This is a genomic window from Mesobacillus sp., assembly GCF_057785455.1.
The window spans coordinates 1-115,343 of record NZ_JBYNSB010000035.1; the positions used below are offsets into that span (position 1 = coordinate 1).

Below are 115,343 nucleotides of genomic sequence, written 5' to 3' on the forward strand. Positions count from 1 at the left end.
TGGCTCAGTTAAAGCTGAATGTTGATTTTTAAACGCTGTTGATTGTAATGGAAGGCGCGTAGACTCCTTCGGGATTTAGAGGGCAGGTGAGACCTAGGTAGAAATGGCCTGAGAAGAAGGGCCATTTTACCCCGCAGAAGCGAAGCGACGAGGAGGCTCACCGCACGCCACGAGGAAAGCGAAGTGCCTGGAACGAAAATCAACAGCCTTGTTTAACAAAGCCAATGGTTTATAAATGCCCTACAAAACAAAAAGACCAAATTGCCGGTATAGCAATTTGGTCCACAAAACCAATAACATTTTTATATACCACAGACATTACTTTTTACAATCAAAATTAACAGTTTGTGATAGATATCCGAACCCGTTACTTTTTTGCCCGGTTTTCTGTTGTTAAGCTTCCATTTTAAATTTAATTTTCCGCACATGCTATCCTAGCGGGTAAGCTTTGCGCTCGCCTTTTGCGAAGGTCATGATTTCTTTATAGCCGACTTCCCTAGCAAGCTGGAGTGCCTGGTCATAATCCGCGCCTACATGCTCAGGAACGTGAGCATCGGATGACAGAACGATTGGAATCTGCTTAGCAAAACACATTTTCAGTAGCCTCGGATCTGGGTATAATGTCTGGGTAGGCTTCCTAAGGCCGGCGGTGCTGATTTCAACGCAAGTTTTTGATTTGGCCAGGGCAGTTGTGGCTCTGTCATATTGTTCGAGCAAAAAGCTTTCATCGTCAGGGACATACTTAAAAATCTTCACTAAATCAATATGACCGATAATATCAAACAAATTCGATTCCGCAAGGGTTACAACCTGGTCAAAATAGCTTTCATATACTTCAAACAGATCTCTTTTATCCCACTCTTCCCTGTATTCCGCAAGGTCGATGCCAAAGTCGCCAATCCAGTGGATCGAGCCAATCACATAGTCGAAATCATAGCTTTTGATGAAGCTTTCCATTTCCTTATGCTTGCCTGGGGTATAATCCATTTCAATCGACATTTTCACGTCGATATTATTTTTCCATGCTTCTTCAAAAAGCCTTACATAATCCCCCATATCATAATAACGGCGTTCATCTACCCAGCTGTTTCTTAAGATGTCAGCTGTTTGATAAAAGTGATATGCATGCTCAGAAATTCCGAAATGGCCGATTCCCCGTTTTTCAGCCGCTTCAGTAAACTCCTTTAAGTAATCCAGTGTCAAGGTTCCTCTTTCAAGATGGTTATGGTAATCCGTCAGCATGTCTCCATCCCCCTATTGAATCGTTTTCCCTATTATACTTTTAGAGGGATGGAGGGACAAGGAATTAATTACCGGATTCTCAAGATTTGCCGCGGTTTTATAATATCTGTGTTTAAATCGTTCAACCTCTTTATATCCTGTACAGATGTATTTGTCTTTTTAGCAATGGTGATGAGAGAGTCTCCAGCGGAAACTACGTAACGATTTTGTTCCTCAGCATCAATTACAAGAACCTGACCCACCTTTATCTGATTACCCTGGATCACGTTACGTTGAGAGATTGCTTCAACTGTCGTCTTGTACTTTATTGCCAGTGACCATAATGTTTCACCGCCCTGGACTGTATGAATGATCTCTTCCTCTTGTGTTGGCTCCACCCCAATAGGATTCTTTGAGTGATCCTGATCAATTAGGAGATCATCTGACATTCGAAGTTTTGCGATTGTTTCCATTGCATAGACATTTCTTTTCTCCGATACCGCGACAGACTGTCCAATCTCTGCATTTCCAAGCGCAAGCAATGGATTTACAGCATTCTTCTTTTCGTATGTCCATTTTTCTTTATGGATTTCGAAGTGGAGATGCACTCCTGATGAGTCACCGGTACTTCCCATTTCCCCGATGATCTCTCCCTGTTTAACAACTTGTCCTTCTTTTACGTTCCGTTTATTCAAATGAGCGTATACTGTCTCCAAATTATTCTCGTGCTTTATAAACACTACATGTCCATACGATCCTGAATAATAAGATTTTGTGACTACTCCATCATCAACTGTATGTATCGGTGCCCTAAGGTCAGCAGCAATGTCAATCCCTTTATGGTGGCCATGACGGGTTCCATATAAGTCAGATACCAATCCATCGGCTGGCCAGATCCAATCCGAGGTCAGTTCGGGTATATCGAGCATCTCTGCTTCAGAGTGCTTTCCGCCAAGAAATAGCAAGCTGATACAAAGTGCCATTAACCCGGCTATAAGCAAACGCTTTATGTAATCCTGCATTTTCTTCCTCCTTAACATTTGTACTCCCTTTCCATCACTATGACAGGCTGTACTGAAATAGAACCTGTTTTAACAGAAAGGCAGCAGTTAAAAAGCACATTCGTTATATTGAGAGATAACTTGCTTTTTTATGCAAAAGAAGGAAAATTAGCTTCGAAATCATGAATTTTATTTGTCTATAATTATCAACCACACTCGACATTGGTAAGTTTGATCCATAAAAAAAAGAAAGGCGCATAGCCTTTCTTAATCAATGGCAATGTTAAACTAGGCTGTTGATTTTCGTTCCAGGCGCTTCGCTCCTGCGGGGTCTCACCTGTCCCGCTTCATCCCGAAGGAGTCTTCGCGCCTTCCACTACAATCAACAGGGTTGAAAATCAACCTTCACCTTTAACACAGCTTAATCAATTGATTTCTTATTTGGAGCTACTGGCACGGGTATTGGCTCATTCATATTGAATGGGCCGAGCTGGTCCGTGCCGGCATTTTCAATCTTTACCTTTTGATATCCAAAGTCCTTTGCGGTCAACAGGATCGCTTCCAGGTTTGGAAGGAACTCTTCATTCATGTTTGCGTTGTTCATGACAATCGTGATTTCAGAATTATCTTCTGCAAATAAGATCTGTGCTGGTTTGAATTCCTGCGGCAATGAGGCGGTCAATCCAAGTTGATCGTTGTTTTCGCGCATGATGCCAAAAGCATTCATAATGTCTTCGAATTGTTCTTTTGTCGGAACAAGGAAGGGTTTTTCAGAGCCATCGGATGTGTAGAACATATAAGCGCGTTTGTTATTATCCGGGGAAGAAATCTCTCCTTCCGTCAGAACTCCATAGTTTCCGAGGTCAATCCCAGGCTTTTGCTCGGTTGAGAAAGTCAGTAAATCTATACCCTTGCCCGCGAGATTTTGTGACATTGCCTCAAGCAGCATAGTGTTCGAAACACTGCCATACTTGAAAGGATGATCTTCTTTAACATCCATATTCAACGTTTTAGTTCCTTCATCAAACTCCCATGTGGCATCAATCGGATAGAATTCGCTCAAGCCCCATTCTTCTTCCTTTAGCTTTCCCATCGTCTCAGTAAAGGCAGCAATCCATTGCTTTCCCTCATCTTTTGGGATTGTGGTGCTTACTGGTACAAGCACCTGCCCGTTTTGGTCGGGAATAGCGTAGGTAAGGACTTCGGTATCCTGTCCTGCAATTTCTTCTTGATACAATGCAGTCAAATCCGTATATGGATTCTCAGCCATTTTTCTTGCTGGATCCTGTTTGTCATCTGCTTTTGTATCTGCGATCATTGTATTATTTTCAGGTTTTGAATTCGGTTTATCGACTGTGTTTTCAGCTTTGTCCCGGCTGGCAGTATCCATATCAGCTGCCAGTTTGGATTCCTGCGCTGTGCTGCTGTCAATCGCTTTATCTGCCGATTGGTCCGTTTTCATCAAGCCGGGTGAAAGGACGAAGGCAAGGAAAAGGACAGCCGCCAGCGCAGCACCTGGAATAACCCATGATGGCATTCTTCGTTTTTCCACACGATGGGCAATGTTTTGGTAGATGTCACGAGGGTCGCGATTGTCTCTTATCTTAGGCATCTGGCCGAGGATTTCTTCTAGCTGCTTATCGCTTAACTGTGACTTTTTCACTAGTCATCCCTTCCTTTTCAATCATTTCTTCCATTAGCTTCTTAAGCATCTTTAACGCCCGATGCTGTGTCGTTTTGACCTTACTTTCAGTCCACCCCAGCGCTTCTGCCGTTTCAGTTATGGTCAGGTCATGAATATATCTCATGATGATGACCATTCTCTGGTCAACGGTGCATTGATCCAGGCATTTATACATCAGCTGTATTTCTTCACTCTGAAGCGCCAATTCCTCAGGCAATGGCTGTTCGTCCTTTACCTGGCGCGCAGACATATCAAAGGATTCCAATAGCCTCTGTTTCCAGCCCTTTTGCTTCCGGAAGTGGTCAATTGCCACATTCTTTGCAATTGAAAAAAGCCAAGTTTTCTCACTGCTTTTTCCTTCGAACCGATGGTATGCTTTCAGGACGCGGATATAAACTTCCTGAACCAGGTCCTCAGCTTGTTCCTTGCTTTTTACCATATAGAATAAAAATTGAAAAACGTCATGATGATATTTTTGATACAATTCATCAAAAACGGAGTTCATTGGTCGCCTCGCCTCCGTATTCATTAGATTAGTCGTTGATTATGTAAATAAAGTTTCATATTAACTATATTATTTTTATGCTGGGAATGAAAGGTTTTTTCGGCCTAAAAATTGGAGGATCACTATAGGTTTCTTTTTTGTTTTTAAAGTCTGAACAAGAATCAGGCCCCTTCTTGATGAAGGGGCCTGATTCATTATAAATGTTCCTCGTGAATCAAGAATAGTCGGCAAGTATTCCTAATTTACTCGATATTTCGAGGGATTAAAAAGGAAAATGTCGTACCTTGTCCGAGTTTGCTCTTTACTGCGATGCTGCCTCGATGGGCATCGATAATATTCTTGGCAATCGCCAGGCCTAATCCGGTACCTGAAACACCACGCGTTCTTGATTTGTCTGCCTTATAAAATCTTTCGAACAGGAAAGGCAAATCCTCTTCAGGTATGCCTGGCCCCTGATCACTGACTTCAAAGTAGAGGCCGCGTTCATCTGACCTGCAGACAATCTGGATCGTGGCAGAATCAGGAACATGCCTGATAGCATTGTCGATTAAGTTAGTCAGAACCTGCTCAATTCGATCAGGATCGAAGCGGAATACCGGCTCATTGGTATCAAGCTTCACCGACAATTCAATCCCTTTTTCCTTGGCGAGTCCGTAAAATTTACGAATCACACGGTTCAGGTATGGCTCGATCTCGATAGGCTCAACCGTGAGCAAAATATGGCCAGCCTCCATGCGGGCCAAATCCAGTAGCTCGTTAACGAGCCTTCCCATTCTTAACGATTCATCGTAGATGACCTTCGCCATTTCCTTCTTCTCTTCGTCCGTTTGGGCAATATCATCGACAATTGCTTCACTGTAGCCCTGTAGCATCGAGATAGGTGTCCTGAGCTCATGTGAAACATTGGCAATGAAATCCTCGCGGAGTTTGTCCAGCTTCCGCTCCTCCGTCATATCCCTTACAACTGCCACAGCTCCGCGAATAAAGCGCTTGTTGTATAATGGGCTGACGATGATGACCCAGGTCCGTCCCTGTGCGGAAATTTCCCCAACCTGCTCTTTTTCTGTATTCACGGCAAGCTGGAAGAGCTCCATGACCTCCGAAGGCACAGCGTCGTTGTTCTCGGAGCTAAGGCCCTGCTCATAATACCAGTACCGAAGGAACATCTCAGCAGGAGGATTGGTAATCAGGATGGTGCCGTCACGATTGAACGTGATGACACCATCTGCCATGCTGCTTAAGATACTGGTGAGCTGCTCTTTCTCCTGGCTCAGGGCATTCATGTTGAACTTAAGCTGTCTGCCCATTTGGTTGAAAGCTGTTGCCAGCTCGCCAATTTCATCATGTGTGAGGATAGGAACCTTCGTATCAAATTTCCCCCTGGCAACCTCAAATGCTGCTTCACGCATTTTTCGCAGCGGTGCTGTAATTCTGGTAGAAAGAAAAAAGGCAAAAATGGTTGTAAGCACGATCGCAACACCAGCGGCCAGTAGAATGAATTTCGTGGTCAGCCTTGTCGTTTCTTCCATGACATCCAACGATTGATAGATGAATACAGCTCCATTCTGAGTTTCATACTGATGGAGCGGAACACCGATCATCAAATATTGTGTATCATCGGACTCGCTTGAGACTTCAGGCAGGGATGTTATGATATCAACCTTTTTACCTTCTTTAAATACCTCTGCCAATGCTTGGTCTTCCTTCAAGAAAGAAATCGGTACATGGGCATTTCCTTCACCATCGGGAGAATAGTAATATGTGTCTTCATCTCTTATGACCGTTACACGGGAATCGTCATCAACCATTTCCCATGCAATCTCGAGACCCAACTCTTCCTCCTGTCCGGGATGTTCCTCCAGGACTTTGGCTATTTTTTCAGCAGTTTCGGTCAGTCCTTTGCGAGTTTCATTGATGTGATAGTTTTCAAAAAACTCGACCAGCATAACCGTCAGTATGAATAATACAAAGCAAACCAGCAGAAGGATGGTAATCCAAAGCTTACCTACTACACTGCGCCAAAACATCATTCATTGACTACCTCGAACTTGTAGCCAACCCCCCAGACTGTTACAATCATTTTTGCAGCCTGCTCAGATACTTTGTTCAGTTTCTCACGAAGTCTTTTCACATGTGTGTCGACCGTTCTTAGGTCTCCGAAAAATTCGTAGTGCCAGACTTCCTTTAATAATTGTTCTCTATCAAAAACCTTATCCGGAGCTTTTGCCAGGAAATAAAGCAGTTCATACTCTTTTGGTGTCAAGCTGACTTCCTTGCCATCTGCAGAAACCCTATGGGCATCATTATCAATAGTTAAATGAGGGAAAACAATCACGTCTTTTGCAGTCGTTTCCGTCTGAAGATAGCTAGTGCTGGATGAACGGCGAAGCATGGCTTTTACACGAAGCACAACTTCGCGCGGGCTGAATGGCTTAACGATATAATCGTCTGTTCCAACTTCGAACCCCTGGACCCTGTTCACTTCTTCACCTTTCGCTGTCAGCATGATGACAGGTGTGGATTTCTTCTCACGCAAATCACGGCATACTTCCAATCCGTCCTTGCCAGGCATCATTAAATCTAAAAGGATTACGTCATAGTCATTGGCAAGAGACTTTGCCAACGCTTCATTTCCGTCTTCCGCTTCATCGATAATATAGTTTTCTCTTTCAAGATACATTTTCAGCAATCGTCTGATTCTTTCTTCATCATCCACTACTAAAATCTTAACGTCCTTTTCCATAAGGTATATCCCCCCTGCGAATATTTTACATAAACATACGGCTGCTTACCATGATTTTTTAAAAAATGCCTTCACTTATCCCAGTGAAGGCATTCAAAAATTGGACACATTTTAAGATCCTGCATAAGAATGCAAGCCGGCAATAACAAGGTTCACGGCAACAAGGTTGAACATAATGATGATGAACCCGATAACTGCAAGCCATGCAGATTTTTCACCATGCCATCCCTTAGACAGCCGCAGGTGCAGGAATGCAGCATAGAATAACCAGGTGATCAAAGCCCAAACCTCTTTAGGATCCCAACCCCAGAATCGTGTCCAGGCAATTTGAGCCCAGATCATCGCGAAAATAAGTCCACCCAGAGTAAAGACAGGGAAACCGATCAGCACAGAGCGATAGCCGATTTCATCAACAAGGTCCAGATTGATATTTTTTGTCCAAGGCTGCAGGGCTGCTGCCACTCTCTTTCTTAAAATACCTCTTAACACGAGATATAATACTATACCCGCTGCAATAGACCAAATAACCGTATTTAGTTTTTTCGCACTGATGATTGCCGGTGTTTCAAACAAAGGCTCCATCTTGTCCTGGTCCTTTAGCTCATATTGATGAGGGCCGACAAGCGCTGGAACTGTGTATTTTTCAGTTGCAGGCTGCCCTTCTTTGTTCACATAATCAAAATTAGCTTCATAATCAGTAGCCGCGAAGTAACTAGATACAAACACGAACCCAAGAGTGCTGATCAGACCAAATAATACAATTTCCAGCCAAAGGGTGCTCTTGCTTTTCTTGGACTGGTCAACACTTTTAACGAGATAGATCAGCCCAGCTGCAAAGCTGACAGCAAGGATGGCTTGTCCGATTGCCGTTGTAGTTACATGGATGTGCAGCCAGTAGCTCTGCAATGCTGGAATCAATGGCGTAACATCCCTCGGGAACATGCTTCCGTATGCAATGATCAAAGCTGCCACCGGCAAAGTGAACAAGCCTAACAGCGGGGTCTTATACATGAAATACAGAATGATGAATGCCCCTACTAAAGACATCCCAAAGAATGTCGTGAATTCAAACAGGTTGCTGACCGGAGCGTGTCCGGATGCAATCCATCTTAAGATAAAAAATGTTAATTGTGAAAGGAAACCCGCAATCGTGATCAGGATTCCGATTGTCGCCCATCTATTCGGGGCATTTTTCTTGTCAGCATGCCTTTTATCCTTAATGGCACCACCGAAAAATAAAATGCCGACTAAATATAGGATGAACGCTGTAAACAGGAAGTTTGAACTTAGCTCAACCATTTGTTACCCTCCTCATTCCTTCTTCTCTCCTGCTAACTGATCATCTGGCACCTGGAGTCCTGATCCTTCAAAGACGGTCTCGAGTTCTCTTTTTAGACCATGCCAGTTTTTATTTGTATGAGCAGCTGTCCAAATCTGCCCGTTTACCCTTCGAATCCATAAACGGCGATGATTCCAGTATGCACCCTGGACAACGCCAATCATGAAAATAAGCCCTCCAAGTGCTAAAACCCAAAGAGTATTATCTTTTCTTACTGTCAATGCAGTTACGTTTTTCGTATCCATTCCGCTGAAGGTCATCTTGTAATCATTATCGCCCATAGGCTCAATATTTTGTCTGATGGCTACAAAGCTGACTTCTCCTTTTGGTGTATCCGGAGTGAACATCTTAAAGATAAACGCTGGATTATTAGGAATCCGCGATTTAGTTGCAGGCTCCCCATCTTCGTTGAATTCAAAATCAGGGAAGTAGCTCATTACCTCTACCCGATAGCCGTTGCCCAGGTCATATTCTTTTTCAGGGCCATATAAATCAACTTGGAGTTCTCCAAACTGTTTGCCAGTTTCTTTATTTTCGAGTTTGAAAGCCATCATGCTTAATTCATCCAGTTTATAATCTACCTGGTACAGGGCATAGCCGTCAATTTTCAGTGGCTTGTTGACCTGGATGGCCTGGTCGCGGACTTTCTCAAGCTCGGGTGTTTCACCAGGAACTGTATCTCCCTGTTTTTGATATAGGGTCGCGTTAGTCTGATAGTTTTTTACTACGGTCCCTACTTTGTCGATGGCGTTTTTGAAAACTTCATCATCTTTTTCCTTATCATAAACTTGGAAAATAAATTGATTGTTTTTCAGGTAATATTGTCCCTCCGTACCTGGGATTGCTTTAGTCTCGCCCTCCCTGAGCCAAAGGATTTCATCCACATACATTCCAGGAACAAGCCTCAGCATGCCTCCAATCAGGAAGATGATCAGACCAACGTGGTTGACATATGGTCCCCAGCGGGAAAAACGGTTCTTTTCCGCCAGGATGTCTCCATTTTCCTCACGGATTTTATAACCCTTCTTTTGCAGCCGTTCTCTGATTGTGCTCACTGCATCATCTGTCAGCCCTTGTTCAGATACACTGAACATCCGCTGACGCTTCAGATAGCTTTCATGCCTTGAAACTCTCTGTTTTTTTAAAGCGCGATACAGCGGAATAACTCTGTCAAGGCTGCAGATAACAAGTGACACGCCAATTGAGGCTATTAAAAGCAAATACCACCATGAGCTATACAGATTATGGAATCCTAGTTCATAATAAACTTTACCAAGCCATCCATATTGATCTTCATAATATTCAGCTGCTGGCATTAAAGGCGGTATGTACATTTCCTGCGGAAAAATCGTTCCCAAAGATGAAGCGATCAGGGTAATGACTATCAGCCATACGCCCACCTTAACCGACGAAAAGAAATTCCATACCTTATCAATGATTGTTTTGTTATAAGTTTGTGAACGTCTAGCACTTCCTTCATAGCGCATATCAAGGAGCTGCTTTTCTTTCTCTTTCTCCTCAAGCACTCTCCCGCAGGATTCACAAAGGATGGTTCCATGCGGATTTACATGGCCGCATTCGCATTTTACATCGTTCATTTCAAAAACTCCCTGTTTTTCCCCTTACGTTTAAGGTTTGATTTGTTCCATGAAATCGCGTACAGTGTCTTCAGTCAATTCCCCAGTATGACTTCTCACCACATTGCCGTCCTTATCAATCAGGAACGTGATCGGCAGAGGATTGATTCCATAAGCCGCCTGAACTTGTCCATCCTTATCAATCATGACAGGGAAATTGAGGCCTTTACGTTCAATGAACTTATTGACCACTAAATCCGTTTCGCTTGAGTCGATTGCAAGAACTTGCACGCCTTGATCCTTGAACTGCTGGTACTGATTTTCGATGTAAGGCATTTCTCTCTCACATGGCTTACACCATGTGGCCCAAAAATTCAGGAACACACCCTGCCCTTTGTAATCAGACAGCCTATGTTTGTTGCCTTCCATATCCACCAGTGCAAAATCAGGAGCAGGCTTCCCGATTTCGATTTTCTGGTTCTTGTCCTTATTCATATTGGCATATAAGGTATAGCCAACTGCCGCAGCCAAAATGGCAAGTATGATAGTCCGGGTAATCAGACGTTTCTTCTTCATCAATAAACCTCCTACCGTATTTCTCCCATTATATCATTAAGACTATCTATATGGTGATAACTCTATGACTTTTTCATGGCAAGTACACGGAGCTGCTTCACTTCATGATGGGTGAGCTCCCTGATTTCTCCTGTTCTTAATCCATTGAGCGTAAGGAAACCGTACTTTTCCCGTTTAAGCTTTAATACAGGGTGGCCGATCGCCTCGAACATTCTCCTTACCTGCCTGTTCCGTCCCTCATGAATTGTAATCTCGACGATTGCCGTATCTTTCTTTTTATCCACACTTAATAGCTTCGTTTTTGCAGGTGCTGTCTTTCCATCTTCGAGCATGATTCCGCGTGAAAGGCTTGTAAGTTTCTCGCGGGATGGAATCCCTTTCACTTTGGCGACATACACCTTGTCGATTTCATTGCTTGGATGCATCAGCAAATTGGCGAATTCGCCATCGTTCGTAAGCAGCAGCAAGCCCGAGGTATCATAATCCAGTCTTCCTACAGGATAAATTCTCTCTTTAATTGTCTCAAAAAAGTCAGTTACCACTTTCCTGCCCTTTTCATCCTGGACGCTCGAAATGACTCCTCGAGGCTTATAGAATAAGAAGTAAACCGGCTCTTCCCCTTCTATCTGTATCCCGTCAACCTCTATGCGGTCGGATGAAGTCACCTTTTTCCCAAGCTCCTTGACCACACTGCCATTGACCTTGACTCTGCCCTGAAGAATCAGTTCCTCCGCTTTCCTTCTCGATGCAATTCCGGCGTGCGCTATAACTTTTTGCAGTCTTTCCATGAAGGTCACTCCTATAATATCAATTCACGATTGTTGATTTTACTATCTATTCCATCCTTATGAATTATGACATAACTCTCGCTGTTTTCAAAGTAAGCAATTCCTAAAAAATTATATATAGTGCTTTTATTGTTATATTGCAAAAATACCGATAAGTCGGCCTAGCGTTTTTTGACTTTTCGCTACCTGAGAAAGATAGCTCTTTTTAGCCGGCTGCTCTTTAACAAAAGGCTCTGGTAAACGAGGCTGTTGATTTTCGTTCCAGGCGCTTCGCTTTCCTCTGAAAAATTATGAAAAAGCCCAACTGCCGGCTTTTTCAAGAACGAATTCTTCTTGGGGCGTGCGGTGAGCCTCCTCGTCGCTTTGCTCCTGCGGGGTAAAATGGCCCCTTCTTTTCGGGCCATTTCTACCTAGGTCTCACCTACCCGCTTCTTCCCGAAGGAGTCTTCGCGCCTTCCACTACAATCAACAGGGTTAAAAATCAATATTCAGCTTTAACACAGCCTAACAAAAAGCAATAAAAAAGGACGCCTCTTTTTACAGGCATCCTTACGAAAACATTATTGTGACTACAATGATAGCTGTGGCGATAGCGACGGCATCTGCCAGCAGCCCTACTTTTAGTGCATCTCCCATTTTCTTGATTCCTACAGCGCCGAAATAAACAGTCAGAACATAAAAGGTTGTATCTGTACTTCCCTGAAGGGTAGCTGCAAGTCTTCCGATGAATGAATCAGGTCCGTATACCCCTATTAAGTCACTGGTTATTCCAAGGGCAGCAGTTCCTGAAATGGGCCTGATGATTGCAAGCGGAACGATTTCTGCCGGAACCCCTATCTTTTCTAGAGCCGGCCTCATAAAATCTACCATCAGGTCAAGGGCCCCAGAGGCTCTGAATACCGAAATGGCAACCATCATTCCGACCAAAAATGGAATGATAGAAACAGCCATCTTAATGCCTTCTTTGCCTCCCTCTACGAAGCTCTCATAAGTTGGAACCTTTTTGAAAGTCCCATATACTAATATGAAGCCAATCAGCACCGGGATAAACCATAAAGATATTGCTGAGACGATTTCCATCTTCCATTACCCCTTTTTGCTTCTTCTATAGTAAAAATAACGGTCTATAAAAATCGCAGCAACAGCCGAAACCGCCGTAGCCAGAAGGGTCGGCCCTACAATATCAGTCGGATTAGCTGAATTATAGTTCATCCTGATTGCAATAACCGTAGTAGGAATCAGCGTGATGCTTGCTGTATTGATGGCAAGAAAAGTGATCATTGAACGGCTTGCCTCTTTTTTCCCGCCATTAAGCTCCTTCAATTCTTCCATTGCTTTTATCCCGAGCGGTGTCGCGGCATTCCCCAGACCAAACATATTGGCTATCATATTGGAAAGAATATACCCCATAGCAGGGTGGTTAGAGGGAACCTCAGGGAATAACTTGGATACGAGTGGCTTAAATAGGCTCGAAAGCTTGGTAAGCAGGCCTGAATCCTCTGCGATCCTCATCATTCCAAGCCAGAATACCAGGATGCTTATCAATCCGATACAGAGAGTGACAGCTTCCTTTGCTCCATTGAATACTGCCTCATTCACTTCGGACATCGTCCCGTTTACCATTGCAAATACAAGCCCAACTAACGTCATGAATACCCAGATATAATTAGCCATGATATTCAATTCCTACTATTGAAGTAAATATATTTTTAAAAAAGTCAAATAGGGATTTATTTTCTCTCACTTCTGCTTTGTAGTATACAGGAAGGCTCCCAATTATATTTCCGTCCAGGTACACGATAGCCCTTCCGGCGATATTCGGTACACTTCCAACTTGGGGATCCTTTGGTGCCTTTTGGAGTTTATATTCTACCTTGACCAGGTTTTCTTCATCGCTTGTCAGCGGATAATCAAATGACCGTTCTAGGTAGAGAGTGTTTTTGTAATAAGTATCTTTCACTCCCTTGACCTTGCCTTTCGGTAAAACTTCGGCAATATCATATTCATCGAATGCACTTTCAAACATCTGGATGTGATCATTCCAGTCATCAGGCGCATTCAGGGTAACAGCAATCAGTTCAAAATCATCTTTTTCCGCAGTTGAAACCAGTGTCCTTTTTGCGCGTTTGGTATATCCAGTCTTCCCTCCAGTGCTGTGATCATATAGTTCAGTAAGAAGCCTGTTTTTATTTTTCCAGACACGGTCCCAGGTTTCCGTAGGGTTCGGTGCTCGATGGACCTTCGTTCCTGCTATCTTTCTATACGTATCGTTTGCCATGGCATACCGAGTCAGGATTGCCATGTCATAGGCAGTTGATACGTGATTCTCATGGTCATCAAGTCCATGTGGATTGGCAAAATGGGTATCCTCCATGCCAATTTCTCTTGCTTTTTCATTCATCAAATACGCAAACCCTTCAACACTCCCGCCTACATGTTCAGCAATGGCGACGGCAGCGTCATTTCCCGACCTCAGCATCAGACCATACACCAGGTCTTCAAGTTTGATTTTTTCACCAGGCTTCAAATATACAGAAGATCCTTCTGCGTGGACTGCTTTATCGCTAACCTTTACCATGTCATTCATTTTTCCTGATTCTATTGCCAGAACCGCTGTCATGATTTTGGTAATACTGGCAATCCTGCTCACTTTGTGTGCATCTTTCTCATATAAAATCCTGCCTGATTCCTGTTCTATCAAGATAGCACTGCGGGCACTGACAGAAATTGATGCCTGGGCGGTACTTGGAAGGCTATAAAGCATCAAGGCAGCGATTATGATAATTTTTATCCAATTCCTTTTCATTGATAGACCCTCGTCTCCTTTGGCAGTTTGTACAAGTTTATGCAGGACAAGTCTTTATATGACATAAAGGTTAAAGGGGGCCAATGATAATTTCAGGCAAAAAAAAGAAACGGCTGTTATGCCGCTTCTTTAAATTCCTATCTGGACTGGAGCATCTTTGTCCGATAGTCTGTTTCATAGTATTCGAGTTCTTCCCTGATTCTTTGAAAACTGCTCTCCAGCCCAAGCAGAAGGCCGCTTAGCTCTGGGGCAACAGGCTGCCTGAACTTGATCGCATTTTTTCCGGTATATGCTGATCTGCTGTCCTCATACCACGCATCGCTTTTTGGAGAAAAGAATTCTTCGATGCACTGATAATAAATACGGTACAAAGTTTTTTCAGCAGCCGGCTTTGAGAACGTTTCAGCCTGAAGGATGATCTTACATGCATCCAGACCTTCGTCACAATAGACCGTCAGCTTCCTGAGACTAGAAAGGATCGATATATAATAGTCTTCTTCTGCTTGCTGTTCCTGCTGAAGCTTAGAAAGAGTTGTATTATTCAGGAATGCCTCCAGCTTCTTCACACTCTCTCCCAGAAACTCGCGGACTTCCTCAATTTGTGTTCTTACAATTGTATTTCCCATTAATAACACCCCCGACGTATTTTCATCCTGCTCTATCGAACTGGCTGTACAATATAATCTAAAGGAGAGCGTACCTCAAAAGCTCCTTTTTGTTCGAGGCCTTCAATAATTCCAGGAAGCTTGTTAAAGTCAAGACCCTTGAAAATATCCTCAAATTCTTTTTGTACATTGATATATACCCTTTTGCGGTGGCGATATCCGGGATTTTTCAATAAGGCAGCAATAGCTACAAGATCTCTGAGATTGACTTCCCTGGAACCAGCCTTGAACACAGGATCCGACTCGTACGGAGTCATGCTGCCAATCAGTTCATCAAAATACCTTACATACAGCACATGCAGTGTTTTCTCTTTTCCATCTTCAACAAACGTAACTTCGCTTCGGTTGAAAAAGTCTTCTGACGTATTTGATTTTTCCTTTTCTAGTTCATAACCAACACATTGCTTTATAAGCATGTTATTCCTCCTGTTGGACATTCATTCTAAAAATCATGGCAGGACCACTATTGCCCGCTGATTTCAGCCTCCACCCGAATTTTTCATCAAAACGAGTAAGCCAAAATTATATGTACAAAGAAAAGCCCTGGCAAATAACCAAAAGCTTTTCCAAATAATTATTTAAATTTTATCATAAATTCAAAACTTTGTGCACAAAAGCTACAGATCCATATCCATCGTTTCCTGAAATTTCTCAAAGAAAAGATCTGCATCTTCCTGGATTTCGGAGTCATGCACGTTCTCTGGGAGCGGCGGAAGCTCTTTAATATTCTTCAGGCCAAAGTAGTCGAGGAATTCTTTTGTAGTTCCATATAAAATGGCCCGTCCCGTCCCTTCCGCTCTGCCTACCTCTTTGATCAGCGCTCTTGAGGTGAGCGTATGTAAAGGTCTTTCTGTTTTCACACCGCGAATTTCTTCTATTTCTGCCCTTGTAATCGGCTGCTTGTAGGCCACGATGGCAAGTGTCTCAAGAGCTGCTTGAGTAAGGTGGCCTGCCCCCGGAGCCTCCACGAGCTTTTTCAGATAAACGGCATGCTCTTTTTTCGTTGCCAGCTGATACACCCCGGCGGCCTGAATAATAGTGATGCCCCGATGATCATCATTTTCATAATCGGATTGCAATTCAGAAAGGATTTCTTCCGCCTTCGCTGCTTCCACTTCAAGCACATTCGCTATCTGCTTAAGGCTTAATCCCTCATCCCCTGCTGCAAACAGAAGACTTTCCGCAATCCCTTTCCACTTAACGATTCCCAAGCTTGTCTACTCCTTTCTTGCTGTCATGAATATTTCTGCAAAATTGTCTTCTTGCTGTACGTCTATTTCTTTTCTTTTTATCAGCTCAAGGATCGCTAGGAATGTAACGACAATATGCTCCCGGTCCGGCTCAGGGAAAAGGTCATTGAAGCTCTGTCTCGTACCTTTCGCTTTCAGGAAATCAATAATTTCGTCCATCCTTTTCTCAATTGATATTTCCTGCCTTGTAATTTTCGTTGACATCGGCCTTTGCAGTTTTTTTCTTCTTAACAGTTTTTGGAATGCTCCGAGCATATCGTACAAAGAGATATCCAAATCCATATTATCATTTCGGATTTCCTTGGCATACTCCGTCAAATCGCTCGGCGGCTTAGTATACATCAGTCCGCGTTCCTGTTCCATAGACTTCAGGTCACCTGCAGCCTCTTTGAATTTCTTGTATTCAATCAGACGCTCAACAAGTTCATTCCGCGGATCATCATCTTGCTCTATTTCAAAATCCTCTACCATTTCTTCTTCATGTTTAGGAAGCAGCATTTTGCTTTTGATCGCTAACAATGTCGCTGCCATTACCAGATATTCACTGGCCACATCCAGCTGCAGCTCTTTCATGGCATGGATATAGATAAGATATTGTTCAGTGATCTTCGCGACTGGTATATCGTAAATATCAATCTCAAGTCGATTGATCAAGTGCAGAAGTAAATCCAACGGACCTTCAAAGGCCTCGATTTTAACGTTATATTGCATCATATTGCATCATTTCCCACCAAAACTCCTATATTGAACTGCATCATTATATAAGTATAGTGGATTAGCAGGTTGTTATCCAATACTTATTTAAGAAGATAATTTTAAATTCGCTTTAAAATAAGGACGTTCGCCCAAACGCTTTGGCCATTCCAAACATATGCTGAAAATGTAAAGTAGGCTATTTTACTATCAGGAGGTCATGAACATGTCAGATAAAAAAGGTCATGGAGGCCACGGTCACGGAGCTGGATTCGCTCTAATCGTTGTGTTATTCATATTGTTAATCATCGTTGGTGCAGCCTGGCTGTAAGAAATATAGCCAGCCAGCTGAATACAATATTAAAATGATGCGCCCGGCGTAGCCGGGCATTTTCTTATTCCCTTATGGAAATCATTAGATTTATCACAGCTTTCATTTGCCTTTATCCGGTATATTGTTTTTTTTCCGGAATTCCTTCAGGTTCTGATGTTACGAATATAAGGATTATGCTAAAGTAGTGGTATTAATAAGGGGGATTGTTCATGTCAAAATATCCAAAAGCCTATATACAATACCTCGCCCATTTCCATGGGGATAGAGATTACTTTGAATGCCATGAAATCCTGGAGGAATACTGGAAAGCAACCGATCCGGGCAATAAAGACTCCATCTGGGTCGCATTCATCCTTCTCGCGGTCTCCAATTATCATTACCGAAGGAAAAACTTTGCGGGAGCCAGAAGAACGCTTGTAAAAGCAGAAAATATTTTTAAAAAAGATCCGCATAGCTGTCAGCGTTTAGGAATTGATCACGATGCACTTTTCGAGTTATTAAGAAAACGGGAGATGAACCTCAATAATGGCAGCCCCTATTCCAGCTTTAATTTGCCGATAATGGATACGGCCTTGCTGAAGCTATGCGGCAATGAATGCAAGGAGAATGGATTCCAATGGGGTTCCCGAAGTAACCTGACCGACGCTGATTTGATCAACCGCCACTCATCCAGGGATCGCTCAGAGGTCATTAGCGAACGGAAATTAGCTCTTGATGAAAAAAATAGAAACAGAAAGAAATAAGGCAGTGAATATTAACATTCACTGCCTTCAGTAGTTCCATCCTGTATGCATTTTTCAAAGAACGCCGCTGTCTCTTCGTTCGCAGTTGCCTGCCAATCTGGAAACATCTCCTGTAAGGCGTTAACCATCCTTTTACCAATTCCCTGATGCCGATGAGAAGGATTTACGGATATATGCTGAATTTTCATGACTTTCTGTTCGGTAAAATCCACACCAAGAAGTCCGATGATATCTTCATCTTCCTTCCATAAAAACAGCTGCCAGGACTCGTCTGTTTCATAATTCTTCATAGTTTGCTGAAGCTTTTTCAAATCTTTCTCATTAGGCATGAAAGATAAGAGTCCCATCGCGATTTTTTCAAATGCCTTTTTATATCGAATTAACATATAGATCCCTCATTAATGGTTTGACAATAGAAATGGAAGATACCTACTCCATTTTTTCCATTTCCTGTCTAAATTAAACCTCACGCTTCTTTGCAGCAAGATAGCTTTAATAAGTTAAGGTAAATATCCTTTTAATATTATATGAAGTCCGGCTAAACAGGTTCATCTGAAAGCCGCAATTGATAATATCATACATAATCAGGTGCGATTCTTCAATTAATTTCATTACTGCACCAGCTGAGACGACCCAATTATCTGCCCGGAACGATAAAAAACCAGTAGTAAGCACCCCATGCAATGGCCATTATCAGCAGCAGCAGAAACAACATCCAGTTATTTTTTTTCATGCCGGCAACCCTCCCAATCTGTAATTCTACAATAATGCCGGCAATAAGCCAACTTTATTAAAATCCCAGTTTGGGCCAGATAAAGAAAACTCGCCGATTGGCGAGTCCTTTATCCAGTTGGGAAGTACTTATTTTAAAAAGCTGAATACATTCCATAGCTAAAGAAAGCTGAAGCAAGCAGCTAATTTTTTATTTTCTCTTTCAGCGGGAGGTCCAGCTTTACCATATCTTCAAACGTCTCCCTGCGGACAACGAGGGTGTCCTTAGTATCTTCGATAAAAACGACAGCAGGCCTTGGCAGGCGATTGTAATTGTTTGCCATTGAATAGCCGTATGCGCCTGTGCAGAATACAGCCAATAAATCCTGGTTCCCTGCTTTTGGCAGTGGTAAATCCCAAATAAGCATATCACCGGATTCACAGCACTTACCTGCAATGGAGACGGTCTCTTCCGGTTTGTCCAGCACCCTGTTCGCAAGGACGGCTTCGTATTTCGCCTGGTAGAGTGCTGGGCGGATATTATCGCTCATCCCGCCATCGACTGCAACATATTGGCGTACATTCGGTACGTCCTTACGAGAGCCGATGCTATATAGAGTCGTGCCCGCGTCTCCAACGAGTGACCGACCTGGCTCAATCCAGATCTCTGGCATTGCCATTGAATAGTGCGCAACCTGCCTTTTTACCTCACTGATGATTTCCTCAACATATTGTGCTGCAGGAATCGGGTCGTCTTCACTTGTATAACGGATTCCAAATCCGCCGCCTAAATTAAGAACTTTCGACTCAAAATTGTAATCCTCTTTCCATTTTGCGAGCTTCTCAAATATTTTCTGGGCAGCAAGGAGGAATCCGGTCGTTTCGAATATTTGCGAACCAATATGGCAGTGAAGCCCGAGCAAATCGATATTTTTATCCTTCATAGCTAATTGCAGTGCTTGTTCTGCCTGTCCATTTTGCAAGTCGAATCCAAACTTGGAATCTTCCTGTCCAGTTAAAATATAGTCATGTGTGTGGGCTTCAATTCCCGGAGTGACACGCAGCAGAATTTTAATGCCTCGCTTTTTGCTTTCGCATACTTCCTTGAGCAAGTCCAATTCATAAAAATTATCAACCACGATACAGCCGATATTATGGTCAAGAGCCATCTCTAATTCTTGCCGGCTCTTATTGTTGCCATGGAAGTGAATCTTTTCTGCCGGGAAACCGCCAGCAACTGCCGTGTATAGTTCACCACCAGAAACGACATCAAGTGATAGATTTTCTTCCTCGGCCAGCTGTACCATTGCAATGGTCGAAAACGCTTTGCTTGCATATGCTACTTGAGCAGTGATTCCTGCTTTTTCGAATGTTTTCTTAAAACTTCTGGCTCTTTCCCTTATCAGAGCCACATCATAGATATACAGCGGGGTCCCATATTTCTCTGCCAATTGGACTGTATCAACACCGCCAATTTCTAAGTGTCCAAGACGATTAACTTTTGCCGTACCTTGAAATTCCATGCTGTCCCCTCATCCCTTGCCGATATAATTACTTACTCTGTTTCCGAGAATTCAGAAGAGAAGCTTTTTCTAATTGTTCTGTCATTTCCCTTTTCAGTCTTACTAAGATTACAGCTCTGCACAAATTGACTTATTCAATAGTATGACTGGCAAAAATCTCGGAATTCAGTATTTTATAAAAGCTAAATGATAAATAGACAGTCCGCTTAGTGAACTGTCTATTTATTTTTTCGCTTTAAGACTTTAGTAAATTAAAATCACTTTACCATATTCTATATCAACACGCAAATGGAAGTTTATCACGATTTTGAAGGCTGTTTGTACCTGTTCCTTGCATGGACAATACTTGGCCTGATTTTGGATCCCGGCACCGCCCGCCTGATAAGAATTTGCATGAAAGCGATCGGATGGAAAGGAATAAACGGCCATAAATAAGGAGTATTCAATGATTTGATATTGGCGAGCAGCAAAAGCCAGAGAGTCGTTCCGACCACAAATCCTGGAATATGAAAGATTGCAGTCACGATCAGCAGAAAGACCCTTCCCATTTTATTAGCAATGCTAAGCTCATAACTTGGTGTCGCATATGTCCCAATTGCGGCAACAGCTACATAAAGGATGACTTCAGGGACAAACATGCCTACATCGATGGCAATCTGGCCAATCAGCACGGCTGCGATCAAACCCATCGCTGTTGATAACGGAGTGGGGGTGTGGATTGCAGCCATTCTTAAGAATTCAATACCACCGTCTGCAAGCATGATCTGCAGGAATATCGGGATATTGGATTTATCATTAGGTCCGATGAAAGAGATTTTTTCCGGAAGCAGATCCGGATTTTGTACAAATAAGTACCATAATGGCAATAAAAGCAATGAAGCAAGAACACCGAGGAAGCGAATCCATCTGACCATTGTCCCGACTCCCGGTGACTGCCGATATTCTTCGGCATGCTGCAGATGGTGGAAGTACGTAGTTGGCGTTATGATAACACTTGGTGAAGTATCAACATAGATCAGCACATGCCCTTCCAGCAAGTGAGTAGCAGCTACATCCGCACGTTCCGTATATCTGACGAGAGGATAGGGATTGTAGCCTTGTTTGACCAGAAACTCCTCGATCGTCTTGTCTGCCATCGTTATTCCATCAATTTTTATCGTATTAAGTTCCCTTTTTATAACTTCAATTAAGTCCGGGTTTGCGATATCCTCAATATAACCAAGGGCTACGTCTGTCTTTGAACGTTCTCCGACCTTCATCATTTCAAAGCGCAGACTTTCGTCCCTTATCCTTCTTCTTGTCAGGGCTGTATTGACAATAATGTTCTCAACAAAGCCATCCCTTGAACCCCTGACGACCTTTTCTGTATCCGGCTCTTGAGGCTGTCTGCCAGGGTAGCTCCTCACATCCACTATGAATGCGGTGCACTCACCCTCAACCAGAATGGCGATCAATCCAGAAAGGACCTGATCGACCATTTCATCCATGGTTTTAACTGTTTCAACAGACTGATGGGTGATCCTGTTCTCCACGATCATTTCCAGATGAGTGGAAAGTTTTTCATGGTCATTGATACCTACTATTTCTTCCATGATCTCTATGATAAATTGGGTATCACACAGACCGTTCACATAATAGAAGTGAACCTCTTTCTTTAAGACTTTCAGCTTCCTGACGCCAAGGTCAAAGCTGGTTCCAAGCCCCACTCTATCCTTCATATATTTTTCTGCTTCCTGCAGTGACGCAGGAATTGGCAGCATGTTCTTATTTTTCGGCATAGAATCCGCTCCTTTCAAGGATGATTTCCACAGCTTTTTTCGTAATAGGAGCTCCGCGGTCATAATGGTCACGGCGAGCCATCTTTCCAATATCACCGATTCCGATGATCAGCGGGACGTCAAGCTTGTCCAGACAATAGACCGTATCTCCGTTAATTCTCCCAAGCTCTAATTCAGGAAGCCCATGTTTATCAACCCCATAAGGTGTCAGCTCTCCTTCTCTGTCGATACAAAAATCGACGCGGCTCCATTCTGCCATATGGGTCTTGGATGCAACAGCAATAACGCCCAGCACGTTGATATCTTCATGATTCGCAACATATTTCAATGCCTGCTCTCCTGACCCTTCCCCAAGGTAGCCGCTGTCATCAAACATGACAAGGACGGGATCATTGGCAGCTTTTTTGATCAGTTTCACCAGGTTGGCTCCCGAGAGGACGGAAGGATTTCCATGCGAAAGAGAAATGCAGCGTCCCCCGACCTCTTTTGCGACGCGCTCCACCGCGCGCCTGGCATAATCGTCACCATCTGTAATCAAGATTACATTCCGTTTCTCGGCCATAGGGAGCCGTCCTTTCTTCCATGCGATTTATCGATCCACAAAATATATCCAGTGAAAAAGCGAACCAAATACTTTGCCAAGCACGATTGCCATTAATAAGGTTTCAAGTTTATCGTCCACACGGACTCTTTTGGCCAAAATGGGCAATACGTTCAGCACCTCTGTTAATGCTGCTGCCAGCATCCCGACGAATACCCCTCCTGCCAGCCCAAGCGGGATAGTCACAAATGGGGAAAAACTCAAGATCGGGTCCCTCAGGCTTCCTGCAGTCCCAAGCAGGGCACCTAAAACGACCGACCATTCATACCATGATATCAACTGCATTGTTTTCGTGAGCTGGGTTAGCCTCGGTATCACGCCCAGCACCGTTAGAAAAGCAACAAAACCTGAACCTACAGCGAGCCCGCTTGCCAGTCCTGCCAGCATGATGAAAAGAATTTTAATGGTCATCCAGATGTCTTACATTTTCCTTATTTTCATGAAGGATTACGTATTGATCTAAAGATTGCTGGTAGTTAAACATTTCAACCTCGAGCGGGCTAGGCTCTTCATTAATCCTCTTTTTAAATACATGGTTAAAAAACAAAATCATTCCGAGGCCAATGCCTATCGAATATGGAATTTGGAACAAAAGCGGCTTTTCTTCCACCTTTCCCGTCATGATCGTGTAGAGCCGCTCTTGAACACTTTGCATGCTCACATCTTCATGGAAATTCATAATGGTAAGGGCAGCCCCGAAAAACAACAGGAACCAGACAAGTACGAAGTAAGGAATCGACATACCTTTTTTCCGGTAGATGACTTCTATGATTGTCTGTGGCGGCCCTAATGCTTGAACTTCATATTCAGGAAAGATTCCCGTAATGAATTTGATGACCTTCATGACATCGATGATGTGAATATGGTCCTTTGGGTCAACTTTCAGGATCTGCAAAGAATTTAGCTGCTCATAAATTTCTTCGCCTGCGATAATTTGGGCAATATCCTTTAATTTGAGTGATTCTTCAGGCTTGACTTGAACTCGATTCCGCATGCGAATATAAATCGTTTTTTCCATCAGATTCACTTCCAACACATTGTTTTCCTTGTATATTTAGTATGTATAGCTGCGGTCTTTTCATGAAGTCCAATAATTGGTTAACAAACAGGATGGAATTTTCGCTATTCTCTTTCTTTAATTCCTTTCCCTTTGCTTCGATAGCGGTGCAAAACCTGAATCTTCGAGCTTAAGAATAAGTAAAAAGCCGTATGGATCATAGATCCATACGGCCTTTCATCTGCTGCAGTATTTTCTTTTCAAGTCTCGATACCTGTACCTGGGAAATGCCAAGCCGCACCGCTACTTCGGATTGTGTTTGATCTTTATAATACCTCAGATAGACAATGAGCTTTTCTCGTTCATCCAGTTCATTGATTGCTTCCTTTAAGGCGATCTTGTCAAACCATCTTCCTTCCTCGCCATTGTCGATCTGGTCAAGCAAGGTAATCGGATCCCCGTCATTCTCATAAACCGTTTCATGGATGGAGGCTGGCGTACGGCTGGCCTCCTGTGCCATGATTACTTCTTCAGGAGATATCTCAAGGAATTCTGCGACCTCATTCACTGTTGGAACCCGTCCAAAGTTCTTTGACAGCTCATCCTTCGCCTTCCTGATTTTATTTCCCATCTCCTTCAGTGACCTGCTAACCTTTACTGTCCCATCATCCCTGATAAAACGCTGGATTTCACCAATGATCATCGGGACGGCATAGGTTGAGAATTTCACATCATATGAGAGGTCAAATTTATCAACTGATTTCAAAAGGCCAATGCTGCCAATTTGGAAAAGGTCGTCTGGTTCGTAACCTCTGTTGAGGAATCGCTGGACAACAGACCATACAAGCCGCATATTTTTCTGGACAATCAAATCCCTAGCGGCCTGATCTCCTTGCTGGCTTCTCAAAATCAGTTCTTTGACTTCATGGTCCTTAAGGTACGTTTGGCTATTATCTTTTTTTACCTCCACATCCATAGGCAGAACTCCCTTAATTGCACAGCGCTTTGCTCTTTGACAGGTGCTTTTTCAAACGAATCTCTGTCCCAAAGCCGGGCTCTGATCTCACTTGTACTTCATCCATGAAATTTTCCATAATGGTAAAGCCCATACCTGATCTTTCCAGTTCAGGCTTGGACGTATATAGAGGCTGCATAGCCTCATCGATATCATTGATGCCGATTCCTTCATCTTTGATGCTCATCTCGACCGTTCCATCCTGAAGCAGGACAGAAATATACACAAGTCCATTGGCGTCGTTTTCGTAGCCATGGATAATTGCATTTGTAACAGCTTCAGATACAACAGTCTTGATTTCCGTCAATTCATCCAGTGTTGGGTCAAGTTGTGCAATGAAGGCTGCTACAGTTACCCTTGCAAAGGATTCATTCTGGCTTAGCGCGCTAAATTGAAGATTCATCTCATTCTTCATGAATCAAGCTACCCCCAATCTCTCAAGTGCATATTCTTCTGTCGGTTCAAGACGGATAATCTTGAATAGACCCGACATATCAAATAACCGTTTGATTGGCGGTGAAATGGCACATACCACCATTTCTCCATGAAGCTGTTTAATTTGTTTATATCTCCCTAAAATCACACCAAGACCAGAACTATCCATGAAGGACAAATGCTCAAGGTTCAAGACAATGTGGCGGACATTTTCATTCTCAAGGGCTTTTGTTGCCTGCTCGCGAAGCTGGTCTGCTGTATGGTGGTCCAATTCACCGCCAATTCGAATGCATAGGACATCGTGCTTCACTTCCATATCAATGTTAAGACTCACTATCCAAAGCCTCCTTATCTGGTATAGTGAGTCAAATTCTCCATTTCCAGAGGCAATTCCTTCTTAAGAACAAAACTAGTGCCATTTCGATAAAAGTAGATGGAATGGCAGAACATTCGACAATAATATCTTTTATGTGCAGAAGTGCCTGTATTGGCAACAAATTGCACCTGCCGTCATGAACCTGAATCAAGCTGCTGCATCTTCATCTTATGATGTTGAGACCGAAAAATTGGATTATGTTCCAACAAGCAAATATATAAATTAACAAGTCTGCCCGAATAAAGATTTAGATCGTTTGCTTGGAATTTTCTTTATTTCTGGCTCCCGGCGCGAGTGAACATGCCGAAGGAGCGTTTGTATAATGTCCACCAGCTGGCCTTCTCTACTTTTTGGTCTGCAACCAGCTGCGTTTCAGCCAGAACCTTGCCATTTTTGACTAATTTGAGTGTTCCAACCTTGTCACCCTTCTCTACCGGGGCTTTCAAAGTTTTATTAAGTGTGATTTTTTGCTTTACATCCTTGATGTCTTCACCTTTTTTCGTTAACAGGGAAACACTCTCAGAGGTGACTGCGTTGACCATTTGCTTAGAGCCCTTGCTGATGGCTGCTTTCCCCAATGGATGTCCCTTTTTGAACATCGGATGTGTCTGATACTGGCTGAAGGCGTAATCCAGCATCTTTGTTACTTGGGCATTCCTTGCTTTTGAAGTTGGCGCACCGAATACTACAGCAATTGCTCTCATGCCGTCCTTTTGGGCTGTTGCAGTAAGACAATACTTTGCTTCATTTGTAAAACCTGTTTTCAGTCCATCTACACCAGGATAAAAACGGACAAGTTTATTTGTGTTCACAAGCCAGAATTTCTTCTCAGAGTCTTCTCGAAGGTAGTCTTCGTAAGTTCCAGTGAACTTCGTGATTTTTTCATACTTCAGTAACTCTTTTGCCATCATTGCCATATCATAGGCCGAACTGTAATGGCCCGCTACAGGAAGTCCTGTCGTGTTTTTGAATACAGTATTTTTGAGCCCTAATTCTTTCACTTTAGCGTTCATCATTTTCACGAAAGCCTCTTCTGATCCACCGATTCTTTCAGCCATCGCCACAGAGGCATCATTACCGGAACCAATCGCGATTCCCTTTAGCATTTGCTCTACAGTCATCTCTTCTCCTGGTTCAAGGAAAATTTGGGAACCTCCCATAGAAGCTGCATACTCACTAGCACGGACCTTTTCATCCATTTTCAACCTGCCCTCATCAAGTGACTCCATGATTAGAAGCATTGTCATAATTTTAGTCATGCTCGCAGGCGGCAGCTTTTCATGGCTGTTCTTTTCAAAAAGGACTTCACCTGTATCCCGTTCGATCAAAATTGCCGAGCTAGCTTCGTTAGCTAAACCGGTATCCCCTTCATTGGCATATCCTGTTGGTACTATAAAAGCAGTGCTCAAAATACTTACAAGCAGTAAACTGGCTAACTTTTTCAGATTCATGGACATAACCCTCCTATCTTTATAAGGTCTATTTTTTCCAATGAATCCATTTTTATACAAATGATATTCATAAAAAAAAGTGAAGGGTTTCCCCTTCACTTCTAAATATTGATTAACATTACTCGGTGATTTCCTCGTGAACCAAGATTGGTGCATCTACATGTTCGCTTGAAATCTTAATATTGGCATAAAGCATCTCTTTTACTTCAGCTACATCTTCAAAGTTGCTGTATATCGTCAATAGAGAGTCGCCTTTTTCAACTTTGTCGCCGATTTTCTTTTTGAGCACTAAACCAACAGCGAGGTCAATTTCGGACTCTTTTGTTGCCCTTCCTGCACCAAGAAGCATTGCTGCTGTACCAACTTCATCTGCTACGATTTCGGCTACATAACCAGCTTCTTTTGCTTCAAGCTCAAAAGTATATTTTGCTTGCGGAAGCTTGCCTGGATCATCCACGACAGAAGCATCTCCACCCTGTGAGCTTAAGAATACTTTAAATGCTTCAAGAGCGGCTCCGTTCTTGATGACTTCCTCAAGCATTGTCCGTGCTTCCGGAAGCGAGCTGGCTTTACCTGCAAGGAATACCATGTGGCTTCCAAGCGTGAGGCATAGCTCTGTTAAATCCTCCGGTCCTTCGCCCCTTAAAGTATCAATGGCTTCCTTAACTTCAAGGGCATTGCCAATAGCATAACCTAGAGGCTGGCTCATATCGGAAATGACCGCCATAGTTCTGCGGCCAACATTGTTTCCGATGCGCACCATTGCTTTTGCAAGCTCGCGTGAATCATCAAGTGTCTTCATGAATGCACCGGCGCCAGTTTTAACATCCAGCACGATGGCATCTGCACCGGCAGCGATTTTCTTGCTCATGATTGAGCTCGCGATCAATGGAATGCTGTCAACTGTAGCTGTTACATCACGCAATGAATAAAGCTTTTTATCAGCAGGAGTCAGGTTGCCGCTCTGGCCAATGACGGCAATTTTATTTTTATTGACAAGGTTTATGAATTCTTCATTATCAATTTCGACATGGAAACCTTCGACTGCTTCAAGCTTATCAATTGTTCCGCCCGTATGACCAAGCCCGCGGCCTGACATTTTAGCAACTGGAACGCCTAAAGCTGCTACAAGCGGTCCCAGAACTAAAGTTGTCGTATCGCCTACGCCGCCTGTTGAGTGTTTGTCGACTTTTACACCTTCGATTTGTGAAAGGTCAATCTGGTCGCCTGAAGCAACCATTGCCATCGTCAAGTCCGCACGTTCTTTTTCCGTCATGCCCTGGAAGAAAATCGCCATAGTCAAGGCACTAACCTGATAGTCAGGAATCGATCCTTCGGTATATCCGTCAATAAAGAACTGGATTTCTTCAGTGGACAGCTCGAGTCCGTCACGTTTTTTTTCTATAATGTCAACCATTCTCATCATTATCACCACTTAGTAAAATTTAGCATGCCAGCTATTTCTTTTCACCAATTGCCTTAACAATTTCATTCACTAATGTAAGGAAGCTTGCTTTTACCTTTTCAGTTGTTTCAATTACTTCATCATGGCTCAATGGCTGATCAAGGATTCCTGCTGCCATGTTCGATATGCACGAAATACCCAATACTTCCAATCCAGCATGTTTCGCAACAATTACTTCCGGTACTGTCGACATGCCTACTGCGTCTCCGCCCAAAGTACGTGCCAGCCTGACTTCAGCAGGAGTTTCATAGACAGGTCCAGGATTTCCGACATAAACGCCTTCTTTGATGGCAATATTGGACTTCTGCGCAACGTCCTTAGCAAGAGCTCTAAGATTCTTTGAGTATGCTTCACTCATGTCTGGGAAGCGAACGCCAAAGCGTGAGTCATTCGGCCCGATCAGCGGGTTTGTGCCCATATTGTTGATATGGTCGGTAATGATCATTAAATCTCCAGGAGTAAAACTTTCATTCACACCGCCAGCTGCGTTTGTCACGATCAGCTCCTCAATTCCGAGTTCCTTCATGACACGTACTGGAAATGTGACTTTATCCATGCTGTAGCCTTCGTAAAAATGGAAACGCCCCTGCATCGCGATAACTTCCACACCGCTTAACTGTCCGCATACCAGCTGGCCAGCATGGCCTTCAACGGTGGAAACCGGGAAGCCTGGTATTTCGTTGTATGGTATCTTGACTGGATTAACGATATCATCTGCCAGGACGCCGAGACCGGATCCAAGGATCAAGCCAATTTTTGGCTGCTGCTGCAGTTTTTCTTTAATAAAAGCAGTTGCTGTTTGAATTTGATTGTAGTCCATGTATTCCACTCCTTATTTCAATTCCTTCAGGAAGCTAGTGCCGTGGTCTGGCATTTTCACATCAAAGTTCTCCGCTATCGTTGCTCCGATATCTGCAAAGGTATTGCGGACTGGCAGCTCTTTACCTTCATCCATGCTCTTTGAGTAAGCAAGGAGCGGTACATACTCACGTGTATGGTCGGTGCCGTGATGGACAGGATCGTTTCCGTGGTCTGCAGTAATGATCAAGAGATCATCATCTTTAAGTTTTGAAAAGACCTCAGGCAGGCGGGCATCATACTCTTCAAGCGCCTTGCCATAGCCTTCCGGATCGCGGCGGTGTCCAAACAATGCATCAAAGTCAACAAGGTTCAAGAAGCTCAAGCCTGTAAAGTCTTGATCCAGGGTCTGCATCAGCTTATCCATGCCGTCCATATTGGAAATAGTGCGGAGTGACTCTGTCACACCTTCCCCGTCATAAATATCAGAGATTTTGCCAATCGCCAGTACATCAAGTCCGGCATCTTTCATTTCATTCATCACAGTTCTGCCGAATGGCTTCAGTGCGTAGTCATGTCTGTTTGAAGTACGCTTGAAATCACCTGGTTCACCGAGGAATGGGCGGGCGATAACTCTTCCTACCATATATTTCTCGTCAAGTGTTAACTCCCTCGCGATTTTACAGATATCATAAAGCTCTTCAATTGGCACGATTTCCTCGTGAGCTGCAATTTGCAAGACAGAATCAGCAGACGTATAAACGATCAGAGCACCTGTTTTCATATGCTCTTCACCAAGTTCCACAAGAATCTCTGTGCCGCTCGCCGGTTTGTTCCCAATGACTTTCCTTCCAGTCCGTGCTTCTAGTTCAGAAATCAATTCATCCGGGAAACCTTCCGGGAAGACCTGGAAAGGCGTCTGGATATTCAGGCCCATGATTTCCCAGTGGCCAGTCATCGTGTCCTTACCATTGGAAGCCTCCTGCATCTTTGTATAAAATGCCAATGGCTTCTGTTCAGGCTGGATTCCTTTAATTTCTTCAATATTGCTGAGCCCAAGCTTGCCCATATTAGGCATCTTAAGACCATTCATCCTTTCAGCAATATGTCCCAATGTATGAGAACCCTTATCGCCGAATTTTTCAGCATCTGGAGCCTCACCAATTCCTACAGAGTCCATAACAATCAAAAATACACGTTTATATGTATGCGACATTCTTTATCCTCCTTAAAAGATGAATGCGTTTCCAACTTTTTTACAAGTTTATGTTACCCTTTTTGTTTTAGGATAATCTTAACGTTTTTTATTTGTCAGAAGTCTGACATCTTCATTGTACTAAATTAAATAAAAAAAACAAGAAAAAAAGCTGACATAACAGCCAGCTTTTTTGACAATTCTATGAACCTATCAAGCTCGAGGATGAAATTTAGTGTAGACATCCTTCAATCTTGTTTTTGTAACATGTGTATAAATTTGTGTAGTTGAAATATCCGCATGGCCAAGCATTTCCTGGACGGCGCGGAGGTCTGCCCCATTTTCAAGCAGATGGGTGGCAAAGGAATGGCGCAGGGTATGCGGCGTTAGCTCTTTCTGGATTCCTGCTTCTAAAGCAAGCCTTTTTAATATCTTCCAAAAGCCCTGCCTTGTCAAGCCTTTGCCATGATGATTAAGGAATAGAGATTCATCGCGCTGCTTTTTCGATATAAGCTTCGGCCTTCCCTTTTCAAGGTATTGTTCAATCGCATCAGAAGCAGTTTTCCCGATTGGGATGATCCGTTCCTTGCTCCCTTTTCCCATACAGCGAACAAAACCCATGGTTAAATGGACATCTGACATTTTTAAGCCAATCAATTCACTGACACGGATGCCGGTCGCATACAGCATTTCAAGCATAGCCTTGTCCCGGTAGCCAAAGTGATCCGTCAGCTTCGGACTTTCAAGCAGTGTTTCTACCTCTTCCATACTCAGGACCTTTGGCAGAGAACGCTCATGCTGCGGACTTTCAATATGGACAGTCGGGTCGTGGCCAACAGCTTTCTCCCGGAGCAGGAAATGGTGAAAAGCCCTGATTGAGGCTATGTGCCTGGCAATCGTTTTCGAGGACTTTCCAGTGTCCTTCAAATGGCTGAGGAAATGGACAATTTGCGGTCTTTGGACCGAATTGAAATCGGTTAATTGCTCAATATTTCTCAAATAAGAAATATAGCTGTTCAAGTCTCGTCTATATGACACAATCGTATTATTAGATAGCCCTTTCTCAACGACCAAAAAGTGGATAAAGTCTTCGAGCCTGTCTTCCATTATTATTACTCTCCATTCAGATAAAACAGTAGCAGCCTTTCAAGCATGCCTGACTCCTTTTGGGCGGCTGCTCCCGAAACTTTGATGGCTGCTCCCTCAGGTGCATCATATCGGTGATAACTTTCATATTCTTCGTTAATCCACATGATACCATAATAGAATAAAATTGTGCATCCAGTGAATAATAGAAAAACCTTCAATGCGTGAAAGATCAGTCCCAACCACGATTTCATATTCCTTGCCCCCGTCGTTATATCAATTACTAAACTGTATGCCATTTTGGACAAGAATTATACCTTGTACTTTTATTTTCACTGCCTGTTTTGCTATATAGAGACCTGCTGTCTCCTATGTTTTCGTAATTACAATATTGAGGAAAACAAAAAAACCTCCCTTCAGACAGTAGGCTGCGTATATTTGCGCAGCCATTCCTGCTGATGGAGAAGCTTTATAGAGTGACTATTTAATTACTATTTTGTTTCAGCTGGTTCAACTGATTCCTTTTCCTGACAACGGTAGCAGATACCATGGAAGGTCAGGCGGTGGTCTTTAATTTTAAAGTTCCAGTCTCTTTCAACGATTTCTTCCACATCTTCAAGGAGGTCATCCTGTATTTCATCAACTGCCCCACATTCAATGCAAACGAGATGGTGATGAAAATGGGCGGCACCTTCCTGGCGGAGATCGTAACGGGACACGCCGTCCCCAAAGTTGATTTTATCGACAATTTTCAATTCGGTCAGCAGTTCAAGTGTGCGGTATACGGTAGCCAATCCTATTTCAGGAGACTTTTCTTTCACAAGCAAATATACATCTTCCGCACTTAAATGGTCTTCCTCGTGTTCAAGCAATACCCGTACGGTTGCCTCACGCTGAGGCGTTAATTTATAGCTGGACGAATGCAGCTGTTTCTTAATTCTATCGATTCTAGTTTCCATTTTGAACTCTCACTCCCCCGCCGCTGTCCTTTTATTATATCAGATGGGTATTGAGATTCAAAATAAAATTATTACAAATAAGAAATCAGAAATATTATCAACTAAAAATGATTCTAATTAACCGAATTGATAACTGCCTTCAGCAATGCCGGTGATAAGTAAGCCTCAATGGCTGCAGCAGCGGCAAGGAAGACAATGGCTGCAACAAAAGAGAAAATATAGCGGAAAAACTGCGGCAGGATCGGCTGGCTGATTTTTTTCATGAACTGGTTACGGATCATTTTTAAAGAAAAGGTGACGGCCATAGCAGCAGTAATGATGAAAACAGGTATAATGATAAAATTCTGCGGCAGGATTGACACAAACGAAAGCATAAATCCATCCCAGCCCATCTGGTTGACAAGGAAGCCGACTGTGAATCCAACAACCATGCCTTTCATGAACAATAGAATCAAAATGACCGGCAGCCCAATGATGGAAACTCCCAAGATCCAAATCAAACCAATGAACTTCCCATTATGAAGAAAGCTCTGCAAAAAAAGATCCTGTCCATCTGCAACCTTCCCTGATGCCGCCTGGCCGAAGAATTGCGATAAATAGTAGAACAAATCCTCTTTTTGAGTGAAGCTCAGGCTGTTGACAATTACCGCACCAAAAATGACTCCCATCAAAAACAGGACAATTACAAAAAGATAGATTGAGGAATATTCCCGAAAATGGTTTGCTGCGACGTCCTGGTACTTTCTCTTCTTCATCACTCTTCCCCCTGCATATTGGTTACTAACATCATATGCAGGGACTGGCTGTCTATGACTCAGGAATCGAACTTTTTGCTAGAGTAATAATAGTAGTTTTATCTTTCTATATACCGCTTCTATCAAATTGAAGGAAATCGATGGTGATATTGAGTGATTTCGTAAGTATAGGGGAAGTCTCGGTTAAATAGCGGAGTGTTAAAGCGTGATTGGTGACCTATAGGGGCCGATTTCAGCTTGCTCTAGTGGCCGAAGTAAACTTTATCTGGTTATTTTAGAAGCCGTTTAGATGACCTCCTAAAGATGAATTGAGCTTCTTCCGGTAATCAACAAGAATAGCCCGTTGCGGGTCGGGAACTAATTTCGCTAGTGCTCTTCATGTTCCCAAGTATTCAAACTAGTCGAGACAGTGGAGCAAAAAAGTCCGGACTTTCCATCCGGACATTACTGTTCAGCTATTTTTCCGTACTTGCCCCCGCCTCCCGCAAGAAACGAAAGCTCACCTTTCCTTGCCTGATCGATCGTTCTGGCAACTCGCTCCGGAATGATTTCTTTCAGGGACTCGAATGGAACTCTATGGAGTATGTCCATTTCTGTGCCAAAGTGGTCAAGCAGCTTTTCCAGCATTTTCGGCCCAAGGCCCGGGATGAATTCAAGCGGGACTTGATGAATATAAGGCGGCCTGTTAACTGTAGAAGCGGATTCAGACTTTAGTTCCTCTATCCTGTCTGCGACACCCTTCACCTTTTTCAAGGATCCGCAATGGCTGCACGGCCTGTCAGCTGCTTCGCTATGCGTGAAGCATTCTGCGCATACTGTCCGGTGGTATTTCCCGAGCTGCGGGTCGAGCCCGTAATTTGCCTTAATCCTTCTGCCATCCTCTTGTTTTAATGCACATTCCAGCTCCCGGAATGACGGCTGATCCATTTTGATTTTTTGATACTCCCGAGCAATCTTTGCCAGTGAATGAGCATCTGAATTCGTCACAAATGCATACCTGTGGAGCTCTGAAAGCTGGTCGGCCATATCGGTATCAGAGCTTAGTCCGAGCTCAATCCCATCTATCAAATCGGGGTCAAACACCTCAGTAAGAGACTGATCTACACCTTTGCCGTAAAGGCTTTTGAACGGTGTGAATACATGTGCCGGGATGAATAGCCCGCCAAGCAGCTTGACTTTTTCTTGTAATTCCCTTCCGGTTACATACACTCTTTGTGAACTGAGATGGATATTTTTCAAGTGTTCTGACAGCCAGCCAGAAAACTCCCTCATTGTCTGCAGATAGGGGAAGAAGCATAATACGTGAAGCGGTCCCCTGGTGTATTCATCGTTAATTTCAATCTCCGATCCCGGAATTATGCTCATGCCGCCATATACCAGCCCTCCGTCCGGATGCTCCTGTAATTCCCCGGCTCGAAGAAGCTCTTCCATTTCTCCAAGCACTTCAGGGGAATGGCTGTCAATGATTCCAATCATGTTCAGGCCTTTTTCATCCCTTGCATGCTTGATGATGTTAGAAAAGGTAAGGGACTTGGCACCTGTAATCTTTACTGCCCTGCCCGATTTCGTCCGTCCGATATGAATATGAAGATCGACAAAGTAGTCATGCATTTATCTATTCAATGCCTCCTGCAGCTGCAAATACTGGACTGCATACACAGTCTTCGCATCATGGATTTTTTGCTCCGCCACTAATTGAATAGCTTCTTCCAAAGTGACCTCCATTACATTAACAAATTCATCCTCATCTGCAGAAGCCGGGTTTTCCTTTTTCGTCAATCCAGTTGCTTTATAGACATGGATCAGTTCATCCGCAAAGCCAGGGGATGTATAAAATGAAATAAGCCATTCCATATTGGCGCACTCATACCCTGTTTCCTCCTCCAGTTCACGGGCAGCACAAATCTCTGGCTTCTCGCCGCTTTCAAGCTTGCCGGCAGGAATTTCCACGATGGTCTTTTCCAGCGCCTTGCGATATTGCTCTACCATTACAATCTTATTTTCCTTAGTCACAGGAATTACAGCTACAGCACCCGGGTGCTTTACAATTTCCCTTTTTGAAACATTTCCATTAGGAAGCTGTACCTCATCTACCTGCAGGCTGATCACCTTGCCAGAAAAAATCTGTTCCGTCTTCAATGTTTTCTCTTCAAGCGGTCTCAATATGCCTCACTCCTGTTCTAATCCGATATCAAATGCTCATACATTTTACCATACTTGATTGAAAGGAGCAGACTGATGAAGATTTATGTCCATGATCGCGGCATTGTTCTCACAGGAAAAGCTTGGGAAATCAAGCGAAAGCTAAAGGAATACAGCCAGCAGCACAAGCTTGTGAAAGACTGGATCACAACGGTTCACAAAGCCGATAACAGTTCCATTAGTTGAACCATCTCCCTTTCTTTCGCTAAAATAGAATCAGCCTGAAGGAACGGAGTGATTGTTTATGAAAAAGCGTCAACTAGGTTCATCCAATCTGTTTGTCAGCGAAATCGGCCTTGGCTGCATGTCGCTAGGAACAGACCAGCGAAAAGCTGAAGAGGTTATCAACGCTGCTCTTGAAGAAGGGATAAACTATTTTGATACCGCCGACTTGTACGATTTTGGCGACAATGAAAAAATCGTAGGACAAGCTCTTAAAAATGTACGTGATGAGGTAGTCATTGCAACGAAAGCTGGGAATCGCTGGAATGACAATAAAGACAGCTGGTCATGGGATCCTTCCAAGGAATATATAAAGGAAGCAGTCAAACAAAGCTTAAAAAGGCTGAATACCGATTATATCGACCTGTATCAGCTGCATGGCGGAACTATCGAGGACAACATCGGACAAACGATTGAAGCTTTCGAGGAGCTGAAAGCAGAGGGATTTATCAGATATTACGGAATTTCTTCCATAAGACCGAATGTGATCCGGGAATATGCAGATAAGTCCAATATTGTTTCTGTGATGATGCAATACAGCATGCTGGATCGCCGCCCTGAGGAGGAAGCTTTGCCGCTGCTTCAGGAAAATGGCATAAGCGTGGTTACAAGGGGTACCGTTGCTAAAGGGCTGCTAAGTGACCTTCTGCTTGAAAAAGCTTCTCCGTCAATTAAGAAGAATGGCTATTTGGATTACAGCTACGAGGAGCTGGAAAAGGTGCTGCCTGACTTAAAGGAAAAACTTGGTTCCTCTAGGCCAATGGCCGAAGCTGCCATTCAATATAATCTTTCCCAATCAGCTGTTGCTTCTGTAGTTGCCGGGGCAAGCTCACCTGAGCAGGTAAGGGAAAATGCAAAAGCTTCAAACAGCCTGGCACTGACCGAAGAAGAAATAAAACTCATCAGATCAATAACCAAAGCTAATAAATATGACCAGCATAGATAAAACAAAAAGGAACACATGGCGTGTTACACTCATAAGCGCCATGTGTTCCTTTCTTTTTCCAATCACACTCAAGAAAGCATTAACAGAATTGTATACCCTGCCAATCCAGCCGCAAAAGCCCAGAAATTGCTTTCTCTTTCCTCCGGCAATTCTTCCTTCATCACATTCAGGATGACCCCGCCGGCAAGTAACGCAAATAACACTGCTATAAAACTTTCGTTAACCTCAACAAATACACCAAGGACCCAGCCAGCTATAATCGCTATCGTTAAAAGCCATCTTCCAATATGGTCGTAATCTTCCCTGTGGGCTTCTCTTAACGCATGGTCACTGGTAATAAAGTGGACAGCCAATGCGATGAAATAGAAAACCACTCCTGAAATGGTCTCTTGCTCTCCGTGCAGCAGCAGATAACCGATCAGAGTGTTATAGAGGAAATAAGATGCAATATGGATCCAAAATACACCCTTCGATGCTCGGTTGATGTTGTTCTGCTCCTGTTGCTTTCTTTTCGAAATTTTAACCATCCGTTCAAGGCCGTAAAAAATGGACAATCCCATCATCGCGACAATGTATGTATGGTTTTCGAAAAAATTCAGGGCACCCCCTTGAATGGTTTCATCAAGAACTTCATTATGCTTGTTCAATTCAGGGAGCAAATGAATGAAAACATATGCAACTGAAATACCTCCAGCCCCAGACAGCAGCTTGCTTCTCGGCACACGATCCAAAAAGGGCAAGGCCCGCGAAAATAAATGTATAGCAACGAATCCTAGTGCAAGCAATAATGTTAAAAATATCAATACTATGTTTGCTCCTTTGCTTTTTTAACCCTTTGCCCTTTGGGCGGCAGAGCAAAACATATTATTTCATTCCTAAGTCCCACTGCAGTGCTTTTTGCTCTAACTCCTTTACCAGAGGCGCCTTTTCTGTGATATAGGATTCTATATCATATTCATATTTTCCAGCTGCTTTTTCCTTTACCTCTGCATACCTTTTAGCTTCATCCGGATGAGCGCGGAGATAATCACGAAAAACTAGATGCCTGTGCAGTTCAGGGCTGCCTTTTTCATACGAATGTAGATGCACCTTTCGGATGCCGTTTTCACTCTTTTGAAAATAGCGTCTGCGCGGGATCCCATTTTCCCCCTTAGCCTCGTACCCTGCAGCAACGATTGCCGGGGTAACTTTTTCAATTTCCTCGAGGCTGGCAGCTGCAAGCATAATATCAATGATTGGCTTAGCGCTGAGGCCCGGGACCGAAGTGCTGCCGATATGATAAATTTCCGTCTCTGCCGGGCTGAAGATCTCTTCCAGCATCTTCTTTTCATTATTGAATAGCTCTGCCCATTCTTTACGGTAAGGTACAACTTCCACCCGTCTGCGTGTCATTTAAACTTCTTCCAATCCATTTCGCTTTCAGACAGCAGCTCTTCAAAAGATTTGTTTTTCTCCCTTAAACGCTGCTCTTCCTTTTTGCGCTGCAATTCAGCCAGTTTTTTCTGCTCTTCTTCTTCCTTTAATTGCTGTTTCTGTGCTTTCAGTTTTTCCATGACATCCTGATTAAGCAGGTCACCAAGCGTGGCTGGTTTATCCTCTTTTCTCACTGTTTGCTGACGGTTTTGTTTCTTTTTCATTGTACTTCCCCCATCAATCCTATTATTAAAATTCCTCATAAAATTAATCTTCTTTTTACGTGGGAGCATTTTCCTGAAAAATCTTTCTCTGTTGATCCCCATTTGATTTGACTTGTTCGGTCACCTGTAACAGCTAACTCCTGCTGAAATGTTTTTTACTATTAACAGGACCCTTAACAGAATCTTTTTTCAAAGATTATATCACCGAATCGGCACAAGTTAAATATAACGGCACCGGCAAAGCACGATAAAAATAAGGAACGCCCTGCAAAAGGCGTTCCCCTGTTTTCAATCAATATGAATCTAAAATAACAGAATCATCTACCTGCAATTCAGGCTCTGTTGCTTTTATGACATCCTCTACCGTATAACCTGAGGCAACTTCAACCAATTTAAGCCCCAATGGGGTAACATCGATTACCGCCATATCGGTAATGATTCTGTTCACCACACCCTTTCCGGTGAGCGGAAGGGTGCAGGTCTTGAGGATTTTAGGGTCTCCGCTCTTATTCGTATGCTCCATGATGACGATGATCTTGCGGGCCCCATGGACGAGGTCCATCGCTCCGCCCATGCCTTTAATCATCTTGCCAGGAATCATCCAGTTTGCCAGATCGCCAGTTTCAGAAACTTCCATGCCGCCAAGAATGGCAATATTGATATGGCCTCCGCGAATCATTGCGAATGACTCTGCTGAATCAAAGTACGCTGCACCGGGAATGGCAGTAACTGTTTCCTTCCCGGCATTGATTAAATCTGGATCAACCCCATTTTCTTCCGGATAAGGCCCTATCCCCAGCAAACCATTTTCTGACTGCAGGACAACCTGCTTGTCTTCTGAGATGAAGTTTGCCACTAGTGTCGGCATGCCAATCCCCAGGTTTACATAAAACCCGTTCTCAATTTCTTTCTCCGCGCGGCGCGCAATTTTTTCACGGACATTTCCTTTGTTTGTTATCATATGCCTTCTCCTTTCAGTTCAAATCCAAGTTATGCTTTCACTGTCAGCCTTTCAATCCGCTTCTCCTGGTTCCCCTCAATCAGTGTCTGGACATAAATGCTTGGAGTATGGATGCTGTTTGGATCTAACTCTCCAATCTCATACATGTTTTCTACCTCGGCAATAGTGACCTTGCCAGCTGCAGCGATCATTGGATTAAAGTTCCGTGCTGTTTTATGATAGACGAGGTTACCCATTTTATCGCCCTTCCATGCACGGACAATGCTGAAATCCGCAATCAAGGCTTCCTCGAGAAGATATTCTTTTCCATTGAACATGCGTGTTTCTTTTCCTTCAGCGATTGGCGTACCCACGCCAGCCGGTGTATAGAATGCCGGGATTCCTGCGCCGCCTGCCCTGATTTTTTCAGCAAGCGTCCCTTGAGGAATCAGCTCCACCTCGATTTCCCCTGACAATACTTGTCTTTCAAACTCTTTGTTCTCTCCAACATAGGAGCCTACCATCTTTTTAATCTGCTTGTTTTTCAGCAGCAAACCAAGACCCCAATCATCAACGCCACAGTTATTAGAAATCACTGTCAGGTCCTTCACCCCTTTTTCCACCAGGGCAAGAATCGCGTTTTCCGGAATACCGCATAGTCCAAACCCGCCAACCATCAAGGTTGCGCCATCATGGATATCCGCTACAGCTTCCTGAAAGGATGTACAAATTCTTTTCATTCGTTGCTCCTCCTTTGAATACAGCCAGTCAACTGGTTTTGAGTCAGCTCGCAAACTGTTGTACTGGATTTTTTTATTGTTGTCACTGTTAAATCAGACTGTTGATTTTCGTTCCAGGCGCTTCGCTTTCCTCTGAAAAATTACAATCAACAGGATTTAAAATCAACGCCTAATTGTTAATAGATTAGTAACACATAAGTACTTACGCCATCTCTACTACAGTAGCTACGCCCTGTCCACCGCCAATGCAAAGAGTAGCAAGGCCAGTTTTCGCATTCCTTCGCTTCATTTCATGAATCAGCGTAACGAGAATCCTTGCACCGCTTGCTCCAATCGGATGTCCAAGCGCGATTGCGCCACCGTTGACGTTCAAGATGTCCTTGTTAAAATTAAGCTCGCGGTCAACAGCCAATGATTGTGCTGCGAATGCTTCATTCGCTTCAATCAGTTCCATCTGCTCCAATGCCATGCCCGCTTTATCCAATGCTTTCTTGACAGCAGTAACCGGGCCGATTCCCATTATGCTCGGATCTACTCCCGCACTTGCATTTGCCTTGATGACCACCAGCGGTTTAAGGCCCAATGCATCTGCCTTCTCCCTGCTCATGACGACAAGTGCTGCTGCTCCGTCATTTATTCCTGAAGCATTGCCTGCCGTTACACTGCCATCCTTTTTAAAAGCGGGACGCAGCCCGCCAAGCTTTTCGGCAGTTGTTCCCTTTTTAGGATATTCATCTGTATCAAATACAATCGGATCCCCTTTTCGCTGAGGGATGTGGATCGGTACAATCTCATCCTTGAATTTGCCCTCTTCAATTGCCTTAGCGGCCTTTTCCTGGCTGGCAGCCGCAAATTCATCCTGCTCTGCCCGGCCGATTTCATATTTTGAACATAGGTTTTCAGCAGTCACGCCCATATGGTAATCATTGAATGCACACCACAGGCCGTCCGAAATCATGCTGTCGACGAGTTTCTGGTCACCCATTTTAAAACCGTCCCGGGCATTTTTCAGAAGATATGGTGCCTGGCTCATATTTTCCATGCCCCCCGCAACAACGATCTCCGCATCCCCGGCGATTATCGCCTGGGCTGCCAGATGAACTGCCTTCAAACCAGAACCGCACACTTTATTTATCGTCAATGAGGAAGCGCTTTCAGGAAGGCCCGCTTTAATTGCCGCCTGTCTAGCCGGGTTCTGGCCAAGACCTGCCTGCAGGACATTCCCCATGATTACCTCATCAACCTGATCCGGCAGGACGCCTGCCTGTTTAAGCGCATCTTTGATGACGGCTGCGCCTAGCTCCGGTGCCGAAATGTTTTTTAAACTGCCATTAAAACTTCCGATCGCGGTCCTTACCGCCGATACGATCACTGCTTCGGTTTTACCCAAACTGCTCACCCTTTCTCTCGTTTCACAGGTATTAACTTCTATTGATTTGCTGAAATCCCTTTTATTTTATCAAAATTTTTGTTATTCTTGCATTTTTAAAAATTTTCTATTTAAAATGTAATTAACTAAAGAGGAGGGGGTCGCCAAATGCTAAAGCTTCCAGAGAAGGTCGAGATTATCGAAGTCGGTCCAAGGGATGGGCTGCAAAATGAAAAAAGCTTCGTACCGACCGAAGTGAAAAAAGAATTTATCCATGCCCTAAAGAATGCCGGACTTAAGGAAATGGAGCTAACATCGTTCGTATCTCCAAAATGGGTACCGCAAATGGGCGATGCTGCCGAAATTGTCGCCGGCTGTCTTGACGGCTCCGCCAGAAATATTGTCCTTGCGCCAAACAAGCGGGGCATTGAGCGTGTTTATATGACTGACTGCAAGGCTGTCGCTGTCTTTGTAGGTGTCAGCAACACCTTCAATCAGAAGAATATCAATAAAACAACAGACGAAAGCATGGCAGAGGTATTGCCTCTTATCGCAGAGCTAAAATCAAAGGACTACTTTGTGCGCGCCTGCATCTCAACTGCTTTTTATTGTCCATATGAAGGAAAAATAGAGGAAAACGCTGCTGTAGATTTATGCGGACAGTTTGTACAGGCTGGTGCTGATGAATTGAGCGTCGCTGATACAATTGGGATGGCCGCCCCAAACGAATCATATTCCTTATTTTCGAAGCTCAAGGCTGCCTACCCTGATGTCTTGATGACCGCCCACTTCCATGACACAAGAAAGCTCGCCCTAGCCAATATTTTCGCTGCACTTCAGGCTGGTGTGACCCGGTTTGATACGTCCGCAGGAGGATTGGGCGGCTGCCCGTTTGCACCCGGTGCTGCCGGAAATGCGGCCACTGAAGATGTCGTGTACATGCTTCACCGCATGGGTATTGATACTGGTGTAGACCTGGATAAACTGCTGCACTCGATTGAAATCATCAGGCCTCATATTTCCAGGCCAATTGAAAGCACCTATTATCGCATGAATTCTGTCAGTGTTTAAGTTGATGAATAACCTCCCTTCCTTCGAACCATCTTAAAGATGAAGCTACTTAGAAGAAGGGAGATTCACTCATGAGCCAAAAACGTGACAAAGGCTACAGCCAGCAAGGAAAGCCAAATGCCGACACCGTCAAGCAGCAAATCGCTGCAGAGGATCTGGAAAAAGCAATCCATCCAACTAAAGGCCAGAACTCACAGCAGTAGGAAAAGGATTAAATGTTCCATTGAATAGTCCTGGTCAAGACCGCGATATTGCGGTCTTTTTTTAATCAATGGGCTGCAATCCATAGTTTTTTAACTTAGTCCGAAAAAGCTTTAGTGTTTGTATCCATGCTGATAATGGTAAAATAAAGAAAAAAGGCATTCGGAGGGTTGAGTGTGAGGAAGGCATTCCGTGTATTATTTTCATTTTTGCTCGTACTAGCCTCTCTGGGGGTATTTATTTCGAATAAACTGATGTTCCTGAAAAAGAAGGATGATGAAGAAATATTCAACCGGGAAAAAGAAGCCGGCCATCTGCGCCCCGATGAATATGATGCTTTGCCGAAAAGAGAAGTGGTCATTACCTCTTCATTCGGCTATACCCTCAAGGCTGTACTTGTGGAGCCACATGACACAAACCGGTACATCATCATCGCTCACGGGGTGACCCAGAGCAAAACCAATTCAGTCAAATACATGAACCTTTTCCTCGAGCGCGGATTCAATGCGGTCATTTACGACCATCGGCGCCACGGGGAATCGGGCGGCAAGACGACAAGCTATGGCCATTATGAAAAATTCGACCTTAAATCTGTCGTAGACTGGATTAAAGAAGAAAAGGGACCAGAATTAATCGTTGGCATACACGGAGAGTCCATGGGTGCGGCAACCCTCCTCCTTTATGCTGGCATACTTGAAGATGGTGCCGATTTTTATATTGCGGACTGCCCGTTTTCTGATTTTAGCAAGCAGCTTGCTTACCGGATTACCGCAGAGGTCAAACTGCTGCCGCCACGTCTTCTGGTGCCCATTGCCGGTCTATTCGTCCGAATCCGCGACAAATATTCCTTGAGTGAGGTTTCACCAATCTCTGTCATTGAAAATATCAAGAAACCGATCCTTTTCATTCATAGCCGCAAGGACGATTTCATCCTTCCCTACATGACAGAGGAATTGTTCAAGCAAAAAAAAGGCCCGAAAAAGCTGTACATGGCTGAAAACGGCCTGCATGCCCAATCTTACAGCCAAAACCGCACCGAATACGAAAAGGTGCTTGACGAATTCCTTGAGGAATATGGCTTTATCGGTAAGGATGGGAGCTTAGCGAACTAATTCCTTGATTATTAGGGCTTTCTGTTTCTGCCGTTAACGAATAAAATAGGTTGGCCTCCATAGAGGGGCCAACCTTTTTACTGTTTTTCCCCCTGGCGGTCCATCTCTTTTCCATCCGCCCCAAGCGCTCTTACCTCTTTATAGTCGCCGATTGCGTAAAAAAAGCGTTCATTCCCTTTTTGGATAATGTCAACCTTCTTAAACTTTCCGTCAGTCCCGGCGGCTTCAACTGTTTGAATATCCGGATTGACGAGTTTGCCGAATATAACGGGAATTCTGTTTTCCAATTCACCGTCTTCTTTATAGATGTGAAAGACGTCTGCATATAAAATCATGAAATCATTTTTATAATAAGTCCAGTGGTTATGCCCTGCGTTTTTCCAGCCATCTTTTTCACTGCCTTCAATATAGGCAACTGCTAGTGCATCAAATTTGTCTGCTCCATCCTTTTGTTCTGTCGTGTAAAAGATGAGCACTCCATCCTTAGTCTTTTCTTTGTGGATGACTTGTTTGATGTTGAAAGGAACATCATTCTGGATGGCTTCTCCCGAAGTCTTATACGTGCACGCAGACAGCAGAAACACACAGATGGCCATTATGGCTTCACGCCTTAATTTCCCCATATTTCTCCCCCTATCTATTGCACCAGATGATTTATGTATTATATCGGCCTCTTTCTTATTTAACCCCTTTTTCAAAATATTGTAAAATGATTACCCTTTAATGATGCTTTCGGTTTTGTCAAAAAAGCTCATTCTTGGGTTCAAATATTCATTTGGGCTCTTTAACTGGTAACAGCCTGACGTTTTGCTGTAGTCAATCGTCATTTCCTCTGCAAAAAAGACCTCTTTTGATCTTTCAATATACATTTTGAGCCCATTTGTGCTGATTTCCATTTCAGTATCATCCAGCCCGCTTTCAAGCCAGAGGGCGGCTACTCCGTTCACTGCACAGCCGCAGCCGTCAATATCATATTTCAGCTTTATATACCCTTGTTTCCCTGAAATTTTTTCTTCAAGCTTGCCGGCTGCTGCTTCTGTAATTGTGATCTTCATACTGCCTGCACTCCTTCCCAATTTTTTTTATTTTACCATATCTTTTTACAGCTTTCGTTTTTGAGCCCTTACCTTCTCCTGACAAAATAGTCTTGCAATTTTCCTGTTTAACTTTTAGTATCAAAGATAATTGTGACAATTTTGTGAAGGAGTGTTTTTATGTCAAAAGTACAAATCAAGGTGAATGATAACGGCTCATTACGAATTACTGGGGATGTAGAATTATTGGATGGTGCAGGAAACAAGTATGAAACAAAACCGGCTTTTTCGCTCTGCCGCTGCGGCATGAGCAAAAACATGCCTTTCTGCGATGCATCCCACAAAGGGAAATTTGAATCGGCCGTACGTGCTCCACAGCCTGAGGAAACAGAATAAGATGATCAAAAGAGCAATGGGTGCCCATTGCTCTTTTTTGTGCATTGGTCACCATTCATCCGCGTGGCGGACATCGGCAATGGCTGAAAGCTGGATTCGGTGGATTTCCTCGAACTTATCTACAATATGGAGCTTCTGTCCAAGCTCATTCCAATAATGGATTTTCCCGACCACCAGTTCATATTTCTGCTGGCGATAATAAGTGATGGCCACTGGACGGTTATATTCCATCGCTTCAAGAATGGTGTCGTTCAGCTGCTCCAGCTGCTGTTCATCCAGCTGTTTTTCTTTTTCGTATTCATCCTCCCTGGCCCAGTCCCGCAATAGCTTTACATGTTCAGGAAGCATCATAGAAGTCCATTTAATTCTTCCGCGGTCACGAATCATGCGATCCCTTCCTCCTTTTCCGCCAAATCATCAGCCTTTATGTCCGCCGACCAGTGCGGCACGGTGCCTTGCTGTGCCTGCTGCTGTATAAGAAACGGCCCTGAGCAGCGATGCTGAGCCATAGCGGCTGCGGATCCGGTCCATGACATAGCCAAGCTCCTTCTTCTTCCATCCGTTCTTCTCAAACAAGCTCAGCTGGAATTCACTGTCCACAACAAGGTTTCCGAGCGCAATCGAAATGCTGCGGACCGTTTTTCCGGTATAGTTTTCAGCAAATAGCTCCAGGCAGACACGGTACAGATCCATGGTGACATTTGTAGGCTCCTCGACTGTCCTTGACCGGTGGAAGCCGCCGCCGAATTCATCCTGGCTGTAGCCAAGCCCAAAGCTGATTGTCCGGCCTGCTCTTCCGTGGCTCCTTGCCCGGCGTGCCACTTCCTCGCACATTTCCAGGATGACATGCTTGATTTCCTCTTTTTCTTTATAATCCCGGAGCAAAATCTGGCTCTTGCCAAAGCTCACCTGGCCTTCCATGATCGGGGCACCAATATCGGAAAAATCAACTCCCCATGCATGCCAGTAAAGCTGATTTCCCATGATGCCGAATTTTTTCTCCAATATTTCGAGATCATAGCGGGCAAGCTGTCCGACTGTAAAAATCCCCATGCTGTTCAGCGTTTTTTCCACACGCCGGCCAATTCCCCACATTTCCCTGAGCGGCGAAAGATTCCAGAGCTTTGTTTGGACATCTTCATACGTCCACTCCGCAATCCCTTTCTTTTTCGCCTCAAGGTCAAGGCATAATTTTGACATCAGCATATTCGGGCCAATACCGATCGCGCTGGGGAGCTGGAATTCCCGCTCGATATCATCTTTGATTTTTTTTGCGATTGAGGCCGCATCGCCCCATAGCTTTGAAGCTCCGTCTACTTTTATGAAGCTTTCATCGACACTGTAGGTATGGATCGCTTCCTTAGGGACATAGCGATTGAATACACGGGAGATTTCAGTGGAGATTCGCAGGTACGTTGACATTTGGGGATCAACGACAATGATTCTCGGATCCTTCGGAATTTCAAACATCCTCGATCCGGTTTTAATGCCAAATTCCTTCTTCAGGCGAGGTGAGGCTGCAAGGACAACACTTCCCGGACGGTCAAGATTACCGACGACGGCCAGGTAACAGTCTAGAGGATCCAGGCCAAGCATCACTGCTGAGCAGCTGGCATAGAAGCTTTTCATATCAACACAAAGAATTTTGCTTTGGGGCATTTCGCTGTAATCAATCATTTTCTGTGCCTCTCCTTTCTGTGTGATTTTTTTGTGCTTCCCATTCACAGGAACATCTGTTCCGTTTCATTATACCCATAATATTAAGCGAATATGCGTTCGGTTTCAATGGGAATTTTCCGGCGGAATGACTTAATTAAGGTGTATTTGGTGGGTCATGCCAGCACTGGACATTTTTACAGAAGGCTGTATTCACCCCGAAGTTGAGAGTATAATCAGGATTAGAGGTGCTTTGTATGGACAGAAAACTCATCCGAAAAATGGTCCAGAAATGCTTCGTGCAGTATCGGCATGATGATTCATTGCCGTTCAGCGAACTGGAATTTGAAGAAATATATGAGAAGATTGTAGAGCTGAAAAGCGGGGACCCTGAAGCCGATTTGCATGACATAATCAATGACACGGTTTACGAATTTTTGGCTACATAGAAAAGCGCAAGCGCCTTCTGAACGGAACGGCGACTAACTGCGCCACATCCTGTGGCAACGTCGCCGTCAGCACATCCTGTGCAAGTCCGACAAGCGCTGGCCGACTAAGACCGCCACGTCCTGTGGCAACGTCGGCACTAGAACATCGTGTCCGTCGGAGGGCCTGACAGTGAAGTCGCTCTTTGACTTCATTGGCAGGACCGAAGCGTCTCGAGGAGTTAGGAGCCGCAGCTAGACAAGCGACTCGAGCTGCTCAAAGCTAACGCTTCTCGCAAGATACTCAAGGAAGCTTTCTCTGGGATGAAAACTGGCTAGGCGCTGGAGCTAGACAGTTCTCAAAGCGAGATATATTTCTGATGCTATAAAAAGGCTGCCCTATGCAGAGGACAGCCTTTTGGCTATTTCAGCCTGATATTCGCTTCGCCTTTGATACGAGCCGGATAATCCCTGATTTCAAGAGAAATAGGGCCTGGTGCAGCGCCTTCATTGAAGTAAGGAATCATGATTTCACTTATTCCTTCAGAATCATTCCATAACGAAGCTACGCTGCCATCTCCAATTTCTTTTCCATTCTTGTCAACCGCCCGGTCAAAAGCAGATATGTTCTGTATAGTAGGATCTTTTTGGAAAGTAAATTTCAAGTAATCATCTTCCCTGCTCACTTTCTGCAGCCGCCCATCCTTTGGAGCCTGGAGAATTTCCATTTTCTCTGGATCGACAATTACTTCAAGCTGATCTTTATCAAGCGCACGGATGGAGCTGAACCTCAAATAAAGCTTTTCCGGTTTTTTAAAGAAATTGCTTTGGAGATATAATTCCTGTTTATGGTCACTGATATGGCTTGCACTGATTCCATTAGCAACGCCAGCCCATTCCTCGCCGCTTTCATCCACCAGCCGCAGGTCTTCAATCGCGAATATTTGCTTAGTATTTCCCTCATCGAAATGAACAGTCACTCCTATCCTTGTTGGATAGATGGATACCTTTTCAATGATTGCCTTTTGGCCTTCAAAGCTCACTGTTTTATTCACATCGATTATTTCTTTTTTATCCTTGAAGGATTCCTTATCAATCGAGAATGGAAGAACCCAGGTATCGCTCAGTTTAGTACGCGGCTCTCCATTTTCAGTTCTTCCTTCTGCAAGATGAAAACTCAGTTTCATATTTTCAGGAACGGCCTTTCCATAGAAATAATAGGTCATTTCCTGAACAGCCTTCCCTTCTTTTTGCAAATCAATGGGACTGGCAGAGAAGGATGAGCTTAGTTCAAGTTCCCTCCCATGTTCATCGGTCAGTTCAAAATGGTCAACGGATATGTCCTTATGGCTGCCCGAAGACTCCATGGTATAAAACAGCACCATCATCTCTTCATCAACAATAGCGGAATCCAGCGTAATTTTTAATCCGTCATGCTCATCGGATACATTGATTTTTTGGGCAAAATCATTTTCAATTGCGGCCTGCAAACCTTTATCAAACCTGACGAGCTCTACAATTTTCTCCATGCCTGGAATTGAAGTGATGTAAGAGGCGAAGGTCTCCGAAGTCCTGAGCATGGCTGTAAAAGCAAAAATCAGGATGGCGGCAGACGCCAGAGCCCTCATGAACAGCAGATTTTTCTTCTTCTTTCTTTTTCCTTTGGCTATACCTGAAGATATCGCCTGGTCCAGCTGGATTTCAGGGATATCAATAGTTTCAAGTGCAGCCTGTGCCCTCGTCAATTTCTCTTCTTCAGCATTAAGCATAGCCCAACTCCCCCTTCTCTCCCAGCTGAACGCGGAGCTCCTTCAGCCCTTTGTTGAGCCACGTCTTCACAGTGCCTTCCGGGCATTCAAGAATATCGGCAATTTCCTTTATTTTAAAATCATGCACGTACTTTAATTCAATAACCTGCCTTGTTTTCGGTTCAAGCTTGCCAATGACTTCCTCGACCTCCAGCCAGCAGGATTGATGCTCCGCCCCCATCAGCCTGATCAGATCATCGCTGACGAAAACCCTTCTCCGCTTCTTTAATTCATCATTACAGTAATTTAACAGGATCCTTGTCAGCCAGGTAGTAAAGAATTGCGGTTCCTTCACTTTCCTGATTGATCGGTAAGCACGGTACGTAACCTCCTGCAATGCTTCAACCGCATCTTCGCTATTTCGCAAGTAACTCAGGGCAATCCGGTAAAGGCGGATTTTATGAAGCTGCATCAGCTCGTAAAAGGCTGCCTCATCGCCCTTTTTTGCCCTGAGGACCAATTCTTCAAGCTCCAAAGGTGTCTCCTCCTAACTTTTATCTACACATTAGACATCGAAGCGGGGAAAAAGTTTTATTTTTTTAAAAATAATTCATCCAGGATTAAAACTTGCTTGCTCCTGAAATCAAACCCTTGTCCCTCGCTCAAATCAAGCGATTGTTCCAAAAATAAAAACCGCCCAGGACTAAGCGGTTTTACATCGTTGCTACTTCTTATTAAAGGCTTTTCTGCCAATGCGTTCAAAGGCTCTCGGGAACAGGGCAAATAAAACACTGCCGGCATTCATCCAGCGAGGAAGGTTGATTTCCCTTGTCCTTGTCATCAATCTGCCGACAACCTGCCGGGCAACATAGTCGGGCTGGAGCATATAACGTTCAACGTTCTTCACATATGTACCCTGCTTATCAGCGATATTGAAGAAGTTTGTGGCAATCGGCCCCGGATTGACCGAGGTCACATAAATATTTTCATCAGCGACCTCCATCCGCAGACTGTTCGTATAGCCGAGGACAGCATGCTTGGTTGCTGAGTAAACGCTGGATTTTGGTGTGGCAATTTTGCCAGCCTGCGACGCGATATTGATGATATGCCCGCTCCTGTGCTGCTTCATCCCTGGCAGGACCATGGCTGTGCATGCCATCAGGCCAACGACATTCACGTCGAACATCGATTTGATATCATCGACTTTCACCTCATGTGCATAGTCGAAAATTCCAAAACCCGCATTATTTATTAAAATATCCACATGTCCGATTTCGTTCAGTATCTTTGTGAAAACATCCTGGATTGCCTCCGTGTCCGATACATCCAATTGATTTACAAAAACTTTTACGGAATGTCTGGATTCAAGCTCCTGTTTTAAAAGCTCCAATTTCTCGATTCCCCGGGCCAGAAGGACAAGATTCGCGCCGCGCTCCGCACAGAGCCGTGCAATTTCCGCTCCAATACCTCCTGAAGCACCGGTAATGATAATATTTTTTCCTGTTAACGATGGCACTGCCATTCACCTCATTTTGCTGTGTAAAAGAAGGATGCACCTTCTTCCCTAATAGATACAGCCCCCAGGGATTCCAAGTAATCCAGCTGCCCGGCCGTTTCAGATATTGTCAGGTTCAATTCGCGTTCATAGATGGTTGGGAACAGCTGTGTACAAATTTCAAAAACAGTCAGTTCTTTGCCCTCAATCATTTTCCTCACCTGCATCGCTCGGTCATGCTGGCGGTCAAGCCTTTTCTTAACAAGACGATCAAATCTTGTTATCTCCGTTCCATGACCAGTGTATACGAGTCCTATCGATAAGTCCTCCAGCTTTTTTAGCGAAGCATTGTACTGGACGAGCGGCTTTGGGCGCTCGTATGTGCCTGGAAGCGGCGGCTCAAGCAATGGATTAGGGGAAATTCCGGCAAGAATTGTATCCCCTGCAATCATGACGCCATCCTGTTCGCGCAATAGTACGATATGGCTTTGGGCATGGCCAGGCGTTTCAATTACCCTCCATTCTGGAAGGGCTGGTGGATGGTCATTCTCCATCAGCGGCCCTGACAACGACCGGCTGCATGAAAACAACAGGGTATGCTTCATCACCTTAAGAGAACGAGAGAAATAGTGTTCGGGAATCCCAAATTGCACGAAAAGCTTTGTGTAAAAATCTGCGTGTTCCCTCTCAAATTCCTTTGTCCTATTAATCCACCTTTCGTTCAGCGGATGGCCGTAAACCTCCAGCTCCGAAGGCAAATAGTCGAGCAAACCAACATGATCCGGGTGATCATGCGTCAGGATGACCTGCTCAATGTCCTCTGGTGTAAGATCAAGCTCTGATAGCTGGGATTTAAAAACTTCCCATGCTTCCAATGTCTTTGTACCAGCATCCACAAGCGTAAGCCGGTCTCCTTGTATCAAATAAGCATTGACATCACCAACAGGGAATGGAGTCGGCAATGTCAGCTTGGCAATTCCATCTTTCCATTCCGGCATTTATTTCACCTCAAAAATTATATTTATATAAGGTATTACACCTAATTATTTTCCAGTTCATATGTAAATCTGCGAATCTGGCTTTGGGAGCATTTTTTCAATATAAAAATAAGTTTACCTTTAAAGCAGGCAAATGTCATTATTTTCATTTACCGTTTTCAGAAAAAAACAAAAACTTATAAATTGCCTATTGACACAGAGGCTGTCTATCTTGCATAATCACTATTAAAATTCAAATCACAGCAGAAAGCACTTGAGCAAGACGAGTAGACAGGAATGGCGCAAGAGAGTGGAGTCCACCGGCTGTAAGGCTCCACCGCCCTCTTCATGTTGAACCCTACCTTGCAAGCTGCCAGGCAAACCTGGACGCATACCAGCGTTAACGGATTATGAGCTGCACTTTTTTGGCCTGGCTGAAAAAGTGAATGAAGGTGGTACCACGGAAGCATGGCCTTTCGTCCTTTTTAAGGATGAAAGGCCTTTTTATTTTTTAAATCATGGAGGCGATCTTAATGAAGAAGCTTGTTTTTGTTGGAGCAGGATCAATGGCAGAAGCGATGATTTCCGGAATAGGGGCAAGCGGGCTTCTTCCGGGAGAGCAGATGTGGATTACGAACAAACAGGATACTGACAGACTTAAGCTGCTGGAGCAGCGTTATAAGGTACGTACAACATATGATTATGAAGAATTATTTTACGGTGCTGAAACTGTCATTTTAGCGATGAAGCCGAAGGATGCTGCAGCTGCCCTGGAGGAAATAAAACCCTTCCTAAAAGATGGAATGTTAGTCATTTCTGTCCTCGCAGGGATTTCCATCGAGGCGATCGAAGCGGCAGCAGGAAAGTCGTTAGCGGTAGCACGGGTAATGCCAAACACCTCTGCGGCTATCGGCAAATCCGCGACAGGACTTGCATTCAATGATATGGTTACTGAAGCCCAAAGGAAAATTGTGAAAGACTTGCTTAATACTATTGGCCTTACAGCGATTGTGGAAGAATCCCAGCTTGATGCTGTGACAGGTCTATCCGGGAGCGGCCCTGCCTACATTTATTATCTTGTTGAAGCAATGGAGCAGAGTGCAGCGGAAATCGGGCTGGAAAAACAAACAGCGAAAAAGCTGATTATCCAGACACTTCTTGGAGCTGCCGAGATGTTGTCCATAACGGATAAGGAGCCAGCACAGCTCAGATTCGAAGTAACCAGTCCGGGGGGAACGACCGAAGCCGGAATAAATATACTGGACCAGCAAGGGGTGCAGTCAGCCGTGATTACATGCATCAAGGAAGCGACAGCACAATCCCAAAAACTTGGGCAGATGCTGCACAGCGAGCTTGCTGCCAAGCACTCCTAGAATTGCAATCTGTCCCTGCTATTCTCTACAATAGAGAAAAACACCAGGGATGGATGCTGCATGTTACTCATTTTACTTTCTATCACTCTGATCATTTGGGCCGCCGCAACAATTGATGCCGCAATTGGATTCAGGAAGCTCGACACGCTGGAGAAAGCACAGAGTTTGGATAATGGACCGTCATTAAGCGTTATCGTTGCCGCCCGGAATGAAGAAGAACATCTAGGCACCAGCCTGCTAACCCAGCTTTCACAAAACTATGAAAATGTCGAATGGATTTTGGTTAATGATCGCTCTGTGGATGCTACCGGAAAAATAATGGATGATTTAAAATCGAGGGATTCGAGAATCAAGGTCGTCCACATTGATTCTTTGCCAAAAGGATGGCTAGGCAAAAATTATGCCTTGTATGAAGGGTATATGCATTCATCCGGAGAATTGATCCTGTTTACAGATGCGGATGTACTATATCAGCCAGGTGCTTTTTCAAAAGCGATTGGTTACTTTCAAGCACACTCCCTTGATCATATGACTGCTGCTCCTAATCTCAGTGCGAAACCATTTTGGCTGAAAGCATTCGTCGCATTTTTCCTATTTGGATTTTCCTATTATAAGAGACCATGGCTTGCCAACAATCCAAGGTCAAAAACAGGAATCGGCATTGGTGCCTTCAATCTGGTCAAAAGGGCTGCCTATGAAAAGATTGGAGGCCACGCCTCCATCAGAATGCGTCCGGATGACGATCTGCAGCTGGGAATGAGGATAAAAGCTGCAAAGCTGCAGCAAAAAATGGTCACAGCCCTGGAGTTAATTGAGGTTGAATGGTACCCAAGTCTAAAGGAGGCACTTGCCGGTCTGGAAAAGAATACATTCGCTGGACTGCATTACCGGATCAGCATGGTGCTGTTTTCCGTGTTCGGCGTGTTTGTTTCCCAGGTGGTTCCATTCTTTACGATATTTTCAAGCGATCGAAATTTGATGTTCCTCAGTGCAGCAAATCTAATTCTTTTGGCTTTTCTATATACAATGGTGACAAAGAAAATGACTCGTTTCTCTCCATTGCTTTTCTTTGCACTTCCCTTCACTGCACTGCTTTTTATTTTTTCGATCATCCGGGCAAGCTATTTAACCTTCAGGCGTGGCGGCATCATCTGGCGCGGCACTAAATATTCACTGAGTGAGCTGAGAAAAAACGACAGAGAATGAGTACATTTTTTCCCTTCCATCCTTTGCGCTGTTATACTGAAGATATATTTTGGTATGCGAAATAAAGGAGGCTTTTGAATGGAAACAAAATTATTCTCACCTTATGACTTAAAGGGCCTTACCCTTAAAAACAGAATTGTGATGGCACCGATGTGCATGTACTCATGTGAACAGGAGGATGGAATCGTAACAGATTGGCACATCTCCCATTACGTTAGCAGAGCAGTTGGCCAAGTCGGATTGATCATCCTGGAAGCAACTGCCGTAACCCCTCAGGGCCGGATTTCCCCTCAGGATCTGGGCATTTGGAGCGACGAGCATATCCCGGGGCTCTCACGGCTGACTGATCAGATTAAGCAAAATGGGGCGGCAGCAGGTATCCAGCTTGCGCATGCAGGCAGGAAAGCCCAGCTGCGAGAGGAAATCATTGCTCCTTCTGCGCTTGCATTTGATGAAAAATACAAAGAGCCAAAGGCGATGACTGTCGAAGATATACGCGAAACAATAGAGTCCTTCAGGCTTGCTGCTGACAGGGCAAACCGTGCCGGTTTCGATGTAATTGAAATCCATGCCGCACATGGTTATTTAATCAATCAATTCCTATCACCGTTAACAAATAAACGCGAAGACGAATATGGCGGCAGTCCAGAAAAACGCTTCCGCTTCCTGCGTGAAGTAACTGAAGCCATTAAGACCGTATGGGATAAACCGTTGTTAGTAAGGGTCTCAGCGAATGATTACAATGAAAATGGGCTGACTCCGGACGATTATGTAACGATTGGAGCCTGGCTTAAGGATCTGGGTATTGACTTGATCGATGTAAGTTCCGGTGCAGTCGTGCCAGCCCGGATCAAAGCTTATCCTGGATATCAAGTTACATACGCAGAAAAAATCAAGCATGGTGCCGGAATAGCTACCGGTGCAGTCGGCCTGATCACGACAGGAATCCAGGCGGAAGAGATCCTCCAGAATGATCGCGCGGATTTAATCTTCATTGCCCGTGAATTGCTGCGTGACCCATATTGGCCGCGAACCGCTGCGAAAGAACTGGGCACTAGCATTGAACCGCCAAAGCAATACAGCCGCGGCTGGTTATTTTAAACTCAAAAAGGAAACAGGCAGCAATGCCCCTATTTCAAGATTTCAGTTTCATGCTAAAAAAACAAACAGCCCAGCCATTTTTGATTCAGCGGCCGGGCTGTTTTTTTATTTTACTTTTTTAGAAGAATCCTTCGGTACATGCTGCCGAACAGCATTCCTTCATCCGATATCAAATCCAACACTGACTTTTGGGGCTGATAAATAGTTTCAAAGGAAACCCCTATGTCCGTTCCAAGCAATTTTATAACTTGCCTGGCCAGCTTTTTTGGAATGGATAATCCCTTACCCGGCTCCGCAAATTTATCAAAAACCAGGAGAGTGCCATTTTTGCGGCAGACTCTTGCCATTTCCGCAAATGCTCTCCCGGCGTCAGGTACGACTGATAGAATTAAGCTTCCAACTACATAATCAAAGCTTTCGGAAGGAAACTGCAGCTCCTGCGCGTCCATTCTCATAAACTCAATTGCCGAACCATTGAATTTCTGCCTCGCTTTATTCAGCATATCCTCAGAAAAATCGATTGCTGTCACGTTCAGCTTTTCATATGGAAGCCTTTCTATGTCAGCACCTGTGCCCGCACCAACAAACAGAATCCTGTCACCTGGCTGGAATGGCACATCAGTAAAGAGCCTTTCCCTCGCCCGCAAGAATGGGCCTGCATTAAAAAAACGGTCATATAGTGGTGCCCAGACTTTATAAATGATTGCATTCCATGAATTATTCATCCCTATTCCCCCAGCTATTCGTATTCACTAACAATGCTGAAGATCATAGATGCCTATTTGTCTTTTACATTAAGCAGCCTAAGGCCATTCAATGTTACGAGCAAGGTTGCTCCCATATCCGCAAAGATCGCAATCCATAGTGTAAGCCACCCGGGAATGACAAGGAGCAGCGCGAGCAATTTAACTCCTATTGCAAAAGCGATGTTCTGCTTAATGATATTCAAGGTCTTGCGGCTTAGTTTGATCGTGAATGGCAGCTTCTTCAAATCATCTGCCATCAGTGCTATATCGGCAGTCTCCAGGGCTGTATCCGTCCCTGCTCCTCCCATTGCGACACCCACGGTAGCGGCTGCGAGGGCAGGAGCATCATTGATGCCATCTCCAATCATTGCCACTTTGCCATGTTTGCTTTGCAGATCCTTGATCAATTCAAGCTTATCATCTGGCATGAGATTTGCTTCAATATCAGATACCCCTGCCTGGCTGCCAATTGTTTTTGCAGTCCCCTCGTTATCCCCTGTCAGCATGATTGTTTTCTCAATGCCGAGATCATGCAGTCTTGCAACAACTTCCCTGCTGGATTCTCTTACTTCATCTGCTACAGCTATTAAGGCAATGATCTCCGTGGCAGTTCCAGCTGCGATGACAGTCTTGCCCTGATTCTGCAGGCGTGTGATATCTGCCATTGTTTCAGGGTGGATCCCGCCTATCAGCATTGAATCAAGATATTTAGGGCTGCCTATGAAATAGGCCGCTCCGTCAACTGTCCCTTTGACTCCTTTTCCGGTTACAGAAGAAAAGTCTTCTATAGCAATCTCTTCTATCGAAATTCGCTCACTTTCCGCTTTACGAACTATAGAAGCTGCAAGGGGGTGCTGCGACTTGTTCTCCAGTGCTGCTAAGACTGCCAGAATCTTATTGGGGTCCTGTGGAGTTAGTACCTTAAAATCTGTTACTGCCGGAACACCTTTAGTCAATGTTCCGGTTTTATCAAAGGCGATCGCCTTCAGCATCCCCATCTCCTCAAGATAGACCCCGCCTTTAACGAGGACTCCGTTCCTGGCGGCATTCCCGATAGCGGTGACAATGGAGACCGGGGTCGAAATGACGAGAGCACACGGACAGCCAACAACTAGCACGGCAAGGCCCTGATAAATCCAATCACTCCAGTCAGCTCCCAATAAGAGCGGCGGGACAATTGCCACAAGGAATGCGACAAGGATGATCAGTGGCGTATAGTATTTTGCAAAACGATCGACAAACGCCTGTGACGGAGCTTTTTCTGCCTGTGCTTCTTCGACGAGATGGATGATTTTCGCGATTGTAGTATCTTCGGCCAGCTTGGTGATCTTAACTTCGATCAGCCCTTCACCGTTCAATGTTCCGGCAAAAACCTCGTCGCCAGCCTTTTTCTCTGCCGGCACAGATTCGCCGGTAATAGGTGCCTGGTTTACAGCCGAGTATCCGGAGAGTACTTCCCCATCCATCGCGATTTTCTCGCCAGGTTTGACAATCATAATGTCGCCGATAATTAGCTCATTTACATCTGCAAGGAACTCTTTGCCGTTGCGGCGGACTAGCGCTTCCTTAGGAGCTATGTCCATCAATGATCGAATCGAAGCTCTCGCTTTATCCATGGAATATCGTTCCAGCACTTCACTGATGGCAAACAGGATGACGACGACTGCACCTTCGCTCCATTCCCCGATGATCGCCGCTCCAATGATGGCAACAGTCATTAAAGCCCTCATATCAAAATCCAGCTTCAGCAGGTTCTTAATGCCGCTTTTAAAAAGTGAAAAGCCGCCGATTAAAATAGCTCCCAAGAATCCCAGTACAGCAGGAACACTTTCTTCCCCATAAATAAATTGGAAAAAGTAAGCCGAGATGATCAGCAGCAGACTGGCCAAAACAGTAAGGTTCTCCTGCAAAAACGGCTTTTTCTTTTCCAGCAGGATCCCTGCCTGATCTGGATAGAGTCGGAGATTTTCAAATGCGCCTGCTTTTTCCAGCTCTGCAATGGTGGTATTGCCATATACAGTCAGCTTTGACGCCCCAAAATTTACTTTTGCATCAAAAACACCATCCAGGTGTTTTACGTTCTGTTCGAACTTTCCGGCACAGCTTGCTCAGGTGAAGCCCTGTACACGGAAAACATGTTTTTCTCCCATTTGCGCTGCTTCAGCCATTTTCCTCCATCTCCTTCTGATGTTCAAATGCTAAATGAATCAGTCCCTTTACATGATCATCGCTCAGTGAATAAAAGACTAGCTTTCCTTCTTTGCGGTATTTTGCGAGTCCAAGATTTTTTAATAGGCGTAAATGATGAGATGCTGTAGCAGTTGATGCATTCACAATCGCTGCTGCATCACAGACACATAGCTCCTTTTCCTTATAAAGGGCATAGGCGATCTTGATTCGGGTTTCATCTGACAATGCCTTGAAAATCCTTGCTGCCTCAAAGGTATTCTGTGCTTTTAACTCTGCTGTCACACGCTCGACCTTTTCATCATGTACACAATTTACCTGACATACATCCTGATCCTTCACCTGGCTCCACCTCATACATTCAAAAGTTCATTTGAATATATCTTATTCAAATATATGTTTGATTGTCAATGTAAAGACAATAAGATCTCAATATAAAAAACCAGGATTTCTCCTGGCTTAAATTTACCTAATGCTAGATCCTGTCGTCCCAAATTCTTTTTAGAATTGTTTCTTCATCAGAAACAACCACCTCGAAAACATCGGGATTCGTCATTTCCATCAGGCAATCATATCCAAAGCTTTCATTGAAATACCTCATGAGCAGAGTCGTCATGTTTCCGTGGCTGACAAGTAAAATATGATCTTCCTTTGAGCTTAAAACATCCTCAAGCATGGTTTTTGCCCGGAGCATACCTGCTGACTGTGGTTCACCGCCCTCAAAAACAAGATCGAAATCATCGAAGCTTTGCTTCAGCTTATCCCTCCAGTCTTCGAAGTCGACTGTGCTTAGTATCCTTTCACCTAGCCTGCTATCCTCGACGATTTTCAAGTTCTTTGTTTCAGAAAGCGGCCGGATGGTATCGATTGCCCTTTTAAATGGGCTTGAATAGATGATGTCAACTTCCTTATGCTTGAAAAAATCGACCAGGGCAAGAGACTGTTTACGGCCCTGTTCCGTTAACGGAGCTTCTACCGGCTGGCCGTGCGCACTTGCATGCCTGACAAGATAAACTGTTTTCATTGCACACCCTCCTCTGTTTCAATCATTTTTATAAGGTATAACAATTTCCATGAAGTCTTCTGAAATGACCGTGTTCGGAAAAACCTTCTGTGCTTCAGCCTCAAGCTGCTTCCAATCATTACGGTCATACCGCGAGCTGATGTGTGTAAGACACAGCTTGTGGACTCCAGCCTTTAATGCAGTATCCGCTGCCTGCAGGGTCGTAGCATGAAAGTATTCATGGGCAAGTGCTTCTTCATCTTCAGAGAACGTGGCCTCATGAACAAGCAAGTCCGCATCCTTTGCTAGCTGCATAGCATTGGTACAGGCTCTTGTATCGCCTAAAATTGTGACAATACGGCCCTTTTGGGGAGGACCGACAAATTCGTGAGGATCAATCACCCTCCCATCCTCAAGGGTGACCTCCTCACCGTTTTTGATTTTCCTATAATCTGGTCCAGGCTTAACACCGGCATCAGCAAGCTTGTCTGCCAGGAGTGTACCTGGGCGATCCTTTTCAACAACTCTATACCCATATGACGGAATACCATGCTCAAGGAGCTTTGCATCTACTGCAAATTGGCCGTCCTCAAAAATGACTCCTTCTTCAATCTCAATTATTTCAATGGGATACTTTAAATATGACTTGCTTATTTTCAAGGAGACTTCAATGTATTCTTTTATCCCTGCTGGACCATATACCGTTACCTGGGATTCTCCGCCCTGAAATGAGCGGCTGGACAGCAAGCCCGGGAGTCCGTAAATATGATCGCCATGCAGATGGGTGATGAAGATTTTTTCAATCCTTCTCGGTTTGATGCTCGTATGTAAAATTTGGTGCTGCGTTGCCTCTCCGCAGTCAAACAGCCAGACAGTTCCGCGCTCTTCAAGAAGTTTTAATGCAATTGACGTGACATTCCGCAGCTTGGCAGGAACCCCCGCACCTGTGCCTAAAAAAAATAAATCCATTTTCAAAACACCCTTTCAGGAAAAAGCCTGCAATTATACAGGCTGCAGTTACTTTATTCTTTTCAATATATCACAAGAATAAGGATTTGTTTAAATTGCCAGGAGAAAGGAATCAGCGGATTTCACACTATGGGCATAGTTCAGTTCAGTAAGAAGAAAACTATTAGCAGTTCAAACAGTTGCTAATTATCGAGTAAACCGATAAACTTTTGTATTTGTAAAGTGTTTTTAAACATATGAATTAAATTTACATAAAGAGAGGTCCTATATTGTGGCACAAACCGAAAAACCAACCGCTTTGATCATGATTTTCGGGGCAACGGGAGATTTGGCAAACCGTAAACTCTTCCCTTCGCTCTTTAATCTTTTTGAAAAAGGCAAACTGGACAAGTTCGCGGTCATCGGAGTTGCAAGACGTGAATTGGCAAATGAGGAATTCCAGAAGAATGTAAGAGAATCAGTTTTGGAAAATCGCGAATCAGCGGACAATATCGATGAATTCGTTTCAAAGTTCTATTATCATTCCCATGATGTGACAGATTCAAGCTCTTACGCTTCATTAAGAAAGCTTGCCGAAGAAATGGACAGCCATTACGGACTTAACGGCAACAGGATTTTCTACCTTGCGATGGCTCCTGAATTCTTTGGGACAATTGCGGAGCATTTAAAAAAGGACAAGCTTACCGATGTGTCTGGCTTCAAGCGTCTGGTGATCGAAAAGCCATTCGGCCATGACCTCGATTCTGCAAAAGTACTAAATAAGCAGATTCGTACGGCATTTTCAGAAAATGAAATCTACCGTATTGACCACTATCTTGGAAAAGAAATGGTTCAGAATATCGAAGTGATCCGTTTCGCCAATGCGATGTTTGAACCGCTCTGGAACAACCGCTACATCTCAAATATCCAGGTAACTTCAAGTGAGACGCTTGGCGTGGAAGAGCGCGGACGTTACTATGAAAAAAGCGGTGCCTTGCGCGATATGGTGCAAAACCATATGCTTCAGATGGTTTCATTGCTTGCGATGGAGCCGCCAATTAAATTGACAACAGACGAAATCCGTTCTGAAAAGGTGCGGGTATTCCGTGCCCTGCGGCCAATTAAAGGTGAAGAGGTTAACAAATATTTTGTCCGCGGCCAGTACGATAAAGGTGAAATGAATGAGAAAGAGGTTCCTGGATACCGTCAAGAAGATATGGTCGATCCTGAATCCAACACAGAAACATTCGTGGCCGGCAAACTGATGATTGATAACTTCCGCTGGGCAGGGGTGCCATTTTACATCCGTACCGGCAAGAGAATGAAAGCTAAATCCACAAAGATTGTCATCCAGTTCAAGGACATCCCGATGGATCTGTACTACCAGCCAGAAAAAACGGTTAATCCTAACCTGCTGGTCATCCACATCCAGCCTGAAGAAGGCATCACCCTCCACCTGAATGCGAAAAAATCAGGCCAGGGCAATGATGCCACTCCAGTAAAGCTGAATTACGCCAATAAAGGCATTGATGGAATCAACACACCAGAAGCTTATGAGAAACTTCTGTACGATTCCCTTCGCGGCGATGCAACTAACTTTACACACTGGGATGAGGTTGCCCTGTCCTGGAGCTTTGTCGACAATATTTCAGCTGTATGGGAAAACACGAAAGAGGAAAGCTTCCCTAACTATGCCTCAGGTACAATGGGGCCAGATGCAGCGGACAAACTTCTGGAAGACGACGGCTTCTTCTGGTGGCCTGTAACCGAAATTGATGTTGAAAAGTGTTAAATCATGTATTTGCTAAAGAACAAAAAGCGCAAGCGCCTCGTTCAGCCCCGAAAAGCACTGGAGGGCATGACAGTGAAGTCGTTCTTTGACTTCATTGGCAGGACCGAAGTGTCTCGAGGGGCTAGGCGCTGAAGCTGGTTATTCACAAAAAAATCATTTTATAATTTCCTATAAAATAAAAAAACTCCCGCCGGCGTGTGCTGACGGGAGTTTTTTGTCATCCGCCAAAAAACAAATCCAGAATGTTTGATGCCGCAGAGGCTTCTTTGTTGTAAAACTCAGAGTATCCGCATTTCTTGCAATAGACAACAACAAATTGATTGTTCTGGATATCAAACATCTTCGAAAGACCAGTACCAGTCATAGCTACTTCCTTTTTTCCCGCGTCCATACTCCCACACTTAATACAGCCATTATTGCTCACAATTCCCATCTCCCTTAATAAGGTTCTCTCCTTTTTACTTTACGAATAAGGAAGAATTTGGTTTCATTTTTGTTATCATTAAGTTTTACTAGGATTAAGATATGCCATTTTTTTGACCACAACTTTTGCATGGTGCTATGGGACATTCACAAGATGAAAGCCGAGGCGAATGCCCTTTATCAGGGTTCTATAGGGCTTTCATGCAGAAAAAGCCGAGGCGAATGTCCTTTATCCGGGTTCTATAGGACATTCAGTAGAGAAAAGCCGAGGCGAATGACCTTTACCATGGATCTATAGGACATACAGAAGATACAATCCAAGACGAATGTCCTTTTACTGGCCTAAAACATTTGGCAAAGTATTTACTCACCCATGATTTAACATTGAATACCGTTATATTCCAGCTTCTGCCGGAAAACGTGGCCGGGGGGACCCAAGCAATTGAACTTCAGTGGGGTATCTTCACCGCAATGCTGGCGGGTTATAAGCTCTTGCAATGATCCGGGATGTGACCCAACGAGTCTCCCTTTAAAAAGAAACGCTGTCCCATATAATATCTTTTGGGACAGCGACGCTTTTATATTTTTATTCCATCCATTCAGTATGGAAGACCCCTTCTTTGTCGATGCGCTGATACGTATGGGCTCCAAAATAATCACGCTGTGCCTGGATCAGGTTTGCAGGCAGGGTTTCAGTTCTGTAGCTGTCAAAATAGGACAGAGCAGCTGAGAAGCATGGAACCGGAATTCCATTGAGCACGGCAGCTGATATGATTTCTCTTAGCGATTGCTGGTAGCTTTCCGCGATTTCTTTGAAATATGGATCGAGAAGAAGGTTTTTCAATTCTGGTTCACGATCATAGGCTTCTTTTATTTTCTGCAGGAATTGGGCTCTGATGATGCAGCCTCCGCGGAAAATCATAGCGATATCGCCATATTTAAGGCCCCAATTGTATTCCTCAGATGCTGCCCTCATCTGGGCAAAGCCTTGAGCATAGGAGCAGATTTTGCTTAGGTATAATGCTTTGCGGATTGACTCGATAAAAGCTTCTCGATCACCCTCAAATTGCTTTGCTGCCGGACCGGTAAGAACCTTGCTCGCTTCGGTACGTTCCTGTTTCATTGCCGAGATGAAGCGGGCAAATACTGATTCCGTAATGATTGGCAGCGGCACACCGAGGTCCAGGGCACTCTGGCTTGTCCACTTCCCTGTTCCTTTCTGTCCTGCAGTATCAAGAATGACGTCCACTAGAGGTTTCCCTGTTTCTTGATCTTTTTTCGTAAAAATATCCGCAGTAATTTCAATCAGATAGCTGTCGAGCTCACCCTCGTTCCAATCGGCAAACACCTTGTGCAGCTCTTCAGCATTCAGCCCAAGAATGTGCTTGAGCATAAAATAGGATTCAGAAATCAGCTGCATATCACCATACTCGATGCCGTTATGCACCATTTTTACATAATGTCCTGCCCCGTCCGGTCCAATATACGTTGTGCAGGCTTCATCGCCAACTTTCGCAGCGATATCTTTGAATATCGGCGCGACTAAGTCGTATGCTTCTTTCTGGCCTCCAGGCATGATGGATGGTCCATGAAGCGCGCCTTCTTCACCGCCTGAAACACCTGTACCAATGAAGTGGAAGCCAAGCTCGCTTAATTCCTTATTGCGTCGCTGGGTATCGGCAAAATATGTATTCCCTCCATCAATAATTATGTCTCCCTTTTCAAGATGGGGCTTTAATTGCTCAATCGTCGCATCGGTCGCAGCTCCAGCCTTGACCATTAACAATATTTTACGCGGTGTTTCTAACGACTGGACAAACTCCTCGATTGTATAAGTGCCAAAGATGTTCTTCCCTGTTGTTTCAGCAAGCATTTCATCGGTTTTTTCCCTTGAACGATTAAATACGGAAACGGTATAGCCTCGGCTTTCGATATTCATCGCGAGATTCTTACCCATTACCGCCAGGCCAATTACTCCGATTTGCTGTTTTGCCATATTATCAGCTTCCCTTCTGCCTATAGTCGATGGTTCTTATCGATCTTTTACAATTGGAAGTGCGGTGAAAATAATCTTGTCTGGTCCCTTATATATTTTGACTAAAGCTATCCTTTATAAACACAAATCTATTGATCTTTTTCTTCATTATCCTTCTTCCTTTGCTCTTGTAAAAAATCTTTATTGAAACTGGTATCTGTTCCTTTCGTTTCCCTTTGCTGCTTATTCAATTGGGAACCGGCTAGGTCGATTATACTTTTTCCGTATTTCTCTCTAAGAAGGCTCATTGTATTTAGCAGCGGTTCTTTTTTCGCTTCCTGTTCATATGAAAAGAGATCAAGCTGTTTAACGGCTTTGTCCGCCTCAAGAAGGTCTGTCCCCGTTATTCCCAAAAGCCGCACAGGGTCACCATTCCAATGCTTCAGGAACAGTGTTTTTGCTGCAGCTGCAATTTCTTCTTTCATGGAAACAGGGTTTTGAAGCTTATGGCTCCTCGTGATTGTCTTTCTGTCCTTAAATCGAATCGTGATGCTGATATTTGTCGCTACCGCCTCCTTCCGTTTCATCCTTGCCGCTACCTGCTCGGAAAGTCTATCCATAACCTTCATCAGCTCATGCTGGTTGGAGATATCTCTTGGCAATGTTGTTGAATTTCCAATGCTCTTAAAATCATATACGGAATCCGGATCTACGGCCCGGTTATCCTGGCCATTCGCGCGATCCTTAAGCCTCAGTCCATTGATTCCCAGCAGGCCTTTAAGCTGGATTTCATTTGCCTGTGCCAGACCGCCAATGGTTTGAATTCCAATACTTTTTAGTTTGTCCGCTGTCTTGCTTCCTACTCCATGCATTTCTCCAACCTCAAGCGGCCAGAGTACCCGAGGGATATCACGCTTTCTTAAAACTGTTATCCCCAAAGGCTTTTTCATATCAGAGGCCGTTTTGGCAAGGAATTTATTAGGAGCTATCCCAATACTGCAAGGCAAATCAAGCTGCTCGAGAATCCTTTTTTGGATGCTCTCGGCAATTTGCAGCGGTGTCCCAAGATCTGGACAGTCAGTGATATCCATATACCCTTCATCGATCGAAACGGGTTCTACCAGCTCAGTATACTGGCGCAATAAATCGAACATCGCACTGGAAGCTGCCCGGTATCTTTCAAAGTTGGGTTTCCTTATGATTAAATCCGGACAAAGTTTTTTAGCTTCCCATAATGGCATAGTGGTCCTGACACCGAATTTTCTGGCTTCGTAGCTGCAGGTGACGATAATCCCTCTGCGCTCCTCGGGGTTTCCAGCTATTGCGAGAGGCTTCCCCTTTAATTCCGGGTCATACGCCATTTCAACCGAGGCATAGAAGCTATTCATATCAACATGTAAAATAACTCTGCCTTTTTTCGGATACATTTCTTTCATGACATCCACTTCCCAAATATACGTTCCCTTTATTTTAACAAAAAAACCGTTTAAAACACAGATTGGCAGCTAGATAAAAAAACTGTGAACTTTTTGTGATGAAAAAAACGATGATATTAAAAAAACCTTAAGAGGAGCCGATATAAAAGGTACAAAAAATATATTTTGCATTGTTAGTTTCTTGCTGATAACAGGCATCTCTGCAGGGTTTCTCATTTGCTTAATTGTGCAATCGTTAGCACAGTTAAGAATGAAAAAGTGAATCCTGTGAACAGCAATACGAGCCAAAATTTATTTTTATTCATGAATTGATCATACGGAGGAATTTCTATGCAGCATTGGTCCATTGGCAAGAAATATGGAAGCGTTTTTATCATTATCATGGCAATTTTCCTTGGCAGCTTCATTTATTTATCAACTGTACTTAATAACCTTGCAGGAGCAATTGACCAGGCCGAGAAAAAAAGTGATTACGCCATCATGATCAGCGATATGGGTTCGACCTTTCGCCAAAAGTACATCATCATCACTGATTACATAACCGAGCCAAAACCCCAGCTTCTTGAATCGTATAAGAATGAAACAGCCAAATTCAATGACGCTGCCGACAAGCTTAAATCAAACGTGAAAACAGAAGAAGAAACGACACTATATAATGCAATCATCAATACTGATAAACATATGGACAAGGTATGGGAAGAGGAAATCTTAAAAACCGTCGCGGACTTCAAAGCGAATGGCGAGCAGGTGGACATTTTCACACAAATAAGCCTTGCTAACAAGGCGGAAACGATTCGCGACATGAATATCGAGAAATTAAATTCATTCAGGATGCTGATCCTTGATGACAGGGCAAGAATCATGAAGGAGACACACTCATCGATTGCTTCAATGCTCCAGAATACATTAATCCTTATTATCATTGCATTCATCATTTCAGCAATAGCGATGTATTTCGTCTCACGCGGAATTAGCAGAAGCCTGAAAAATGTTGTTGGATACTGCAAGAAGCTGGCTGCAGGCGAGCTGAATGTCAAGCCACTTGAAGCAAAAAGCAAGGATGAGGTTGGACAGATTATAGTTGCTATGAACCAGTTATCCGGGAACCTTAAGGCATCCATTTCGAGCATCCTCGAGTCTTCGGACCAGGTAAATGAAATGTCCAGGAATTTGAGGCTGAATGCAGAAGCAACTACTGAGGCAAATAATGAAATCACTGCATCGATTATGCAGGTAGCATCAGCTTCTGATGAACAGGTGAAAATATCAGAGCGCACAAATGAGGCTGTTGAAAACGTTACTTCACAATTGGCCGAAGTGACAGGCTCACTTAAAGAAACAATTTATACTACCACTATATCAAAAGAAAAAATTGAGCAAGGTAAAAATTATGCATTCAGCGTCACCGAGCAAATGGATAAGATTAATGAAAAGGTTAATGAATTATCTCATGTCATCCATTCTCTTAAGAATAACTCACAGGAAATCCATCGAATCATTGAGATTATCACTGACATCTCAAACCAGACAAACCTGTTGGCACTTAATGCTGCTATTGAGGCGGCGAGAGCTGGAGAGCACGGCAAAGGATTTGGTGTAGTCGCACAGGAGGTCCGAAAGCTCGCTGAACAATCAGCAGGAGCTGCAGAAAGCATCCGCAATATACTTGAACAGACAGGCAAGGAAACGAACCAGGCAGTCAGCGTTATGGATGAAAGCCAGGAAACTGTTTTAAAGGGAAATGAACTTGTTGGAAAAGTAGCGAGCACCTTTACAGAAATAGCAGAGTCGATTGAAGAAGTAAGCATGAAAGGGAATCATGTAAACGATGCTGTTTTCCATGCAAATGAAAAAATGGAATTCATGGCCCACTCCGCAAATGAAGTCATTATCGCGTCATCCCGGTCAGCACAGTTCCTTGAGCAGGTCGCTGCTACTACAGAAGAGCAGAATGCAACGATGCAGGAGCTCCTTGAATCATCTGGTAAATTATCAAAAATGGCTGAAGACCTCAGAAAGTCCTTTTCAAGCTTCAAGCTATGATAGCAATAGAAACAGGCTGGCCCAAACGCGGGCCAGCCCTGTTTTATTTATATACTTGTTGAGTGCTTTTGCTGTATCATATATTCTTTGATTTCCTTGATTCCATCCAGTGATTGAATCAAAATCTCAGGGTCTATCAGCAGGATCATACGCTTATCAAAATTAGCAACACCGGTGATAAACTTTGTCTTCTGATAAGCAATCAGCCCAGGCTGCTTTAAATTCTCTTCGGGGATTTCAAGGATTTCCCGTGCATCCTTCACTAATACCCCCATAGAAAGCTCAGCTGTCTGAAGAACGATCAGCCTTGTTTTCTCATCTCCATGGATATCTCTTCCATAGAGCACCTTTTCCAAGTCAATTACAGGAATCAGGTCACCTCTTACCTTTGTGATTCCTGTGACATAGTCAGGCATATGCGGTATTGCCGTCATGCCATCAAGCTTTTCAATGGAAATGACATATAGAATCGGAAATGCATATTCCTCATTACCAGCCTGGAAGACTACTGTTTTATTACTGTCGCCCATGGAGTTCCCACCTTTTGCAAGTTGTCTGTCTATTTCTATATCAACAATATACCACTTTATGAATGTGAGAGTAAGTAGAATTTGGTAAATGGCTGTTAAGAAAAGCGGATACGGCGATTAATGAAAACAATCTATTCCATTATTGAAAGGACAGAAACGAGCAGCCTGCTGGCCAGAAACCTTAAAAACTTCAGATTCCGATGTTAAAAACAATATTCCGGAACAGCTAAAAAAGGGCTTCCGCACGGGAAGCCCTTCTAAATCTTATATTATTGTGCAGCTACTTCTTCAATCAAAGCAATGACCATTTCTGCAAGCTTTTCAAGCTCTTCGATTGGCATTCTTTCATTAGTAGTATGGATTTCTTCGTATCCAACTGCCAGGTTCACAGTAGGCACGCCAAAACCTGCGATCACATTAGCATCACTGCCGCCGCCGCTGTGGAGCAGATCGCTGCTTCTGCCGATTTTCGCTGCTGCTTTTCTGGCAAGTTCCACTACCAGGTCGCCTTCGCCAAACTTAAAGCCTGGGTACATCACTTGAACATCCACTTCGGCACGGCCGCCCATTTCCTGTGCGGCAGATTCGAATGCCTCTTTCATTTTGCTGACCTGGGCTTCCATCTTCTCAGGAATCAGTGAACGTGCTTCGGCAAGGATTTCCACGCGGTCGCAAACGATATTTGTCTGTGTACCACCCTGGAAACGGCCGATGTTAGCTGTTGTCTCCTCATCGATACGGCCAAGCGGCATTCTGGCTACTGCTTTTGCAGCAATCGTAATTGCGGAAACACCCTTTTCCGGAGCTACACCAGCATGTGCTGTCTTACCATGAATGACAGCAGCAACCTTCGCTTGTGTTGGTGCTGCGACTATGATGTTTCCGACCTTGCCGTCACTGTCAAGAGCATAGCCGTATTTCGCTTTTACCAAGGAAGGATCAAGAGCTTTCGCGCCAACGAGGCCGGATTCCTCTCCAACTGTGATGATGAATTGAATTGTTCCATGCGGAATGGATTGCTCTTTTAATACCCTGATTGTTTCAAGCATAACGGCAAGACCTGTTTTGTCATCAGCTCCCAGGATTGTCGTTCCATCGGTTACTACATAGCCGTCTTTAATAGATGGCTTAACACCTTTCGCTGGAATTACAGTATCCATATGGGAAGTAAAATAGATTGTATCGACGCCTTCCTTAGTGCCATTCAAAGTACAAATAAGGTTCCCTGCACCATGACCAGTCTGGGCTGTCGTGTCATCCTCAATGACTTCAAGGCCCAGATCAGTGAATTTTTGCTTTAGGACGCGGGCGATTTCAGTTTCATATTTTGTTTCAGAATCGATTTGGACAAGCTCCAAAAACTCATTCAATAAACGTTCGTTATTAATCATCCTAGTCGACCTCCAATTATGTATATACCATTTGAGTATACCGTTAAATGAATACCAACAGCAAATACAAAATATTAGAGCGGGATATTGCCATGCTTTTTGCCAGGTCTGTCTTCTTTCTTGTTGCGCAGCATTTCCAGTGCCTGGATAAGCTTAATCCTTGTGTCACGCGGATCGATGACATCATCGACCATTCCCTGGCTGGCAGCTACGTACGGGTTTGCGAATTTTTCACGATACTCATCGATTTTCTGCTGCCTTGTCAATTCAGGATTCTCACTGTTTTGGATTTCCTTGGCAAAAATGATATTAGCTGCACCCTGTGGACCCATGACTGCAATTTCGGCATTCGGCCATGCAAAAACAAGATCTGCTCCGATTGACTTGCTGTTCAGGGCAACATAGGCACCCCCATATGCTTTACGCAGGATTACTGTAAGCTTTGGTACTGTAGCTTCGGAATAGGCATACAGGATTTTCGCTCCATGGCGGATGATGCCTCCATGCTCCTGTTTAATGCCCGGGAAGAAACCGGTAACGTCTTCGAATGTGATAAGCGGAATATTGAAAGAATCACAGAATCTGATGAACCTGGATGCCTTATCGGAGGAATCGATATCCAGCCCCCCTGCCATTACCTTAGGCTGGTTGCAGACGAGTCCGACTACCTCACCCTTGATTCGGGCAAGACCAATGACAATATTCTTCGCAAAATCCTTCTGTATTTCGAGGAATGACTCTGTGTCAACGACCTGCTCAATTACCTTCCGGACATCGTAGGGTCTTACAGCGTCAAAAGGAATTACATCTGTCAGATCTGGACGATAATCATCCTTCTTATCCGCCTCAAGGCGGGGCGGCTTTTCTTCATAGCTTTGCGGAAGGTAGCTTAATAGCAGCCTCACCTGCTGAAGTGTTTCCTCCTCTGACTGGCCATGGAAATGAGCATTCCCGCTGATTGTATTGTGGACAATCGCACCGCCAAGGTCCTCTGCGGAAATTTTTTCACCTGTAACTGTTTCAATTACTTTCGGGCCCGTAATGAACATCTGGCTCGTTTTTTCAACCATGAACACAAAGTCAGTGATGGCTGGAGAGTAGACGGCTCCGCCGGCACAAGGTCCCATGATGACGGAAATTTGCGGGATTACACCTGAATATATGGAGTTCCGGTAGAAAATGTGGCCATAGCCATCGAGGGAGACGACACCCTCCTGGATTCTGGCGCCACCTGAATCATTCAGCCCGACAAATGGCGCACCATTCTTAGCTGCCAGATCCATGACATTCGCAATCTTTTTCGCATGCATTTCGCCAAGAGCGCCGCCAAAAACGGTGAAATCCTGGGAAAATAAATAAATCGGCCTTCCATTCACCTTGCCGTAACCAGTTACTACACCATCACCGGGTCCCTTCTGATTTTCCAGTCCGAAATCAGTACTGCGGTGCTGGATGAAGGGATTTAATTCTACAAATGTCCCTGGATCCACAAGAAGTTCGATGCGTTCCCGGGCAGTCAGCTTGCCTTTTTCATGCTGCTTTTCGATTCTCTCATCTCCGCCGCCCAGCTCGATTTCCCTGCGGCGATCATATAGCTCATTGATTTTTTCATAAATATCAGGCATTTTACTTAGCCTCCCCATCTTTTTCACATAGCTCGTATAAAATGCTGCCAGTGGATTTTGGATGCATGAATGCAACAAGTGCACCACCAGCTCCCTTTTTTGGTTTGTCCTGAATCATTCGAATTCCATTTTCCTTCATTTCATTGATGCGCTCCTGTATAGAGTCCACACCTAAAGCCACATGGTGTATTCCTTCCCCGCGCTTTTCAATGAATTTTGCAATGGCACTCTCTTCTGAAATCGGTTCCAAAAGTTCCAGCTTTGTTTCCCCGGCCTTCAGAAAAGCTACTTTTACTTTCTCGCTGTCTACTTCCTCTATCCCAAGCAATGGCAGCTTCAGCACATCTGTATAAAAGGGGAGGGCCTGCTCTAGAGACTTGACAGCAATGCCGATATGGTCGACCTTTTTGATCATGTGATATCCCTCCAATTACTATTCGAATATATTTAATCATTTTACTATTCGATAAAAATGTCACAAATCCTTCTTATTTAATAACTGTTTTAGGGTTGATTCCTTGATTAATGACTGACATAATATTATGGTCTGTGAATCAGCAGCTATCTTAACCCTATCATAAAAATGACAATTAGGATTAATGATATGAATCGTGTAAAAGGGTTGTTGTTTTTCAATAGAGGCTGTAAAATAAGAGAGTAACACTGCATATGCAGCGTAAGGGGGATATTTAATGAGGAAGCGTAATACAAGGAAAATTGTTGTTTATATCATGCTTTTCACTATGCTTGCTTCTACCCTTCTCATGGGTCTGTCAACTTTCCTATAAATTCATCTTATTAAATATAAAAGGACTGTCACAAAGACAAAGGCAGCGAGATTCCTCTCGCTGCCTTTGTCTTTTGAAGAGTGCTTTTAGCCATCCAGGATTCCATGGATGAAGATGTCCGGTTACATTTTTCATGTGGTGCTTATGAAGCCGGAATAAGCAGAGAGATTCCGCCTAGCATTTATAAAAAGGCACAAGAGGGTGTAATAAGCGGAGATATTCCGGTTAACGCCGCTAAATGTGCCTATAATGAAAAATTTTTCTCATTTGAGCGGAAAAGCTTCTCTTATTTTGCTTGAAATATCGATTTTTTCAAAATCCAGATTTTAAGATAAGAGAAAAAAATTTATCACCAGTAAAATCAGATTTATTACTGGTAAGAACCATTTTATCTCCAGTAACTACTCTTTTATCACCAGTAAGTGAGATTATATCTACATTCAACAATTACTACACCCAGGCTCAAAAACTCCAAAGCCTAATAGCTAAAAATAAAGGCTACAGGCAAACTTAAAACAGATTGTCTGCAAACCAAAAGGACTGCCAAATAGACAGTCCTTTTCACTGTGCTATTGCCCCTTGCTCTTTGGCCAGCTCCTCGAAGGTTTTTGAAGATGTTGTAATAAGGATTTTGGTGCCTAAGGGAATATACTCATACAAGGATTCCACGGCTTCATTCTGCAGCCTCACACAGCCCTGGGAGATTTTTTTGCCTACACTTGCCGGGTCATTTGTTCCATGAATGCCATATGTCCTGCCATCTGTATTCTCGGCATCAAAACCGATCCATCTGCTGCCTAGCGGATTATTTGGATCACCGCCTGGAATGTTTTTTTTGCGATAATAAGGATTTGGTGCTTTTACAGTGACTGTGAACAGGCCTTCCGGAGTTAAGTCCTCCGTTTTTCCTGTAGCCGCGCTGACGACTGTCTGAACCCTATTCTCATTGATGAGAGCAATCTCATTCGAATGTTTATTCACAATGACAAAGGGGTCTCCCGGCAGCGGATTAGCTCCAAGCGGCCAAATCGGCGAAAAAATGGCTGCAGCGAGCAGCAGTGAAATAAACCCTGGCATCTTCTATCCCTCCAATGTTTATTTTTGTCTAGCTTGCCCCTGCTCCTGCCTTTTCATCCCTTTTTCCATTTGTATATAAACCCTTGAAGGATCTTTTCAGCAGAAGAAATTGTTCCATTTCATTGACAAAATGAAGCAGAGCTGCACGGGCTTCGAATTCCTCTCTTGTTTTTGGAAGCTCCATGTTCTCGAATTCCGACTTCATTCTCATTAATTTCTCAAGATAAAATAAAACTGTATTCCCGGGATGGATCCCCTTAGATAATGCCTCAACAAATTCCGCAACCATCGTTCCCTGCTCTACCTGCCGCGGAATGGAGGTGATGGACGGGAGAACCCTCTCAATAATCTCAAATTGCTTTTCCCTGATTTTAAAATATTGATAATATAAATTCTCATCTCTTAAGATATTGTTCTCAACATCCTGTATAGCGAGGGCTTTCGCTTTTTCAATCAGTCTCCCGGTTTCGGTCAGCTCACGTCCGTCCCAGCTGAAATCATTGGTCTTTAAATATTTGGCGATCTCACTGAAGATTTTTTTGAAATGGGCTTCAATCTCACGCTGGTATTCTTCCAGTTTATAGTCGACGCTTGGCATATATAAATTCATGATCAAGGCGACTCCGATTCCGATCGTAATAATTCCGAGCTCATTAAGGAGCAGATCAGCCGTAACCTTACCAGCCGAATAAATATGCATGATGATGACACTGCTCGAAACCACACCTTCCTTTGCTCCTGCCATGACGACCGTAGGAATGAAAAAGAGGAGCAGCAGGCCGATGACGATTGGGTGGTACATAATACCTTCAAAAAATATTGACGAAAAGACCATCGCGATCAGACAAGCGAGAAATCGGTGCCATGAAGCTTGAAGCGACCTTTTCTTCGTGACCTGAATACAAAGAATCGTCAATATTCCAGCAGACACAAAGTTTCCAAAGCCCAGGTACTGGGCAATCAGGATAGATAAAGCAGTACCCAGTGCAGTTTTTATGGTCCTGTAACCAATTCTGAATTTCATTAACATAACCCCTATCAAACGCGATTGCCGTCTGGCCAGCTGTCGACTTACATTATACGTTAGCCTTGCCGAAAAATATAAAGATGACCATATCACTTTGATATGGTCATCAAATAGTTTATCAGAAAGGCAATCCATTACAAAAGGATACTCCTTTATCAGAGCATTTTTTCGAGAAACTCTTTTGCTCTGACACTCTTAGGGCTGCTGAAAAACTCAGCTGGCGGCGCATCCTCTACTAGTACTCCTCCGTCAAGGAAAAGCACCCTGTCGGCAACCTCGCGGGCAAATCCCATTTCATGCGTTACAATCGCCATTGTCATCCCGGTATGCGCCAGAGATTTCATAACCTCCAGTACCTCTTTGACCATTTCAGGATCAAGTGCGGAAGTTGGCTCATCAAATAGCATCACCTCAGGATTCATCGCCAATGCGCGTGCAATCGCAACACGCTGCTTTTGTCCGCCTGACAGCCTGTTTGGATACTCATTAGCCTTCTCAGAAAGGCCTACTTTTTCCAAAAGGGCATAACCATGCTTTTCCGCTTCCTCTTTTGCCATTCCTTTAACCTTGATCGGAGCATAGGTGACATTCTGGAGAACTGTCATATGCGGGAACAAATGAAAATGCTGGAATACCATACCTACATTCTCACGGACCTTTTTGATGTTCGTCTTTTTATCCGTGATATCCTCTTTTCCGATGAGGATTTGGCCGCTGGTTGGCTGTTCAAGCAAATTCATACAGCGCAGGAAAGTGGATTTCCCGGAGCCTGATGGACCAATGATCGCAACAACCTCGCCGTTTTCAATCGTGGTAGAAATGCCTTTAAGGACGTCCAGCTTTCCAAAAGATTTATGAAGACCGTTAATTTTAATCACTTTGTCTCATTCTCCTTTCAACTGCCTTGCCGATGAATGTCAAGGAGATGACCATCAAATAATAGATTAGGCCTGCAATGATCAGCGGCTCGAAAAATCTGTACTGCTCGCCGCCGACGATATATGATCTGCGCATAATATCGTCAACTGCGATGACCGTTACAATTGCAGATTCCTTTGTAAGTGTGATGAATTCATTCATTAGTGCTGGCAGGATATTTTTCATCGCCTGAGGCAGGATGATATCCCACATCATTCTTTTGCTTGGAACACCTAGTGCCATGGCTGCTTCCTTTTGTCCCTTATCAACCGCTAAAATTCCCGCACGGATAATCTCGGAGATATAAGCCCCTGAATTCAAGGAAAAAGAGACCACTGCAGCGGTATAAGCGGCAATTTCGAAACCGATAATCTGCGGTGCACCGTAATAAATGATCATTAGCTGCAGAATCAGCGGTGTTCCCCGGAAAATTGAAGTATAGATATCAGCAAACCAGTTTAATGCCTTTGAAGAACTAATCTTGAATATAGCAAGGATGATACCAAACGCAAAGCCCAGAAGCCCTGCAACTAATACAATTTTAAGTGTAACGCCGATCCCCTTCAGAATGTACGGCAATGAAGGGACAATGGCGGTAAAATCCAGATTCATAGTATTAACAGCCCTCTCTGTCTATTTCAATGAAGGAGAAAGGCGCCCAGATGACTGATGCATTCTGAACGCCTGTTATCCATTATTACTTTTCTCCGCCAAACCATTTAATAACGAGCTTTTCAACTTCGCCATTTTCCATTTTTTCTTTTAATACTTTATTGAACTTCTCAGTCAGTTCGCTGTCCTTAGGGAAGGCGATGGCTGAGCCGGCATCTGCTTCATTTTCCTCTTCAAGAGTGAAACCAGACAGGTCCTTGTCATTCTTGAAGTAGCCTTCTGCTACTGTATCCTCAATAATAGCGGCATCAATGCGGCCAGCCTTGATTTCCTGGATCAGTTCAGGAATTCTTGTACGCTTTTCCACTTTGATCTTTACTGTTTCGCCAATTTCCTCAGCCTTTCCTTCCTGGATGGAAGCAAGCTGTACGCCTACCGTCTTTCCTTCAAGGTCTTCAACTGATTTGATATTGCTGTCCTTTGCTGAAACTATCATATGTTTTGCAGTATAGTAAACGTCAGAGAAATCAACGCTCTTTTTACGTTCTTCTGTTGGGGTCATACCAGCCATGACGAAATCCACACGATCAGCCTGGATTGCGCCAATAAGTCCGTTAAAATCCATATCCTTAATTTCGACTTCATAGCCAAGTTCGCCAGCGATCAGGTTGGCAAGGTCGACATCAAAGCCAATGATTTCATCACTTTTTGCTGTCTCAACATATTCGAATGGAGGGTAGTCAGCAGATGTACCCATTGTTAAAACTTTCTTTTCTTCCCCGTTGCTGCCGTTACTTTCTTTTTTGTCGGAAGCTGTACCGCAAGCAGTCAATACTCCCATCATTAAAATTGAAAACATAAAAATAGATAATGTCTTTTTCACTTGCTTTCCCCCTATAACTTTTAGAAAATTTATTATTTTTAAAATTCATAAATATATTATTATCTGAAACCTTGTAAATTATCAAGCAGGAACTAAAGATAATAAATATTCAACACAATGAATTTTAACACATATTAATATTTATGCAATAATATTTTTAAATATAATTTTTAAAAAAAGAATCCCTATTAATCAGGGATTCTTTTTTGAAAATTATACTTCTTCACAATATTCTTCAAATGCGTTCTGGAGCTTATTGACGACTGCCATTGGATCATGGCCCTCGATTTCATGGCGTTCGATCATTTTGCAAAGCTTGCCGTCCTTCAGAAGCGCAAAGGATGGAGATGAAGGCGGATAACCAGTGAAATAGCTTCTGGCCTTCTCTGTTGCTTCTTTATCCTGTCCAGCGAAGACAGTGACAAGTTGATCAGGACGCTTATCGTAGTGAAGCGAGTGAGCTGCTGCTGGGCGTGCGATTCCACCTGCGCAACCACAAACGGAGTTTACCATCACAAGTGTAGTACCCTCTTTGGTCAAGGCCTGTTCTACCTCTTCGGGAGTTTTTAATTCTGTATATCCAGAAGCTACAATTTCCTGGCGCGCCTGGCGAACCACATCATTCATAAAAAAGTTAAAATCCATGCTCATTAACTTGTTCTCTCCTCTCAGTTTGAGATTTACTGATTCCTGTATACATGATAACAATTAATAAAAATTTTTCAAAGTATGTTTAACTATTTGAAGATGCGGGAAAGGTAAGAGTACAGCTAGATCCATACCCCTAAACTCCCTAGATGAAGGACAACGGCATATTTACCGTTGTCCGCTTTTTTGTCTACAAGCAACAGGGCAAAAAAACTGTAGCTATAAGAAGAGCTGCCCGGAAAAGTCGGGCAGCTTATTTTTTTGCATCGTAAAAGGCCTCAAACAATTCTTCCACCGCACTGGCAACTGGCCGGCTACCTGAGATAACTTCGTTTTCCACCTTAGGAAGAAGCATTCTTATGGTTGGATGCTGAAAAAAGTTCATCTGCAGCTGGTCGATGATCATGTCATTCAGCCATTGTTTTGTCTGATTGCGCCTTCTGTCAAAGAAAACAGCACTTTCTTTTGTCTGGCGCTGGAAATTATTGATCGTCTCCCATATGTCTTCAATACCTTCACTATGCAAAGCTGAGCTGGTCATCGCAGCTGTGCTCCACCCTTTGGTCGCAGGCTGAAGGAAGTGAAGGATCCGTCTATATTCTTCCTTCGTTTTAAGTGCGGGTTGCTGGTTGCTGCCATCAGCTTTGTTAACGATGACGGCATCAGCAAGCTCCATGATTCCTTTTTTCATCCCTTGCAGTTCATCACCTGCACCTGTAAGGACAAGGAGCATGAAAAAATCGACCATATCCCTGACAATGACTTCACTTTGGCCAACGCCCACCGTTTCCACCAGAATGACATCAAAACCTGCTGCTTCGCAAACAAGCATTGTCTCACGAGTTTTCCGGTGTACGCCACCAAGTTTGCCGCCTGATGGTGAAGGACGGATGAACGCTCTTGGGTTCCTCGAAAGGTTTTCCATCCGGGTTTTATCCCCAAGGATGCTGCCGCCGGTCAGACTTGAGGTCGGATCCACAGCCAGCACCGCCACTTTATGTCCAAGATTGCATAAGAATGTCCCAAAGCTTTCGATGAAAGTACTTTTGCCGGCCCCGGGAACACCGGTAATCCCTATCCTTATTGATGATCCTGTATGAGGGAGCAGCTTTTGCAGCAAGGTCTGCGCAGCTTGGAAATCATGCCCTGCATTGCTTTCAATTAACGTAATTCCTTTGGCCAGCGCTGTCCTGCTGCCCATCATGATTTCTTCCGCCAGATGCTTTGGATCAATCTGACGGGAATTTTTTCTTTTGACAAATCTTCCAGGCTTATTAGTCTGTACAGATTCAGCTTGAGCAGTTCGTTCTATACCTGGTTTTACAACGCTGGAAAATGATTCAGGCTTATCAGCATCAAACCATTCCGGCTTTTTTTCATCTGCCATTAATTTGACACTTCCTCATAGCCAAGACGATCATAAATTGCCCTCACTACCTTTTGGGCTGCGACAGGTATGACTGTTCCTGGACCAAAAATAGCGCTGGCACCATTTGCATATAAGAATTCATAGTCCTGCGCAGGAATGACTCCGCCTACAATGACAACAATATCTTCACGGCCAAGCTTCCTCAACTCATCGACAAGCTGTGGGAGCAGGGTTTTATGTCCTGCCGCCAGTGAGCTGATCCCTATCGCATGTACATCATTTTCAACAGCCTGAATCGCTGTTTCCTCAGGAGTCTGGAACAATGGCCCGATGTCAACATCAAAACCAAGGTCAGCGAAGGCAGTGGCAATGACTTTTGCACCCCGATCATGTCCATCCTGTCCCATTTTGGCTATCATGATCCGAGGCCTGCGTCCCTCATTCTCAAGGAATTCCTCAGTCATTTTCTGCACGTCGGCAATTTCCTCTTCATTTGAAAAAGCCGAGCTATATACACCGCTTATGGATCTGATGGTTGCTTTGTGGCGGCCTGCAGCTTTTTCAACTGCATCTGAGATTTCACCAAGAGTTGCCCTTACCCGGGCTGCTTTTACAGCAAGCTCCAGGAGATTTCCGCTTCCCGTTTCAGCTGCCCGTGCAAGTTCACTTAGTGCTTCCTCCACTTTTTCTGTGTCACGGTTTGCTTTTAGCTCCTGAAGCCTTTCAATTTGTTTTGCTCTTACCGCAGTGTTGTCGATATCAAGGATATCAAGTGGATCCTCTTTGTCGAGCTTGTATTTATTCACTCCGATAATCGTTTCTTTTCCAGAATCGATCTGTGCCTGCCGTCTTGCAGCCGCTTCTTCAATCCGCATTTTTGGAAGTCCAGTTTCGATAGCTTTTGCCATTCCTCCAAGGCCTTCGATCTCTTCTATATGCTTCCATGCCCTTTCAATCAGCGAGTTTGTAAGACTCTCCACATAGTAACTGCCTGCCCAAGGGTCAATCACCTTTGTGATGCCGGTTTCTTCCTGCAGATACAATTGGGTGTTGCGGGCAATCCTTGCCGAAAAATCAGTTGGCAATGCGATGGCTTCATCCAGGGCATTCGTATGGAGTGACTGTGTATGGCCCATTGCTGCTGCATGTGCCTCGATTAAAGTACGGATGACATTGTTGAAAGGATCTTGTTCGGTCAGGCTCCACCCGGATGTTTGTGAATGGGTCCTTAACGCCATCGATTTCTCATTTTCAGGATTGAAGGTTTTCATCATTTTTGCCCAGATAAACCGGGCTGCCCTCATTTTGGCCACTTCCATGAAATAGTTCATGCCAATGGCCCAGAAAAAGCTTAGCCTTGGAGCGAATGCGTCTATGTCAATCCCAGCCTTAAGTCCGGTCCTGACATATTCCAGTCCATCAGCGAGCGTATATGCAAGCTCAATATCCGCCGGCGCTCCTGCCTCTTGCATATGATAGCCTGATATGCTGATGGAATTGAACTTTGGCATATATTTCGATGTGTATTCAAAAATATCGGCAATGATCTTCATCGACATTTCAGGAGGGTAAATATAAGTGTTTCTCACCATATACTCTTTCAGGATATCGTTCTGGATCGTTCCGGATAGCTGATCCTGTGTAACACCCTGTTCTTCTGCCGTGACGATATAAAATGCCATAATCGGCAGCACCGCTCCATTCATTGTCATGGATACTGACATTTGATCAAGCGGAATCCCATCAAACAGGATTTTCATATCCAGGATTGAGTCGATTGCAACACCAGCTTTTCCGACGTCTCCAACGACACGCGGATGGTCGGAATCGTAGCCGCGGTGAGTCGCGAGATCGAAGGCCACTGATAATCCCTTTTGGCCCATCGCCAAATTTCGTCTGTAAAATGCATTGCTTTCTTCTGCAGTTGAAAAGCCCGCATACTGGCGGACAGTCCAAGGCCTGTTCACATACATTGCCGGATAAGGTCCTCTAGTGAAAGGGGGCAGCCCAGGCTTTCCATCCAAATGTTCTGCAGATGCAAGATCGGCTTTTGTATAAAGCGGCTTTATCTTGATCTGCTCGTTGGTTTCAAATAAAAGGTCTTCTATTGACGAGCTGATTTCCCTCTCGATATCAGCTTTTTCCTGCTGAGGTCCTTCAAACAGGCGAACTTTCGTAAAATCAGGCTTTTGCATCTGATTTCACCTCCATTTCATCCAGCAGCCCTGTCAAAAGCTGATAGACATTAGATCGAATATGAATAAAATCTTCTATACCTGCAGTTTTCCATTCTTCCTTCTCGCCATCAGGCAATCCTGCCAAATAAAGCACTGCTTCTTGGTGCTGTTTCTTAATTCGCTGTACAAATTCTGGACCGTAGGCATTATAATCTGTACCATCACCGCAAATCACAAACTGATTTGCTTTCTGTGAATTGATAAACTCAAGCGCAGCCTCTAAATCATTAACTTCATTGCTTCTGACTGAATGGATTCCGCCTGCGGAAAGGAGCCCTGCGATAAAGTCCGCTCTTGCCTTATGCTTCTTAAGTTCTCCAAGGCAAATCAGCCCTATTGATGGCTCTGATGCGCTGCCCTTTGCAAGCTTTGCTGATTGGAATCTTAATTTTTCATAAGGTTCTGCAAGCCTGCCAGGTCTTAAAGGAGGGAAGCTGTTTAAAGGATTCCTTTCTTCAATGAATGATGATGCCGGTTCGCTGGCTGAAAGTATGCTTTTCAGCTCAATAAGGCTCTTATCTAAATAAGCAAAACCTGCTTGACCCGTTTCCGGTTCGCTGTAATGCTCTGTTAGATTTGCATAAACATTCGTACCAATCAAGCTGGTTTTTCGGTTAAAGAGATCCTGTTCCCTTCGCTCCGAAGTTCTGGCTATTTCCTCCTGCAGCCATCCGGACCTAATTGTTTCATAGACACCGCCCCTGCTGTCAATTTCAAGGAATAGCTCCCAGGCCTTCTCGGCGAGTTGGTTTGTTAGTGACTCTATATACCATGAACCTCCCGCCGGGTCTGCTGTCTTTTCCAAATGGGCTTCAGACTTCAGTATGAGTTGTGTGTTTCTGGCAATCCTTTCTGAAAAAACATCTCCATTACCCAATGCGATATCAAAGCCATCCGAATGAAGATACTGCACCCCGCCAAGTACGGCCGCAAAGGCTTCGTTACCGGAACGAAGCATATTTACATACGGATCAAAAATAGTCTTAGTATATTTTGAGGTTTCTGCTGACTGCAGCATTTTACGATCCTCAACCTCGGCACCATAGGCTTCCAAAATCTTATTCCATAATAAACGGGCTGCTCGCAGCTTCCCGATTTCCATAAAGAAATTAGCGCCAACCGAAAAATGGAATATCATTTTTGACAGCGCTTTCTTCAGGTTCCATCCACTTTCCAACAATGACTGGACATAATAGACACCAGTTGCCATGGAGATTGCCAATTCCTGTACAGCATTGGCACCGGCATTTTGATAAGGAGCAGCATTGATCAGCACTGTTTTCAGCTCTGGGAGTTCTTCCGCCACTTCCTTAAGCATTCCTGACCATTCCTCAAAAAAGATGTTCTCTTCCTTTGGAAGGCCGCCTGCAAGACTGGCATCAGCAATTGGATCAGCAGCCACGAAGCCCTGCACGCCATCATTCGTTCCCGGTGTCTGTTTAGCCAGCGTCAAAGCAGCAAGCATTGGAGCCTGAAGGCTGCCTGCATTTATAGCGAATGGATAATTGCCTTTATAACCTGAAAGGAACGAAATCAGTTTCTCATTTTCAGCAAACAAGCATGGCTTAACATCAAAAGCAATTGCTGTCTGGCCTTTTTCGAGAGCAGAATCCAGTTTATCCTGAAGCTGTTCAAGAGTTTCAAAAGATAATTTATTTGCAATATGCCAGGGGTTCGACTGATATCCAAATAAATTAATCCCTCTTCTGAAATCCTCAAATCCTGGATAACTGCTCACAGGCTCTCCCGCTAGATCTTCTTGCGTATAAAGCGGTTTGAGGGTGATATTTTCATATGTACTTGTATAAAGAGATTGTATTGGTTTCCCCTTTAGTGATGCTGATGCTTTTTTCTGCCAATCTTCCAATGAAGCCTGTGTAAATTCGATTGCCTTCATATTTTCAATCGCCATAATTTACTGTCCATTTGATTAGACAGCCTTCCCCCCTTTATAAATAAAATTTAATAAAATTTCAATTTTCATTCTCTTCTTTATTTTAGTATAAGGAAGGTTTTCTAGCAATGAAGTGCTTTTTGTTAGGCTGCTTTCTATAACTTTGTTGCTATTGAATATATATTGTAATAAGTCTCCCTTTTTTTAAAAGGGAACCATAAATTGCTTTAAATAGAGTTTTGTAATAAAAGACTGTTGATTTTCGTTCCAGGCGCTTCGCTTTCCTCGGGGCGTGCGGTGAGCCTCCTCGTCGCTTCGCTCCTGCGGGGAAAAATGGTCCCTTCTTTTCGGACCATTTCTTACGGGGTCTCACCTGCCCGCTTTATCCCGAAGGAGTCTGCGCGCCTTCCACTACAATCAACAGGATCATGATTCAATATTTGTAAAAAGCAACGATCTCTGCTAAAACATCCTTTTGTTAAAACTCCTGTTTTTTTAAAATCATTTCAATATTTGTTGTCACCATTTTTAAATGGGTGCAATGTGACGAGAATAGAAATCACTAACCATTTCCTTTGGTATTTCATTGATTGAAAGGATCTTCAAGTTGACTTCCTCCATGATATCTATCAGTAAAAAGCCGCTCCCAATTGGCAGCGGCTTTTTGTAAGGTGGAAGCCTGAATTCAGGCATCCTTATATAGGTTTTAATATATAGAAGTATTTTCTTTAGATGTGTTTTCGAGGATTTCTTTCACCCTCTTCAGGAATCGGCCGCAAACAAGGCCATCAAGCACTCGATGGTCAAGAGACAGACATAAGTTCACCATATCTCTTACTGCAATCATTCCGTTGTTCATCACAACTGGGCGCTTCACGATGGATTCTACCTGCAGGATTGCTGCCTGCGGGTAATTGATGATGCCCATAGACTGGACAGAACCGAATGAACCAGTGTTATTTACAGTGAAGGTTCCGCCCTGCATATCCTCTGAACGCAGCTTCCCTGCACGGACCTTTTGTGCCATTTCGGTGATTTCACGGGCAATACCTTTGATTGTTTTTTCGTCTGAGTTTTTGATGACAGGTACAAATAATGCATCATCTGTCGCTACAGCAATCGAGATATTAATATCTTTCTTCTGGATGATTTTATCGCCAGCCCACATAGAATTGATTTGCGGGTATTCTTTAAGCGCCTGGGATACTGCTTTAACAAAGAAGGCGAAGAAGGTTAAGTTAAAGCCTTCTTTCTTCTTGAAATCATCCTTGATATTATTTCGGTATTCTACAAGGTTTGTAACATCCACTTCAACCATAGTCCAGGCATGCGGTGCTTCATGCTTGCTGCGGAGCATGTTCGCTGCAATTGCTTTGCGGACGCCTGTGACAGGAATTTCGATGTCGCCAGCTGTAACCGGGACAGCTGGTGCAGGTGTGCTTGGAGCCGCTGCCGGCTGTGTCTGTTGAACAGTCTGTGCAGCTGCTGGTACAGCCTGTGCCGATGAAGAAGTTTCCTTAGGTGCTTCCTGCTGGGCTGCAGGATTTGCTTTTGGAATGTTGCCAGACTCAATGATTTTCAGAAGGTCTTTGCGCGTGATCCTGCCGCCTGCTCCGCTGCCCTGTACCAAACTTAGGTCAATATCATTCTCCTGGGCAAGCTTCAATACTGCAGGCGAATATCTTCCTTTGCTTCCTTCATTCAAAGCTGAACCCTGGTTAACAGCATTCGGAGCAGCATTTGCTTCTGCCGGCTGACTGGCTGACGCAGCTGGTACTTCACTTCCGCCTTCTATCTCGATCGTGCAAATTATTTCCCCAACCGCTAAAGTATCTCCCTCATTCGCAATTAGTTCCTTGATTGTTCCCGCAAAGGAAGATGGGACCTCAGCGTTAACTTTGTCCGTCATGACTTCTGCAAGCGGATCATATTTGTTCACTTTATCCCCAACGGATACAAGCCATTTACTAATGGTGCCTTCCGTAACACTCTCACCTAATTGAGGCATTTTGATTTGTTCGATTGCCAAAGGTTGACCCTCCTTCTCCGATTTAAGTTAAACAATAATATAAAATCTTATTAGAATTCGGCTAATTCCCTCATAGCCTTTTCAACCTTATCAGGGTTGATCATAAAATACTTTTCCATTGTAGGCGCATACGGCATAGCTGGAACATCCGGCCCAGCCAATCTCTTGATAGGAGCATCCAGCTCAAACAAGCAGTGCTCAGCAATGATTGCAGCAACTTCGCTCATGATGCTTCCTTCTTTGTTATCTTCCGTAACAAGAAGGACTTTGCCTGTTTTTGAGGCAGCTTCAATGATTGCTTCTTTATCCAAAGGATAAACTGTACGCAAGTCAAGGATATGCGCAGAGATTCCATCCTTCGCTAACCTTTCAGCAGCCTGCAGCGCGAAATGTACTGCCAGGCCATAAGTGATGACTGTAATATCTTCGCCTTCACGCTTAACATCCGCTTTGCCAATCGGAAGCACATAGTCATCCGCAGGCACTTCACCTTTTATCAGGCGATAAGCACGCTTATGCTCAAAGAATAAAACTGGGTCTTCATCCCTGATTGCAGCCTTCAGCAATCCTTTTACATCGTAAGGAGTAGAAGGCATGACAATTTTCAAACCAGGCTGGTTCGCAAACACTGCTTCAACTGACTGGGAGTGGTACAGGGCACCATGGACTCCACCGCCGTATGGTGCACGAATGACCATTGGACAGCTCCAGTCATTATTTGAACGATAACGGATCCTTGCTGCTTCTGAAATGATCTGATTAACAGCTGGCATGATGAAATCAGCGAACTGCATTTCTGCAATTGGACGCATTCCATACATCGCCGCTCCAATGCCAACGCCGGCAATTGCCGATTCAGCAAGCGGGGCATCGATGACGCGATCTTCTCCGAACTGTTCGTAAAGGCCTTGAGTCGCTTTGAAAACTCCGCCTTTTTTCCCCACATCTTCTCCGAGGACAAAAACTCTCGGATCTCTTTCCATCTCTTCTTTAATCGCTAAAGTTACCGCATCTATATAAGAAATAACCGCCATTTTTGCTCCCCCTTACTCTTCCGCGTACACGTATTTTAAGGCATGTTCAGGCTCTGCATACGGTGCGTTCTCAGCATAGTCTGTTGCTTCGTTAACTAATTTCATGATTCTGTCATTGATTTCTTTCTCGCTGTCATCATTCAGGATTCCATTCTCTTTCAAATAAGCACCAAATGTGATGATTGGGTCATTTGTCTTTGCCTTCGCGACTTCGTCTGGGGCACGATAGCTTCTGTCATCATCATCTGATGAGTGTGGTGTCAGGCGGTAGGACACCGCTTCAACCAAAGTCGGGCCCTCCCCGCTGCGACCGCGGTCTGCTGCTTCTTTTACTGCCTTATAGACTTCGAGCGGGTCATTTCCATCTACCGTTACACCAGGCATTCCATAGCCGATCGCACGGTCAGAAACCTTCTCGGCTGCTACCTGCTTTTCGTAAGGGACGGAAATCGCGTATTTATTATTTTCTACCATGAATATAACTGGAAGCTTATGTACTCCCGCAAAGTTGGCGCCTTCATGGAAATCACCCTGGTTCGAGGATCCTTCTCCAAAAGTTACAAAGGTAACAAGATCTTTCTTCTCCATTTTCCCTGCAAGTGCAATGCCGACAGCATGTGGCACTTGAGTTGTAACCGGAGAAGAACCTGTAACGATGCGGTTTTTCTTCTGGCCGAAGTGACCTGGCATCTGCCGTCCGCCGGAGTTAGGGTCTTCTGCCTTCGCGAATCCCGATAGCATCAAATCCCTGGCTGTCATGCCAAAGGTTAAAACGACGCCCATATCTCTGTAATAAGGAAGGACATAATCCTTTTCTCGGTCAAGCGCAAAAGCAGCTCCTACCTGTGCTGCTTCCTGCCCCTGGCAGGAAATTACGAAAGGAATTTTACCTGCGCGGTTCAGCAGCCACATACGCTCATCAAGGCGTCGGGCCAAAAGCATAGTTTCATACATTTCCAAAACTTTTTCATCACTTAAGCCAAGTGAAGCGTGACGATTTTCTGCCATGTTTATACCTCCCAATTACGGTTTAATACTCTCTAAAAGAGTTTAAAAGATTACTTTAGGAATGGATTGCTTTTCCGTCCACTGCTAATGCAGCTTCACCGATTGCTTCTGAAAGTGTTGGGTGGGGGTGGATCGTATGGGCCACTTCCCATGGTGTTGCATCTAGGACCTTTGCAAGGCCGGCTTCAGAAATCATATCAGTTACGTGAGGACCGATCATATGGACGCCAAGGATATCATCCGTGTTTTTGTCCGCTACTATTTTCACGAAACCATCAGATTCTCCGTATACCAAAGCTTTGCCGATTGCCTTGAAGGAGAACTTGCCGGTTTTAACCTCAAAGCCCTTTTCTTTTGCTTCATCCTCAGTCAGTCCTACGCTCGCAGCTTCAGGTGAACTGTAGATACACTTAGAAACCAAAGTATAATCAATCGGATGCGGATTTTCTCCTGCAATATGCTCAACAGCCACGATGCCTTCATGTGACGCTACATGGGCAAGCTGCAGCCCTCCGATGACATCCCCGATTGCATAAATATGAGATTCCTTTGTCTGGAAAAATTCATTTGTTTGGATGAAACCTTTTTCAAGTTGGATTTCAGTGTTTTCCAGGCCGATGCCTTCAACATTTGCCTGACGTCCAACGGAAACAAGGATTTTTTCGGCCTTGAATTCTTTTTGTTCGCCCTTGAGTTCTGCATTGATTGTTACTCCGTCTGATTTCTGGAGTGTTTCAGGCAGCACCTTTGCACTTGTAATGATCTTTACGCCTTTTTTCTTCATCGCGCGCTGCATTTCCCTTGAAACCTCTTTATCTTCTGTCGGGACAATACGGTCGGCGTATTCAATGACGGTAACTTCAGATCCAAAATCAGCAAGCATGGAAGCCCATTCGATTCCGATTACTCCGCCGCCTACAATAATGATGGATTTTGGCAGTTCTTCCATGATTAGTGCCTCATCAGAAGTCATGACATACTGTCCGTCGGCTTCAAGTCCAGGTAAAGTTCTTGGACGGGATCCTGTCGCGACGATTACGTTCTTTGGAATCAGCATTTCATTTTCTTCGCCATTATTCATTTCAACTGAAATGGTGCCTGGCATAGGTGAGAATATTGAAGGGCCAAGAATTCTTCCAAGCCCTTCATACACATCGATTTTCCCCTGCTTCATCAGGTGTTGGACACCTTTATGCAGCTGGCCGACAATCTTTTCTTTGCGCTCCTGGACCTTGGCGAAATTCACTCCTACTTCCCCAGTAGTCACGCCAAATTCTTCACTTTTCTTCGCCGTTGAATACACTTCTGCACTTCTCAGCAGCGCCTTGCTCGGGATACAGCCTTTGTGCAGGCAGGTTCCGCCTAGTTTGCCTTTTTCAACGATGGCCGTTTTCAAACCAAGCTGTGAAGCTCTGATTGCTGCTACGTATCCCCCGGTTCCGCCGCCGAGAATGACCAAATCATACTCTTGTGCCATGTGATTCCCTCCTCTAACTTCTTTTAAAAAATTTCATCACTTTATCTTTATTTACCTGGATATTCCCTGACCTCTTCCTCACCCCGAAGTATACGGAGTGCGCCCTCTGCAAGGGCCTGCAGTTCATTTTCCCCAGGCTCGACAATTACATCGGCAATCCAATTGATCCGTTCCGAAATCTCATGTACGAAATCCTTGCCATAGGCAAGTCCGCCAGTCAGGATGATCGCATCGACCTTGCCTGCAAGTACCGCACTGGCAGAGCCGATTTCCTTCGCTACCTGATAGGCCATCGCGTCATATACCAGCTTCGCCCTGGCGTTGCCCTGCTTGATCATTTTCTCAACCTTGACAGCATCGTTCGTGCCCAGGTATCCAACAAGTCCGCCCTGGCCAACTAGTTTTTTCATAATTTCCTCGCGGTAATAGTCACCGGAGTAGCATAGTTCGACAAGATCGCCAGCTGGTACAGTGCCAGCACGTTCCGGGCTGAACGGTCCATCACCATGCAGCCCATTATTGACATCGATTACTCTGCCCCTTTTATGTGCTCCGACGGTGATCCCTCCGCCGAGATGTGTAACGATCAGGTTCACATCTTCATATTTTCTCCCCAGCTCTTTTGCAACCCTGCGGGCCACGGCCTTCTGGTTCAAGGCATGGAAAATACTTTTTCTTTCGATCAGTGAGAAACCTGAAACACGAGCCAATGGATCAAGCTCATCAACGACGACAGGGTCGACAATGAAGGATGGTATATTCAAACCTGAAGCAATTTCATAGGCCAGGATTCCCCCCAGGTTTGAAGCATGCTGTCCTGAATAACCATTGCGCAGGTCTTCGAGCATTTTATCGTTAACTGCATAAGTTCCGCCTTCAATTGGCCTTAAAAGCCCGCCGCGCCCACAAACAGCATTCAATTTTGAAATGTTGATCCCTTCTGTATCAAGCGTTTCAAGTATCGTATTCTTCCTGAATTCATATTGATCGATGATGGTCTCATAGGAGTTAATGACAGAAGAATCATGGCGGATTGTTTTTTCAAAGACGGACACTTCATTGTCAAAGACTCCAATTTTCGTTGATGTAGATCCTGGATTGATGACTAGAATCCGATATTCTGTTTGCTGCACTGTTAAACCTCCAATATGCTAAACGGACTTTATGCAATCCGTTGAAACGTCTGTTGTATCCATTAAGTAAATAACAGAGGCGCCGAATTGTCATTCAGCGCTCTCCGGTTTCATTTCCGATTAACGGCGGCTCAAAATATGATGGCCGTTTTGCAGGAACTGGCTGCGGGAATTGCGCATTCTTTCTATACGCTCTTCTGCCATGCGGTCAGCAGCCAGGTAAGTAGGGATGCCATCCCTTCTGGCGATTTCGATAACTTTTTCAATGTTGTTGTAGATGGTTTCAACCTTCTTCATAGCTCGTTCTGCATTATAGCCATATAGCTCATCTGCTACATTGATAACACCGCCAGCATTGATGACATAGTCAGGAGCATATACAATGCCCATTTCATGGATGATATCCCCATGCTTAGTATCTTTCAGCTGGTTATTTGCAGCACCTGCAATTACCTTAGCTTTGATTTGAGGGATTGTTTCATCATTGATGACAGCACCAAGTGCACATGGTGCATAAATGTCACATTCAACACCGTAAATTTCATCCGGGTCAACTGCTCTTGCACCAAATTCTTCTACCGCTCTCTGGACTGCTTCTTTATTGATATCAGTGACAATCAGCTGTGCGCCTTCCTCATGGAGGTGCTTGCAAAGATTGTAGGCTACGTTGCCGACACCCTGAACAGCAATTGTCTTGCCTTCAAGTGAATCTGTACCGAATGCTTCCTTTGCAGCTGCCTTCATACCCCGGTATACTCCGTATGCAGTTACTGGAGATGGGTTACCTGATGATCCGAAAGCTGGAGAAATACCTGTAACATAATCTGTTTCCTCATGGATTAGATCCATATCTGCAACAGTAGTCCCAACGTCTTCAGCCGTAATGTATCTGCCGTTTAATCCCTGGATGTAACGTCCGAAAGCACGGAACATTTCTTCGTTCTTATCCTTGCGCGGATCACCAATGATTACCGTTTTTCCGCCGCCAAGATTCAAGCCTGCTGCAGCATTCTTATAAGTCATGCCCTTTGCAAGGCGAAGAGCATCTTCAATCGCTGCTTCTTCAGAAGCGTAAGTCCACATACGAGTCCCGCCCAGAGCTGGTCCAAGTGTCGTGTCATGGATAGCGATGATCGCTTTTAATCCTGATTGTTTATCCTGGCAAAAAACTACCTGCTCATAATCGTACTGTTCAAGATACTTAAAGATTTCCATTAATAATTCCTCCCCTGGTTATATGTAATTATGGTTAATCAGCAGCAGAGCATAGTGCCAGCGCAAGTGAATACAGCTTGCTTTCTGCACTGTCAGCCCTTGAAGTCAACACGATTGGAGCCTTTGCACCCGCAATGACTGCTCCAACCTTAGCATTGGCAAAATAAATTAATGATTTGTATAATACATTTCCAACTTCAATGGCAGGAACCAATAATATGTCTGCCTCGCCTGCAACATCACTCGTAATCCCTTTGTGTTCTGCCGCAAGATGGGATACTGCATTATCAAGTGCGAGCGGACCGTCTATTATACAGCCTGAAATCTGTCCGCGTTTGTTCATAGCTGTTAAGGCTGCTGCATCCAATGTCGCCTGCATACCAGGATTGACCACCTCAACAGCTGCCAGCGGTGCCACTTTTGGCATTTCAATGCCAATTGAATGAGCAATTTGCACAGCATTCTTAACAATTTGAGCCTTTTGCTCAAGATCTGGAGCGATATTCATCGCTGCATCAGTGATGATCGTGAACCTGCTGTAGCCTGGTACCTCAAAGACCGCAACATGGGAAAGTACCGCTCCGGCCCTCAGGCCATATTCCTTATTAAGAACTGCCTTTAAAATGGCAGCTGTAGGAAGATTCCCTTTCATCAGTACATCTGCTTCATTCGCTTTCACTGACTTGACTGCCATTTCGGCAGCAGCATTATTGTCTGGAGCAGAAATGACTTTAATTCCTTCAAAGCCAGCCATCCAGGAATGCTGAGAGGCTATTATCCCTTCTATCTCTTCTTTGTTTCCAAATAGAAGGAAATCAGCCAGGTTCAGTCTCGCCGCTTCGGCGATTGCTTCTAAAACTTCTGTATCCTCGGCTGCAGCCACTGCAACAGTTTTCCTTTTATTTTGGGATGCCCTGCTGATAAGTGAGTCTAATTTCATCTATTGCCTCAACCCTTTCTTTTCGATGCGCATCACCCATCTTTTATATATGCAAGAACCGTGCCAACTTAAAAAGTATTGAAAACGCTTTATTTTTCTCTAAAAACATTCTGCAAATTATTGCACACCGTGCAAATTATTGCATGCTATCTGTTTCAATATTATATTTTTCAAGCTTATAATACAAATTTCTGACTGATACCCCGAGCGAACGGGCAGCAAGCGTCTTATTTCCTTTAGCAGAAACCAAAGTATCTTTAATAATTTGGGCTTCATATACCTCAATTTGTTCCGCAAGGGTCCCATCACTTAACTTTTGCTCAATAACCTGATTCACTCTTGCTTGTCCTCCTTGCAGATCAGGCAAATGATAAACCTCAATGATCGTTTCACTATAATTCAAGAAAATCATTGCTCTGCCCAGGACATTTTCCAGTTCCCTCACGTTGCCAGGCCAGTCATACTCCATCAGTTTCCTCATCGCCTTTTCTGATACGCCTTCGACATTCCTACCATAATCCTGGTTTATTTTGCGGATGAGCCTTTCGCAAAGTAGCGGAATATCATCTTTCCTTCGTCTCAAAGGCGGGATATGAATAGGCATCCTATTCAATCGGTAATATAAATCTTCTCTAAAACTGCCGTTTGCAATTGCTTTTTCCAGGTTCATATTCGTTGCGGCAATGACCCTGACATTGATTGGAATAGGCTTTGTGCCACCGACCCTGACAATTTCCCTTTCCTGAAGCACCCTCAGCAGCTTCGCCTGTGTATTCGCAGGAAGCTCGCCAATCTCATCAAGGAAGATGCTTCCATTGTTCGCCTCTTCAAAAAACCCTCGCTTCCCTCCCCTTTTCGCCCCGGAAAACGCGCCTTCTTCGTAGCCAAAAAGCTCGCTCTCAAGCAGGGACTCGGAAATAGCCGCACAATTAACCCTGATGAATTTGTTAAACTTGCGGTCACTTGCATTATGTATCGCATGGGCGAACAGCTCTTTGCCAGTTCCAGATTCTCCGCGAAGCAGTACAGTCGCTGGCGTTTTTGCCCCTAGTTTCGCCTGTTCAATCGGGATCATCATCTCTTCAGATTGGCCAATGATATCTTCAAATGCATACTTGGCCTCCAGCGTCCTGATGATTTGCCTTGCCCGATTCAATTCCCGGTTGAGATTCTGGATTTCAGACATATCATGAATGACACCGACGCTCCCCTTCAGGATCCCATCCACTATGATTGGAGCTACATTTACAACAACTTCCTTTTTATTCGACCCTACCCGCATGGCCGTACCCCGGACCGCCCTTCTAGTTTTAAGGACTTTCATGTGCATGCTTTCCCCTTCGGAAATGTCTGCAGTAGCCGGCTGGCCAATGACCTGCTCCTCACTAAGGCCAGTAATTCGGGTATACGCAGGGTTAATCATTATTCCACGGCCATCTTCATCAACGACTGAAATAGCTTCATCACTTGAATTGATGATCGCCTGAAGCATTGTCTGGATTTCTTTCAGATTCGTGATTTCTTCTGCCAGGTTAACAACATCCGTAATATCTTTGAAAACAGAGAAGGCACCGATTAATTGCTCGTTCTCATCGACCATCGGAATGCGGGTAGTGATGATTTTCGAACCATTTTCCAGGACGAGTTCCTGATTCATTTCAACTTTTCTTGAATTTAGAATCCTCGGCAGCTTGCTCGTGGGAATGACATCAAGAACATGCTTCCCTTCAGCCAATTTTCTGGATATTCCAATTATTTTTTCTGCACTTTTGTTAAAAAGAGTTATGATTCCATCAGTATTGATGACCACCATGCCATCATCGGTGGAGTTAAAGATCAAATCATGTTCATACGTGACCTTTCTGAGAGTCTTGATCAATTCTTCCTTTTCCTCAAGCAATGTAGCCAGAAGAAAAGCAACGCTGCCTGGAATCAGGACAGTGTTCTTGCCACGCGCATCTCTCAGGTCCCGAAAAACCTGGTCAAGCCCCGTCACTTCAATGATGATGTCCAGGTCTTCTGATAAGAATTCCCGCCAATCTTCACCTGTCTGTATTCCAGCTTTTTTAGCCACAGCCAGGCCGGGAGCCTCTGGATTAATATCTACAACCGCAACCACGTTAGCAGTTTGCTTAAAAATATTCAGCAGGGCGGTGCCGCCTTTCCCTGCCCCTACAATCATTATCTTTTGCATAAAGTCCCCCACGGATCAGGAAAAATATTTCATATAATGCAAACAAAGTCTGCAATTTTCTTCACAAATAATTGTAAATGTTTTTGTTGCCAATGACAAATTTCATTCTTTTTCTTCCGTATTAACTTACATTTGATCAATAGACCCTTTCTGGCTGGTTGCGCTTTTTATTATAATCCTGAGGATTGCGGAATAAGGATCACTTTATTATACTCAGAATGAAGAAGAATTTTTTAACGAAGGGATTTCCATTATGTCGAGGATTATTGCATTAATTATTATGGTGATACCTGGAGTGGTCTCGGCTTACGGTGTAAAGCTTATGCGCGATATGGTTTTTGGGATATTGCAGTCTCCAATCCCCAACCTGTTTGTTCAATTCATTTTAGGTTTTCTATTATTTGCCGCCGGCCTTGCGTTTATTGCAGGCTTTATCCTGCACCGCGACCGCAAAAAAAATAAAGTTCAGGCGATTTTCCGCATTCCCGATAGCAATAAAAAGCAAAACAGGCCATAATCAGGCCTGTTTTATTTTTTGCCTTATTCTAAGTGCCTTCGCAGGATCATCGGTGATAACTGCACTGCAATTGCACTTGAAAAGCCGTTCTAGTTCAGAATCTTTATTGACTGTATAGGGCCGCACTTCTATACCATATTCTAAAGAAGCTTTTACAATTTCATCTGGAGCTGCCCTCCAGTGGGGGTGAAAGCCCCTTGCCCTGATTGAATGGGCATATACCCATGGCATGTAAAGCCCTTCTGACAGCAAAGGCGCTATTTCAATCTCAGGCGCATGCCGGTAGCAGTAAACAATGCTATAATGATTGAAAGAAGAAATGATGATCCTATCAGAGAGATTATACTGCCTTACCATGTCAATGACTTTTGACTCCATTCCTTCGTATGGAATGATGCTGTTTTTTAATTCTATATTGCAAATAAGCTTATTTTCCGTTAGCCATTCCAGCACTTCTTTGAGCAAAGGAATCGGCTCCTTCTTGGATAATGATTTATGAAGCTTGCCTGCATCCAATTTACGGATATCCTTCAAGTTGAAGTCTTTAACCAGGCCGCTTCCATCTGTCGTCCGATCTACCTTTTCATCATGAATGACGACCAATTCACCATCCTTTGTCATTTGGACATCCAATTCTATACCATCAGCCCCGGCTTTAGCTCCTTCAATAAATGCCTTCATCGTATTTTCCGGGAATGCAGCCGCATAGCCGCGATGGGCAAAAATAAGAGTCATATTCAATCACACCTTAATTATTATTTGGAGGTAATAAAAATGAGACCATTGCAAATTTCCGCTGATACTGCTTTAAAGCTCTCGGAGAAACTTGGAATGCCAATCGAGCGCATCATGCATATGCCGCAGCATATCCTTTTGCAAAAATTAGCAGAGCTTGAAAAAGAGAAAGAGAAATAACATCCAGGACGCCTATGTACAGGCGTTTTTCTATTTCCAAAATCGATGAAAAAATAAAACATCCATCTCATATCGTAAACGGATACAAAGAGGGATGTCTTTTACAAAAAATAATTAATAATTGCTCATTACAGTTCTAACTCTTTCAAGAAGCTTTATGCTCCAGGCGCAGTTTGTCAGCGACCATCGCGATGAACTCTGAATTTGTTGGCTTTGCCTTCGACATCGAAACAGTGTAGCCAAATAACGACGAAATGGAATCGATATTCCCTCTGCTCCATGCTACTTCAATTGCATGTCGGATTGCACGTTCCACCCGGCTTGCTGTCGTATTGAATTTCTTGGCGATATCAGGATAGAGGACTTTCGTAATTGAGCCAAGAAGTTCAATATCATTATAGACCATGGAGATAGCTTCACGCAGGTACATATAGCCTTTAATATGTGCAGGCACGCCAATTTCATGAATGATGCTGGTAATGCTTGCGTCAAGATTTTTAGGTTTTTGTTCGGCAGCTGACCTTCCATAATTAATGGATGCAGGCTTCCTTGGCATCGTTTTGGCTTTGCCGCTAACCTGACGGATATGGCCAGCAAGATGTTCCATATCGAATGGTTTTAGGATGAAATAGGAAGCTCCAAGTTCAACAGCTTTTTTGGTTACGTCTTCTTGCCCGAATGCCGTCAGCATAATGACATTGGGGATAATGCCTTTTTTCAAGTCTCGAAGCTTTTCCAGCACAGCCAAACCGTCAAGATGAGGCATGATTATATCCAGCAGCATTACATCAGGATCTGTATCTTCAAGCATTTCCAGGCATTCCTGGCCGTTATGCGCAACACCGATTATTTCCATATCATCCTGTGATGAAATGTATTCTTCAAGAAGCCCCACCAATTCTCTGTTGTCGTCCACGACAAATACTTTAATTTTGTTCACTACTTGGTTCCTCCTCAATCCAATTATGTTCACAAATTTTATCTTCTCTATTTTCTATTCTAAATGACTAATTCGACAATGCAACAGAAATTCCTCTTATTTTTAATTTTTTCTTAAAAAAGTAATATTTTCTAATTAATGCTTCATTTTCCTTTGTTTTTCGACTGATTTCGATAGTTGACAAAAAAGCAAGAAGGATTATGTCGAATTTTCTTATTTTATGTATTTTTGTATACAAGGATCTGTTAAACATGGCTGTTAATTTTCGTTCCAGGCGCTCCGCTTTCCGCTGAAGAATTATGAAAAAGCCCAACTGCCGGCTTTTTCATGAGCGAATTCTTCTTGGGGCTGGCGCTGAGCATCCTCGTCACTTTACTTCTGCGGGGTAAAATGGCCCCTTCTTTTCGGGCCATTTCTACCGGGGTCTCACCTGTCCAGGTGGGCCCGCAGGACTTTGAATGGGCTTCCTCGAATTTGCCCACGCACGAGGGAAATGCGTTAGCATTTTCGGAGGAGTCTACGCGCCTTCCACTACAATTAACAGGAGTTAAAAAACAACATTTTGCTTAAACAGAGCCTTACAAAAAAAAGGCGGCATAAGCCGCCGTATATCCATTGGTATTAACTAGCCTGTTCCCTTGGTTTTTCGTAAATATCAATACCCGCTTCATTTAGCATCCATTCAATATGGACGCCATAACCGCTGGTTGGGTCATTGACAAAAACATGTGTGACTGCGCCTACAAGCTTATTGTCCTGGATGATCGGACTTCCGCTCATTCCCTGGACAATGCCTCCCGTTTTCTCCAACAGCTCTGGGTCTGTCACTTTAATGACCATGCCTTTTGTTGCCGGAAACTTTTGCGGGATGGTGCTGACAATCTCTATATCAAAAAGATTCACTTCATCATTGTTTACGACCGTCAGGATCTTCGCCGGCCCTTCTTTCACCTGATGCGAAAGAGCAATGGGAAGTGGAGTATCTAAAATCCCATTTTTAATATCCCGATTCAATTCGCCAAAAATGCCAAATGGGCTGTTTCTTTGAATGTCCCCGATAATTTCCCTGTCAGACGAAAAGCGGGCCAGTTTCTCACCGGGATCACCTTTTCCGCCTTTTTCAATGGATGTGACCGTGGAGCGGACAATCTGTCCATCATCAACAACGATCGGCTTTTTCGTGTCCATATCGGATATTACATGTCCGAGGGCACCGTACTTTTTGGACTGCGGATGATAAAAGGTCATTGTTCCAATCCCTGCCGCAGAATCACGGATATACAATCCTAGCTTATATGTGTTTTCATTCACATCTTTTTTCGGCTGAAGATGTGCATTGATTTTTTCATTTTCTCGTTTAAGCACTAAATTCAATGGTTTCCCGTCTTCTCCTGCCTGTTTTACGAATGGACCTACATCTGACATCTTTTCTATTTGCTTGCCATTGATTTCTGTGATAATATCGCCTTTTTTAATTCCTGCTGCTTCACCCGGGGATACCCTGCCCTCTTCTGCCTGAACCTGATGATGTCCGACCACTAGGACACCGACAGTGTTCAGCTTAACGCCGATTGACTGGCCTCCAGGCATGACTTTGAAATCCTTTAGAACATTAACGTCTACTTTCTTCACCGGAAAACCAGCAAGCTCGAGGACCATTTCGTCCTTGCCGTGGGCTTTCGCTTCTAAAGAAACGTTTTCGCCATCCTGATTAACAGTTATGCTCGCGTCCACTGCCGGAGCTGTCACATGGACTGCCTTGGCTGAAAAATCGAGCTTTTGTCCTTCAAATAAAGTAATATCTCCTGGAATTGATAAATATTCATGTACAGGTTTTGCAAATCCTAAAGCAATTAATGAAACAAGGAGAATTCCACCAATAAATTTTCTGAGAAAATCTTTTTTCAATCCATTCACTCTCCTCGCTTCTAGTCCACACACACACATCGATAATGGCTACATCTTTAATTTTGCCTCGAGTCCGCTCATTTATAACCTGTATAAAAATAAAAAAGCTACCCATTATGGATAGCTTTTCAAGTTGCTGCCTTCATATTCTGTGCCAGTTTCAACAATTCTTCAGCATGCTGTTTGGTTAAGTCAGTAATTTCAACGCCAGATATCATCCGGCCGATCTCTTTCACCTTATCATGGATGGACAATGGAGTTACCGAAGTCTTCGTTCGCCCATTTTTAATAACTTTGGCAATATACAGATGAGTATCTGCCATCGCTGCAACTTGAGGCAAGTGAGAAATACAAAGCACCTGCGACCCGGTCGATACATTGTAGATTTTTTCGGCAATTGCCTGTGCCACGCGACCGCTCACACCTGTATCCACTTCATCAAAGATTATTGAAGTGACTCCCTGATGTTTAGAAAAAATACTCTTCAGTGCAAGCATGATTCGGGAAAGCTCTCCACCCGATGCGATCTTTGACAACGGCTTCAAAGGTTCACCAGGGTTCGTGGAAATATAGAATTCAACTTTGTCTGCTCCGTTTTTATGAAACACATCAGGTACAGACTCAATCCGCAATTCAAAAACTGCTTTTTCCATATAGAGCTCCTTAAGCTCATTGTGAATCATTTTCGTTAATTTCTTAGCCCATTTTTTGCGGATATCTGACAGGTTGACAGCTTCTATTCGCAAATCCTTCCTTAAAGAGGCAAGTTCCTTTTCCATTTGGCCAATATGGACTTCTTTATTTTGAAGAGTTTCGATTTCCTCTTCGATCTTGGAAGCATACTCGAGAATCTCTTCGATCGTCTTCCCATATTTGCGTTTCAGCTGATTGATCTCATTCAATCTTTCTTCTATATCATTCAAACGCTGAGGGTCATATTCAAGAGAATCCATCTCATTCCTGATCGTCCTTGCTGCATCCTCAAGAATATAAAAGCTGTTGGAAACTGCTTCAGCTACTGGCTTATAGGATGCATCCAACTCTGCCGCATTTTGAAGGTTGTCCATTACCAGTGAAATCCAGTCAAGCCCTTTTTGTTCACCTTGAAGAGCCGTATAGCTATTCTGGATACTTTCAAAAATCCGTTCGTAATTGCCCAGCTTGCGTTTCTCTTCAAAAAGCTCCTCATCTTCATTCAATTTCAATCCGGCTGATGTAATTTCATCATGCTGAAATTGAATCAAATCAAGCCGGTGAGCCATTTGCTGTTCATTCTCACTCAAGCTTTTCAATTTCTTTTGTGTCAATTCAAATGACCGGTACACATGCTGGTACTCCTGGAGGGCAGGAAGTATTTCTTCAGCCCCAAACTGATCGAGCAAATTGATGTGCCTCGTTTCATCCATCAATTCCTGATGTTCATGCTGCCCGTGTATATCGATCAGTGTAGAACCCACTTCACGCAGTACGGCAATCGTGACGAGCTTGCCATTTATTCGGCAAACACTCTTGCCGCTCGCCGATATATCTCTTCTCAAGACAATCATGCCATCCTCAACTTCGATGCCAAATTCGGACGCTCTGGCATAGCATGGGTGCTGGTCTCCTTCCAGGAAAAATAGACCTTCGATTTCCGCTTTCTCCTCGCCATGGCGGACAAACTCAGCTGAGCCCCTGCCGCCAACAAGAAGATGGATGGCGTCGATGATGATGGATTTACCCGCTCCTGTTTCACCGGTAAGGACGGTCAAACCTTTATTAAAAGAAACGGAAAGAGATTCAATAATTGCAAAGTTCCTAATCGATAGTTCGTTTAACAAGCAAACGTCACCTCATTTACAGCATATCTAGAAAACGATTTGTGACAAGCTCGGTATCTTCCGGAGTCCGGCAAATAATCAAGATGGTGTCATCCCCGCAAATCGTTCCAAGTATATCATCCCAATCAAGATTATCAATTAATGCACCAATTGCATTTGCGTTGCCCGGCAAGGTTTTCATTACGAGCAAATGGCCCGCCTGGTCAATGCGTACAAAAGCGTCCATTAGCGACCTTTTCAGCTTTTGCAAAGGATTGAAACGCTGGTCTGCCGGGAGGCTGTACTTATACCTTCCATCAATTAAAGGTACTTTAACAAGATGCAGCTCCTTAATATCCCGGGATACAGTTGCCTGTGTTACATTGAATCCTGCTGCCTTCAAGCGGTCAACAAGCTCATCCTGTGTTTCAATATCCTTGCTCGCGATCAGTTCGCGTATCTTAATATGGCGTTGGCCTTTATTCATTCTTATCACCCCTGAATGGATCCGAAACATTTGTTCATACATTTATACTCATATGTTAGCCGATTTCAACAGATTGTACAATCTTTCGTGATTCTTCACCAAAACCTTCTTTAAGGTTTTGACAAACGGGTGAACATTTACAAAGATTAGCCGAGTTCCAGGCAATTTTCATCAAACAGGCTAGACTTTTTCTAATGCTCTTTTCTAATACTTTGTTCCTGTTTTATATAGGTGTGAAAGAAATCTCCCATTTTCAAAAAGGGTAACCATGTTTTTTAAAAAAACTATTGGAATAAAAGGCTGTTGATTTTCGTTCCAGGCGCTCCGCTTTCCTCGGGGCGTGCGGTGAGCCTCCTCGCCGCTTTGCTCCTGCGGGGTCTCACCTGCCCGCTTCATCCCGAAGGAGTCTGCGCGCCTTCCACTGCAATCAGCTGGATTTAAAAATTTAGCAAGAATCTTTGCTAAAACAGCCTATTTCAAAAAGATGGCACTTAGTTTATGTCCATTCTTTACATAACCAGCTTGACCAAAAATAAAAGAACAGGCTAATATCGCCTATTCTTCATCTTCGTTCGTTTGTTTTGATTTGAGTTCATTGTGCGCTTGCTCGACAATCTCTTTCGCAGTTGTCTTCAGTCTTAATTCGCCATGATCCTCCATTTTGCCATTCCACTGCAAATGCAGAAGGAATTCGATGTTTCCATCGCCGCCTGTAATTGGCGAATAGGATAAATCATGAACATCATATCCCTGATCTATTGAAAAGGCTATGATCCGCTCAATTACCTCTTCGTGGACTTTGCGATCACGCACAATTCCCTTCTTCCCTACCTGTTCACGCCCTGCTTCAAACTGCGGCTTTACCAGAGCTACAACATCACTTCCTGGAATGAGCAAAGTTTTCAGGACAGGGAGAATTAAACGCAGGGAAATAAACGAAACATCTATACTTGCGAAACTTGGAAGGCCCCGGGTCAAATCCTCAGGCTTTACATATCGGAAATTTGTACGCTCCATCACTTCGACACGTTCATCCTGGCGAAGTTTCCAGGCAAGCTGGTTATAGCCTACATCAAGTGCATATGACATTTCAGCTCCATTTTGCAATGCACAATCTGTAAAACCTCCGGTAGATGACCCTATGTCCAGTAGAGTTTTCCCTTTGACATCAAGATTAAAGACCTTCAATGCCTTCTCAAGCTTCAGACCGCCCCTGCTTACATATGGAAGGACATTCCCCTTTACAGTGAGGGGAATGTCACTATTCACCTTTTCACCAGGTTTGTCCAGTCGGTTTTCATTAGAATAGACGAGCCCGGCCATGATGGTTCGCTTTGCCTTTTCCCGCGTTTCGGCAAGGCCTCGCTCAACCAGCAGCACATCTAAACGTTCTTTTTTGTTTTTCATCAGTTACGCCCTTTTTTGTTTTTGTCTTGCCAGTTTCTGGATCCGCAAGACAACATCTTCAGTTGTCATTCCAATTTCCTTGAGCAATTTATCAACACTACCATGTTCAATAAATTGGTCAGGGATTCCCATACGATCGATTTCAGCATGGCTGTAGCCAAGATCATGCGCCGTTTCCAGGACAAAGCTGCCAAAACCACCCTGGAGGACAGCTTCTTCGATTGTAAGGATTGGTATATCGTCATTCAAAATCTCTGTAAGGATTTTCTCATCGAGCGGCTTGATGAACCTTGAATTGACTACTTTTACCGAAATACCTTGTTTTGCAAGGATTTCAGCCGCTTCCAGCGCCATCGGTATAGTCGTGCCGAATGTCAGGATAGCCGCATCCTCACCCTCGCGCAATACTTCCCAGGTACCAATTGGAATTTGCTTTAACTCTTTCTCCATCGGTACCCCTAGTCCATTTCCGCGCGGGTATCTCATCGCGATTGGGCCATCATCGTATTTCATTGCAGTATACACCATATGCTGTCCTTCGTTTTCATCCTTCGGCATCATTAAAACCATATTTGGCAGATGTCTTAAAAAAGCGATGTCAAACACACCCTGATGTGTTTCGCCATCGGCTCCTACCAGGCCTGCCCGATCGATGCCAATAAATACATTTAAGTTCTGGCGGCAGATATCGTGAACCACCTGATCATAGGCTCGCTGAAGGAAGGTTGAGTAAATCGCAAGGAAGGGTTTCATCTTTTGAGTCGCAAGGCCGGCAGCAAAAGTTGCAGCATGCTGTTCCGCGATACCGACATCGATCATCCTGTCTGGAAATTCACTTGCGAACCCTTCAAGCTTGGACCCAACAGGCATTGCCGGTGTGACAGCAACCACGCGGTCATCCGTCCTGGCAATTTTCCTCACCGTCTCACTCACAAGCTTGCTCCATGCCGGAGGCGCGTATTCCGGCTTAACAAAGTCTCCAGTTTCCATTTTATATGGACCGGTCCCGTGCCATGTGCCGATTTTATCGTTCTCAGCAGGATTGTATCCTTTTCCTTTTTTCGTGATGACATGCAGCAGTACAGGCCCTTCCTGTTTTTTCGCATAAGCAAGATTTTCGAATAAAGCCTCATAATTATGGCCGTCTACTGGGCCAAGATAGGTGAAGCCCAATTCCTCGAAAAAGATACCAGAAACAAACAGGTATTTTAAGCTGTCCTTGATCCTTTCGGCTGTTGCTGCAAGCTGCCCGCCAATTGCCGGAACTTTTTTCAGCAAATATTCAAGCTCATCCTTAACCCAATGGTATTTCCCTGCCGTCCTTAAGCGGCCGAGCACATTGTGCAGCGCGCCGACATTTGGTGCGATCGACATTTCATTATCATTGAGGATGACAATCAGCTTCTTTTTTTCATGGCCGATATGATTTAAAGCTTCAAGAGCCATTCCGCCAGTAAGGGCGCCATCACCGATAATCGGGACAATATGGGAATTTTCACCTTTTAGGTCCCTGGCAATCGCCATACCCATCGCTGCCGATAAGGAGGTGGAACTATGGCCTGTTTCCCAGACATCATGCTCACTTTCAATCATTTTCGGAAAGCCGCACAGGCCTTTATACTGCCTTAAAGTATCAAATTGACATGCACGTCCAGTCAGGATTTTATGTACATACGACTGATGCCCCACATCCCAAAGGAATTTATCCTTGGGGCTGTCAAAGCATTTGTGCAGGGCAATCGTAAGCTCCACTACCCCTAGATTCGGGCCAATATGGCCGCCTGTAACTGATAACTTTTCAATTAAAAACTGCCGAATCTCCTCACTTAACGCTTCCAATTCCGCAATCGAAAGATTTTTCAAGAAGGAAGGGTCTTTTATTGATAAAAGATCCATTTCGGACCACTCACTTTCATTTCTGACTTATTATCCGTTGATTTATTTCTGTTTCCAAAAAGTTGTTAGTATTAACATATATTAAGTAAAGAACCGATTTCAAGCTAAAGCACAAATTATGTATGAAAAAAAGCTGTCAACACAGTCGTGCTAACAGCCAATTATAGCACATGCAGCGAGCATTCTCAACGGATGCCGGGATTAATGGTTCCTCAAACCAATCAAATCAGCAATTTCCGCCAGCACAGTGGCTTCCAGTTCCATCGAAGCCAAAGCTGCTTTTGCTTTAGTCAGGTGATTGGCCAGGGCTTCCTTCGCTCCCTCTATTCCCAGAAGCGCAGGATAGGTACTTTTTTCGTTCTCTGTATCGCTGCCTACCGGTTTACCAATCAGCTCTTCACTGCCCTCAAGATCGAGTATGTCGTCCCTGATTTGGAATGCAAGGCCAATATGATAAGCGAATTGAACTAAGGTCTCCTTTTGTTCTTCTGTCGCACCCGCAATCTGTGCTCCGGCCAGAATGCTGTATTCCAAAAGTTTGCCTGTTTTATTGATATGAATATATTCAAGCTGCTCCAGTGTGAGCTGCTTGCTTTCACCCTCCATATCAGCTATCTGTCCACCAACCATCCCGGCTGCACCTGCAGCTTTTGATAAGCCGCCGATCAAGCTGAGCTTCACCGCCGGAGGGACATCTTCTTCATTCATTTCCGCTAGCAGATTGAAGCTGTGGGTCAACAGGGCATCCCCGGAAAGAATTGCTGTAGCTTCACCAAAAACCTTATGATTGGTAGGCTTGCCTCTTCTTAAATCATCGTCATCCATACTGGGCAAGTCGTCATGGATCAAAGAATACGTATGCACCATTTCAATGGCGGCAGCTGCATCCCTGCCAATTGCCGGATCCTTTCCAAACGCTTCAATCACAGCAAATAGCAATAAAGGGCGGATTCTTTTACCGCCTGCCTCAAGTGAATAAAGCATCGATTTAGCCAGATTTTCTGGTGTCTCAATGGCCAGGACAGCCTCCCTAAGCCTTTCTTCAACCAGAGCTTTATATTTTTTTGTGAAAAGTTCAAGTGAAACAGGGTGCAATACTACTCCTCCTCATTTATGGAGAAACCTTCAGTACGTCCATCTTCCGTAATGATTTCAGCCAATTGTGTCTCGACATTCTTAAGTTTATCATGACAGAGCTTGGAAAGCTCCATGCCCTCTTTATAAAATGAAATTGCTTCTTCAAGCGGGACATCTCCCTCTTCAAGCTTTTCGACGATTGATTCTAATTGTTCCATCGCCTGTTCAAATGTCAATTTTTTCTCATCTGCCATCATTTCCACTCTCCTCTATATCAGTGACAATACACTTTAAGCTTCCATCAGAAAGCTTGACATAAATCTTTCGGTCAGGACTTGCCTGGGAAACCTTTTTGATAAGCTGTCCATCTTCTGTGTAGGCAAGGCTATAGCCCCGGTCCATTATTTTTAACGGGCTCAAGGCTTCAAGTGTTGAAATAATCCCGTTAAACTCTTTTCGTTTTTCTGTCACTACTGCTGTCATTGCCCTGTTTAAAGCCCTTGCTGCTCTTTGATGCTTTTCAGCAGAAATATTTTTCAATTCCTCAGGATGGCTCCTCTGCAGCCGTTTTCTGATTAATTGGAGATTGTCCATTTTGACTGAGTAAAGCTTTTGCGCTCCTCGAGTCAATGACTCTGTCAGCTTGTCAACCTGTTCAAGCTTTTGTTCATAGAGTTTTCTAGGGTACCGGAAGGCATAGGACCTGATAAGCCTCTGGTAGCGTTCCTGCTGGAAGTACACTTTTTCCCGCATTGCCCTTAACAGCCTTGTCTCACGATTCATGACACGCTCAAGTAGCTCCTGGATATGCGGCACCGCAAGCTCGGCAGCTCCTGTTGGCGTTGGCGCCCTCATATCGGCGACAAAGTCAGCGATGGTAAAATCCGTTTCATGGCCCACCGCAGAAATGACCGGGATCGCCGAAGCGAATATAGCCCTGGCGACTGCCTCTTCATTGAAAGACCATAACTCTTCGATAGAACCACCGCCGCGGCCGATAATCAGGACATCAACATCCTTTCTTTCATTCGCTTTCTGGATAGCCCGCACGATTGATGGAGCTCCCTGCTCACCCTGTACCAAAGCAGGATAGATCATTACTTTGGTAATAGGGTATCTCCTCTTTATCGTTGTCAAAATATCCCTTATTGCCGCTCCTGTGGGTGAGGTCACGATTCCAACTGCCTTAGGGTATTTAGGCAAAGCCTGCTTGTACCTTGGCGAAAACAGGCCTTCCTGCTCCAGTCGTTTCTTCAACTGTTCATAGGCAATAAAAAGATCGCCAACCCCGTCGGTTTTCATTTCTTTAATATATACCTGATATTGTCCGCTGCCCTCGAAGACGGAAATTTCTCCCCGCACAAGGACCTTCATGCCGTTTTCCGGCTTGAACTTCAAGGATCGATTCGCACTCGCAAACATGACAGCAAGTATTCTAGCCTTTTCATCCTTAAGTGTAAAATACATATGACCGCTCGTATGGCGCTTAAAGTTCGATATTTCACCTTTAATATATACATCCTGAAGGTGTGGATCTGCATCAAATTTTCTCTTTATGTATTTGGTTAATGCGTTGACGGTCAGATAACGCTGATTATCCATGACAAACTCCTTTAAAAGCAATTTCCATTAGCTGCTGCTTATATTTCAAACCCATAAAAAAACTGTCTATATCCATTATAAATTTAGAATCTCGATTCGTCACTTGCAGCAATGAATAAGAGCCTCTAAAAAATAATAGATATAGACAGGATCACACCTTATAGATTCGAATTTTGCAGTTTATTGAGGTGATTATTAGCAGATTTCAATGTATTATACATAAGCATGGCGATCGTCATGGGACCTACTCCGCCTGGAACAGGTGTGATATAGCCAGCCTTTTCTTTAACCTCAGCATACGCAACATCTCCGCAGAGCTTCCCTTCGGCATTGCGGTTCATGCCAACATCGATGACCACTGCACCTGGCTTGATATGATCAGCGGTAATCAGGCCTGCTTTCCCTACTGCTGAAACGACAATATCAGCCTTTTTTGTATGTTCCTTCAAATCCTTTGTCCTTGAATGGCAGTATGTAACAGTGGCATTTTTGTTCAGGAACAGCTGTCCTGCAGGTTTACCGACAATATTGCTTCTGCCGACTACCACGACGTCCTTGCCCGCTGGATCGATTCCCATTTCCTCCAGCATGACCATCACTCCGAATGGAGTACATGGCAAGAATGCGTCCTGCCCGGTCATCATCCGCCCAATGTTGATTGGGTGGAAACCATCCACGTCCTTTTCAGGGGAGATTGCTTCAATCAATTTGGTTTCATCAATGTGTCCAGGAAGCGGCAGTTGGACCAGAATGCCATGGATTTCTTCGGCCTTGTTCAATTCATCAATTTTTGAGAGCAATTCATGCTCTGTGATGGTGGATGGATACTCAATCAGTACATTATGCATCCCTAATTCACGTGCAGTCTTCTGCTTGCTGTTCACATAAGTCCTTGATGCCTGATTATCCCCGACAAGAATAACGGCAAGACCGGGTGTAAGATCCTGCCTCTTCAATTCTTGAACACGTTCGACAATTTCGAGCCTTTTCTTTTTAGCAATTTCTTTTCCATCAATAATTATAGCAGCCATTTCTTTCTCCCCCTCAATCATTCAGGAAAGGTCCAACCTGCCTTTTAATGGTTTAGGAAATACTCTGTTTCACCTTAGAAAGAACCCCATTTATAAACCGGCTTGATTGGTCATCTCCATACAGTTTCGCAATTTCAATCGCTTCATCAAGAACTACATTTGCAGGTACTTCTTCGCCGCAATGTTTTAATTCATAAACGGCAAGACGCAGAAGGTTACGGTCAACAGCGGCAAGTCTGTCCAATGACCATTTCTCTAAATAGAGCTTTATTTGCCCGTCGATTTCATCCTGATGTTCAATCGTTCCAAATACAAGCTTATTCAGGTAGTCATCGCCCGCTTCCTCCTCCAATACGTGTTCGATTGCATCAGAAGGTTCTACTTTGCTTATATCAATCTGGAATAAGGCCTGAAGGGCCTTTTCTCTTGCTGTTCTTCTTTTCATTCTATTCCTTAGCTCCTTTATGGCTTGTCTGATTCTAACAAAATAATAGCATATCATAACTTATTGCGCATGGTTTCCTATTATTTTTCACTTTTTAGAAAAAGTTAATCAAAACAATGGAAAAATTGCCATCTTAGAGGCTAAAGAAATGCATGTACCTGTATTAAGGATGTTGCGCTTCGCTTTGCTCCTGCGGGGTTTCATCTGCCCGCTTCATCCCGCAGGATTAAAAATCAACCTTCAAATTAACAGAGCCGAAATTTAAAACACCAAGCGCCTATTATGGTTTTTTCATCCTGAACAAAAAAAAACCAAAGACACATTAATTATGCCTTTGGTTCCGTTTTCATACTTCCTGTTCTACTTCTGCTTCTGCCTTTTGGTTTTCAAATTGAATTCCGACGACATGGATATTCACTTCAGTGGCATCCAATGCAGTCATATTCAATAAAGCCTGGCGAATATTATCCTGGATCTTTTGTGCAACTGCAGGAATGGATACCCCGAATTTCATGACGCAGTATACGTCAACTTTAATTCCTTCTTCAGCAAGTTCTACCTTTACACCCTTGCCGTGGTTTTTCTTGCCAAGCTTCTCTACTACACCGGCAGCAAAGCTTCCGCGCATTTGCATCACACCTTCCACTTCAGATGCAGCAATGCTTGCGATGACTTCGATTACTTCAGGTGCAATTTCCACTTTCCCCAAGCCGCTATCAACATGGCTCATTTCAAGTAAATTTTGCTGTTCACTCATGGCCTGACCCTCCTATTATTCTTCTGCCATTACATCATACATTTCCAAGAATTTAGTATTGAATTGCCCCTCTACAAACTTCTCATGGTTCAGAAGCTTCAGATGGAACGGGATGGTTGTATGAATTCCTTCAACCACGAATTCGCTCAGGGCTCTCTTCATGCGGTCGATCGCTTCTTCCCGGCTGCTTCCGTAGGCAATGACCTTTGCAATCATTGAGTCATAGTATGGCGGAATCGTATAGCCAGGATATGCCGCTGAGTCTATTCTAACACCAAAACCGCCTGGTGGCAGGTACATTTTAATTTTTCCCGCAGAAGGCATGAAATTTTTCGCAGGATTTTCGGCATTTATACGGCATTCAATTGCCCAGCCGTTGAACTGCACATCCTCCTGCTTAAGGTTGAGCCTTTCACCAGAGGCAATTTTTATTTGTTCCTTAATCAAGTCAACACCTGTTACCATCTCTGTTACAGGATGCTCGACCTGGATTCTCGTATTCATTTCCATAAAATAAAACTTTCGATTGCGATAATCGTAAATGAATTCTACCGTTCCAGCACCTGTATAATTCACGGCTTCAGCAGCTTTTACTGCTGCAGCACCCATCTCAGCCCTCGTTTCCCCATCAAGCGCTGGTGATGGCGTTTCCTCGAGCAGCTTCTGCAGGCGCCTCTGGATCGAACAATCGCGTTCACCAAGGTGGATGGTATGTCCATAGCTGTCAGCAAGAACCTGGATTTCAACATGGCGGAAATCTTCAATATATTTCTCAATATAGACTCCCGGATTCCCAAATGCTGTCATTGCCTCCTGCTGTGTGATATTGATACCCTTGATCATTTCCTGCTCGGTTCTTGCTACGCGGATCCCCTTACCTCCGCCGCCGGCTGTCGCTTTAATGATGACCGGATAGCCAATCTCATTGGCAAGGCTTATTGCATCTTCTGTGCTCTCTATAATGCCCTGGGAACCTGGCACGATCGGAACATTAGCAGCCTTCATCGTTTCCCTTGCTACATCCTTAGTTCCCATTTTCTGTATCGCTTCCGGTGATGGCCCGACAAAAATGATGTTGCACTCTCTGCAAAGCTCTGCAAAATCTGCATTCTCTGCAAGGAAGCCGTAACCCGGATGAATAGCATCACAGCCGGTCAGCTTAGCGACACTGATGATGTTGGTAAAATTCAAATAGCTGTCTTTTGAAGCCTTGGGTCCGATGCAGTATGCTTCATCAGCAAGCTGGACATGCAATGATTCCTTGTCTGCTTCAGAATATACAGCAACCGATTCAACTCCAAGCTCACGGCAGGCGCGGATGACACGCACTGCGATTTCTCCTCTATTGGCGATCAGTAATTTTTTTATCATTCATATCGCTCCCTATTCAGGCTTGACCAGGAATAAAGGCTGTCCGTATTCAACCAGCTGGCCGTCTTTTGCTAGAATTTCAACAATTTCCCCATTTACTTCTGCTTCGATCTCATTAAATAGCTTCATCGCTTCTACGATACAAACGATTGAATCCTTGGTCACCTTTGCCCCCTGCTTTACATAAGCCTCGGCATCCGGAGAGGAAGATTGATAGAAAGTTCCCACCATTGGTGAAACAATTTTATGTAAGTGCGAAGTGTCCTTAACTTCTTCCTGCTTAACTTCCTGGATCGCTGCAGTTTCGATTTTAGGCTCCTGCTTAACAGTTTCCTGAACAACAGGCACCGGCTGCGGTGCTGGAGCTGGAGCAGCAAGAACTGGCTGAGCTTGCTCGGCAACAGTTTTGACTGCACCATGCTTTTTCATTTTGATCTTTGACCCTTCATATTCATATGAAAACTCGTCAATGCTTGATTGGTCTACTAATTTAATCAATTCTCTGATTTCCTGAACTTTTAACATTTTGGGCACCCCTTGTCCATTTTCATAATTATGACTAGATACTAATACTATACGATAATACCATGTGCAAATTCAATATGTTAGGATAATTCCTTCCCTTACCTATCTATTTTAATATTTTCTGAAAAAAAAGTGAATTCATTCGACAGGAATCGTCCCTTTTTTAGCGAATATATCATTAGTTTGCGATAAGGGGAGAAAACACTGAATGAAAACCATTGAAGAAATTAAAATGGAGGACCTCAACAGAAAAAACTCTTTGATTGTGAAAGCCACTCTCATTTCTGTCATTCTTGCCGCCGTGGTTGACATTGCGATGAAAAAGGATTTAGAAGTCATTCTATCAATTGTCGCAGGAGGAGGAGCCGGTGTAGCGATCGTTGCATTGCTGCATTTTTTAAAAAAGCTCACTGCACTTATTCCATATCTTGCAGTAGTGATTGTCTCTGCTGTTTTATTTTTGATCATGGAGACAAGCGTGTCGCCTACAGCCTATATTCTGCTGTATTTTATCCTGGCAACGGCTGCGGTCTACATGGAAAGGAAGCTCCTTTGGCTCGCATCTGGAATCGGCTTTGCAATTATAACTGTGTTTTCATTGCTGCACAGGCATGAATTGCCATTGGAAACAAAGAACTATGTAACGATTTATCTTTTATATGCATTGATTACGATTATGCTTTCCTTCCAGTTTTCAATCTCAAACAGGCTTGCCGAAACGATTGTTTCTGCCCAGCAGGAATCCGCAAACCTTTTGTTAAAAGATGTGGAGACAAGGAAAGTGATTGAAAGAAACACCAAAAGCATATCAAACCTGATCGATGAAGTAAAACTTAAGAGCCGCGAGAACTTTGAATCTTCGATGGATATGACGAACGCTGTAACGGAGATTTCCGCAGGCATCAACAGTCAGTCAGCTGCTGTAACAGATATTACCCTGACTCTAGAACAAACCAACCAGGTGATTGCAAAAAGCTCCATCCTGGTGGAAAAGCTCCATCAGGACTCCCAGTCAGCTGAAGCGGTAACAGACAAGGGGGACGAATTGATGTCCCGGCTTATTGGGGAATTGACGGCTTCCTATGAAAATATGCAGACTGTCAATAAGCATATTCAGTCATTATCTTCGCTTATAAAAGAAACTGCGAGCTTTGCTGCGGACATCCAGGGAATTGCGTCACAGACGAATTTGCTCGCATTAAACGCTTCAATTGAAGCTGCCAGGGCCGGGGACAGCGGAAAGGGATTTGCCGTCGTAGCCGAGGAGGTCCGGAAGCTTGCCGACATCACAGGCGGTACAGCCACCCAGATCACAGACAATCTTCATCGGGTCATGCATGACACCTCAATGACAAAGGATGGCGTCAGCATGACTGCAAAAAAGCTGACACAAAACCTGGAACTTGCAGCAGAAACAATGGAATCATTTCAGATTATCCATCAAACCTTCAGGAATTTAAAGAGCGATGTATCTGAACAAGAAGCCTTGACAAGAAGCATCCTTGATTCATCAATGGCGATTGAAGCAGCCCTTGCCGGATTTAGCTCTGTTATCCAGCAGGCCAGCGCGGCGCTGGAGGAAATTTCCGCCGCGGCGGTCTCCCAGAGCTCGCATCATGAACAGTTATTCAAGTCCGTGGAAATCGCCCACGAATCACTCGATAACCTGTTGGAGCTGCAGAATCAAAACTGAAATCAGTCTAAATCAAAAGGGAAAGCAGCGGGTGCTTTCCCTTTTAGATTTAATTATTTGGATGGCTCGAATTGTACGGCTACTGGCTGTAATGCACCTAGTTCAGTTCTTACCATTTGGATGATTTCATTTGCTGCTGATGCTGAATGATCTTTAGCTTTTACAGTAATTCTTACATTTTCACCATCAGCACGGACAAGTGCATCTTCATAGCCCATTGATTTGATCAATGTCTCCAGAACGCCTTCCTTTTGGGCAATTTCGTCAAGCTCGTTCATCTTATCGATTGCATTGCTCTTCTCTTCAGCAGGGAGATCTGTAGATGCAACAATTGCTTGAAGATCTTCCTTCATCTTTGTGCGCTGTTCTTCCAGCTTCATGCGAAGAGCTTCAAACTTTTCATCGCTGGCAACGCCCGAAATCACAGTGGCACCATCTTTGGTTTCAGTACCTGCTGTTTCTTTATTATCTGCCTTTTCTTCAACACCGGCTAATTCATTACCCTTTTGCTGTTCTGGCGATGTGATATAATACACCGAAAGAACGACCACTAGGCTCAGCATTGTCAATAACCATACAGTTTGTTTTTTTAATAACATCTATTAATCCCCCTTAGATTTTTTTGGCATAACTGCCACTCGGTGGTTCGGAACATCCAGCGACCTGGTAACAGCCTCGATGATCCATTTTTTAATCTGTATATTTTCAGCTCCCTTGGCCACAACCAGGACTCCTCTGATTTCCGGCTTTTTGGTTTCAAGCACAAGCGGAACCTCTTTTTCGCCATTCCGGACAAGGACGAGCTGCTCATCCTTTGATGCTTCCTCTACCTTCCTCTGGCCGCCCTCCCGATCGGTTTCATCCGTTGTCTGGGATTGAATGGTTGTATTTTTCTCAAGAACTTTTTTCTCAGTAGCATCGACATTGACAAACACTGTGACATCACCGACACCATTGATTCCTTCAAGCATCTCTGTAAGCTGGGCTTCATAAGCCTCTTCATATTGAGAGATGACGTCATTTCCGGCGCTTTTCTTCTGGCCGAACACAGCTGTGTCTTCCTCTGGAGCAGATTCCTTCATGGCTGGCATGACAGATTCAGCAGAATTCTTGTTGCCAGCGATATTTCCTACTAGCATGATCGCGGCTCCGAAAAGGACGACAATCATTAAGTATTGGTATTTGCCGGATTTCTTTTCAGGCGGCCCATCTTTAGAACCGAATTGTTTTCTTAGCCAGCTAAGAGGACCTTTATCATTGTCCATGTTCGTCATTCCCCCCTTCTATCATGATTTGAATAGAGTTTTCAGGAACATTCCATTTTTCTGACAGAAGAGAAGATATTTGATCGGTATTCTTAGAGGTTTGTTTTGATGGAAGGGGTGCGCTGGTATCAATTTCTACTTCTCTTACTACTGCCACAGTCTCTCCTTCGTCTTCGGCCTTTTTCAAATGCACGATGACATATTCCAGGTTCTCCGGGAAGGACCGCTGATCCTGATCATTTACTTCAAGCTCGATATTAGCAATCTCCATTCCTTGCTGCTCCATCAACTCCTCCTCCGCGGCTGTTTTCAATTGGACAGCCATTGTTTGTAAAATATATGCATGCTGGGAGGCTTGTATTTCTCTTTTCTGAAATTCTAAAGAATTTTTTATCTTTTCGTCTTCCTGGCCATTATATTGACCGATTGAGGCAATCGCGGTTTCAAAATCAGTGTTGAATAATTTCATCACTGGGGAAAGGATAATTGCAATCAATATCAGGCCGGTTACAATCTTGGTGTACTTTTGGAATGACGAATTAGGAAGCAGCATATCAAGCACAGTCGCAAGAAGGATGAAGATAATGATATTCGTTACCCATTCCTTTAAAAAGTCCATAATGACCTCCCTCCTATCTGACCATCATCGTCAAATTCCCAGCAGCAATGATGACTGTTATCGTCAGGAAAAACATCAGTGAAACGATGCCGAGAGCGGCAAAAACATAAATGATACTCTTGCTGATGATATCAAGGCATGTGATGACCGGGCCGCCTCCCAATGGCTGCAGGATGGCGGCTGCAAATTTGTAAATGAATGCGACCATCAGGATTTTAACAGCAGGAAAAGCTGCAATGATCAGCAGGATCGCGACTCCTGCCAGTCCAACTGTATTTTTCAGAAGCATTGAGGCACTGATGACTGTATCGGTAGCATCCGTAAAGACCCGGCCTATGACAGGAACGAAATTGCCGGTAATGAATTTCGCTGTCTTGACGGTAACCCCATCAGTTACTGCGGCCGAGGCTCCCTGAACGGAAATGACTCCAAGGAATACAGTCAGCAGGATTCCGAGAAGTCCGACACTCCAGTTTCTTAGCATGCTCGCCAGCTGGGTGACCTTGTAGTGCTCCGATAAGATGCTGACAATGCTTAGCAGGGTTGACAGAAACAACAGCGGCAGGACGACATATTGGATGAACAATCCGCTTGTATTCATCATGAATAGTATGACTGGATGGAAGAATGCCGCCGAAACCAATCCGCCGGATGTTGCCATCAGCGCCAGCAATAAGGGAATCAGGGCAAGGATGAATTGAATCATCGTCCCGATTGCATCATTCGTATAATCTACAACGACATGGAAGCTGTTAAGGGCAATAATGATCAACACCATAAAAACGATGGAATAGGCCACCTTGCTAATGGTGCTTTTTTCAAATGAGTTTTGCAGAGCCTGAAGGAACATGCTGAAAACCGTCAGCAGGATCAGTGATCCCAGCAGCTTCCCGTTGACAATGAATTCATGGAAGGCAAAGTTCAAGATACCCCTGAACCATTGCTTCAATGAAAACTCTTTTTCCCCGCTGATGAAATCGTATAAGCTTCCTTTTTGGCTTTCCGGCAGATAACCATCATATTTATTGATAATGTCCTCCCAAAAAACCTTGAGGTCATCGATATTCAGTTTCTCAAGCTGGGAATCTGCTATTTCGCCAGGATTGATTAGTGGGTTTGATTCTGTTTCATTTTCAACAGCTTGTACAGCCGGACTGAAAAAAAATAACTGGGCAAGAACAATAGCAAGAATGAACTGCAGCCGCTGCTTCATATTTACATTCCACCTCTTCATTACAAGGCTTTTCATCAGCCCGGGATTAGTCGTATGATTGTTTCGATCATAACTGTGAGGATAGGGATTGCCATCGCAAGAATGAGGATTTTTCCGCCAAGTTCAATCTTGGAAGCGATCGCTCCCTGCCCGGCATCCTTTGTAATCTGGGCAGCGAATTCGGCAATATAAGCGATCCCGATGATTTTCAGGATGGTTTCGACATAGACTAGATTCACTTTTGCATTGGCTGCCAGCTTCTGGATCATATAGATAATCTGGTAGATTTGGTCAACTAGGAAAAGAAAGATGGCAGAGCCTGTAAAAACAATTAACAGGAAGGCAAAATTCGGCTTTTGTTCTTTTACAATGA

At 44.0% G+C, this 115,343-nt stretch carries 117 protein-coding genes (1 of these 117 running past the window's edge); 18 read left to right on the plus strand and 99 right to left on the minus strand.

The features are described 5' to 3' along the window. Positions 1-429 precede the first annotated feature (429 nt). The 17 genes from AC3EBE_RS13830 to AC3EBE_RS13910 form a co-directional block, all read right to left on the minus strand. Positions 430-1,242 carry a histidinol-phosphatase gene (locus AC3EBE_RS13830; protein WP_488595627.1) on the minus strand — a complete coding sequence of 271 codons (813 nt, stop codon included), beginning with the start codon at positions 1,240-1,242 and terminating at the stop codon, positions 430-432. A gap of 68 nt (positions 1,243-1,310) precedes the next feature. Then, entirely contained in the window at positions 1,311-2,243 is a 933-nt protein-coding gene (locus tag AC3EBE_RS13835; RefSeq protein ID WP_488595628.1) for a peptidoglycan DD-metalloendopeptidase family protein, read from the minus strand. Positions 2,244-2,643: 400 nt separating this feature from the next. Then, positions 2,644-3,885, minus strand: coding sequence for a hypothetical protein (locus AC3EBE_RS13840; protein ID WP_488595629.1), 1,242 nt, complete (start codon positions 3,883-3,885; stop codon positions 2,644-2,646). After that, entirely contained in the window at positions 3,860-4,411 is a 552-nt protein-coding gene (sigX, locus tag AC3EBE_RS13845; RefSeq protein ID WP_488595630.1) for an RNA polymerase sigma factor SigX, read from the minus strand. The genes AC3EBE_RS13840 and sigX overlap by 26 nt, the downstream gene beginning before the upstream one ends. 242 nt (positions 4,412-4,653) lie before the next feature. Next, positions 4,654-6,441, minus strand: a complete 1,788-nt coding sequence (locus tag AC3EBE_RS13850; protein ID WP_488595631.1) for an ATP-binding protein — start codon at positions 6,439-6,441, stop codon at positions 4,654-4,656. Continuing rightward, positions 6,438-7,154 (minus strand): response regulator transcription factor, encoded by a 717-nt coding sequence (locus AC3EBE_RS13855; RefSeq protein WP_335428106.1) that lies wholly within the window; start codon positions 7,152-7,154, stop codon positions 6,438-6,440. Before AC3EBE_RS13855 ends, AC3EBE_RS13850 begins: the two co-directional genes overlap by 4 nt. 111 nt (positions 7,155-7,265) lie before the next feature. Continuing rightward, positions 7,266-8,453, minus strand: coding sequence for a c-type cytochrome biogenesis protein CcsB (gene ccsB / locus AC3EBE_RS13860; RefSeq protein ID WP_488595632.1), 1,188 nt, complete (start codon positions 8,451-8,453; stop codon positions 7,266-7,268). A gap of 12 nt (positions 8,454-8,465) precedes the next feature. Then, the gene (resB, locus tag AC3EBE_RS13865) at positions 8,466-10,091 is read right to left on the minus strand and encodes a cytochrome c biogenesis protein ResB (RefSeq protein ID WP_488595633.1); all 1,626 of its coding nucleotides are present in this window, start codon (positions 10,089-10,091) and stop codon (positions 8,466-8,468) included. A 30-nt stretch (positions 10,092-10,121) separates the two neighbouring features. Further along, positions 10,122-10,646, minus strand: a complete 525-nt coding sequence (gene resA / locus AC3EBE_RS13870; protein WP_488595634.1) for a thiol-disulfide oxidoreductase ResA — start codon at positions 10,644-10,646, stop codon at positions 10,122-10,124. Positions 10,647-10,708: 62 nt separating this feature from the next. Then, positions 10,709-11,434: a 23S rRNA pseudouridine(2605) synthase RluB gene (gene rluB / locus AC3EBE_RS13875; protein WP_488595635.1), complete on the minus strand. Its 726-nt coding sequence runs from the start codon at positions 11,432-11,434 to the stop codon at positions 10,709-10,711. Between the two features lie 549 nt (positions 11,435-11,983). Then, entirely contained in the window at positions 11,984-12,514 is a 531-nt protein-coding gene (locus AC3EBE_RS13880) for a spore maturation protein (RefSeq protein ID WP_488595636.1), read from the minus strand. A 6-nt stretch (positions 12,515-12,520) separates the two neighbouring features. Further along, positions 12,521-13,108, minus strand: coding sequence for a nucleoside recognition domain-containing protein (locus tag AC3EBE_RS13885; RefSeq protein WP_488595637.1), 588 nt, complete (start codon positions 13,106-13,108; stop codon positions 12,521-12,523). Beyond that, the gene (locus AC3EBE_RS13890) at positions 13,101-14,240 is read right to left on the minus strand and encodes a D-alanyl-D-alanine carboxypeptidase family protein (RefSeq protein ID WP_488595638.1); all 1,140 of its coding nucleotides are present in this window, start codon (positions 14,238-14,240) and stop codon (positions 13,101-13,103) included. The genes AC3EBE_RS13885 and AC3EBE_RS13890 overlap by 8 nt, the downstream gene beginning before the upstream one ends. Positions 14,241-14,377: 137 nt before the next feature. Then, positions 14,378-14,866 (minus strand): DUF3907 family protein, encoded by a 489-nt coding sequence (locus tag AC3EBE_RS13895; RefSeq protein WP_488595639.1) that lies wholly within the window; start codon positions 14,864-14,866, stop codon positions 14,378-14,380. A gap of 32 nt (positions 14,867-14,898) precedes the next feature. Beyond that, positions 14,899-15,321, minus strand: a complete 423-nt coding sequence (locus AC3EBE_RS13900) for a hypothetical protein (protein WP_488595640.1) — start codon at positions 15,319-15,321, stop codon at positions 14,899-14,901. Positions 15,322-15,522: 201 nt separating this feature from the next. After that, entirely contained in the window at positions 15,523-16,116 is a 594-nt protein-coding gene (gene scpB, locus AC3EBE_RS13905; RefSeq protein WP_488595641.1) for an SMC-Scp complex subunit ScpB, read from the minus strand. A gap of 6 nt (positions 16,117-16,122) precedes the next feature. Continuing rightward, positions 16,123-16,866: a segregation/condensation protein A gene (locus tag AC3EBE_RS13910; RefSeq protein ID WP_488595793.1), complete on the minus strand. Its 744-nt coding sequence runs from the start codon at positions 16,864-16,866 to the stop codon at positions 16,123-16,125. Positions 16,867-17,074: 208 nt separating this feature from the next. Here AC3EBE_RS13910 and AC3EBE_RS13915 point away from each other — a divergent pair, with 208 nt between their 5' ends. Next, positions 17,075-17,179, plus strand: a complete 105-nt coding sequence (locus AC3EBE_RS13915; protein ID WP_488595642.1) for a YjcZ family sporulation protein — start codon at positions 17,075-17,077, stop codon at positions 17,177-17,179. 212 nt (positions 17,180-17,391) lie between these two features. Next, positions 17,392-17,925, plus strand: a complete 534-nt coding sequence (locus AC3EBE_RS13920; RefSeq protein ID WP_488595643.1) for a DUF309 domain-containing protein — start codon at positions 17,392-17,394, stop codon at positions 17,923-17,925. Positions 17,926-17,936: 11 nt separating this feature from the next. Here AC3EBE_RS13920 and AC3EBE_RS13925 read toward each other — a convergent pair whose 3' ends face one another. From AC3EBE_RS13925 to AC3EBE_RS14015, 19 genes are all read right to left on the minus strand, one after another. After that, on the minus strand, positions 17,937-18,311 hold the full coding sequence (locus tag AC3EBE_RS13925; protein ID WP_488595644.1) for a GNAT family N-acetyltransferase: 375 nt from the start codon (positions 18,309-18,311) through the stop codon (positions 17,937-17,939). 528 nt (positions 18,312-18,839) lie between these two features. After that, positions 18,840-20,159, minus strand: coding sequence for a diaminopimelate decarboxylase (gene lysA, locus AC3EBE_RS13930; protein ID WP_488595645.1), 1,320 nt, complete (start codon positions 20,157-20,159; stop codon positions 18,840-18,842). Between the two features lie 299 nt (positions 20,160-20,458). Continuing rightward, complete coding sequence (locus AC3EBE_RS13935) at positions 20,459-21,937, minus strand: spore germination protein (protein WP_488595646.1); 1,479 nt, start codon at positions 21,935-21,937, stop codon at positions 20,459-20,461. After that, positions 21,924-22,499, minus strand: a complete 576-nt coding sequence (spoVAEA, locus tag AC3EBE_RS13940; RefSeq protein WP_488595647.1) for a stage V sporulation protein SpoVABEA — start codon at positions 22,497-22,499, stop codon at positions 21,924-21,926. The genes AC3EBE_RS13935 and spoVAEA overlap by 14 nt, the downstream gene beginning before the upstream one ends. A gap of 27 nt (positions 22,500-22,526) precedes the next feature. Continuing rightward, positions 22,527-22,949 (minus strand): stage V sporulation protein AB, encoded by a 423-nt coding sequence (locus AC3EBE_RS13945; protein WP_488595648.1) that lies wholly within the window; start codon positions 22,947-22,949, stop codon positions 22,527-22,529. Beyond that, entirely contained in the window at positions 22,939-23,556 is a 618-nt protein-coding gene (locus AC3EBE_RS13950) for a stage V sporulation protein AA (protein WP_488595649.1), read from the minus strand. Before AC3EBE_RS13950 ends, AC3EBE_RS13945 begins: the two co-directional genes overlap by 11 nt. 196 nt (positions 23,557-23,752) lie before the next feature. Beyond that, complete coding sequence (gene sigF / locus AC3EBE_RS13955) at positions 23,753-24,511, minus strand: RNA polymerase sporulation sigma factor SigF (RefSeq protein WP_488595650.1); 759 nt, start codon at positions 24,509-24,511, stop codon at positions 23,753-23,755. A 13-nt stretch (positions 24,512-24,524) separates the two neighbouring features. After that, the gene (spoIIAB, locus tag AC3EBE_RS13960; protein WP_488595651.1) at positions 24,525-24,965 is read right to left on the minus strand and encodes an anti-sigma F factor; all 441 of its coding nucleotides are present in this window, start codon (positions 24,963-24,965) and stop codon (positions 24,525-24,527) included. 3 nt (positions 24,966-24,968) lie between these two features. Further along, complete coding sequence (gene spoIIAA, locus AC3EBE_RS13965; protein ID WP_488595652.1) at positions 24,969-25,319, minus strand: anti-sigma F factor antagonist; 351 nt, start codon at positions 25,317-25,319, stop codon at positions 24,969-24,971. Between the two features lie 314 nt (positions 25,320-25,633). Next, on the minus strand, positions 25,634-26,806 hold the full coding sequence (locus tag AC3EBE_RS13970) for a D-alanyl-D-alanine carboxypeptidase family protein (protein ID WP_488595794.1): 1,173 nt from the start codon (positions 26,804-26,806) through the stop codon (positions 25,634-25,636). 124 nt (positions 26,807-26,930) lie between these two features. After that, positions 26,931-28,235 (minus strand): pyrimidine-nucleoside phosphorylase, encoded by a 1,305-nt coding sequence (locus tag AC3EBE_RS13975; RefSeq protein WP_488595795.1) that lies wholly within the window; start codon positions 28,233-28,235, stop codon positions 26,931-26,933. A 34-nt stretch (positions 28,236-28,269) separates the two neighbouring features. Continuing rightward, a complete protein-coding gene (locus AC3EBE_RS13980) occupies positions 28,270-29,097 on the minus strand; it encodes a purine-nucleoside phosphorylase (protein ID WP_488595653.1) in 828 nt (275 codons plus the stop codon). A gap of 12 nt (positions 29,098-29,109) precedes the next feature. Next, positions 29,110-30,291, minus strand: coding sequence for a phosphopentomutase (gene deoB, locus AC3EBE_RS13985; RefSeq protein WP_488595654.1), 1,182 nt, complete (start codon positions 30,289-30,291; stop codon positions 29,110-29,112). Positions 30,292-30,483: 192 nt separating this feature from the next. Beyond that, positions 30,484-31,377 (minus strand): site-specific tyrosine recombinase XerD, encoded by an 894-nt coding sequence (gene xerD / locus AC3EBE_RS13990; protein WP_488595655.1) that lies wholly within the window; start codon positions 31,375-31,377, stop codon positions 30,484-30,486. A 5-nt stretch (positions 31,378-31,382) separates the two neighbouring features. After that, on the minus strand, positions 31,383-31,610 hold the full coding sequence (locus tag AC3EBE_RS13995; RefSeq protein WP_488595656.1) for a YqzK family protein: 228 nt from the start codon (positions 31,608-31,610) through the stop codon (positions 31,383-31,385). 237 nt (positions 31,611-31,847) lie between these two features. Beyond that, complete coding sequence (fur, locus tag AC3EBE_RS14000) at positions 31,848-32,315, minus strand: ferric iron uptake transcriptional regulator (protein ID WP_488595657.1); 468 nt, start codon at positions 32,313-32,315, stop codon at positions 31,848-31,850. 113 nt (positions 32,316-32,428) lie between these two features. Continuing rightward, on the minus strand, positions 32,429-33,070 hold the full coding sequence (gene spoIIM / locus AC3EBE_RS14005) for a stage II sporulation protein M (RefSeq protein WP_488595658.1): 642 nt from the start codon (positions 33,068-33,070) through the stop codon (positions 32,429-32,431). 444 nt (positions 33,071-33,514) lie between these two features. Continuing rightward, the gene (locus AC3EBE_RS14010) at positions 33,515-34,681 is read right to left on the minus strand and encodes an endonuclease Q family protein (protein WP_488595659.1); all 1,167 of its coding nucleotides are present in this window, start codon (positions 34,679-34,681) and stop codon (positions 33,515-33,517) included. Then, complete coding sequence (locus AC3EBE_RS14015) at positions 34,682-35,233, minus strand: NUDIX hydrolase (protein WP_488595660.1); 552 nt, start codon at positions 35,231-35,233, stop codon at positions 34,682-34,684. A 75-nt stretch (positions 35,234-35,308) separates the two neighbouring features. On the opposite strand from AC3EBE_RS14015, the gene mciZ reads away from it, so the two are divergent. Then, a complete protein-coding gene (gene mciZ / locus AC3EBE_RS14020; RefSeq protein WP_488595661.1) occupies positions 35,309-35,458 on the plus strand; it encodes a Z-ring formation inhibitor MciZ in 150 nt (49 codons plus the stop codon). A 58-nt stretch (positions 35,459-35,516) separates the two neighbouring features. Next, complete coding sequence (locus AC3EBE_RS14025; protein ID WP_488595662.1) at positions 35,517-36,440, plus strand: aldo/keto reductase; 924 nt, start codon at positions 35,517-35,519, stop codon at positions 36,438-36,440. 68 nt (positions 36,441-36,508) lie between these two features. Here AC3EBE_RS14025 and AC3EBE_RS14030 read toward each other — a convergent pair whose 3' ends face one another. The 6 genes from AC3EBE_RS14030 to AC3EBE_RS14055 all read right to left on the minus strand — a co-directional run bounded on the left by AC3EBE_RS14030 (position 36,509) and on the right by AC3EBE_RS14055 (position 41,147). After that, positions 36,509-37,243 (minus strand): hypothetical protein, encoded by a 735-nt coding sequence (locus AC3EBE_RS14030; RefSeq protein WP_488595663.1) that lies wholly within the window; start codon positions 37,241-37,243, stop codon positions 36,509-36,511. A 61-nt stretch (positions 37,244-37,304) separates the two neighbouring features. Beyond that, positions 37,305-37,832 carry a GrpB family protein gene (locus AC3EBE_RS14035; protein ID WP_488595664.1) on the minus strand — a complete coding sequence of 176 codons (528 nt, stop codon included), beginning with the start codon at positions 37,830-37,832 and terminating at the stop codon, positions 37,305-37,307. Further along, a complete protein-coding gene (locus AC3EBE_RS14040; protein ID WP_488595665.1) occupies positions 37,829-38,077 on the minus strand; it encodes a YqkE family protein in 249 nt (82 codons plus the stop codon). Before AC3EBE_RS14040 ends, AC3EBE_RS14035 begins: the two co-directional genes overlap by 4 nt. Before the next feature lie 292 nt (positions 38,078-38,369). Next, a complete protein-coding gene (locus AC3EBE_RS14045) occupies positions 38,370-39,038 on the minus strand; it encodes a CoA transferase subunit B (protein ID WP_488595666.1) in 669 nt (222 codons plus the stop codon). Between the two features lie 29 nt (positions 39,039-39,067). Next, positions 39,068-39,757: a CoA transferase subunit A gene (locus AC3EBE_RS14050; protein ID WP_488595667.1), complete on the minus strand. Its 690-nt coding sequence runs from the start codon at positions 39,755-39,757 to the stop codon at positions 39,068-39,070. A gap of 202 nt (positions 39,758-39,959) precedes the next feature. After that, complete coding sequence (locus tag AC3EBE_RS14055; RefSeq protein WP_488595668.1) at positions 39,960-41,147, minus strand: acetyl-CoA C-acetyltransferase; 1,188 nt, start codon at positions 41,145-41,147, stop codon at positions 39,960-39,962. A 147-nt stretch (positions 41,148-41,294) separates the two neighbouring features. On the opposite strand from AC3EBE_RS14055, the gene AC3EBE_RS14060 reads away from it, so the two are divergent. The 3 genes from AC3EBE_RS14060 (at position 41,295) to AC3EBE_RS14070 (ending at position 43,510) form a co-directional block, all read left to right on the plus strand. Next, a complete protein-coding gene (locus AC3EBE_RS14060; protein ID WP_488595669.1) occupies positions 41,295-42,197 on the plus strand; it encodes a hydroxymethylglutaryl-CoA lyase in 903 nt (300 codons plus the stop codon). 71 nt (positions 42,198-42,268) lie between these two features. After that, positions 42,269-42,400: a hypothetical protein gene (locus tag AC3EBE_RS14065; RefSeq protein ID WP_260983579.1), complete on the plus strand. Its 132-nt coding sequence runs from the start codon at positions 42,269-42,271 to the stop codon at positions 42,398-42,400. Between the two features lie 174 nt (positions 42,401-42,574). After that, positions 42,575-43,510, plus strand: coding sequence for an alpha/beta hydrolase (locus AC3EBE_RS14070; RefSeq protein ID WP_488595670.1), 936 nt, complete (start codon positions 42,575-42,577; stop codon positions 43,508-43,510). Between the two features lie 77 nt (positions 43,511-43,587). Here the strand turns inward: AC3EBE_RS14070 and AC3EBE_RS14075 are convergent, their stop codons facing one another. Continuing rightward, on the minus strand, positions 43,588-44,133 hold the full coding sequence (locus AC3EBE_RS14075) for a hypothetical protein (protein WP_488595671.1): 546 nt from the start codon (positions 44,131-44,133) through the stop codon (positions 43,588-43,590). Positions 44,134-44,223: 90 nt separating this feature from the next. Continuing rightward, entirely contained in the window at positions 44,224-44,565 is a 342-nt protein-coding gene (locus tag AC3EBE_RS14080) for an iron-sulfur cluster biosynthesis family protein (protein WP_488595672.1), read from the minus strand. Between the two features lie 159 nt (positions 44,566-44,724). On the opposite strand from AC3EBE_RS14080, the gene AC3EBE_RS14085 reads away from it, so the two are divergent. Further along, complete coding sequence (locus tag AC3EBE_RS14085; RefSeq protein WP_488595673.1) at positions 44,725-44,940, plus strand: CDGSH iron-sulfur domain-containing protein; 216 nt, start codon at positions 44,725-44,727, stop codon at positions 44,938-44,940. A gap of 48 nt (positions 44,941-44,988) precedes the next feature. On the opposite strand, the gene AC3EBE_RS14090 is transcribed toward AC3EBE_RS14085, so the two are convergent. Continuing rightward, a complete protein-coding gene (locus tag AC3EBE_RS14090; protein WP_488595674.1) occupies positions 44,989-45,327 on the minus strand; it encodes a YolD-like family protein in 339 nt (112 codons plus the stop codon). A 30-nt stretch (positions 45,328-45,357) separates the two neighbouring features. After that, the gene (locus AC3EBE_RS14095; protein WP_488595675.1) at positions 45,358-46,617 is read right to left on the minus strand and encodes a Y-family DNA polymerase; all 1,260 of its coding nucleotides are present in this window, start codon (positions 46,615-46,617) and stop codon (positions 45,358-45,360) included. 236 nt (positions 46,618-46,853) lie between these two features. Between AC3EBE_RS14095 and AC3EBE_RS14100 the strand changes: the two genes are divergently transcribed. Then, complete coding sequence (locus tag AC3EBE_RS14100) at positions 46,854-47,045, plus strand: YqzH family protein (RefSeq protein WP_488595676.1); 192 nt, start codon at positions 46,854-46,856, stop codon at positions 47,043-47,045. 398 nt (positions 47,046-47,443) lie between these two features. Here AC3EBE_RS14100 and AC3EBE_RS14105 read toward each other — a convergent pair whose 3' ends face one another. From AC3EBE_RS14105 to AC3EBE_RS14120, 4 genes are all read right to left on the minus strand, one after another. After that, the gene (locus tag AC3EBE_RS14105) at positions 47,444-48,790 is read right to left on the minus strand and encodes a DUF4179 domain-containing protein (RefSeq protein WP_488595677.1); all 1,347 of its coding nucleotides are present in this window, start codon (positions 48,788-48,790) and stop codon (positions 47,444-47,446) included. Beyond that, on the minus strand, positions 48,783-49,304 hold the full coding sequence (locus tag AC3EBE_RS14110) for a sigma-70 family RNA polymerase sigma factor (protein WP_488595678.1): 522 nt from the start codon (positions 49,302-49,304) through the stop codon (positions 48,783-48,785). Before AC3EBE_RS14110 ends, AC3EBE_RS14105 begins: the two co-directional genes overlap by 8 nt. A 189-nt stretch (positions 49,305-49,493) precedes the next feature. After that, a complete protein-coding gene (locus tag AC3EBE_RS14115) occupies positions 49,494-50,291 on the minus strand; it encodes an SDR family NAD(P)-dependent oxidoreductase (protein ID WP_488595679.1) in 798 nt (265 codons plus the stop codon). A 5-nt stretch (positions 50,292-50,296) separates the two neighbouring features. After that, complete coding sequence (locus tag AC3EBE_RS14120; RefSeq protein WP_488595680.1) at positions 50,297-51,262, minus strand: MBL fold metallo-hydrolase; 966 nt, start codon at positions 51,260-51,262, stop codon at positions 50,297-50,299. Between the two features lie 512 nt (positions 51,263-51,774). Between AC3EBE_RS14120 and proC the strand changes: the two genes are divergently transcribed. From proC to namA, 3 genes are all read left to right on the plus strand, one after another. After that, positions 51,775-52,614, plus strand: a complete 840-nt coding sequence (gene proC, locus AC3EBE_RS14125; protein WP_488595681.1) for a pyrroline-5-carboxylate reductase — start codon at positions 51,775-51,777, stop codon at positions 52,612-52,614. Positions 52,615-52,674: 60 nt separating this feature from the next. After that, positions 52,675-53,820, plus strand: coding sequence for a glycosyltransferase family 2 protein (locus AC3EBE_RS14130; RefSeq protein ID WP_488595682.1), 1,146 nt, complete (start codon positions 52,675-52,677; stop codon positions 53,818-53,820). Between the two features lie 78 nt (positions 53,821-53,898). Then, the gene (namA, locus tag AC3EBE_RS14135) at positions 53,899-54,921 is read left to right on the plus strand and encodes an NADPH dehydrogenase NamA (protein ID WP_488595683.1); all 1,023 of its coding nucleotides are present in this window, start codon (positions 53,899-53,901) and stop codon (positions 54,919-54,921) included. 110 nt (positions 54,922-55,031) lie between these two features. Here the strand turns inward: namA and AC3EBE_RS14140 are convergent, their stop codons facing one another. From AC3EBE_RS14140 to rnz, 5 genes are all read right to left on the minus strand, one after another. Next, on the minus strand, positions 55,032-55,646 hold the full coding sequence (locus AC3EBE_RS14140; protein WP_488595684.1) for a class I SAM-dependent methyltransferase: 615 nt from the start codon (positions 55,644-55,646) through the stop codon (positions 55,032-55,034). Between the two features lie 53 nt (positions 55,647-55,699). Continuing rightward, positions 55,700-57,835: a heavy metal translocating P-type ATPase gene (locus AC3EBE_RS14145; protein WP_488595685.1), complete on the minus strand. Its 2,136-nt coding sequence runs from the start codon at positions 57,833-57,835 to the stop codon at positions 55,700-55,702. Next, positions 57,828-58,196 (minus strand): ArsR/SmtB family transcription factor, encoded by a 369-nt coding sequence (locus AC3EBE_RS14150; RefSeq protein WP_488595686.1) that lies wholly within the window; start codon positions 58,194-58,196, stop codon positions 57,828-57,830. The genes AC3EBE_RS14145 and AC3EBE_RS14150 overlap by 8 nt, the downstream gene beginning before the upstream one ends. A gap of 133 nt (positions 58,197-58,329) precedes the next feature. Continuing rightward, on the minus strand, positions 58,330-58,878 hold the full coding sequence (locus AC3EBE_RS14155; protein WP_488595687.1) for a histidine phosphatase family protein: 549 nt from the start codon (positions 58,876-58,878) through the stop codon (positions 58,330-58,332). 18 nt (positions 58,879-58,896) lie between these two features. Beyond that, entirely contained in the window at positions 58,897-59,826 is a 930-nt protein-coding gene (gene rnz / locus AC3EBE_RS14160) for a ribonuclease Z (RefSeq protein WP_488595688.1), read from the minus strand. Positions 59,827-60,130: 304 nt separating this feature from the next. Between rnz and zwf the strand changes: the two genes are divergently transcribed. After that, entirely contained in the window at positions 60,131-61,597 is a 1,467-nt protein-coding gene (gene zwf / locus AC3EBE_RS14165) for a glucose-6-phosphate dehydrogenase (protein WP_488595796.1), read from the plus strand. Between the two features lie 217 nt (positions 61,598-61,814). Here the strand turns inward: zwf and AC3EBE_RS14170 are convergent, their stop codons facing one another. The 3 genes from AC3EBE_RS14170 to AC3EBE_RS14180 all read right to left on the minus strand — a co-directional run bounded on the left by AC3EBE_RS14170 (position 61,815) and on the right by AC3EBE_RS14180 (position 65,431). Beyond that, a complete protein-coding gene (locus AC3EBE_RS14170) occupies positions 61,815-62,021 on the minus strand; it encodes a zinc ribbon domain-containing protein (RefSeq protein WP_488595689.1) in 207 nt (68 codons plus the stop codon). 585 nt (positions 62,022-62,606) lie between these two features. Next, the gene (gene gndA / locus AC3EBE_RS14175) at positions 62,607-64,016 is read right to left on the minus strand and encodes an NADP-dependent phosphogluconate dehydrogenase (RefSeq protein ID WP_488595690.1); all 1,410 of its coding nucleotides are present in this window, start codon (positions 64,014-64,016) and stop codon (positions 62,607-62,609) included. Positions 64,017-64,144: 128 nt separating this feature from the next. Next, complete coding sequence (locus AC3EBE_RS14180; protein WP_488595691.1) at positions 64,145-65,431, minus strand: DNA polymerase IV; 1,287 nt, start codon at positions 65,429-65,431, stop codon at positions 64,145-64,147. A 330-nt stretch (positions 65,432-65,761) separates the two neighbouring features. On the opposite strand from AC3EBE_RS14180, the gene AC3EBE_RS14185 reads away from it, so the two are divergent. After that, positions 65,762-67,474, plus strand: a complete 1,713-nt coding sequence (locus AC3EBE_RS14185) for a methyl-accepting chemotaxis protein (protein ID WP_488595692.1) — start codon at positions 65,762-65,764, stop codon at positions 67,472-67,474. Between the two features lie 47 nt (positions 67,475-67,521). Here AC3EBE_RS14185 and AC3EBE_RS14190 read toward each other — a convergent pair whose 3' ends face one another. From AC3EBE_RS14190 to mce, 4 genes are all read right to left on the minus strand, one after another. Continuing rightward, positions 67,522-68,004: a chemotaxis protein CheW gene (locus tag AC3EBE_RS14190; protein WP_488595693.1), complete on the minus strand. Its 483-nt coding sequence runs from the start codon at positions 68,002-68,004 to the stop codon at positions 67,522-67,524. A 269-nt stretch (positions 68,005-68,273) separates the two neighbouring features. After that, positions 68,274-69,395 carry a tripeptidase T gene (locus AC3EBE_RS14195; RefSeq protein ID WP_488595694.1) on the minus strand — a complete coding sequence of 374 codons (1,122 nt, stop codon included), beginning with the start codon at positions 69,393-69,395 and terminating at the stop codon, positions 68,274-68,276. 74 nt (positions 69,396-69,469) lie between these two features. Continuing rightward, positions 69,470-71,020 carry an acyl-CoA carboxylase subunit beta gene (locus tag AC3EBE_RS14200; protein WP_488595695.1) on the minus strand — a complete coding sequence of 517 codons (1,551 nt, stop codon included), beginning with the start codon at positions 71,018-71,020 and terminating at the stop codon, positions 69,470-69,472. A 1-nt stretch (position 71,021) separates the two neighbouring features. Beyond that, on the minus strand, positions 71,022-71,435 hold the full coding sequence (gene mce, locus AC3EBE_RS14205; RefSeq protein WP_488595696.1) for a methylmalonyl-CoA epimerase: 414 nt from the start codon (positions 71,433-71,435) through the stop codon (positions 71,022-71,024). A 277-nt stretch (positions 71,436-71,712) separates the two neighbouring features. Here mce and prli42 point away from each other — a divergent pair, with 277 nt between their 5' ends. Then, positions 71,713-71,808, plus strand: coding sequence for a stressosome-associated protein Prli42 (prli42, locus tag AC3EBE_RS14210; protein WP_488595697.1), 96 nt, complete (start codon positions 71,713-71,715; stop codon positions 71,806-71,808). A gap of 561 nt (positions 71,809-72,369) precedes the next feature. On the opposite strand, the gene AC3EBE_RS14215 is transcribed toward prli42, so the two are convergent. The 17 genes from AC3EBE_RS14215 to AC3EBE_RS14295 all read right to left on the minus strand — a co-directional run bounded on the left by AC3EBE_RS14215 (position 72,370) and on the right by AC3EBE_RS14295 (position 93,503). After that, positions 72,370-72,885, minus strand: a complete 516-nt coding sequence (locus AC3EBE_RS14215) for a L,D-transpeptidase (protein WP_488595698.1) — start codon at positions 72,883-72,885, stop codon at positions 72,370-72,372. A 28-nt stretch (positions 72,886-72,913) separates the two neighbouring features. After that, positions 72,914-73,909 carry an aromatic acid exporter family protein gene (locus AC3EBE_RS14220; RefSeq protein WP_488595699.1) on the minus strand — a complete coding sequence of 332 codons (996 nt, stop codon included), beginning with the start codon at positions 73,907-73,909 and terminating at the stop codon, positions 72,914-72,916. A gap of 158 nt (positions 73,910-74,067) precedes the next feature. Continuing rightward, a complete protein-coding gene (locus tag AC3EBE_RS14225; protein ID WP_488595700.1) occupies positions 74,068-74,790 on the minus strand; it encodes an amino acid ABC transporter ATP-binding protein in 723 nt (240 codons plus the stop codon). Continuing rightward, entirely contained in the window at positions 74,783-75,442 is a 660-nt protein-coding gene (locus tag AC3EBE_RS14230; protein ID WP_488595701.1) for an amino acid ABC transporter permease, read from the minus strand. The genes AC3EBE_RS14225 and AC3EBE_RS14230 overlap by 8 nt, the downstream gene beginning before the upstream one ends. 85 nt (positions 75,443-75,527) lie before the next feature. After that, a complete protein-coding gene (locus tag AC3EBE_RS14235) occupies positions 75,528-76,325 on the minus strand; it encodes a transporter substrate-binding domain-containing protein (RefSeq protein ID WP_488595702.1) in 798 nt (265 codons plus the stop codon). Positions 76,326-76,538: 213 nt separating this feature from the next. Beyond that, positions 76,539-76,976: a BrxA/BrxB family bacilliredoxin gene (locus AC3EBE_RS14240; RefSeq protein WP_488595703.1), complete on the minus strand. Its 438-nt coding sequence runs from the start codon at positions 76,974-76,976 to the stop codon at positions 76,539-76,541. A 250-nt stretch (positions 76,977-77,226) separates the two neighbouring features. Continuing rightward, positions 77,227-78,360, minus strand: coding sequence for a methylmalonyl Co-A mutase-associated GTPase MeaB (gene meaB / locus AC3EBE_RS14245; protein WP_488595704.1), 1,134 nt, complete (start codon positions 78,358-78,360; stop codon positions 77,227-77,229). Next, positions 78,360-80,537: a methylmalonyl-CoA mutase gene (scpA, locus tag AC3EBE_RS14250; protein ID WP_488595705.1), complete on the minus strand. Its 2,178-nt coding sequence runs from the start codon at positions 80,535-80,537 to the stop codon at positions 78,360-78,362. Before scpA ends, meaB begins: the two co-directional genes overlap by 1 nt. Beyond that, positions 80,524-82,491, minus strand: a complete 1,968-nt coding sequence (locus AC3EBE_RS14255; protein WP_488595706.1) for a methylmalonyl-CoA mutase family protein — start codon at positions 82,489-82,491, stop codon at positions 80,524-80,526. Before AC3EBE_RS14255 ends, scpA begins: the two co-directional genes overlap by 14 nt. A 688-nt stretch (positions 82,492-83,179) precedes the next feature. Beyond that, the gene (locus AC3EBE_RS14260; protein WP_488595707.1) at positions 83,180-84,502 is read right to left on the minus strand and encodes a dihydrolipoamide acetyltransferase family protein; all 1,323 of its coding nucleotides are present in this window, start codon (positions 84,500-84,502) and stop codon (positions 83,180-83,182) included. 50 nt (positions 84,503-84,552) lie between these two features. Beyond that, positions 84,553-85,536, minus strand: a complete 984-nt coding sequence (locus AC3EBE_RS14265) for an alpha-ketoacid dehydrogenase subunit beta (protein ID WP_488595708.1) — start codon at positions 85,534-85,536, stop codon at positions 84,553-84,555. Positions 85,537-85,548: 12 nt separating this feature from the next. Further along, entirely contained in the window at positions 85,549-86,544 is a 996-nt protein-coding gene (locus AC3EBE_RS14270; protein WP_488595709.1) for a thiamine pyrophosphate-dependent dehydrogenase E1 component subunit alpha, read from the minus strand. Positions 86,545-86,599: 55 nt separating this feature from the next. Continuing rightward, entirely contained in the window at positions 86,600-88,021 is a 1,422-nt protein-coding gene (gene lpdA / locus AC3EBE_RS14275) for a dihydrolipoyl dehydrogenase (RefSeq protein WP_488595710.1), read from the minus strand. Between the two features lie 47 nt (positions 88,022-88,068). Further along, a complete protein-coding gene (gene buk, locus AC3EBE_RS14280) occupies positions 88,069-89,154 on the minus strand; it encodes a butyrate kinase (RefSeq protein WP_488595711.1) in 1,086 nt (361 codons plus the stop codon). A 120-nt stretch (positions 89,155-89,274) separates the two neighbouring features. Beyond that, a complete protein-coding gene (gene bcd, locus AC3EBE_RS14285) occupies positions 89,275-90,369 on the minus strand; it encodes a branched-chain amino acid dehydrogenase (protein WP_488595712.1) in 1,095 nt (364 codons plus the stop codon). 34 nt (positions 90,370-90,403) lie between these two features. After that, positions 90,404-91,309: a phosphate butyryltransferase gene (gene yqiS, locus AC3EBE_RS14290; protein ID WP_488595713.1), complete on the minus strand. Its 906-nt coding sequence runs from the start codon at positions 91,307-91,309 to the stop codon at positions 90,404-90,406. A 136-nt stretch (positions 91,310-91,445) separates the two neighbouring features. Then, entirely contained in the window at positions 91,446-93,503 is a 2,058-nt protein-coding gene (locus tag AC3EBE_RS14295; protein WP_488595714.1) for a sigma-54 interaction domain-containing protein, read from the minus strand. A 253-nt stretch (positions 93,504-93,756) separates the two neighbouring features. On the opposite strand from AC3EBE_RS14295, the gene AC3EBE_RS14300 reads away from it, so the two are divergent. Beyond that, the gene (locus tag AC3EBE_RS14300; RefSeq protein ID WP_488595715.1) at positions 93,757-94,020 is read left to right on the plus strand and encodes a DUF2627 domain-containing protein; all 264 of its coding nucleotides are present in this window, start codon (positions 93,757-93,759) and stop codon (positions 94,018-94,020) included. Here AC3EBE_RS14300 and AC3EBE_RS14305 read toward each other — a convergent pair whose 3' ends face one another. Then, positions 94,021-94,755 carry a glycerophosphodiester phosphodiesterase gene (locus AC3EBE_RS14305; RefSeq protein WP_488595716.1) on the minus strand — a complete coding sequence of 245 codons (735 nt, stop codon included), beginning with the start codon at positions 94,753-94,755 and terminating at the stop codon, positions 94,021-94,023. 39 nt (positions 94,756-94,794) lie between these two features. Here AC3EBE_RS14305 and AC3EBE_RS14310 point away from each other — a divergent pair, with 39 nt between their 5' ends. After that, entirely contained in the window at positions 94,795-94,935 is a 141-nt protein-coding gene (locus AC3EBE_RS14310; RefSeq protein WP_488595717.1) for a YycC family protein, read from the plus strand. Between the two features lie 145 nt (positions 94,936-95,080). Here the strand turns inward: AC3EBE_RS14310 and spo0A are convergent, their stop codons facing one another. The 14 genes from spo0A to accB all read right to left on the minus strand — a co-directional run bounded on the left by spo0A (position 95,081) and on the right by accB (position 110,180). Continuing rightward, positions 95,081-95,875, minus strand: a complete 795-nt coding sequence (spo0A, locus tag AC3EBE_RS14315) for a sporulation transcription factor Spo0A (RefSeq protein WP_488595718.1) — start codon at positions 95,873-95,875, stop codon at positions 95,081-95,083. Between the two features lie 621 nt (positions 95,876-96,496). Further along, positions 96,497-97,783: a SpoIVB peptidase gene (spoIVB, locus tag AC3EBE_RS14320; protein WP_488595719.1), complete on the minus strand. Its 1,287-nt coding sequence runs from the start codon at positions 97,781-97,783 to the stop codon at positions 96,497-96,499. 128 nt (positions 97,784-97,911) lie between these two features. Beyond that, positions 97,912-99,603, minus strand: coding sequence for a DNA repair protein RecN (gene recN, locus AC3EBE_RS14325; RefSeq protein ID WP_488595720.1), 1,692 nt, complete (start codon positions 99,601-99,603; stop codon positions 97,912-97,914). A gap of 16 nt (positions 99,604-99,619) precedes the next feature. Then, positions 99,620-100,069: a transcriptional regulator AhrC/ArgR gene (ahrC, locus tag AC3EBE_RS14330; RefSeq protein ID WP_488595721.1), complete on the minus strand. Its 450-nt coding sequence runs from the start codon at positions 100,067-100,069 to the stop codon at positions 99,620-99,622. Between the two features lie 555 nt (positions 100,070-100,624). Continuing rightward, positions 100,625-101,476, minus strand: coding sequence for a TlyA family RNA methyltransferase (locus AC3EBE_RS14335; protein ID WP_488595722.1), 852 nt, complete (start codon positions 101,474-101,476; stop codon positions 100,625-100,627). A gap of 3 nt (positions 101,477-101,479) precedes the next feature. Further along, positions 101,480-103,372, minus strand: coding sequence for a 1-deoxy-D-xylulose-5-phosphate synthase (dxs, locus tag AC3EBE_RS14340; RefSeq protein WP_488595723.1), 1,893 nt, complete (start codon positions 103,370-103,372; stop codon positions 101,480-101,482). A gap of 201 nt (positions 103,373-103,573) precedes the next feature. Then, positions 103,574-104,467, minus strand: coding sequence for a polyprenyl synthetase family protein (locus tag AC3EBE_RS14345; RefSeq protein WP_488595724.1), 894 nt, complete (start codon positions 104,465-104,467; stop codon positions 103,574-103,576). 2 nt (positions 104,468-104,469) lie between these two features. Beyond that, positions 104,470-104,703: an exodeoxyribonuclease VII small subunit gene (locus tag AC3EBE_RS14350; RefSeq protein ID WP_488595797.1), complete on the minus strand. Its 234-nt coding sequence runs from the start codon at positions 104,701-104,703 to the stop codon at positions 104,470-104,472. Further along, a complete protein-coding gene (xseA, locus tag AC3EBE_RS14355; RefSeq protein ID WP_488595725.1) occupies positions 104,693-106,051 on the minus strand; it encodes an exodeoxyribonuclease VII large subunit in 1,359 nt (452 codons plus the stop codon). The genes AC3EBE_RS14350 and xseA overlap by 11 nt, the downstream gene beginning before the upstream one ends. A gap of 158 nt (positions 106,052-106,209) precedes the next feature. Beyond that, complete coding sequence (gene folD / locus AC3EBE_RS14360) at positions 106,210-107,082, minus strand: bifunctional methylenetetrahydrofolate dehydrogenase/methenyltetrahydrofolate cyclohydrolase FolD (RefSeq protein ID WP_488595726.1); 873 nt, start codon at positions 107,080-107,082, stop codon at positions 106,210-106,212. A 52-nt stretch (positions 107,083-107,134) separates the two neighbouring features. Then, a complete protein-coding gene (gene nusB / locus AC3EBE_RS14365; protein WP_488595727.1) occupies positions 107,135-107,527 on the minus strand; it encodes a transcription antitermination factor NusB in 393 nt (130 codons plus the stop codon). A gap of 346 nt (positions 107,528-107,873) precedes the next feature. Further along, positions 107,874-108,284 carry an Asp23/Gls24 family envelope stress response protein gene (locus AC3EBE_RS14370; protein ID WP_488595728.1) on the minus strand — a complete coding sequence of 137 codons (411 nt, stop codon included), beginning with the start codon at positions 108,282-108,284 and terminating at the stop codon, positions 107,874-107,876. Positions 108,285-108,299: 15 nt separating this feature from the next. Further along, positions 108,300-109,655, minus strand: a complete 1,356-nt coding sequence (gene accC, locus AC3EBE_RS14375) for an acetyl-CoA carboxylase biotin carboxylase subunit (protein ID WP_488595729.1) — start codon at positions 109,653-109,655, stop codon at positions 108,300-108,302. A 12-nt stretch (positions 109,656-109,667) separates the two neighbouring features. Then, positions 109,668-110,180, minus strand: a complete 513-nt coding sequence (gene accB / locus AC3EBE_RS14380; protein WP_488595730.1) for an acetyl-CoA carboxylase biotin carboxyl carrier protein — start codon at positions 110,178-110,180, stop codon at positions 109,668-109,670. A gap of 208 nt (positions 110,181-110,388) precedes the next feature. On the opposite strand from accB, the gene AC3EBE_RS14385 reads away from it, so the two are divergent. Continuing rightward, on the plus strand, positions 110,389-111,873 hold the full coding sequence (locus AC3EBE_RS14385; RefSeq protein WP_488595731.1) for a methyl-accepting chemotaxis protein: 1,485 nt from the start codon (positions 110,389-110,391) through the stop codon (positions 111,871-111,873). Positions 111,874-111,926: 53 nt separating this feature from the next. Here the strand turns inward: AC3EBE_RS14385 and AC3EBE_RS14390 are convergent, their stop codons facing one another. The 5 genes in view from AC3EBE_RS14390 to spoIIIAD are tightly spaced (at most 35 nt apart) and all read right to left on the minus strand, a layout consistent with a single transcriptional unit that may run on beyond the window. After that, positions 111,927-112,472 (minus strand): SpoIIIAH-like family protein, encoded by a 546-nt coding sequence (locus AC3EBE_RS14390; protein WP_488595732.1) that lies wholly within the window; start codon positions 112,470-112,472, stop codon positions 111,927-111,929. A 3-nt stretch (positions 112,473-112,475) separates the two neighbouring features. After that, positions 112,476-113,138 carry a stage III sporulation protein AG gene (spoIIIAG, locus tag AC3EBE_RS14395; RefSeq protein WP_488595733.1) on the minus strand — a complete coding sequence of 221 codons (663 nt, stop codon included), beginning with the start codon at positions 113,136-113,138 and terminating at the stop codon, positions 112,476-112,478. After that, positions 113,128-113,757, minus strand: coding sequence for a stage III sporulation protein AF (gene spoIIIAF, locus AC3EBE_RS14400; RefSeq protein WP_488595734.1), 630 nt, complete (start codon positions 113,755-113,757; stop codon positions 113,128-113,130). The genes spoIIIAG and spoIIIAF overlap by 11 nt, the downstream gene beginning before the upstream one ends. Before the next feature lie 13 nt (positions 113,758-113,770). Next, complete coding sequence (gene spoIIIAE, locus AC3EBE_RS14405; protein ID WP_488595735.1) at positions 113,771-114,970, minus strand: stage III sporulation protein AE; 1,200 nt, start codon at positions 114,968-114,970, stop codon at positions 113,771-113,773. A 35-nt stretch (positions 114,971-115,005) separates the two neighbouring features. After that, positions 115,006-115,343: the 3' portion of a stage III sporulation protein AD gene (spoIIIAD, locus tag AC3EBE_RS14410; RefSeq protein WP_488595798.1), read on the minus strand. Its footprint extends 58 nt past the window's final position; only the last 338 of its 396 coding nucleotides appear in the window; its start codon lies beyond the right edge, outside the window; its stop codon occupies positions 115,006-115,008.

Bases quoted from the DNA above. Each gene is read 5' to 3' on its own strand.
- xseA (WP_488595725.1), bottom strand. From the start codon at position 106,051: ATGGATAATCAGCGTTATCTGACCGTCAACGCATTAACCAAATACATA.
- AC3EBE_RS14075 (WP_488595671.1), bottom strand. From the start codon at position 44,133: ATGGGGAAATTAAGGCGTGAAGCCATAATGGCCATCTGTGTGTTTCTG.
- meaB (WP_488595704.1), bottom strand. From the start codon at position 78,360: ATGGCAGATGAAAAAAAGCCGGAATGGTTTGATGCTGATAAGCCTGAA.
- resB (WP_488595633.1), bottom strand. From the start codon at position 10,091: ATGAACGATGTAAAATGCGAATGCGGCCATGTAAATCCGCATGGAACC.
- AC3EBE_RS13890 (WP_488595638.1), bottom strand. From the start codon at position 14,240: ATGAAAAGGAATTGGATAAAAATTATCATAATCGCTGCCTTGATGCTT.
- prli42 (WP_488595697.1), top strand. From the start codon at position 71,713: ATGAGGAAGCGTAATACAAGGAAAATTGTTGTTTATATCATGCTTTTC.
- AC3EBE_RS14045 (WP_488595666.1), bottom strand. From the start codon at position 39,038: ATGATAACAAACAAAGGAAATGTCCGTGAAAAAATTGCGCGCCGCGCG.
- AC3EBE_RS13980 (WP_488595653.1), bottom strand. From the start codon at position 29,097: ATGGACTACAATCAAATTCAAACAGCAACTGCTTTTATTAAAGAAAAA.
- AC3EBE_RS14295 (WP_488595714.1), bottom strand. From the start codon at position 93,503: ATGCAAAAGATAATGATTGTAGGGGCAGGGAAAGGCGGCACCGCCCTG.
- sigF (WP_488595650.1), bottom strand. From the start codon at position 24,511: ATGGATGTGGAGGTAAAAAAAGATAATAGCCAAACGTACCTTAAGGAC.
- xerD (WP_488595655.1), bottom strand. From the start codon at position 31,377: ATGGAAGACAGGCTCGAAGACTTTATCCACTTTTTGGTCGTTGAGAAA.
- AC3EBE_RS13855 (WP_335428106.1), bottom strand. From the start codon at position 7,154: ATGGAAAAGGACGTTAAGATTTTAGTAGTGGATGATGAAGAAAGAATC.
- AC3EBE_RS14105 (WP_488595677.1), bottom strand. From the start codon at position 48,790: ATGCTTAATGCTGAAGAAGAGAAATTGACGAGGGCACAGGCTGCACTT.
- AC3EBE_RS14065 (WP_260983579.1), top strand. From the start codon at position 42,269: ATGAGCCAAAAACGTGACAAAGGCTACAGCCAGCAAGGAAAGCCAAAT.
- AC3EBE_RS14265 (WP_488595708.1), bottom strand. From the start codon at position 85,536: ATGGCGGTTATTTCTTATATAGATGCGGTAACTTTAGCGATTAAAGAA.
- AC3EBE_RS14220 (WP_488595699.1), bottom strand. From the start codon at position 73,909: ATGAAATTCAGAATTGGTTACAGGACCATAAAAACTGCACTGGGTACT.
- AC3EBE_RS14035 (WP_488595664.1), bottom strand. From the start codon at position 37,832: ATGACACGCAGACGGGTGGAAGTTGTACCTTACCGTAAAGAATGGGCA.
- lpdA (WP_488595710.1), bottom strand. From the start codon at position 88,021: ATGGCACAAGAGTATGATTTGGTCATTCTCGGCGGCGGAACCGGGGGA.
- AC3EBE_RS14115 (WP_488595679.1), bottom strand. From the start codon at position 50,291: ATGGCAGTGCCATCGTTAACAGGAAAAAATATTATCATTACCGGTGCT.
- AC3EBE_RS14100 (WP_488595676.1), top strand. From the start codon at position 46,854: ATGGACAGAAAACTCATCCGAAAAATGGTCCAGAAATGCTTCGTGCAG.
- dxs (WP_488595723.1), bottom strand. From the start codon at position 103,372: ATGGATCTTTTATCAATAAAAGACCCTTCCTTCTTGAAAAATCTTTCG.
- AC3EBE_RS13915 (WP_488595642.1), top strand. From the start codon at position 17,075: ATGTCAGATAAAAAAGGTCATGGAGGCCACGGTCACGGAGCTGGATTC.
- AC3EBE_RS13945 (WP_488595648.1), bottom strand. From the start codon at position 22,949: ATGACCATTAAAATTCTTTTCATCATGCTGGCAGGACTGGCAAGCGGG.
- AC3EBE_RS14310 (WP_488595717.1), top strand. From the start codon at position 94,795: ATGAGACCATTGCAAATTTCCGCTGATACTGCTTTAAAGCTCTCGGAG.
- AC3EBE_RS13925 (WP_488595644.1), bottom strand. From the start codon at position 18,311: ATGTTAATTCGATATAAAAAGGCATTTGAAAAAATCGCGATGGGACTC.
- AC3EBE_RS13920 (WP_488595643.1), top strand. From the start codon at position 17,392: ATGTCAAAATATCCAAAAGCCTATATACAATACCTCGCCCATTTCCAT.
- AC3EBE_RS13900 (WP_488595640.1), bottom strand. From the start codon at position 15,321: ATGCTTATAAAGCAATGTGTTGGTTATGAACTAGAAAAGGAAAAATCA.
- AC3EBE_RS14010 (WP_488595659.1), bottom strand. From the start codon at position 34,681: ATGCATGACTACTTTGTCGATCTTCATATTCATATCGGACGGACGAAA.
- AC3EBE_RS13885 (WP_488595637.1), bottom strand. From the start codon at position 13,108: ATGGCTAATTATATCTGGGTATTCATGACGTTAGTTGGGCTTGTATTT.
- AC3EBE_RS14350 (WP_488595797.1), bottom strand. From the start codon at position 104,703: ATGGCAGATGAGAAAAAATTGACATTTGAACAGGCGATGGAACAATTA.
- AC3EBE_RS13830 (WP_488595627.1), bottom strand. From the start codon at position 1,242: ATGCTGACGGATTACCATAACCATCTTGAAAGAGGAACCTTGACACTG.
- namA (WP_488595683.1), top strand. From the start codon at position 53,899: ATGGAAACAAAATTATTCTCACCTTATGACTTAAAGGGCCTTACCCTT.
- AC3EBE_RS14370 (WP_488595728.1), bottom strand. From the start codon at position 108,284: ATGAGTGAACAGCAAAATTTACTTGAAATGAGCCATGTTGATAGCGGC.
- AC3EBE_RS14050 (WP_488595667.1), bottom strand. From the start codon at position 39,757: ATGAAAAGAATTTGTACATCCTTTCAGGAAGCTGTAGCGGATATCCAT.
- AC3EBE_RS14095 (WP_488595675.1), bottom strand. From the start codon at position 46,617: ATGATTGATTACAGCGAAATGCCCCAAAGCAAAATTCTTTGTGTTGAT.
- lysA (WP_488595645.1), bottom strand. From the start codon at position 20,159: ATGGAATTTCAAGGTACGGCAAAAGTTAATCGTCTTGGACACTTAGAA.
- mce (WP_488595696.1), bottom strand. From the start codon at position 71,435: ATGATCAAAAAGGTCGACCATATCGGCATTGCTGTCAAGTCTCTAGAG.
- AC3EBE_RS13950 (WP_488595649.1), bottom strand. From the start codon at position 23,556: ATGGAAAAAACGATTTATATTCGCATGCGGAATCGAGTTCAAGTCAAG.
- AC3EBE_RS14140 (WP_488595684.1), bottom strand. From the start codon at position 55,646: ATGAATAATTCATGGAATGCAATCATTTATAAAGTCTGGGCACCACTA.
- AC3EBE_RS14185 (WP_488595692.1), top strand. From the start codon at position 65,762: ATGCAGCATTGGTCCATTGGCAAGAAATATGGAAGCGTTTTTATCATT.
- spoVAEA (WP_488595647.1), bottom strand. From the start codon at position 22,499: ATGGCCGAGAAACGGAATGTAATCTTGATTACAGATGGTGACGATTAT.
- gndA (WP_488595690.1), bottom strand. From the start codon at position 64,016: ATGGCAAAACAGCAAATCGGAGTAATTGGCCTGGCGGTAATGGGTAAG.
- spoIIIAG (WP_488595733.1), bottom strand. From the start codon at position 113,138: ATGGACAATGATAAAGGTCCTCTTAGCTGGCTAAGAAAACAATTCGGT.
- folD (WP_488595726.1), bottom strand. From the start codon at position 107,082: ATGGCTGCTATAATTATTGATGGAAAAGAAATTGCTAAAAAGAAAAGG.
- AC3EBE_RS13975 (WP_488595795.1), bottom strand. From the start codon at position 28,235: ATGAGAATGGTTGACATTATAGAAAAAAAACGTGACGGACTCGAGCTG.
- spoIIM (WP_488595658.1), bottom strand. From the start codon at position 33,070: ATGAAGAAGAGAAAGTACCAGGACGTCGCAGCAAACCATTTTCGGGAA.
- accB (WP_488595730.1), bottom strand. From the start codon at position 110,180: ATGTTAAAAGTTCAGGAAATCAGAGAATTGATTAAATTAGTAGACCAA.
- rnz (WP_488595688.1), bottom strand. From the start codon at position 59,826: ATGGATTTATTTTTTTTAGGCACAGGTGCGGGGGTTCCTGCCAAGCTG.
- fur (WP_488595657.1), bottom strand. From the start codon at position 32,315: ATGGAAACTAGAATCGATAGAATTAAGAAACAGCTGCATTCGTCCAGC.
- accC (WP_488595729.1), bottom strand. From the start codon at position 109,655: ATGATAAAAAAATTACTGATCGCCAATAGAGGAGAAATCGCAGTGCGT.
- AC3EBE_RS14195 (WP_488595694.1), bottom strand. From the start codon at position 69,395: ATGATTAATAACGAACGTTTATTGAATGAGTTTTTGGAGCTTGTCCAA.
- AC3EBE_RS14180 (WP_488595691.1), bottom strand. From the start codon at position 65,431: ATGAAAGAAATGTATCCGAAAAAAGGCAGAGTTATTTTACATGTTGAT.
- AC3EBE_RS14300 (WP_488595715.1), top strand. From the start codon at position 93,757: ATGTCGAGGATTATTGCATTAATTATTATGGTGATACCTGGAGTGGTC.
- AC3EBE_RS14025 (WP_488595662.1), top strand. From the start codon at position 35,517: ATGAAAAAGCGTCAACTAGGTTCATCCAATCTGTTTGTCAGCGAAATC.
- sigX (WP_488595630.1), bottom strand. From the start codon at position 4,411: ATGAACTCCGTTTTTGATGAATTGTATCAAAAATATCATCATGACGTT.
- AC3EBE_RS13850 (WP_488595631.1), bottom strand. From the start codon at position 6,441: ATGATGTTTTGGCGCAGTGTAGTAGGTAAGCTTTGGATTACCATCCTT.
- AC3EBE_RS13935 (WP_488595646.1), bottom strand. From the start codon at position 21,937: ATGCCGAAAAATAAGAACATGCTGCCAATTCCTGCGTCACTGCAGGAA.
- AC3EBE_RS14060 (WP_488595669.1), top strand. From the start codon at position 41,295: ATGCTAAAGCTTCCAGAGAAGGTCGAGATTATCGAAGTCGGTCCAAGG.
- AC3EBE_RS14090 (WP_488595674.1), bottom strand. From the start codon at position 45,327: ATGATTCGTGACCGCGGAAGAATTAAATGGACTTCTATGATGCTTCCT.
- AC3EBE_RS14155 (WP_488595687.1), bottom strand. From the start codon at position 58,878: ATGAAAACAGTTTATCTTGTCAGGCATGCAAGTGCGCACGGCCAGCCG.
- AC3EBE_RS13880 (WP_488595636.1), bottom strand. From the start codon at position 12,514: ATGGAAATCGTCTCAGCAATATCTTTATGGTTTATCCCGGTGCTGATT.
- AC3EBE_RS13835 (WP_488595628.1), bottom strand. From the start codon at position 2,243: ATGCAGGATTACATAAAGCGTTTGCTTATAGCCGGGTTAATGGCACTT.
- ccsB (WP_488595632.1), bottom strand. From the start codon at position 8,453: ATGGTTGAGCTAAGTTCAAACTTCCTGTTTACAGCGTTCATCCTATAT.
- AC3EBE_RS14120 (WP_488595680.1), bottom strand. From the start codon at position 51,262: ATGCCGGAATGGAAAGATGGAATTGCCAAGCTGACATTGCCGACTCCA.
- spoIIIAE (WP_488595735.1), bottom strand. From the start codon at position 114,970: ATGAAGCAGCGGCTGCAGTTCATTCTTGCTATTGTTCTTGCCCAGTTA.
- AC3EBE_RS14255 (WP_488595706.1), bottom strand. From the start codon at position 82,491: ATGGCGATTGAAAATATGAAGGCAATCGAATTTACACAGGCTTCATTG.
- AC3EBE_RS14305 (WP_488595716.1), bottom strand. From the start codon at position 94,755: ATGACTCTTATTTTTGCCCATCGCGGCTATGCGGCTGCATTCCCGGAA.
- deoB (WP_488595654.1), bottom strand. From the start codon at position 30,291: ATGTCGCATACATATAAACGTGTATTTTTGATTGTTATGGACTCTGTA.
- AC3EBE_RS14385 (WP_488595731.1), top strand. From the start codon at position 110,389: ATGAAAACCATTGAAGAAATTAAAATGGAGGACCTCAACAGAAAAAAC.
- AC3EBE_RS14270 (WP_488595709.1), bottom strand. From the start codon at position 86,544: ATGGCAGAAAATCGTCACGCTTCACTTGGCTTAAGTGATGAAAAAGTT.
- ahrC (WP_488595721.1), bottom strand. From the start codon at position 100,069: ATGAATAAAGGCCAACGCCATATTAAGATACGCGAACTGATCGCGAGC.
- resA (WP_488595634.1), bottom strand. From the start codon at position 10,646: ATGAAGAAGAAACGTCTGATTACCCGGACTATCATACTTGCCATTTTG.
- AC3EBE_RS14335 (WP_488595722.1), bottom strand. From the start codon at position 101,476: ATGAAAAACAAAAAAGAACGTTTAGATGTGCTGCTGGTTGAGCGAGGC.
- spoIIAB (WP_488595651.1), bottom strand. From the start codon at position 24,965: ATGAAGAATGAGATGAATCTTCAATTTAGCGCGCTAAGCCAGAATGAA.
- AC3EBE_RS14080 (WP_488595672.1), bottom strand. From the start codon at position 44,565: ATGAAGATCACAATTACAGAAGCAGCAGCCGGCAAGCTTGAAGAAAAA.
- AC3EBE_RS13895 (WP_488595639.1), bottom strand. From the start codon at position 14,866: ATGGGAAATACAATTGTAAGAACACAAATTGAGGAAGTCCGCGAGTTT.
- zwf (WP_488595796.1), top strand. From the start codon at position 60,131: ATGATTTTCGGGGCAACGGGAGATTTGGCAAACCGTAAACTCTTCCCT.
- AC3EBE_RS14085 (WP_488595673.1), top strand. From the start codon at position 44,725: ATGTCAAAAGTACAAATCAAGGTGAATGATAACGGCTCATTACGAATT.
- AC3EBE_RS14240 (WP_488595703.1), bottom strand. From the start codon at position 76,976: ATGAGCATGGATTTTAACTTTTTTATGAATGATGTGGTTCGCCAGGCG.
- AC3EBE_RS13995 (WP_488595656.1), bottom strand. From the start codon at position 31,610: ATGAAATCGTGGTTGGGACTGATCTTTCACGCATTGAAGGTTTTTCTA.
- scpA (WP_488595705.1), bottom strand. From the start codon at position 80,537: ATGCAAAAGCCTGATTTTACGAAAGTTCGCCTGTTTGAAGGACCTCAG.
- yqiS (WP_488595713.1), bottom strand. From the start codon at position 91,309: ATGAAATTAGACTCACTTATCAGCAGGGCATCCCAAAATAAAAGGAAA.
- rluB (WP_488595635.1), bottom strand. From the start codon at position 11,434: ATGGAAAGACTGCAAAAAGTTATAGCGCACGCCGGAATTGCATCGAGA.
- AC3EBE_RS14390 (WP_488595732.1), bottom strand. From the start codon at position 112,472: ATGTTATTAAAAAAACAAACTGTATGGTTATTGACAATGCTGAGCCTA.
- AC3EBE_RS14230 (WP_488595701.1), bottom strand. From the start codon at position 75,442: ATGAATCTGGATTTTACCGCCATTGTCCCTTCATTGCCGTACATTCTG.
- spoIIIAF (WP_488595734.1), bottom strand. From the start codon at position 113,757: ATGGACTTTTTAAAGGAATGGGTAACGAATATCATTATCTTCATCCTT.
- nusB (WP_488595727.1), bottom strand. From the start codon at position 107,527: ATGAAAAGAAGAACAGCAAGAGAAAAGGCCCTTCAGGCCTTATTCCAG.
- proC (WP_488595681.1), top strand. From the start codon at position 51,775: ATGAAGAAGCTTGTTTTTGTTGGAGCAGGATCAATGGCAGAAGCGATG.
- AC3EBE_RS14215 (WP_488595698.1), bottom strand. From the start codon at position 72,885: ATGCCAGGGTTTATTTCACTGCTGCTCGCTGCAGCCATTTTTTCGCCG.
- AC3EBE_RS13910 (WP_488595793.1), bottom strand. From the start codon at position 16,866: ATGCAATATAACGTTAAAATCGAGGCCTTTGAAGGTCCGTTGGATTTA.
- bcd (WP_488595712.1), bottom strand. From the start codon at position 90,369: ATGGAAATCTTTAAGTATCTTGAACAGTACGATTATGAGCAGGTAGTT.
- mciZ (WP_488595661.1), top strand. From the start codon at position 35,309: ATGAAGATTTATGTCCATGATCGCGGCATTGTTCTCACAGGAAAAGCT.
- AC3EBE_RS14200 (WP_488595695.1), bottom strand. From the start codon at position 71,020: ATGCCTGATATTTATGAAAAAATCAATGAGCTATATGATCGCCGCAGG.
- AC3EBE_RS14190 (WP_488595693.1), bottom strand. From the start codon at position 68,004: ATGGGCGACAGTAATAAAACAGTAGTCTTCCAGGCTGGTAATGAGGAA.
- AC3EBE_RS14130 (WP_488595682.1), top strand. From the start codon at position 52,675: ATGTTACTCATTTTACTTTCTATCACTCTGATCATTTGGGCCGCCGCA.
- AC3EBE_RS14040 (WP_488595665.1), bottom strand. From the start codon at position 38,077: ATGAAAAAGAAACAAAACCGTCAGCAAACAGTGAGAAAAGAGGATAAA.